The organism is Bacillus sp. RC252, from assembly GCF_044909215.1.
GTDB classification, from domain to species: domain Bacteria; phylum Bacillota; class Bacilli; order Bacillales; family Bacillaceae_G; genus Bacillus_A; species Bacillus_A mycoides.
Map to the genome: position 1 here is coordinate 55,858 of NZ_JBIYDV010000006.1, position 115,343 is coordinate 171,200.

120 protein-coding genes and 1 riboswitch (1 of these 121 running past the window's edge) are annotated in these 115,343 nt (G+C 35.3%); of the genes, 89 read left to right on the forward strand and 31 right to left on the reverse strand.

Going from position 1 to position 115,343, the window contains the following annotated elements:
• Positions 1-486 carry the 3' portion of a DUF4184 family protein gene (locus ABH960_RS10185; RefSeq protein ID WP_404444865.1) on the forward strand. It extends 243 nt beyond the left edge of the window, so only the last 486 of its 729 coding nucleotides appear in the window; the start codon falls outside the window, past its left edge; it ends in the stop codon at positions 484-486.
• Positions 487-522: 36 nt separating this feature from the next.
• Entirely contained in the window at positions 523-1,281 is a 759-nt protein-coding gene (locus tag ABH960_RS10190; protein WP_002066932.1) for a hypothetical protein, read from the forward strand.
• A 44-nt stretch (positions 1,282-1,325) separates the two neighbouring features.
• Here the strand turns inward: ABH960_RS10190 and ABH960_RS10195 are convergent, their stop codons facing one another.
• A complete protein-coding gene (locus ABH960_RS10195) occupies positions 1,326-1,757 on the reverse strand; it encodes a DUF3997 domain-containing protein (RefSeq protein WP_002128907.1) in 432 nt (143 codons plus the stop codon).
• Positions 1,758-1,888: 131 nt separating this feature from the next.
• Between ABH960_RS10195 and ABH960_RS10200 the strand changes: the two genes are divergently transcribed.
• From ABH960_RS10200 to ABH960_RS10210, 3 genes are all read left to right on the forward strand, one after another.
• Complete coding sequence (locus tag ABH960_RS10200) at positions 1,889-2,344, forward strand: RDD family protein (protein WP_002138152.1); 456 nt, start codon at positions 1,889-1,891, stop codon at positions 2,342-2,344.
• Between the two features lie 270 nt (positions 2,345-2,614).
• The gene (locus ABH960_RS10205) at positions 2,615-2,713 is read left to right on the forward strand and encodes a hypothetical protein (RefSeq protein WP_002128904.1); all 99 of its coding nucleotides are present in this window, start codon (positions 2,615-2,617) and stop codon (positions 2,711-2,713) included.
• Between the two features lie 65 nt (positions 2,714-2,778).
• Positions 2,779-3,288 (forward strand): SDR family NAD(P)-dependent oxidoreductase, encoded by a 510-nt coding sequence (locus ABH960_RS10210; protein WP_002066937.1) that lies wholly within the window; start codon positions 2,779-2,781, stop codon positions 3,286-3,288.
• A 69-nt stretch (positions 3,289-3,357) separates the two neighbouring features.
• Here the strand turns inward: ABH960_RS10210 and ABH960_RS10215 are convergent, their stop codons facing one another.
• Complete coding sequence (locus ABH960_RS10215; protein WP_002128903.1) at positions 3,358-4,458, reverse strand: ABC transporter ATP-binding protein; 1,101 nt, start codon at positions 4,456-4,458, stop codon at positions 3,358-3,360.
• A 276-nt stretch (positions 4,459-4,734) separates the two neighbouring features.
• Here ABH960_RS10215 and malL point away from each other — a divergent pair, with 276 nt between their 5' ends.
• Positions 4,735-6,411, forward strand: a complete 1,677-nt coding sequence (gene malL / locus ABH960_RS10220) for an oligo-1,6-glucosidase (RefSeq protein WP_404444871.1) — start codon at positions 4,735-4,737, stop codon at positions 6,409-6,411.
• A 38-nt stretch (positions 6,412-6,449) separates the two neighbouring features.
• Here malL and ABH960_RS10225 read toward each other — a convergent pair whose 3' ends face one another.
• Complete coding sequence (locus tag ABH960_RS10225) at positions 6,450-8,210, reverse strand: alpha-glycosidase (RefSeq protein ID WP_404444874.1); 1,761 nt, start codon at positions 8,208-8,210, stop codon at positions 6,450-6,452.
• Between the two features lie 324 nt (positions 8,211-8,534).
• Here ABH960_RS10225 and ABH960_RS10230 point away from each other — a divergent pair, with 324 nt between their 5' ends.
• The 4 genes from ABH960_RS10230 to malR all read left to right on the forward strand — a co-directional run bounded on the left by ABH960_RS10230 (position 8,535) and on the right by malR (position 13,330).
• Positions 8,535-9,794, forward strand: coding sequence for an extracellular solute-binding protein (locus tag ABH960_RS10230; protein WP_404444878.1), 1,260 nt, complete (start codon positions 8,535-8,537; stop codon positions 9,792-9,794).
• Between the two features lie 76 nt (positions 9,795-9,870).
• Positions 9,871-11,172: a maltosaccharide ABC transporter permease MalC gene (gene malC, locus ABH960_RS10235; protein WP_404444881.1), complete on the forward strand. Its 1,302-nt coding sequence runs from the start codon at positions 9,871-9,873 to the stop codon at positions 11,170-11,172.
• Entirely contained in the window at positions 11,173-12,015 is an 843-nt protein-coding gene (gene malD, locus ABH960_RS10240) for a maltosaccharide ABC transporter permease MalD (protein WP_001022600.1), read from the forward strand.
• Between the two features lie 283 nt (positions 12,016-12,298).
• Complete coding sequence (gene malR / locus ABH960_RS10245) at positions 12,299-13,330, forward strand: maltose operon transcriptional repressor MalR (RefSeq protein WP_404444884.1); 1,032 nt, start codon at positions 12,299-12,301, stop codon at positions 13,328-13,330.
• Between the two features lie 4 nt (positions 13,331-13,334).
• Here the strand turns inward: malR and ABH960_RS10250 are convergent, their stop codons facing one another.
• On the reverse strand, positions 13,335-14,498 hold the full coding sequence (locus ABH960_RS10250) for an aminotransferase A (RefSeq protein ID WP_002128899.1): 1,164 nt from the start codon (positions 14,496-14,498) through the stop codon (positions 13,335-13,337).
• A 234-nt stretch (positions 14,499-14,732) separates the two neighbouring features.
• Positions 14,733-14,933, reverse strand: a complete 201-nt coding sequence (locus ABH960_RS10255; RefSeq protein WP_000929276.1) for a hypothetical protein — start codon at positions 14,931-14,933, stop codon at positions 14,733-14,735.
• A 309-nt stretch (positions 14,934-15,242) separates the two neighbouring features.
• Between ABH960_RS10255 and ABH960_RS10260 the strand changes: the two genes are divergently transcribed.
• The gene (locus tag ABH960_RS10260; protein WP_002014814.1) at positions 15,243-16,517 is read left to right on the forward strand and encodes a sensor histidine kinase; all 1,275 of its coding nucleotides are present in this window, start codon (positions 15,243-15,245) and stop codon (positions 16,515-16,517) included.
• 59 nt (positions 16,518-16,576) lie between these two features.
• On the opposite strand, the gene ABH960_RS10265 is transcribed toward ABH960_RS10260, so the two are convergent.
• A complete protein-coding gene (locus ABH960_RS10265) occupies positions 16,577-17,320 on the reverse strand; it encodes a DUF3967 domain-containing protein (RefSeq protein ID WP_002014816.1) in 744 nt (247 codons plus the stop codon).
• Positions 17,321-17,556: 236 nt separating this feature from the next.
• Here ABH960_RS10265 and nucA point away from each other — a divergent pair, with 236 nt between their 5' ends.
• Together nucA and comJ are read left to right on the forward strand one after the other, a co-directional pair.
• On the forward strand, positions 17,557-17,991 hold the full coding sequence (gene nucA / locus ABH960_RS10270) for a DNA-entry nuclease (protein ID WP_002014817.1): 435 nt from the start codon (positions 17,557-17,559) through the stop codon (positions 17,989-17,991).
• Positions 17,992-18,029: 38 nt separating this feature from the next.
• The gene (comJ, locus tag ABH960_RS10275) at positions 18,030-18,419 is read left to right on the forward strand and encodes a competence protein ComJ (protein ID WP_002088359.1); all 390 of its coding nucleotides are present in this window, start codon (positions 18,030-18,032) and stop codon (positions 18,417-18,419) included.
• Between the two features lie 41 nt (positions 18,420-18,460).
• On the opposite strand, the gene metE is transcribed toward comJ, so the two are convergent.
• The 3 genes from metE to ABH960_RS10290 form a co-directional block, all read right to left on the reverse strand.
• Positions 18,461-20,749: a 5-methyltetrahydropteroyltriglutamate--homocysteine S-methyltransferase gene (metE, locus tag ABH960_RS10280; protein ID WP_404444890.1), complete on the reverse strand. Its 2,289-nt coding sequence runs from the start codon at positions 20,747-20,749 to the stop codon at positions 18,461-18,463.
• 130 nt (positions 20,750-20,879) lie between these two features.
• Positions 20,880-21,067: riboswitch (cobalamin riboswitch) on the reverse strand.
• A gap of 223 nt (positions 21,068-21,290) precedes the next feature.
• Positions 21,291-21,848, reverse strand: coding sequence for a PadR family transcriptional regulator (locus tag ABH960_RS10285; protein ID WP_002128898.1), 558 nt, complete (start codon positions 21,846-21,848; stop codon positions 21,291-21,293).
• A 91-nt stretch (positions 21,849-21,939) separates the two neighbouring features.
• A complete protein-coding gene (locus ABH960_RS10290) occupies positions 21,940-23,481 on the reverse strand; it encodes an MDR family MFS transporter (RefSeq protein WP_404444893.1) in 1,542 nt (513 codons plus the stop codon).
• A gap of 552 nt (positions 23,482-24,033) precedes the next feature.
• Between ABH960_RS10290 and ABH960_RS10295 the strand changes: the two genes are divergently transcribed.
• The gene (locus ABH960_RS10295) at positions 24,034-24,534 is read left to right on the forward strand and encodes a hypothetical protein (RefSeq protein ID WP_002033821.1); all 501 of its coding nucleotides are present in this window, start codon (positions 24,034-24,036) and stop codon (positions 24,532-24,534) included.
• Between the two features lie 31 nt (positions 24,535-24,565).
• Here the strand turns inward: ABH960_RS10295 and ABH960_RS10300 are convergent, their stop codons facing one another.
• Positions 24,566-24,799 carry a phage holin gene (locus ABH960_RS10300; RefSeq protein WP_002014824.1) on the reverse strand — a complete coding sequence of 78 codons (234 nt, stop codon included), beginning with the start codon at positions 24,797-24,799 and terminating at the stop codon, positions 24,566-24,568.
• A gap of 162 nt (positions 24,800-24,961) precedes the next feature.
• Between ABH960_RS10300 and ABH960_RS10305 the strand changes: the two genes are divergently transcribed.
• Together ABH960_RS10305 and ABH960_RS10310 are read left to right on the forward strand one after the other, a co-directional pair.
• Positions 24,962-25,615: a diguanylate cyclase domain-containing protein gene (locus tag ABH960_RS10305; protein WP_404444898.1), complete on the forward strand. Its 654-nt coding sequence runs from the start codon at positions 24,962-24,964 to the stop codon at positions 25,613-25,615.
• A 550-nt stretch (positions 25,616-26,165) separates the two neighbouring features.
• Complete coding sequence (locus ABH960_RS10310) at positions 26,166-26,828, forward strand: YkyA family protein (RefSeq protein ID WP_002014826.1); 663 nt, start codon at positions 26,166-26,168, stop codon at positions 26,826-26,828.
• A 32-nt stretch (positions 26,829-26,860) separates the two neighbouring features.
• On the opposite strand, the gene ABH960_RS10315 is transcribed toward ABH960_RS10310, so the two are convergent.
• Positions 26,861-27,319, reverse strand: a complete 459-nt coding sequence (locus tag ABH960_RS10315) for a YkyB family protein (RefSeq protein WP_002014827.1) — start codon at positions 27,317-27,319, stop codon at positions 26,861-26,863.
• A 141-nt stretch (positions 27,320-27,460) separates the two neighbouring features.
• On the opposite strand from ABH960_RS10315, the gene ABH960_RS10320 reads away from it, so the two are divergent.
• Together ABH960_RS10320 and ABH960_RS10325 are read left to right on the forward strand one after the other, a co-directional pair.
• On the forward strand, positions 27,461-29,035 hold the full coding sequence (locus tag ABH960_RS10320) for a Ppx/GppA phosphatase family protein (protein ID WP_404444902.1): 1,575 nt from the start codon (positions 27,461-27,463) through the stop codon (positions 29,033-29,035).
• A 108-nt stretch (positions 29,036-29,143) separates the two neighbouring features.
• Positions 29,144-31,252: a polyphosphate kinase gene (locus tag ABH960_RS10325; RefSeq protein WP_002014829.1), complete on the forward strand. Its 2,109-nt coding sequence runs from the start codon at positions 29,144-29,146 to the stop codon at positions 31,250-31,252.
• Between the two features lie 166 nt (positions 31,253-31,418).
• Here ABH960_RS10325 and ABH960_RS10330 read toward each other — a convergent pair whose 3' ends face one another.
• Both ABH960_RS10330 and ABH960_RS10335 read right to left on the reverse strand, forming a co-directional pair.
• Positions 31,419-31,655 carry a hypothetical protein gene (locus tag ABH960_RS10330; protein ID WP_002014830.1) on the reverse strand — a complete coding sequence of 79 codons (237 nt, stop codon included), beginning with the start codon at positions 31,653-31,655 and terminating at the stop codon, positions 31,419-31,421.
• A 97-nt stretch (positions 31,656-31,752) separates the two neighbouring features.
• Complete coding sequence (locus tag ABH960_RS10335; RefSeq protein ID WP_404444906.1) at positions 31,753-32,610, reverse strand: metallophosphoesterase; 858 nt, start codon at positions 32,608-32,610, stop codon at positions 31,753-31,755.
• 198 nt (positions 32,611-32,808) lie between these two features.
• Between ABH960_RS10335 and fadH the strand changes: the two genes are divergently transcribed.
• The 3 genes from fadH (at position 32,809) to ABH960_RS10350 (ending at position 35,718) form a co-directional block, all read left to right on the forward strand.
• Positions 32,809-33,573: a 2,4-dienoyl-CoA reductase gene (gene fadH / locus ABH960_RS10340; RefSeq protein WP_002128892.1), complete on the forward strand. Its 765-nt coding sequence runs from the start codon at positions 32,809-32,811 to the stop codon at positions 33,571-33,573.
• A gap of 255 nt (positions 33,574-33,828) precedes the next feature.
• A complete protein-coding gene (locus ABH960_RS10345; RefSeq protein WP_002066923.1) occupies positions 33,829-35,046 on the forward strand; it encodes an EAL domain-containing protein in 1,218 nt (405 codons plus the stop codon).
• A 183-nt stretch (positions 35,047-35,229) separates the two neighbouring features.
• The gene (locus tag ABH960_RS10350; RefSeq protein ID WP_002014834.1) at positions 35,230-35,718 is read left to right on the forward strand and encodes a DUF3993 domain-containing protein; all 489 of its coding nucleotides are present in this window, start codon (positions 35,230-35,232) and stop codon (positions 35,716-35,718) included.
• Between the two features lie 25 nt (positions 35,719-35,743).
• On the opposite strand, the gene ABH960_RS10355 is transcribed toward ABH960_RS10350, so the two are convergent.
• A complete protein-coding gene (locus ABH960_RS10355; protein ID WP_002014835.1) occupies positions 35,744-35,980 on the reverse strand; it encodes a glutaredoxin domain-containing protein in 237 nt (78 codons plus the stop codon).
• A gap of 232 nt (positions 35,981-36,212) precedes the next feature.
• Here ABH960_RS10355 and ABH960_RS10360 point away from each other — a divergent pair, with 232 nt between their 5' ends.
• The 10 genes from ABH960_RS10360 to ABH960_RS10405 all read left to right on the forward strand — a co-directional run bounded on the left by ABH960_RS10360 (position 36,213) and on the right by ABH960_RS10405 (position 43,247).
• Positions 36,213-36,449 (forward strand): YkuJ family protein, encoded by a 237-nt coding sequence (locus ABH960_RS10360; protein ID WP_000055151.1) that lies wholly within the window; start codon positions 36,213-36,215, stop codon positions 36,447-36,449.
• A 185-nt stretch (positions 36,450-36,634) separates the two neighbouring features.
• The gene (locus ABH960_RS10365; RefSeq protein ID WP_002033828.1) at positions 36,635-36,784 is read left to right on the forward strand and encodes a hypothetical protein; all 150 of its coding nucleotides are present in this window, start codon (positions 36,635-36,637) and stop codon (positions 36,782-36,784) included.
• Between the two features lie 74 nt (positions 36,785-36,858).
• Positions 36,859-37,377: a ribonuclease H-like YkuK family protein gene (locus ABH960_RS10370; protein WP_002088343.1), complete on the forward strand. Its 519-nt coding sequence runs from the start codon at positions 36,859-36,861 to the stop codon at positions 37,375-37,377.
• Between the two features lie 127 nt (positions 37,378-37,504).
• Positions 37,505-37,696, forward strand: coding sequence for an antirepressor AbbA (gene abbA, locus ABH960_RS10375; RefSeq protein WP_002145987.1), 192 nt, complete (start codon positions 37,505-37,507; stop codon positions 37,694-37,696).
• A 169-nt stretch (positions 37,697-37,865) separates the two neighbouring features.
• A complete protein-coding gene (cbpB, locus tag ABH960_RS10380) occupies positions 37,866-38,309 on the forward strand; it encodes a cyclic-di-AMP-binding protein CbpB (RefSeq protein ID WP_002066926.1) in 444 nt (147 codons plus the stop codon).
• A gap of 177 nt (positions 38,310-38,486) precedes the next feature.
• Entirely contained in the window at positions 38,487-39,371 is an 885-nt protein-coding gene (locus tag ABH960_RS10385) for a transcriptional regulator CcpC (protein WP_003191095.1), read from the forward strand.
• 71 nt (positions 39,372-39,442) lie between these two features.
• Complete coding sequence (gene dapD, locus ABH960_RS10390) at positions 39,443-40,165, forward strand: 2,3,4,5-tetrahydropyridine-2,6-dicarboxylate N-acetyltransferase (protein ID WP_002128886.1); 723 nt, start codon at positions 39,443-39,445, stop codon at positions 40,163-40,165.
• 61 nt (positions 40,166-40,226) lie between these two features.
• Entirely contained in the window at positions 40,227-41,357 is a 1,131-nt protein-coding gene (locus ABH960_RS10395) for an N-acetyldiaminopimelate deacetylase (protein WP_404444916.1), read from the forward strand.
• 274 nt (positions 41,358-41,631) lie between these two features.
• Positions 41,632-42,498 (forward strand): hypothetical protein, encoded by an 867-nt coding sequence (locus ABH960_RS10400; RefSeq protein ID WP_002014843.1) that lies wholly within the window; start codon positions 41,632-41,634, stop codon positions 42,496-42,498.
• A gap of 83 nt (positions 42,499-42,581) precedes the next feature.
• Positions 42,582-43,247, forward strand: coding sequence for a potassium channel family protein (locus ABH960_RS10405; RefSeq protein ID WP_000504033.1), 666 nt, complete (start codon positions 42,582-42,584; stop codon positions 43,245-43,247).
• 38 nt (positions 43,248-43,285) lie between these two features.
• Here the strand turns inward: ABH960_RS10405 and rnjA are convergent, their stop codons facing one another.
• Both rnjA and ABH960_RS10415 read right to left on the reverse strand, forming a co-directional pair.
• Positions 43,286-44,953: a ribonuclease J1 gene (rnjA, locus tag ABH960_RS10410; protein ID WP_404444920.1), complete on the reverse strand. Its 1,668-nt coding sequence runs from the start codon at positions 44,951-44,953 to the stop codon at positions 43,286-43,288.
• Positions 44,954-44,957: 4 nt separating this feature from the next.
• On the reverse strand, positions 44,958-45,170 hold the full coding sequence (locus ABH960_RS10415) for a DNA-dependent RNA polymerase subunit epsilon (protein WP_000576436.1): 213 nt from the start codon (positions 45,168-45,170) through the stop codon (positions 44,958-44,960).
• Between the two features lie 548 nt (positions 45,171-45,718).
• Here ABH960_RS10415 and ABH960_RS10420 point away from each other — a divergent pair.
• A complete protein-coding gene (locus tag ABH960_RS10420) occupies positions 45,719-46,492 on the forward strand; it encodes a Cof-type HAD-IIB family hydrolase (RefSeq protein WP_002014845.1) in 774 nt (257 codons plus the stop codon).
• A 62-nt stretch (positions 46,493-46,554) separates the two neighbouring features.
• On the opposite strand, the gene def is transcribed toward ABH960_RS10420, so the two are convergent.
• Entirely contained in the window at positions 46,555-47,109 is a 555-nt protein-coding gene (gene def / locus ABH960_RS10425) for a peptide deformylase (protein WP_404444924.1), read from the reverse strand.
• Positions 47,110-47,276: 167 nt separating this feature from the next.
• Positions 47,277-47,426 carry a YjcZ family sporulation protein gene (locus ABH960_RS10430; RefSeq protein WP_002014847.1) on the reverse strand — a complete coding sequence of 50 codons (150 nt, stop codon included), beginning with the start codon at positions 47,424-47,426 and terminating at the stop codon, positions 47,277-47,279.
• A 513-nt stretch (positions 47,427-47,939) separates the two neighbouring features.
• Here ABH960_RS10430 and pdhA point away from each other — a divergent pair.
• From pdhA to ABH960_RS10455, 5 genes are all read left to right on the forward strand, one after another.
• The gene (pdhA, locus tag ABH960_RS10435) at positions 47,940-49,055 is read left to right on the forward strand and encodes a pyruvate dehydrogenase E1 component subunit alpha (protein ID WP_000536893.1); all 1,116 of its coding nucleotides are present in this window, start codon (positions 47,940-47,942) and stop codon (positions 49,053-49,055) included.
• Between the two features lie 3 nt (positions 49,056-49,058).
• Entirely contained in the window at positions 49,059-50,036 is a 978-nt protein-coding gene (pdhB, locus tag ABH960_RS10440) for a pyruvate dehydrogenase complex E1 component subunit beta (protein ID WP_000068162.1), read from the forward strand.
• Between the two features lie 93 nt (positions 50,037-50,129).
• On the forward strand, positions 50,130-51,419 hold the full coding sequence (gene pdhC, locus ABH960_RS10445) for a pyruvate dehydrogenase complex dihydrolipoyllysine-residue acetyltransferase (protein WP_113937181.1): 1,290 nt from the start codon (positions 50,130-50,132) through the stop codon (positions 51,417-51,419).
• 5 nt (positions 51,420-51,424) lie between these two features.
• Entirely contained in the window at positions 51,425-52,837 is a 1,413-nt protein-coding gene (gene lpdA, locus ABH960_RS10450) for a dihydrolipoyl dehydrogenase (RefSeq protein ID WP_002014851.1), read from the forward strand.
• A gap of 213 nt (positions 52,838-53,050) precedes the next feature.
• Positions 53,051-53,278, forward strand: a complete 228-nt coding sequence (locus tag ABH960_RS10455) for a hypothetical protein (protein WP_002088334.1) — start codon at positions 53,051-53,053, stop codon at positions 53,276-53,278.
• A 1-nt stretch (position 53,279) separates the two neighbouring features.
• On the opposite strand, the gene ABH960_RS10460 is transcribed toward ABH960_RS10455, so the two are convergent.
• Positions 53,280-53,672, reverse strand: a complete 393-nt coding sequence (locus ABH960_RS10460) for a DUF1885 family protein (RefSeq protein WP_002014853.1) — start codon at positions 53,670-53,672, stop codon at positions 53,280-53,282.
• Between the two features lie 134 nt (positions 53,673-53,806).
• Between ABH960_RS10460 and ABH960_RS10465 the strand changes: the two genes are divergently transcribed.
• The 4 genes from ABH960_RS10465 (at position 53,807) to ABH960_RS10480 (ending at position 54,788) form a co-directional block, all read left to right on the forward strand.
• Positions 53,807-54,103 carry a DUF3055 domain-containing protein gene (locus tag ABH960_RS10465; RefSeq protein WP_000462037.1) on the forward strand — a complete coding sequence of 99 codons (297 nt, stop codon included), beginning with the start codon at positions 53,807-53,809 and terminating at the stop codon, positions 54,101-54,103.
• 195 nt (positions 54,104-54,298) lie between these two features.
• A complete protein-coding gene (locus ABH960_RS10470) occupies positions 54,299-54,427 on the forward strand; it encodes a GapA-binding peptide SR1P (RefSeq protein ID WP_000536778.1) in 129 nt (42 codons plus the stop codon).
• Positions 54,428-54,486: 59 nt separating this feature from the next.
• Positions 54,487-54,615: a GapA-binding peptide SR1P gene (locus ABH960_RS10475; protein WP_002033839.1), complete on the forward strand. Its 129-nt coding sequence runs from the start codon at positions 54,487-54,489 to the stop codon at positions 54,613-54,615.
• 44 nt (positions 54,616-54,659) lie between these two features.
• Positions 54,660-54,788: a GapA-binding peptide SR1P gene (locus ABH960_RS10480; RefSeq protein ID WP_000536785.1), complete on the forward strand. Its 129-nt coding sequence runs from the start codon at positions 54,660-54,662 to the stop codon at positions 54,786-54,788.
• A gap of 37 nt (positions 54,789-54,825) precedes the next feature.
• Here the strand turns inward: ABH960_RS10480 and ABH960_RS10485 are convergent, their stop codons facing one another.
• Both ABH960_RS10485 and speA read right to left on the reverse strand, forming a co-directional pair.
• Complete coding sequence (locus ABH960_RS10485) at positions 54,826-55,656, reverse strand: protein-glutamine gamma-glutamyltransferase (protein ID WP_002066931.1); 831 nt, start codon at positions 55,654-55,656, stop codon at positions 54,826-54,828.
• Between the two features lie 620 nt (positions 55,657-56,276).
• Entirely contained in the window at positions 56,277-57,749 is a 1,473-nt protein-coding gene (speA, locus tag ABH960_RS10490; RefSeq protein ID WP_002142966.1) for an arginine decarboxylase, read from the reverse strand.
• 383 nt (positions 57,750-58,132) lie between these two features.
• On the opposite strand from speA, the gene ABH960_RS10495 reads away from it, so the two are divergent.
• The gene (locus tag ABH960_RS10495) at positions 58,133-58,402 is read left to right on the forward strand and encodes a UPF0223 family protein (protein WP_002066915.1); all 270 of its coding nucleotides are present in this window, start codon (positions 58,133-58,135) and stop codon (positions 58,400-58,402) included.
• A gap of 80 nt (positions 58,403-58,482) precedes the next feature.
• Here ABH960_RS10495 and ABH960_RS10500 read toward each other — a convergent pair whose 3' ends face one another.
• Positions 58,483-59,109 (reverse strand): YktB family protein, encoded by a 627-nt coding sequence (locus tag ABH960_RS10500; RefSeq protein ID WP_404444936.1) that lies wholly within the window; start codon positions 59,107-59,109, stop codon positions 58,483-58,485.
• A 206-nt stretch (positions 59,110-59,315) separates the two neighbouring features.
• On the opposite strand from ABH960_RS10500, the gene ABH960_RS10505 reads away from it, so the two are divergent.
• A complete protein-coding gene (locus ABH960_RS10505; RefSeq protein WP_002121995.1) occupies positions 59,316-59,504 on the forward strand; it encodes a hypothetical protein in 189 nt (62 codons plus the stop codon).
• Positions 59,505-59,592: 88 nt separating this feature from the next.
• Positions 59,593-60,384: an inositol monophosphatase family protein gene (locus ABH960_RS10510; protein ID WP_002138115.1), complete on the forward strand. Its 792-nt coding sequence runs from the start codon at positions 59,593-59,595 to the stop codon at positions 60,382-60,384.
• A 44-nt stretch (positions 60,385-60,428) separates the two neighbouring features.
• Here ABH960_RS10510 and ABH960_RS10515 read toward each other — a convergent pair whose 3' ends face one another.
• Positions 60,429-60,608, reverse strand: coding sequence for a DUF5325 family protein (locus tag ABH960_RS10515; protein ID WP_000400127.1), 180 nt, complete (start codon positions 60,606-60,608; stop codon positions 60,429-60,431).
• A gap of 140 nt (positions 60,609-60,748) precedes the next feature.
• Between ABH960_RS10515 and typA the strand changes: the two genes are divergently transcribed.
• From typA to ABH960_RS10530, 3 genes are all read left to right on the forward strand, one after another.
• Positions 60,749-62,593 (forward strand): translational GTPase TypA, encoded by a 1,845-nt coding sequence (typA, locus tag ABH960_RS10520; protein WP_404444940.1) that lies wholly within the window; start codon positions 60,749-60,751, stop codon positions 62,591-62,593.
• 160 nt (positions 62,594-62,753) lie between these two features.
• On the forward strand, positions 62,754-63,056 hold the full coding sequence (locus tag ABH960_RS10525) for a YlaH-like family protein (RefSeq protein ID WP_002014795.1): 303 nt from the start codon (positions 62,754-62,756) through the stop codon (positions 63,054-63,056).
• A gap of 17 nt (positions 63,057-63,073) precedes the next feature.
• The gene (locus ABH960_RS10530) at positions 63,074-63,349 is read left to right on the forward strand and encodes a hypothetical protein (protein ID WP_002014793.1); all 276 of its coding nucleotides are present in this window, start codon (positions 63,074-63,076) and stop codon (positions 63,347-63,349) included.
• A gap of 35 nt (positions 63,350-63,384) precedes the next feature.
• Here the strand turns inward: ABH960_RS10530 and ABH960_RS10535 are convergent, their stop codons facing one another.
• Positions 63,385-63,585, reverse strand: a complete 201-nt coding sequence (locus tag ABH960_RS10535; RefSeq protein WP_002088318.1) for a YlaI family protein — start codon at positions 63,583-63,585, stop codon at positions 63,385-63,387.
• Positions 63,586-63,730: 145 nt separating this feature from the next.
• Here ABH960_RS10535 and ABH960_RS10540 point away from each other — a divergent pair, with 145 nt between their 5' ends.
• Together ABH960_RS10540 and ABH960_RS10545 are read left to right on the forward strand one after the other, a co-directional pair.
• On the forward strand, positions 63,731-64,186 hold the full coding sequence (locus tag ABH960_RS10540; RefSeq protein WP_002014791.1) for a PNPOx family protein: 456 nt from the start codon (positions 63,731-63,733) through the stop codon (positions 64,184-64,186).
• Between the two features lie 246 nt (positions 64,187-64,432).
• Positions 64,433-65,761, forward strand: a complete 1,329-nt coding sequence (locus tag ABH960_RS10545) for a PhoH family protein (protein ID WP_002088317.1) — start codon at positions 64,433-64,435, stop codon at positions 65,759-65,761.
• Positions 65,762-65,810: 49 nt separating this feature from the next.
• Here ABH960_RS10545 and ABH960_RS10550 read toward each other — a convergent pair whose 3' ends face one another.
• Positions 65,811-66,308, reverse strand: coding sequence for a molybdopterin-binding protein (locus ABH960_RS10550; RefSeq protein ID WP_063219148.1), 498 nt, complete (start codon positions 66,306-66,308; stop codon positions 65,811-65,813).
• Between the two features lie 150 nt (positions 66,309-66,458).
• Here ABH960_RS10550 and ABH960_RS10555 point away from each other — a divergent pair, with 150 nt between their 5' ends.
• From ABH960_RS10555 to pyc, 3 genes are all read left to right on the forward strand, one after another.
• Positions 66,459-66,746: an Fpa/YlaN family protein gene (locus ABH960_RS10555; protein WP_002088314.1), complete on the forward strand. Its 288-nt coding sequence runs from the start codon at positions 66,459-66,461 to the stop codon at positions 66,744-66,746.
• A gap of 125 nt (positions 66,747-66,871) precedes the next feature.
• Positions 66,872-68,053, forward strand: a complete 1,182-nt coding sequence (locus ABH960_RS10560; RefSeq protein ID WP_002033727.1) for an FtsW/RodA/SpoVE family cell cycle protein — start codon at positions 66,872-66,874, stop codon at positions 68,051-68,053.
• Between the two features lie 333 nt (positions 68,054-68,386).
• Positions 68,387-71,833, forward strand: a complete 3,447-nt coding sequence (pyc, locus tag ABH960_RS10565; protein WP_012261618.1) for a pyruvate carboxylase — start codon at positions 68,387-68,389, stop codon at positions 71,831-71,833.
• Between the two features lie 86 nt (positions 71,834-71,919).
• On the opposite strand, the gene ctaA is transcribed toward pyc, so the two are convergent.
• Entirely contained in the window at positions 71,920-72,855 is a 936-nt protein-coding gene (ctaA, locus tag ABH960_RS10570; RefSeq protein ID WP_002088309.1) for a heme A synthase, read from the reverse strand.
• Positions 72,856-73,352: 497 nt separating this feature from the next.
• On the opposite strand from ctaA, the gene cyoE reads away from it, so the two are divergent.
• The 7 genes from cyoE to ABH960_RS10605 all read left to right on the forward strand — a co-directional run bounded on the left by cyoE (position 73,353) and on the right by ABH960_RS10605 (position 80,646).
• Positions 73,353-74,276: a heme o synthase gene (gene cyoE / locus ABH960_RS10575; protein WP_002142959.1), complete on the forward strand. Its 924-nt coding sequence runs from the start codon at positions 73,353-73,355 to the stop codon at positions 74,274-74,276.
• A gap of 93 nt (positions 74,277-74,369) precedes the next feature.
• On the forward strand, positions 74,370-75,419 hold the full coding sequence (coxB, locus tag ABH960_RS10580; RefSeq protein ID WP_002088304.1) for a cytochrome c oxidase subunit II: 1,050 nt from the start codon (positions 74,370-74,372) through the stop codon (positions 75,417-75,419).
• A 60-nt stretch (positions 75,420-75,479) separates the two neighbouring features.
• The gene (ctaD, locus tag ABH960_RS10585) at positions 75,480-77,315 is read left to right on the forward strand and encodes a cytochrome c oxidase subunit I (RefSeq protein ID WP_181777920.1); all 1,836 of its coding nucleotides are present in this window, start codon (positions 75,480-75,482) and stop codon (positions 77,313-77,315) included.
• Positions 77,315-77,938 carry a cytochrome c oxidase subunit III gene (ctaE, locus tag ABH960_RS10590; RefSeq protein ID WP_002121963.1) on the forward strand — a complete coding sequence of 208 codons (624 nt, stop codon included), beginning with the start codon at positions 77,315-77,317 and terminating at the stop codon, positions 77,936-77,938. The genes ctaD and ctaE overlap by 1 nt, the downstream gene beginning before the upstream one ends.
• A 3-nt stretch (positions 77,939-77,941) precedes the next feature.
• Positions 77,942-78,274 carry a cytochrome c oxidase subunit IVB gene (gene ctaF, locus ABH960_RS10595; protein WP_002014776.1) on the forward strand — a complete coding sequence of 111 codons (333 nt, stop codon included), beginning with the start codon at positions 77,942-77,944 and terminating at the stop codon, positions 78,272-78,274.
• Between the two features lie 81 nt (positions 78,275-78,355).
• On the forward strand, positions 78,356-79,261 hold the full coding sequence (gene ctaG / locus ABH960_RS10600; protein WP_002146015.1) for a cytochrome c oxidase assembly factor CtaG: 906 nt from the start codon (positions 78,356-78,358) through the stop codon (positions 79,259-79,261).
• A 386-nt stretch (positions 79,262-79,647) separates the two neighbouring features.
• Entirely contained in the window at positions 79,648-80,646 is a 999-nt protein-coding gene (locus ABH960_RS10605; RefSeq protein WP_000535796.1) for a formamidase, read from the forward strand.
• Between the two features lie 46 nt (positions 80,647-80,692).
• On the opposite strand, the gene ABH960_RS10610 is transcribed toward ABH960_RS10605, so the two are convergent.
• Entirely contained in the window at positions 80,693-81,058 is a 366-nt protein-coding gene (locus ABH960_RS10610; protein WP_002066906.1) for a YugN family protein, read from the reverse strand.
• A 208-nt stretch (positions 81,059-81,266) separates the two neighbouring features.
• Here ABH960_RS10610 and ABH960_RS10615 point away from each other — a divergent pair, with 208 nt between their 5' ends.
• The 6 genes from ABH960_RS10615 to ABH960_RS10640 all read left to right on the forward strand — a co-directional run bounded on the left by ABH960_RS10615 (position 81,267) and on the right by ABH960_RS10640 (position 84,844).
• Positions 81,267-82,301 (forward strand): CAP domain-containing protein, encoded by a 1,035-nt coding sequence (locus ABH960_RS10615; protein WP_033707146.1) that lies wholly within the window; start codon positions 81,267-81,269, stop codon positions 82,299-82,301.
• A gap of 234 nt (positions 82,302-82,535) precedes the next feature.
• Positions 82,536-82,973: a YlbD family protein gene (gene ylbD / locus ABH960_RS10620; protein WP_002138106.1), complete on the forward strand. Its 438-nt coding sequence runs from the start codon at positions 82,536-82,538 to the stop codon at positions 82,971-82,973.
• A gap of 11 nt (positions 82,974-82,984) precedes the next feature.
• Positions 82,985-83,230, forward strand: coding sequence for a YlbE-like family protein (locus ABH960_RS10625; RefSeq protein WP_002014770.1), 246 nt, complete (start codon positions 82,985-82,987; stop codon positions 83,228-83,230).
• A gap of 78 nt (positions 83,231-83,308) precedes the next feature.
• Positions 83,309-83,881, forward strand: coding sequence for a histidine phosphatase family protein (locus ABH960_RS10630; protein WP_404444954.1), 573 nt, complete (start codon positions 83,309-83,311; stop codon positions 83,879-83,881).
• Between the two features lie 116 nt (positions 83,882-83,997).
• On the forward strand, positions 83,998-84,450 hold the full coding sequence (locus tag ABH960_RS10635; RefSeq protein WP_002066910.1) for a YlbF/YmcA family competence regulator: 453 nt from the start codon (positions 83,998-84,000) through the stop codon (positions 84,448-84,450).
• 127 nt (positions 84,451-84,577) lie between these two features.
• Positions 84,578-84,844: a YlbG family protein gene (locus ABH960_RS10640; protein ID WP_002088292.1), complete on the forward strand. Its 267-nt coding sequence runs from the start codon at positions 84,578-84,580 to the stop codon at positions 84,842-84,844.
• Between the two features lie 55 nt (positions 84,845-84,899).
• Here ABH960_RS10640 and ABH960_RS10645 read toward each other — a convergent pair whose 3' ends face one another.
• The gene (locus tag ABH960_RS10645) at positions 84,900-85,289 is read right to left on the reverse strand and encodes a DUF7147 family protein (protein WP_002014762.1); all 390 of its coding nucleotides are present in this window, start codon (positions 85,287-85,289) and stop codon (positions 84,900-84,902) included.
• A 529-nt stretch (positions 85,290-85,818) separates the two neighbouring features.
• Here ABH960_RS10645 and rsmD point away from each other — a divergent pair.
• The gene (gene rsmD / locus ABH960_RS10650) at positions 85,819-86,385 is read left to right on the forward strand and encodes a 16S rRNA (guanine(966)-N(2))-methyltransferase RsmD (RefSeq protein WP_001266992.1); all 567 of its coding nucleotides are present in this window, start codon (positions 85,819-85,821) and stop codon (positions 86,383-86,385) included.
• Positions 86,382-86,873 (forward strand): pantetheine-phosphate adenylyltransferase, encoded by a 492-nt coding sequence (coaD, locus tag ABH960_RS10655; protein WP_002128865.1) that lies wholly within the window; start codon positions 86,382-86,384, stop codon positions 86,871-86,873. Before rsmD ends, coaD begins: the two co-directional genes overlap by 4 nt.
• On the opposite strand, the gene ylbJ is transcribed toward coaD, so the two are convergent.
• The gene (gene ylbJ, locus ABH960_RS10660; RefSeq protein WP_404444959.1) at positions 86,865-88,094 is read right to left on the reverse strand and encodes a sporulation integral membrane protein YlbJ; all 1,230 of its coding nucleotides are present in this window, start codon (positions 88,092-88,094) and stop codon (positions 86,865-86,867) included. The genes coaD and ylbJ overlap by 9 nt on opposite strands.
• Positions 88,095-88,206: 112 nt before the next feature.
• Here ylbJ and ABH960_RS10665 point away from each other — a divergent pair, with 112 nt between their 5' ends.
• Together ABH960_RS10665 and ABH960_RS10670 are read left to right on the forward strand one after the other, a co-directional pair.
• Positions 88,207-88,998, forward strand: coding sequence for a patatin-like phospholipase family protein (locus tag ABH960_RS10665; RefSeq protein WP_002088284.1), 792 nt, complete (start codon positions 88,207-88,209; stop codon positions 88,996-88,998).
• Positions 88,991-90,016, forward strand: a complete 1,026-nt coding sequence (locus ABH960_RS10670) for a SepM family pheromone-processing serine protease (protein ID WP_113937191.1) — start codon at positions 88,991-88,993, stop codon at positions 90,014-90,016. The genes ABH960_RS10665 and ABH960_RS10670 overlap by 8 nt, the downstream gene beginning before the upstream one ends.
• Before the next feature lie 26 nt (positions 90,017-90,042).
• On the opposite strand, the gene ABH960_RS10675 is transcribed toward ABH960_RS10670, so the two are convergent.
• Positions 90,043-91,284, reverse strand: coding sequence for a nucleotidyltransferase (locus ABH960_RS10675; protein WP_404445157.1), 1,242 nt, complete (start codon positions 91,282-91,284; stop codon positions 90,043-90,045).
• A gap of 153 nt (positions 91,285-91,437) precedes the next feature.
• Here ABH960_RS10675 and ABH960_RS10680 point away from each other — a divergent pair, with 153 nt between their 5' ends.
• The 3 genes from ABH960_RS10680 (at position 91,438) to ABH960_RS10690 (ending at position 92,810) form a co-directional block, all read left to right on the forward strand.
• Entirely contained in the window at positions 91,438-91,938 is a 501-nt protein-coding gene (locus ABH960_RS10680; protein ID WP_002014753.1) for a YceD family protein, read from the forward strand.
• Positions 91,939-91,999: 61 nt separating this feature from the next.
• Positions 92,000-92,173 (forward strand): 50S ribosomal protein L32, encoded by a 174-nt coding sequence (rpmF, locus tag ABH960_RS10685; RefSeq protein ID WP_001984764.1) that lies wholly within the window; start codon positions 92,000-92,002, stop codon positions 92,171-92,173.
• A gap of 130 nt (positions 92,174-92,303) precedes the next feature.
• Complete coding sequence (locus ABH960_RS10690; protein ID WP_002066865.1) at positions 92,304-92,810, forward strand: RsfA family transcriptional regulator; 507 nt, start codon at positions 92,304-92,306, stop codon at positions 92,808-92,810.
• A 34-nt stretch (positions 92,811-92,844) separates the two neighbouring features.
• Here the strand turns inward: ABH960_RS10690 and ABH960_RS10695 are convergent, their stop codons facing one another.
• A complete protein-coding gene (locus tag ABH960_RS10695; RefSeq protein ID WP_002014751.1) occupies positions 92,845-93,318 on the reverse strand; it encodes an N-acetyltransferase in 474 nt (157 codons plus the stop codon).
• 295 nt (positions 93,319-93,613) lie between these two features.
• Here ABH960_RS10695 and panE point away from each other — a divergent pair, with 295 nt between their 5' ends.
• The 17 genes from panE (at position 93,614) to sigE (ending at position 115,303) form a co-directional block, all read left to right on the forward strand.
• Positions 93,614-94,501 carry a 2-dehydropantoate 2-reductase gene (gene panE, locus ABH960_RS10700; protein WP_002128863.1) on the forward strand — a complete coding sequence of 296 codons (888 nt, stop codon included), beginning with the start codon at positions 93,614-93,616 and terminating at the stop codon, positions 94,499-94,501.
• Between the two features lie 79 nt (positions 94,502-94,580).
• Positions 94,581-96,197 carry a bacillithiol biosynthesis cysteine-adding enzyme BshC gene (gene bshC, locus ABH960_RS10705; protein ID WP_404445160.1) on the forward strand — a complete coding sequence of 539 codons (1,617 nt, stop codon included), beginning with the start codon at positions 94,581-94,583 and terminating at the stop codon, positions 96,195-96,197.
• Between the two features lie 366 nt (positions 96,198-96,563).
• Entirely contained in the window at positions 96,564-97,496 is a 933-nt protein-coding gene (gene rsmH, locus ABH960_RS10710; protein WP_002014746.1) for a 16S rRNA (cytosine(1402)-N(4))-methyltransferase RsmH, read from the forward strand.
• A gap of 15 nt (positions 97,497-97,511) precedes the next feature.
• The gene (gene ftsL, locus ABH960_RS10715) at positions 97,512-97,874 is read left to right on the forward strand and encodes a cell division protein FtsL (protein ID WP_002014745.1); all 363 of its coding nucleotides are present in this window, start codon (positions 97,512-97,514) and stop codon (positions 97,872-97,874) included.
• 22 nt (positions 97,875-97,896) lie between these two features.
• Positions 97,897-100,047 (forward strand): penicillin-binding protein, encoded by a 2,151-nt coding sequence (locus tag ABH960_RS10720; RefSeq protein WP_483862327.1) that lies wholly within the window; start codon positions 97,897-97,899, stop codon positions 100,045-100,047.
• Positions 100,048-100,128: 81 nt separating this feature from the next.
• Positions 100,129-102,045 carry a stage V sporulation protein D gene (locus ABH960_RS10725; RefSeq protein ID WP_002014741.1) on the forward strand — a complete coding sequence of 639 codons (1,917 nt, stop codon included), beginning with the start codon at positions 100,129-100,131 and terminating at the stop codon, positions 102,043-102,045.
• Positions 102,046-102,255: 210 nt separating this feature from the next.
• Positions 102,256-103,731 (forward strand): UDP-N-acetylmuramoyl-L-alanyl-D-glutamate--2,6-diaminopimelate ligase, encoded by a 1,476-nt coding sequence (locus ABH960_RS10730; RefSeq protein WP_404444975.1) that lies wholly within the window; start codon positions 102,256-102,258, stop codon positions 103,729-103,731.
• Positions 103,732-103,753: 22 nt separating this feature from the next.
• Positions 103,754-104,728: a phospho-N-acetylmuramoyl-pentapeptide-transferase gene (gene mraY / locus ABH960_RS10735; protein ID WP_002014738.1), complete on the forward strand. Its 975-nt coding sequence runs from the start codon at positions 103,754-103,756 to the stop codon at positions 104,726-104,728.
• Positions 104,729-106,081 carry a UDP-N-acetylmuramoyl-L-alanine--D-glutamate ligase gene (murD, locus tag ABH960_RS10740; RefSeq protein ID WP_404444978.1) on the forward strand — a complete coding sequence of 451 codons (1,353 nt, stop codon included), beginning with the start codon at positions 104,729-104,731 and terminating at the stop codon, positions 106,079-106,081.
• 89 nt (positions 106,082-106,170) lie between these two features.
• Positions 106,171-107,262: a stage V sporulation protein E gene (gene spoVE / locus ABH960_RS10745; RefSeq protein ID WP_002066872.1), complete on the forward strand. Its 1,092-nt coding sequence runs from the start codon at positions 106,171-106,173 to the stop codon at positions 107,260-107,262.
• Positions 107,263-107,364: 102 nt separating this feature from the next.
• Positions 107,365-108,459, forward strand: a complete 1,095-nt coding sequence (gene murG, locus ABH960_RS10750; RefSeq protein WP_002121899.1) for an undecaprenyldiphospho-muramoylpentapeptide beta-N-acetylglucosaminyltransferase — start codon at positions 107,365-107,367, stop codon at positions 108,457-108,459.
• A gap of 61 nt (positions 108,460-108,520) precedes the next feature.
• A complete protein-coding gene (gene murB, locus ABH960_RS10755; protein WP_404444982.1) occupies positions 108,521-109,426 on the forward strand; it encodes a UDP-N-acetylmuramate dehydrogenase in 906 nt (301 codons plus the stop codon).
• A gap of 98 nt (positions 109,427-109,524) precedes the next feature.
• Positions 109,525-110,295: a cell division protein DivIB gene (divIB, locus tag ABH960_RS10760; protein WP_002014733.1), complete on the forward strand. Its 771-nt coding sequence runs from the start codon at positions 109,525-109,527 to the stop codon at positions 110,293-110,295.
• 401 nt (positions 110,296-110,696) lie between these two features.
• Positions 110,697-111,998 carry a cell division protein FtsA gene (ftsA, locus tag ABH960_RS10765; protein ID WP_002014731.1) on the forward strand — a complete coding sequence of 434 codons (1,302 nt, stop codon included), beginning with the start codon at positions 110,697-110,699 and terminating at the stop codon, positions 111,996-111,998.
• A gap of 39 nt (positions 111,999-112,037) precedes the next feature.
• Entirely contained in the window at positions 112,038-113,192 is a 1,155-nt protein-coding gene (gene ftsZ, locus ABH960_RS10770; RefSeq protein WP_002066873.1) for a cell division protein FtsZ, read from the forward strand.
• Positions 113,193-113,649: 457 nt separating this feature from the next.
• Positions 113,650-114,564: a sigma-E processing peptidase SpoIIGA gene (gene spoIIGA / locus ABH960_RS10775; RefSeq protein ID WP_033707128.1), complete on the forward strand. Its 915-nt coding sequence runs from the start codon at positions 113,650-113,652 to the stop codon at positions 114,562-114,564.
• 19 nt (positions 114,565-114,583) lie between these two features.
• On the forward strand, positions 114,584-115,303 hold the full coding sequence (sigE, locus tag ABH960_RS10780) for an RNA polymerase sporulation sigma factor SigE (protein WP_002128857.1): 720 nt from the start codon (positions 114,584-114,586) through the stop codon (positions 115,301-115,303).
• Positions 115,304-115,343 lie beyond the last annotated feature (40 nt).

Sequence of the window (115,343 nt, forward strand, 5' to 3'; positions counted from 1 at the left end):
TTACCTAAGCCTTTTGCTAATTACTATAAATATGTAGTAGATGCGAAGTGGGGGCTATATACTTGGAAGGACTTTTTTGTATTTTGCTATTCTGCTTTATTCGGTATGGTGACGCATGTCGTCTGGGATGCTTTTACTCATAAGACAGGCTATTTTGTTATGAAAATACCGCTGTTACAGCAAGAAGTATATAGTATTCCGATTTATAAATTTTTACAGCATGGGAGTACGTGTTTTGGTCTACTATTACTAATATATGTACTATGGAAATATAGGAGGGAAACTGATCAAGATACTAGTTTAACTTCGGAAAAAAAGAAATATTGGGCTTCATCTATCGTTGTGGCGATTATTATATTTATCGTTCACGCGTTATTAGACCCCTATTTTCATATTTTCCAAATAGGAGGTATAATAGTATCTGGACTGATAAGTTCGTTTTGTGGACTTCTTATTGTTTCTATAGTTTACAAATCAAGGGACTAATTTATATTAATGAATGATAGTGTTAGGAGAAATTAAATGATGAAAGCATGGAAAAGTATTTTTGTTTTATGCAGTTTTCTTCTTATGTTAAGTGGTTGCTTCCAGCAAGAAGAAAAGAAGGCAGAACCTAAAAAGAAAGAATCTATTCCAGAAACAAAAGAGTATGGTGGGCGTGAGCTTAAAAAAGTAGGACAAAAAGTGAAAGAAAAAGGGTGGGGGACATTTGAATTAGAACAGATTCATTCTGTGAATCAGACATTTGAAGTAGCCCCAATGAAAATTCACGTACAAGATGTTAAAGTTATCTCATTATCACAAATGAGCAAAGAGGCAAAAAATACATTGAAAGTGTATACTGCATTAACTCCTGAAGAAGTAAAGCGTAGATTGGGAGATAAAGTGAGTCAAGAAGATGCTGAATTATATGCATCGTTAAGTGGAACAGAGATTAGCGATACGATTCGGTATGTTGAAATTACATATAAGGTAGAGAATAGTGGAGATAAGAACATGCAATTTTTCTCTATGAATGATGTTGCTATAAATGACAAACAACATTTTAATGTAGCGACTCAAAACTTTTTATATGATGAAGATACGCTCGTTGGTACAAAGAGTGTTTCAAGGGAAGATTATAGGCCTGGTGAGACACGAGAAGGAATTATCGGTTTAATACTTGATGATGGAAAAGAAAAAGTAAAGGATATTAAGTTTACGACAGATGATTTAGCAGCAGGAGACACAAATGAAGCTGTTAAAGAACCGCAAACTTTTAATATTTCACTCTCTAAATAAAGTGTCTTTATAATAATTTAAGCAAAAACAGTCAGCATAAAAAGTTATGCTGACTGTTTTTTTAGCTCTTTCACATATGAATCTACACTTTGAAAAGGCACTGTAATTTTAAAAGCATCTTTTTGCTCGTTAAATTGTTTTTCATTATAAGGACCAAATCGTTTATTATGCTTTACATCGATAATCCAATAATGTTCAATTTTTTTATTTGTAATTGCTGCGTCAGGATTGTTTGGATCTGATTTTTCCTCAATTTGCTTTGTGATAATGTATTTATCGTCCCAAGCAATTTCTGTAATTTTTGCAGGGATGTATTGTGTAGCATATACAGCATCCTGCGATGGGAAAAGTTCAAATGCATCTCCAGAAGTATGTATGAGTTCATATTCATCGTTAATTGTATAGGTTAAATGGTTTGTATTGCCTGTGCAACCTGTTAATAAGAGTGCGGCAAATAGGATTATCCATCTTTTCAATATGGGAACCTCCTTTATAATGCTGTTGTAACACATTGTACAAGAAAAGTAAGCGAAACGCCAGTTTACAATGTTTTTTAGAAGTGGTACGATGAAACGGGTAAAGAAGGATATGAAGGAGTCGACACAAAATGAAGTTAAAGATGCATCGTCCAGCGCTTGTAATGAATCGCATAGGTGCTTCCCTTATTGACATGTTTTTAATCTCGGTTACGTACGGTGCAGTAGTAGCTATTATTACAGGAAACTATAGTGCTATTTTTAATCGTTTTAATATAAGTTTAGGTGACTATAGATATGACCTTACACTTGTTTTCGTATTAATGGCTATAAATTTTATTCTGTTACCTTTTCTTTGGAACGGTTCTACACTTGGTAAAAAGGTAACAAGAACAAAAATAATCTCGTTAACAAGTGAAAAACTAACGTTACAAACATTAATAATACGATTTTTGGTATTATTATTACCAAGCATATTATTACTTGGAGTTCCATTAATATGCAATGTATATATGATGTTATTCCGCAAAGATAATTGTGGCTTCCATGATTTAATTGCAAAGACAAAAGTGATGAGTCTTGTATAATTAATATTTAGAGTATACGTGCTACTAATGAAATAAGACTTTTTATTGTTTGTATATAAAAAGTCTTATTTTTAATTTCATGAAAAATTCCATAAATGGAATTGATATAGGGCGGATATTTCCTATATAATACCCTCCATATTATTGATGGATGTTTAAAGAAGCGGTAGCTAATTCAAACATCCTATTTTCGTTTTAAATAGATTGAAAATTAAGAGAATGTTATAATGGGTATAAATAATATCGTTATATAACAAAGGGGGATTTGGAATGACTGGAGGTAGCTTAATATTTTGGGGAATTCTTATTTTTATTGGTTTAACCTTCGATCAATATAATAGTAAGAAAAAAAAAGAAACAAAAAAGTAATCGCTTACAAGCTGTAGAGTGAACTTTTCCTGCTTGCAGACTAATCTAATAAAGGAGTATACTGAATGACGGTAAGACTTATAGAAGGGGTAATGAAAATGAAGCTTGCAGGAAAGGTTGCCATTGTAACTGGTGGTGGCATCGGTATTGGACGTAGTACAGCTCTTTTGTTGGCTAAGCAAGGCGCAAAAGTAATTGTGACGGACATTGATCAAGAAAGTGGACAAGCAACAGCTGAGGAAATTACGGATTTAGGCGGAGAAGCACTTTTTGTATCCTACGATATGGGGAAACAAGGAGATTGGCAACGTGTTATTAGTTTTGCTATGGAGGCATACAGTCGTATTGATATGCTTTTTCAAAATGCTGGTCTATATAAAATAGATTCTATTTTTTCTCGCCAACAAGAGAACGATTCCAATGTACTTTGTATTAATGACGTTTGGATAGAGATAAAACAATTAACGTCATCTTTTATGAAACAGCAAGAAGAAGTGGTGCTTAGTGATTTACCTGTTTTTGGTATTATTAGCACGAGAGGACAATCATTTCATACAATAGAAGCCCTAGTATAATAATGGAAAACCGCCCCCAGTATATATGTGGACGGTTTTTTTGTATGTTCTATTATAGAACTTTATTTTTTAACGAATACGTTGTTCGGTTTGGCTATCAAAGAAATGTGCTTTATTCATATCAAAAGCAAGTTTAATTTGGTCACCAGGTGAAAAAGTATGTCTTGCATCAACACGTGCTGCAAAATCTTGATTTCCAAGTTTCATATATAAAATGGATTCAGCCCCTAACAACTCTGCAACTTCAATTTTTGTTGTGAAAGTAGTAGATTGTGAAGCTTCTAAAAATAATAGTTCATCATGAATATCTTCTGGACGAATACCTAAAACAATTTCTTTATTTACATAGCCTTGTTCGCGTAATAACTTCATTTTTCCTTCAGATACTTTAAACTTTAGTGAACTGTCTATAACGAAATCGGTTTCAGTTAATTTTCCACGGAAGAAATTCATTGCGGGTGAACCGATAAAACCACCAACGAAAATATTTTCAGGTGTTTCATATACTTCTTTTGGAGTTCCAATTTGTTGGATTTTGCCGTCTTTCATAACAACAAGGCGTGAAGCCATTGTCATTGCCTCAGTTTGATCATGTGTTACATAAATTGTCGTTGTGCCAAGGCGGTGGTGTAATTTAGAAATTTCTGATCGCATTGCAACACGTAGTTTAGCGTCTAAGTTTGATAATGGTTCATCCATTAAGAAGACTTTTGCGTCTCGAACAATTGCTCTACCTAATGCAACACGTTGACGTTGTCCACCTGATAAAGCTTTCGGTTTTCTATCTAAATATTGTTCAAGCCCTAAAATTTGAGCTGCATGTTTCACTCGACGGTCGATTTCATCTTTTGGTATTTTTCGAAGTTTTAATCCAAATGCCATATTATCATACACACTCATATGTGGATAAAGAGCGTAGTTTTGGAAGACCATTGCGATATCTCGATCTTTTGGAGGAACATCGTTCATTAGCTTACCATCAATTGAAAATTCTCCTTTTGAAATATCTTCAAGCCCAGCTACCATTCGTAGTGTTGTAGATTTTCCGCAGCCAGAAGGACCAACGAATACGATAAATTCTTTATCTTGAATGTGTAAATTAAAATCTGTTACGGCTGTTACGTTATTATCATATATTTTATAAATATTTTCTAATTTAAGTTCTGCCATGATATTTCCCCCTAGAAAGTTTATGCAAACGTTTTCTTTGAATTTATTATAAACGAATAGATTCAAAAAAGAAATAAAAACACTATAAAAAAATAAAACGTTTTCATTATTCCTATGAATATATAATAAGTTCCACATGTTTTATTAGAAAAAGAAAATAAATATTGTAAGCGCTATTTTAAATTTGGATAGAATCTGTTATCATTCAGTAATGAAAACGTTTGCGCCTTAAAAAAAGAAAAAGAATCAATAGTATAGATGAAATGGGGTAGCATAATGGAAAAACAATGGTGGAAAGAAAGTGTAGTATATCAAATTTATCCTCGTAGTTTTATGGATAGTAACGGTGATGGTATAGGTGATCTTCGTGGTATTCTTGCGAAGCTAGATTACTTAAAAGAATTAGGTATTGATGTAATTTGGTTATCACCAGTCTATGAATCTCCAAACGATGATAATGGTTACGATATAAGTGATTATTGTAAAATTATGAATGAGTTCGGAACAATGGAAGATTGGGATGAACTATTACATGAAATGCATAAACGTAATATGAAACTTATGATGGACTTAGTTGTTAATCATACTTCAGATGAACATAATTGGTTTATTGAATCATGTAAATCGAAAGATAATAAATATAGAGACTATTATATATGGCGTCCTGGAAATGAAGGGAAAGAGCCGAATAACTGGGGAGCAGCATTTAGTGGCTCTGCATGGCAATATGATGAAATGACAGATGAATATTATTTGCATCTGTTTTCTAAAAAACAGCCAGATTTAAACTGGGATAATGAAAAGGTGAGACAAGATGTTTATGACATGATGAAGTTTTGGTTAGAAAAAGGAATTGATGGGTTCCGTATGGATGTTATCAATTTTATTTCTAAAGAAGATGGCTTACCATCTGTTGAAACGGATGAAGAAGGATATGTTTCAGGGCATAAACATTTTATGAACGGTCCGAATATTCATAAGTATTTGCATGAAATGAATGAAGACGTATTGTCTCAGTATGACATTATGACGGTTGGGGAAATGCCTGGTGTAACGACAGAAGAGGCTAAATTGTATACAGGGGAAGCTAGAAAAGAACTGCAAATGGTATTCCAATTTGAACATATGGATTTAGATTCCGGAGAAGGCGGGAAATGGGATGTAAAACCATGCTCACTCCTTACTTTGAAACAAAATTTAACAAAGTGGCAAAAAGCATTAGAACAAACAGGATGGAATAGCCTTTATTGGAATAACCATGATCAGCCTCGCGTTGTATCTCGTTTTGGTAATGATGGAGCTTATCATACTGAATCAGCAAAAATGTTAGCGACAGTACTTCATATGATGAAAGGGACACCATATATTTATCAAGGAGAAGAAATCGGAATGACAAATGTTCGATTTGAATCAATTGATGAATACCGAGATATTGAAACACTAAATATGTATAAAGAAAAAGTTATAGAGCGCGGCGAAGATATCGATAAAGTGATGCAGTCTATATATATAAAGGGCCGAGATAATGCTAGAACTCCGATGCAGTGGGATGATAGAGAACATGCTGGATTCACAACGGGTGAGCCTTGGATCGCGGTAAATCCTAACTACAAAGAGATTAACGTGAAACAAGCAATTCAAGATGAAGAATCAATTTTTTATTACTATAAAAAATTGATTGAATTACGTAAAAACAATGAAATAGTTGTGTATGGAACATATGATTTAATATTAGAAAATAACCCCTCTATTTTTGCTTATGTAAGAACATATGGAGAAGAAAAGCTGCTGGTGATTGCAAACTTCACTGCGGATGAATGTGTATTTGAATTGCCAGAGGATATTGTTTATAGTGAAGCAGAGTTATTAATACACAATTATGATGTAGAAAATGTATTGATAGAAAACATTACATTACGACCATATGAAGCAATGGTATTTAAATTGAAATAAGAAAAGCCTTATGCCACCCTGGCATAAGGCTTTTACTATTACCATTTTAAAATAGAGAATCCATACGGTGGAAGTGTAACTTGTAATACACTTGCTTCCGCTGAAAATTCTTCGTTTGTATAAATGTTAATTATTTTCTTCCTGGTAATATGAAGAGGGAGTGAAGTTGTAACTTCACTGTTAGTAGGATTTAAAACGAAAAAGATAGTTTCATCTTCATATGTTTTTGTATAAGAAATATAATTATGTTCATCATTTGCCTCAATGAATTGAAAAGTACCATTTCCTCCAAATGCTTTATGTTGTTTCCGTAATGAAATTAATGTTTGTATATGTGTAAATAAAAGAGTATCTTGTTCTTTTTCATCCCATATCATACATTTGCGGCAGTCAGGGTCCATTCCACCATCCATACCGATTTCATCGCCGTAATAAATACAAGGAGAACCGATGAAAGAAAGGTGAAATACATAGAGTAACTTTAACTTATTTTTATCCCCGTTACATGTTGCTAAAATTCTAGGTGTGTCATGACTGTCTAATAAATGAAATGCCGCTTCATTTACATTCATAGAGTAGGAATGTAGAGAATCGGTAATTTGTTTCATAAATTCACTTGCATGAATGGATTCGTTAGCAAAGTAAGAAAGTAGAGCGTTTGTAACAGGATAGCTCATTACAGCATCAAATTGGTCACCTTGTAGCCATGGGAGTGCATCGTGCCAAATTTCACCTAAAATATATACTTCAGGATTCAATGCTTTTATTTCACTTCGGAATTCTCTCCAAAAACTGTGATCGACTTCATTTGCTACATCAAGGCGCCAACCGTCTATATTGAATTCTCTTACCCAATAACGCCCTACTTCAAGTAAATATTCTTTTACATCTGGGTGTGCTGTATTTAATTTAGGCATATACGGTGTAAATGCGAAAGTATCATAATTAGGAAGTGGCTCGGTTATAATTGGGAATTCATGAATGTGGAACCAATCTTTATAGGCGGAATTCTCACCGTGGTTCAGCACGTTTTGAAATTTAACAAAGAAGTATCCGCTATGATTAAAAACAGCGTCGAGCATTACTTTTATACCATGTTTATGACACGCCTGAACGAGTTCTTTGAAAGTTTCTTTCGTCCCAAATTGTGGATCGATTTCCATGTAATCAATTGTGTCATATTTATGATTCGAATGAGCTTTGAAAATAGGAGTGAAATATATTCCGGAAATTCCAAGCTTCACAAGGTAATCAAGGTTTTGAATAATACCAGCAAAATCTCCGCCGAAAAAATTAGTTGGAGTTGGTTCGGTACTTCCCCAAGGGAGGGTGTTTGCTGGATTTAATGTGTTATCCCCGTTAGCGAATCGTTCCGGGAAAATTTGATACCATACTGTGTCTTTAATCCAGGATGGTGCCCTGAAAACGTCTTTTGCATGAACAAATGGAAAGCAGAAAAAGTTACCGACATCGTCATTTGGGATATTAGAAAAAAATCCTCGTTCTGTATAAATAAAAGTTTCTACGTCGTTTTTTAATTCGAATCCATAACGTAAGCGTTTAAATTTTGGTTTGATTGAAACGGACCAATAATCAAATAACTCAGTAGATCCAGTTTTTTTCATCGGTGTACTCGCTGTAATCCATTTCCCGTCCTGCCATTCGTACGGGTCACCGTAGATGAGAGCGGCGTTGTGAACATCATCTCTTTTTGTGTGTATTCGGATGTGAATTGTTTTTTCGTCGTAAGCGTATGCATAATTATCTTTTGGCCTATGATAGATCGCTTCTTTAAGCATATAGAAAATCCCCCTTTAATATCTCTATACATATAGTTCCCTTAAACGAAATAATAAAGATTATGTTGCAAACGATTGCCTTCCACATAACTTTAATATTGCTTATAAGAGTAGTATTCATTTTATGTAAAGTCAATGAATAAAGAGTATGATAAGATTATTTTGAAAATTAATATTTGCAAAATGAATAAAAGGATGTATAATGATAGACAAATAGCGCAAACGTTTTCATAGATTTAGATATTGTTTGCGCTTCTATTAAACAATTAAATGCAAACGTTTTCAATTAAAGAGGTACATAGACAATTTAGGGAGGTTTTTGGGATGAAGAAAGCATTATCACTATTAACGATTTCAGCATTGTCAATCGGTATGTTATCTGCATGTGGACCGAAAGATTCAGGGGAAAAAGAAGCAAGTAAAGAGAAGAAAGATTATGATCTTCTCGTTTGGGAAGATGAGAAAAAAGGTGTGGGTTTAGAGCCGGCAGTGAAAAGTTTTGAAAAGAAATATAATGTGAAAGTAAAAGTTGAAGAGGTTCAGATGACGAAACAAATAGAAAAACTTCGTCTCGACGGTCCAGCTGGTACAGGGCCAGATGTTGTAACATTGCCACATGATCATATTGGTAATGCGGTAACAGAAGGGCTACTTTCAGAGGTGAAAGTGGATGATACGGTAAAAAATAAATTTACAGATTTATCAATAAAGGCACAAACATACGACGGAAAACTATACGGTTTACCAAAAGCAATTGAAACACCAATCTTTATTTATAATAAAAAATTAATGTCAAAAGCACCAGAGACGATGGATGAGCTGTATAACTTCTCAAAAGACTTTACGAAAGATGACAAGTACGGATTTTTAACATTAGGAGATAACTTCTATTTTGCTAACGCATTTATGGAGGGTATGGGCGGTTATGTATTTGGTGAAAAAGATGGAAAACTGACTCCGACAGATATTGGATTAAATAATAGTGGTGCAGTACAAGGTGCTGAATATATTCAAAAATGGTATAAAGAAAAATTATTACCAAAAGGAATTATTGGTGAATCTGGCGGTTCAGCTGCAGATGGATTATTTAATGAAGGAAAAGCAGCATCTATTATGAATGGTCCATGGGCATTCCAAGCGATGGAAAAGGCTGGAATTGATTATGGTGTTGCTCCAATGCCGAAATTACCAAATGGTCAACCGATGAAAACATTTGTTGGGGTAAAAGGATGGCATGTAACAAGTTTCTCTAAACAAAATGATTTAGCTACAAAATTCACTGAGTGGGTAACAAATGAAGAAAACGCGAAAATTCGATTTGAGAAAACAAAAGAAATTCCTCCAGTAAAATCAGTGATGGAAGATCCAATTATTAAAGATAATGAGGCTGCAAAAGCAGTTGCGACTCAATCAGAAAATGGAATCCCGATGCCGAATATTCCAGAAATGCAAGAAGTTTGGAAACCAGCTGGAGATGCGCTTCAATTAGTTGTATCAAATAAACAAGAGCCAAAAGCAGCACTTGATAATGCAGTGAAACAAATTAAAGGTAATATTGAGGCAAACCACAGCAATAAAAAATAAGGTGAAATTCGTGCCTCTAATAGGAGAGGCACGAATTCTCTCCCTTCCAAGTAGGAAGAAAAAAGGGGGAAGGAACATGCAAACATCTATGGAACCAGAGAAAGAGTTAAACGGTTCAAAGCATAGGAAAATGGCGACCATGTTATCAATCATTCCAGGTATTGGTCAACTATATAATAAACAATTTGTAAAAGGTCTTATTTTTCTAGTATTAACAGGTTCATTTATTGTAGCATTTGCTGATTTGTTAAATATAGGATTATGGGGAATTGTAACGCTTGGTACAGAAGTTCCACGTGACCATTCGGTCTTTCTATTAGTAGAAGGGATTTTGGCACTAATCGTCGTTGTGTTTGGTCTAGGGATATATGCATTTAACTTATATGATGCATATCAAAATGGGAAAAAACGTGATATAGGAACGCCATTAAACTCTGTAAAAGAGCAATATCGTAACTTATTAGATCAAGGTTTTCCATATTTAATGGTTTCACCAGGTTTTCTATTGCTTATCTTTGTTGTTGTTTTCCCAATCATTTTCGTAATTTTAATTGGATTTACGAATTATGATTTATATCACTCTCCTCCAGCTAAATTAGTAGATTGGGTGGGCTTTAAAAACTTTATTGATATTTTCACATTACCAATGTGGAGAGATACATTTTTAAGTGTATTCTCTTGGACTGTCATTTGGACATTTGTTGCAACAACATTACAAGTTGCACTTGGTATTTTCTTAGCGATTATCGTAAATCAGCCTGGTATTAAAGGTAAGGCAATTATTCGAACAATCTTCATTTTACCGTGGGCTGTTCCAGCATTCGTATCTATTCTTGTCTTCTCGGGTATGTTTAATGAAACATTTGGAGCAATTAATAATCAAGTATTAGCTTTATTCGGGATTGAAAAGATTGCTTGGATGACAGATCCGTTTTGGGCGAAGATTGCTTTAATTATGATCCAAACGTGGCTCGGTTTCCCATTCGTATTTGCAATGACAACAGGTATATTGCAATCGATTCCAGGAGAATTATATGAAGCTGCTACAGTAGATGGGGCAACTGCTTGGCAACAGTTCCGTAAAATTACATTGCCACTTGTTTTATACGCAACAGCACCAATTTTGATTACACAGTATACGTTTAACTTTAATAATTTTAGTATTATTTATCTATTTAATAGCGGGGGACCTGCTGTGTCTGGACAAAATGCGGGTGGAACGGATATTTTAATTTCATGGATCTATAAGTTAACGATGACTTCGGCTCAGTACGGAAAAGCAGCAGCTCTTACAATGATTTTATCGTTAATTGTTATTACAGTTGCGTTATGGCAATTTAAGAGAACAAAATCATTCCAAGAAGAGGATATGATGTAAATGAATATTAAACGACAAAAGATGTTACGTCTTTCATTAAGTTATTTAGTTATCTTCATAATGTGTGCGATTATTTTCTATCCATTATTATGGATAATTGGCTCATCGTTTAATCCAGGGGATAGTTTATCTGGGTCAAGTATTATTCCGAAAAATGCCACGTTAGATCATTATCGCAAGCTACTTGATCTCGATTCAAGTAATTACTTACTTTGGTATAAAAATACTTTAAAAGTTAGTGTAATGACGATGATTTTTTCGGTGTTAGCAATTAGCTTTACTGCTTATGCATTTTCGAGATATCGTTTTGTCGGAAGAAAAAATGGTTTATTAACATTTTTAATTCTGCAAATGATCCCGAATTTTGCAGCGTTAATCGCACTATATATATTAGCTCAGTTAACAGGATTACTTGATACACATCTTGCATTAATTTTAATTTATGTGGGCGGAGCAATTCCGATGAATACATGGCTAATGAAAGGGTATTTTGATACGATTCCGAAAGAGTTGGATGAATCAGCTCGAATGGATGGAGCAGGGCATTTCCGTATTTTCTGGCAAATCATTATGCCGCTTGCAAAACCAATCGTAGCGGTTGTAGCTTTATTCACTTTCATCGGTCCATTTACAGATTTCATTTTAGCGAGTATTATTTTGCGCACACCGGAAAATTATACTTTAGCAGTTGGACTATATGAAATGGTAGCGAAAAAATTTGGTAATGAATTTACGACATTTGCAGCTGGCTCAGTATTAATTGCAATTCCGATTTCTATTTTATTCTTATCGCTGCAAAAATATTTTGTTTCCGGTTTAACAGCTGGAGGTACGAAAGGATGAAAATGGGACATTACGTCCCATTTCTCTTTTCATCTCCCTATAAAAAATTTGTAGGGAGATGAAAAGAGATTTGACATCACATGCGAAAAGATGTGAAATAAATAGTATATTATAGTATAGGAAAATAAAGCTATATCCCTTACAATACATGGAGAGGGAGAAGATAATAATTTTTGCAAGATAGAACGAAGTGATGAAAGTTTGCGGTTTCTCCTATTACTTGCAACGATTGCAAGATAACAATATATGAAAAATGGCAGAGAAGTGAGAGGAGGGGATTTTTATGACAGTTACAATTAAAGATGTGGCGAAGAAAGCAAATGTTGCACCATCGACGGTTTCCCGTGTAATTGCTGATAATCCAAGTATAAGTGAAAAGACAAAGCGCCGTGTTCGAAAAGTAATGAGTGAACTAGGCTATCATCCAAATTTAAATGCAAGAAACCTTGCGAACCAGACAACAAAAACGCTTGGGCTCGTTATGCCGAGCTCTGCAAGTAAAGCTTTTCAAAATCCGTTTTTCCCAGAAGTTATAAGAGGAATAAGCTCATTTGCACATATGGAAGGGTATGCGCTCTATATGTCGACAGGTGAAACGGAAGAAGAAATTTTTAATGGTGTTATAAAGATGGTACAAGGGCGTCAAATTGGTGGCATTATTCTTTTATATTCAAGAGAGAACGATCGGATTATTCAATATTTGCATGAACAAAATTTCCCGTTTGTTTTAATAGGAAAGCCATATGATCGAAAAGATGAAATTACATATGTAGATAATGACAATTATACGGCTGCAAGAGAAGTAGCGGAATATTTGATTTCATTAGGGCATAAGCAAATCGCGTTCATTGGCGGTGGCTCAGATTTACTTGTAACGAGAGAGCGTTTGGCGGGGATGAGTGATGCTTTGAAACTTGCAGATATTCTATTGCCGAAAGAGTATATTTTACACTTTGATTTTTCAAGAGAGAGTGGTCAACAGGCTGTTGAGGAATTAATGGGACTAAAGCAACCACCGACGGCAATTATGGCAACGGATGATTTAATTGGACTTGGCGTGTTAAGTGCGCTTTCTAAAAAAGGATTTGTTGTACCGAAAGATGTTTCGATTGTAAGCTTTAACAATGCTTTATTATCAGAAATTGCTAGTCCACCACTTTCGACAGTTGATGTGAATATTTATCAATTAGGGTATGAAGCGGCAAAAGCTTTAGTTGATAAGGTGGAGCATTCTGAATCTACTTCAAAATGCATTATTATTCCGCATAAATTATTGAAGCGTCAAACTTGTGATCATTATGCAACAAAAAGCTAAGAGTTTAACTCTTAGCTTTTTTCTTTAGAAAGGCTTCTAAACGGTCACAGCCTTCTTTTAAAGTTTCAATACTGTAAGCATAGGAAAGGCGAAGGTAGCCTTCACCGTATTCGGAAAATGCGGTTCCAGGAACAACGGCTAGCCCAGCCTCTTTTACAAGATCAAGTGCAAAATCAAATGATGAAGATGTTAAATGTCCAACATATGGGAATAAATAAAATGCACCTGTTGGCTTCTCAACCGTTAAACCCATTTGAATGAGTCTATTATATACGTAATCACAGCGTTTTTTGTATTGATAGCGCATCATCTTCGGGGCATCTTTAGCAGCTGTTAAAGCTTCGATTGCAGCATACTGAGCGATTGAAGTAGCGCATGTAACATTGTATTGATGAACTTTTAATATGTGTTTTGCTAAATATTCTGGAGCAAATAAAAGTCCGATACGCCAGCCGGTCATAGAATGTGATTTTGATAATCCGTTAATGACAATCGTCTTATCACGCATTTCTGGGAAATGAGCGATAGATGTGTGTTTTTCTTCATATACAAGTTCACTATAAATTTCATCAGAAAGAACGAAAATATTTTTATCTTTTAAGACAGATACAATATCTTCTAATTCTTCTTTTGATAAGGTAACACCAGTTGGATTAGAAGGATACGGTAAAACGACGCATCTTGTTCGTTCTGTAATTGCATGTTGCAATGCTTCAGCTGTTAAACGAAATCCAGTTTCGCGAACATCTATAAAAATAGGAGTTGCACCACATAGTCGAATAATCGGCTCGTAACCAGGGTAAATAGGAGCAGGTAAAATTACTTCCGTTCCTGGTTCTAAAATAGTTCGGAATGCAACATCGATCGCTTCACTAGCACCGATTGTAACAATGGTTTCGTTTTCAGGTGAATAATGTAAATTGTAGTTGTCCTTTACAAAGTTACAAGCTGCCTTGCGTAATTCTAGTAAACCAGCGTTATGTGTATAGCTTGTATAATTTTCTGTAATGGCCCGTTTAGCTGCTTCTTTTACTAGAGAAGGTGTAGGGAAATCGGGTTGCCCAATTGTTAAAGAGATAAGATTATCATAGTTTTGAATCATATTAGAGAACTGACGGATTCCAGAAATTTGGATGTCCTTCACTCTAGGATTAATGAATTGTTCCATTGTATCTCCCTTTCTTCCGTTTGAAAATTAAGTTCATTTTATCATATTTTCAACTATTACGCTTTGTTTATAAAATTTCCCCCGCTATTTGTGAAAGATAAGAATCGTATCTTAAAATTCAGTGGAAGTAAGAAATTATGTGAGGGTTCAAATGTCTATAAGAGTATAAGCTGTGTGAGTTAATTAAAGTTTCACTTAAGCATAAACACAAAAAAAGCCGCTGCAAGCGACTTTTTAATAACCGTATTCCCAATCTATTTCATCTTCGTTCCAAAGTACGGAAGATACTTTGCCAAGATGGACAACGGATTCATTTACAGCACATGTACAGTCTTCGTCCCCTGCTTTATGTTGCAATTCTTCGTATACTGATTTTTCAACGTTTTCTAGCACAACCAAATTTTCTTCTTTTAAAACAAGCGTAGTACCCGCCATATTTATCTTCCTCCTACTAAAGTAATGATCACTTATTTGTAAACATAGATAGTATGGATTATATGCTGTATTTTGCGATAGTTGTCCGTCTAGTGAAGTGTTTTTTATTTTCTTTGTAATCCGTATTCATTGTATACTGCACGAAGGAAATTTGGTACAGGGTTTACAATCATTTCGGAAATTTGTAACATTTATTATTAGTTGTTAACAAATAATTAACAAAGATGTTAAGAAAAATCAAAATTTTGAAACAAATAGACTTATAAAATGATATAATCATATCAAAATACATATAGGGGATGAGAGGCTATGGAGCTGATTCGTGATTTAATGATCCAAATTGCCATCATTATTTTACCACTATTTTTATATGAAGCGATTCGTTTAAATCGTTATCAAGGAATGCTTCCGAAGCCTAATCGCTACTTTATTATGTTTTTATCTAGCGTTACACTCGTTCTCTCCATGACATACTCTATTTGTTTTGGTACCGTTTGCGGATACAATTTTCATCCAGTCCCAATTGTTAGTGGTTTTTTATATGGTGGGATTGTTGGGCTCATCCCTGCCATTATTTATGTTGCATATGAATGGATTTTTAAGGGGCTTAGTTGGTTGCCTATGGTAGAAGTTATATTTCTTTCGATAATTCCATTATTTTTGTCAAAGAAATGGTCTCTTTTTTCAAGAGATAAGAAGCTAATATTAGCTTTTATGATTGCATCATTTTATGTTCTTGTTTCATTAGTAGTCGGGATGTTGAATGTCCTTTTAGAAACAGGTTTTACACCGTACATATCTAATCTATATAGTGGGTATATATTTGCATCACTTATTATGGTTATGACAATGGTATTTCAAGTGTATTTGACTGAGTATTTAAACGAAAATGCATTATTGCGTACAGAAATGCAAAAATCAGAAAAACTTAATATTGTAAGTGAGTTAGCTGCAAGTGTTGCACATGAAGTTCGAAACCCTCTCACTGTTGTACGAGGGTTTATTCAATTGCTAGAGAGTACGGAAGACGTAAAAAACAAAGATTATATGCGTCTTGTATTAGCTGAACTGGATCGTGCTGAACAGATTATTTCAGATTATTTAAATTTAGCAAGGCCTCAAATTGAAAAAAAAGAACATATTTGTTTATCAGCACAATTAATTGAAATGACAACTCTTATGTCATCATTTGCAGCGATGCAGGGCGTTTATTTGCAAGTTGAGATTTCTGAGAGCCTTTATACTATCGGCGATAAGACGAAATTGAAGCAAGCTATTATGAATGTTGTTAAAAACGGTATTGAAGCAATTCAAGGAAACAAAGGGTATTTAAAAGTAACAGCTATTCAAAAAGATGAATTGATAATAATAAGAGTTAAAGATAGTGGTGTTGGAATGACAAAAGAACAGTTAGTAAGGCTTGGACAACCGTATTATTCTTTAAAAGAAAAAGGAACAGGATTAGGCCTTATGGTAACATTTAGTATTTTACAAGCGCATAATGGCACATTGGAATATAAAAGTGAAAGCGGAAAAGGAACTGAAGCTATTATTATATTGCCAGCTGTACGATATAAGGAATAAAAGTTACCGATAGAAGGTAACTTTTTATTTTATCGTGCATTAGAAAAAGATACAAAATTTCATTCATTTATTTTTTCTTGTTTTGTTCGAACGAATAAACTTTTAAATGATTGAAAGAAGCTTTGCTCTTTTGAGGCGGCGACTAATCTTTTTGTTTCTTGAATTTCGCGAATAACTTGCATAAGTTGTGTATCACGGTTGCTATCTTTATTGTAAATTTGATTGACAAGTTTATTCATTTTTTCTTCTTGTTTGGATTCTCGCTTATACATATGATTCATTAATAAGTCCATCTTTTCTTTTTGGAGTGCATCTGTTTGAGCGGCGTGAACAACTAGATCTTGTAACATTTTTTCTTGTGAGCCTTCTTTTACATAAACTTGTTGCATTAGTTCATCTAATTTCTCGTCTTTTAAACGATTTTGTGTAATGAGAGTAGAGTTTTGATGAATAATTGCTTCATTTAATTGAGCAAGCATTTCAAGTTTTAGCATGAACTCCTCAAAGTTACGCCCATCTTCTTTTGGTTGCACTTCTTGCTTATCTTGAATAACAGGTACAGGTGGGGCCTCTTTTTCTTTTAAAATAATAGGTATTGTTTCTGAAATGTCCTCTTGTAATGTAGCAGCTCTTTCATGTATAGATTTCAATAGTTTTAAATCATCCAATTTATAAATACGAGCATCAGCTGTTTTTGAAATGATATAACCGTGTTCCTCTAAGAGTTGGCTATATTTTCGGACTATATGTTTTGGGATACCTGTTTTATTTGTAACATCTTTCGTTTTATAAATAGCTTCCATGATAGTTCCTCCCCAAAAAGTATCGTATATATCATTTCAACCTTTTATGTGGACTTCCTTTGAAAAAGAATGTCGGAAGGTTATTAGTTTTCTACAGCATTAGTGAAAAGATGAAGAAAAATGAATGTTTTTGGCGGAATGGAGAGGAAGAGCTAAAATAATGTCTGAAAACATACATAGAAGAAGTTTGTTATAATAACTGAGGAAAAGAAATTGGTAGGAACACGGAGGTACACATGAAGCAATTTAAAGGTATTATCATTTCAATTATTGCAATTCTTTCTCTTTTGGTAGCGGTATATGAAGTACTTGTGCCAGAGGAGACAAGTACTAAAAAAACAACTACGTATGATCAAATTCTAGAGTTCCCGAAAGAACGATATCCAGAGACCGGGAAACATATAACGGATGCTATAAAAGAAGGACATTCGGAAATGTGTACAATTGATCGTAATGGTGCAGCGGATAGAAGGAAATTATCGTTAGCGCCATATCCGACGAAGAAAGGTTATGATCGTGATGAATGGCCGATGGCGATGTGTAAGGAAGGCGGAAAAGGAGCTCATATTGAATATATAAGTCCAGCAGATAACCGCGGTGCAGGTTCTTGGGTAGGGAATAAGCTAGACAAATATCCAGATGGTACGCGTGTGAAATTTGAAGTGAAATAGTAATTGGCATACATTTCATAGTGGAGAGAGGGATAGTTATGGAATTAACAATTTCATATTCGCAATTAATGATAATGAACTATGATGGTCAGCAGCCTTATGTAGATTGGACTCCTGAAGATTTTGAAAGAGGATATGCTGAGGTGGATGGAGCTATTATTTTTGAAGCAATCTCTGACTATACTTGTGAAGTGGAAGTTACTTGTGGAAATCATATTGAGAAAGAAGAAGTGGTTAGAACGATATCAGTTCCTTTCACAGTGAAGAATGAAGAAGTATATATAACAAGTATTCTTTCTAATAAATATCATATTCCTATTCCGAACGGGGAATATATGATAGTCTTGCAGGCAACTCCTCTTGAAGAGCCATCAGACGATGAATTGTATAAAGTACAATACGACTTCTATTTTGAGAGTGTAGAATAAAAAAACGTGTTATCCTTTTTGAAGGATAACACGTTTTTTTATTATGCGTTTGTTTTTAGGAGAGAACGAGCGTCTTTTGCTGCCTGAACCATGTGCTCTAAAGCAGGTATAACTTCCTCAGTTCTTCGTGTTTTTAAACCACAGTCTGGATTAATCCAGAAATATTTAGGGTCACATACTTGTAAAGATTGTTCTACGATTGTGAACATTTCATCTTTACTTGGGACACGTGGGCTATGAATATCATATACCCCTAGACCAATTCCTTTTTCATATGTTGTATGCTTTAATGTATTAATAAATTCTCCATGACTTCTTGATGTTTCGATAGAAATAACATCTGCGTCTAACGCTCGAATTGCATCTACAATATCTTCGAAGTTACTATAACACATATGAGTATGAATTTGTGTTTCATTTTCTACAGAAGATGTTGCTAAAAGGAATGATTGAACTGCCCATGTAATGTATGCATCCCAATCTTTTTCTTTTAACGGCATACCTTCACGAAGTGCAGGTTCATCGACTTGGATTACTCTAATTCCGGAAGATTCAAGTAACTCAATTTCATGACGAAGTGCTAATGCAATTTGATATGAAACTTCTTTTCTTGAAATGTCATTTCGAACGAATGACCAATTTAAAATAGTGACAGGTCCAGTTAGCATACCTTTTACTACTTTCTCTGTTAAGCTTTGTGCATATACAGTTTCTTTAATAGTCATTCCACTTATAAAGGCAACATCACCATAAATAACAGGTGGTTTTACGCAACGAGAACCGTATGATTGTACCCATCCGTTTTTAGTAAAGGAGAAACCAGCAAGTCTTTCTCCAAAATATTCCACCATGTCAGTTCTTTCGAATTCACCATGTACTAGTACATCAAGACCAATATCTTCTTGGTAACGAATCCACTTTGCAGTTTCTTTTTCAATGAATTGATTATATTGTTCATTTGTAATATCGCCGTTACGCCACTGTTTACGTGTTTGACGAACTTCAGATGTTTGCGGGAAGCTACCAATAGTTGTTGTTGGTAACAACGGTAATTTTAAAGCTACTTGCTGTAGTTCATATCGTTTTTCAAATGGAAGAGGACGTGAGAAATCATCTTCTTTAAGTGATGTACGTGCCACTTTTACATCTTCACGATTACGTGCAGCTGATGAGCGGATTGCATGATGTGCATTACGATATGTTGTTAAATCGCTACTGATGCTTTCTACACCTTTAGTAAGAGCAGAATGGACAAGGACTAGTTCTTCTAATTTTTGATTAGCAAATGCAAGTGCATCAAATAATTCACTTGTTAAGTGCGTTTCTTCCGTTTTATCAATTGGAGTATGCAATAAGCTACAAGAAGGTTGAACAATTAAACCTTTTGCTGTGATTTGATTTTGTAATGTTGTAAATAAAGAAAGTACATCATCAAGATCAGCTCTCCAAATGTTACGGCCATCTATACAACCGATAGCTAAAATTTTATCAGCTGGGAATCCGTATTTTGAAATAGCATTTACATTACCTTCTTTGCCATGAACAAAGTCTAATCCAATACCAGAAACAGGGAATGCAATAATTTCTTCATAGTTCTCTTCTACACTGTCAAAATATGTTTGTAGAAGAAGATTAGCATTTGGAACCTCTTTATGAATAGCTTCGTAAAGTTCTTTCGCTTGATTAATTTCATCTTTTGTTAAAGAGGCGAAGATTGGTTCGTCAACTTGAATAATTTGTGCTCCAGCTGCGTGTAATTCAGAGAATAATTGTACATAAGGTGCAACTAGCTCTTTTAAAATAGTGGAAAATTGCTCTTCGTTATAACCTTTTGCTAGTTTTAGGAATGTATAAGGGCCTAAAATAACTGGTTTTCCATCAACGCCTAACTCTTTTTTCGCTTCTTCATATAAACGAAGAGGACGATTGTCTTTTAAAGAGATTTGTAATCCTTCTTCGTATTCAGGAACAATGTAATGATAGTTTGTGTTAAACCATTTTGTCATTTCAGAAGCAACGTGATCTTTAGAGCCGCGTGCCATTGCAAAATATACATCAAGGTAAGAGGTAAACTCTGAAAAACGTGACGGGATGAATCCTAACATGTAGGCCGTATCCAGAACGTGGTCATAATATGTAAAATCGCCAACTGGAATTAATTCAATTCCCTTTTCTTGCTGTACTTTGACGTGTTGAAGGCGAATTTCTTTCATTGTCGTTAAAAATTGTTCTTCATCAATTTTATTGGACCAAAAAGCTTCCAATGTTTTTTTCCACTCTCGTTGTAGTCCGATACGTGGATAACCTAAGTTACTTGTTTGAATTTCCATTTTAAATTCCTCCCTAATTGAAAGTAAGCATTTCCGTTTACTCGGAAATACCTATAACAAAAAGCATAAAGGCATAGAAAAATAAGCCTTCCTTTTTGTTCTTAACACCTCATCATCATCCGTGAGTCTATCAGTGTTGTTAAAATAGGCAGGTATCCTGACTTATGCTTCATATAATTTCTTTCACCTTCCCGTTTTCACAGTGGCACAAAAAAGAAATCTCAGCATTTACAGTGGCGGGACCGTGTTGGAGTTTCACCAAACTTCCCTTTTAAACACGAAGTGAAATATTCGTGTACCTATTTTCCTTTTGAAAGGAATTTAACAAGCGATATGATATTGAAACAAATTCTAACACAATTTTCGGAATTTTGTCCACTGTTTTAAAATAAGAAAATTCTAAAGTTTTTCATTTCTTTTTATTCGGAAAATTAAGTTTTTTTAATGTTTATTTATTATTAAAATGAGGGTGTTTTGAGTTGCGAGGAATAATTATAGTGTTAAGTTTTTCTAGAAGAGGAGGCACCTCTTTTAGAAAAACTTAATCATTATCTACACCTATTTCTGAAAGACGACCTGCAGTTGCATCTTGTAAGAGCGTGTTTAGCCAACGTAATTCAACATTAATATGCTCAATGACGCTTTGTAGAATATATAGTTGAGCACGAGGAACTAGTTGTTTATTATGATCGTATATCGTTTGCATTGTATGTAAATAGAGCATTGTATCATCTCTCTTTTTTTTCAAAATAGGAACTAGAGCTTGTTCGTCGCTAAAGTGAGCGAAAGAGAGCGCTGAATAAATAGGTTTATATATTTGGTTTTTCGCTTCAAATTGTTTTAATAATAAAGTGTGGAAAAGGGCTTTTCCTTCCTCTGTTATATGGAAGATTGTTTTATCTGGTCTATTCGTATCTCTAACAATATTGGTAATGCTAATCGCACCTTGTTTTTCTAATTGCTCGAAGGCGTAGTATAGCGATCCCTTGGCATATTTAATATAACAATCCATTTGTCTTTCTTTCATTATGTGCTGCACTTCATAGGGATGTTTATCTCCTTCGAGTAACAAGCCGAGAATGACTAACTTCATGCTCATGCTGTCTCAACTCCTGTATATAGAAACTTTATATATATTATAAACGGTATATCCTCTTTCATAAAGGGATATACCGTTTCGTTTTTCTATATTAGCTTACTTGTTTTTGTTTTTGCTTTGTTTTTGGTCCTGTTAAAAGACGTTCATTTCCCATAAGTAAAATACAAATTATACTTAGCGTAGCTGGGATAAGTGCCCAGAAAAATGTATTAGCAATAGATGTTGCAAGAGCCTCTTTAATTCCGCTCAGTACTTCAGGAGGTAGCTTTTCAGTAGCATTTGGTGATAATAAAAAGCTTGTGTCTCCACCTTTAGGAGCCATTTTTTCTAGTTCAGGAGGGAAGACTGCTTTTAATTTATCAGTGAAAACATGATTTTGAATCGTACCGAAAATCGTGACGCCAAGGGTCATTCCAAGTGAACGGAAGAATGAGTTCGTGGATGTAGCAGAACCGCGATCTCTCATTTCTAATTTGTGGATAGATGCCATACTTAAAACTGAGAAGGAGAATCCAACTCCAAGTCCAGCAAGCACCATAAACATTGTTACGAGTGTACGAGGTGTTTCCATAGTTAAAGTACTTAGTAAATAAATACCAAGAACGAAGAAAACCCCAGATACTGTCATGATGTTACGATAACTTGTTCGTGAAGCTAATTGTCCACCAGTTTGACTTCCGATTACAGATCCTACCATCATAGGTGTCAAAATTAACCCAGCATTTGAGGCTGAACCACCGAGAACACCTTGAACGAAGATTGGAATATAAACTGTACAGATGATAAAAGCTGCGCCATAGAAAAAGGCAACACCTTGGCTAGCTGCAAATAAAGGTTTTTTAAATAAATGGAAAGAAATAATAGGCTCGGTTGCGTTTCTTTCTACGAAGAAGAAAATAATAAGCAGAATAACAACAATTGAAAATAAACCAATAATCACATTAGAGTCCCATGCATATTCTTTACCACCAAGTTCTAAAGCAAACATTAAGCAAACGATACTAATGACAAGCGTAATAGCACCAGCCCAGTCAATTTTTTGTTTTCGATATTCTAGAGACTCGCTATAGTATTTAGTAATGAAGAAGAAGGAAATAAGTCCTAACGGAATATTAATATAGAAGACCCAGTGCCAACTTATATAATCTGTAATGTAAGCACCTAATAAAGGTCCGAAAACACTAGATGTTCCGAAAACAGCACCAAATAGTCCGGTCATTTTTCCTCGTTTTTCAGGCGGGAATATATCATACATAATTGTAAATGCGATAGGCATAAGAGCGCCGCCACCAATTCCTTGAATGGCTCTATAAATACTTAGTTGTTCAATACTTGATGCTGTCCCGCAAAGTGCAGAACCAAATAAGAAGAGAATTAATCCGCCAATAAAAAAGCGTTTCCGTCCGTACATATCAGACAGCTTACCGAAAATAGGCATTCCGGCCATTGTTGCTACCATGTAGGCGGATGTGACCCAAACGAATTTGTCGAACCCTCCTAAGTCTCCGACAATCGTTGCCATCGCAGTTGCGACGATTGTGTTATCCATTGCTGCCATTAGAATACCAAGTAGTAAACCAGCAACAACAAATTTTGTTTTACTTGAATCGTTTTTTGATAGTTGTGCTTCCAAAAGTAGCCCTCCTTTAATAAAAATTAAACTAACTTAAGTTTTTTAGTGCAATGCATAAAAAAACTTTATGTACAGTTTGTATAGTTCCTCTTCATTTTATAAAAAATTGCACTGACATGATATAAAGGATGGAAATCATAAATTATATTATAGTCAAATTTGACTAAAAGGCAAATGTTTTCTACCGCCAAATTATTTTATCCCGCTTTAACTGCCCGTTAAAGCCCGATTGGTAAAAGCTAATAATCAGTGGGGGATGGACAAAACCCCCACTGATTAAAGTTTCACTTTATTATATTGACCAAAAGAGAGTAAGAATTTATTTTGTTATGTAGTCAAGGAAGGAAATTGTAAAAAAATATTTAATAAAGTATAACCTGTGTCAACCTATTAAAAATGGTTTTTTCTTTATATTGTCGAATAGGATAAAAGGAAAAGAAAAATTTAATATGATTTGTAACAAGCTAAATATTTTTTCTAAGTGTAGTTCATTGCATCGAGAGGCAGAATACAGTTGTATAGATGATATATCTGGAATGAGGTGAATATATTATGAAAATATGGAAACGAATTTCGGATCAAGGAAGGTATTCTATACCGTTACAGCCGGTTTTGTGGATTGATGGTTCTAAAAAGGACACGGAAGCATCCGATGTAGCAGTCACATTGCAAATCCGTAGTATGTATAAAGAAAAATTTTCGTATGAGATGATCTATGATGTTAATGACATACTAATTATTCGACTTGAAGTTGAAAATAAAGGCGTTGAAATGATTTCGCGAGTAGTTGTAAGTCATATGATTCGTGATTATTTCGCGTATATCCCAAACTCTTTAAAAGCAGATAAGGGAATAAGTGAGTTTTTATTTCAGCTTGTAAGGTGGCGAATCGATAATTTATCACCGAATGAAAAGGTAGAATTAATTTGTCAAATAAAAGCAAATAAAGATAAAGCTCCTCCCAATTCATTATTTCAGGCTACATATACATTTCAATATAAAGGTGTATCATATGGACCGCTACAAACAAATGAAGTGGTTGTCAGAAAATGATAAGAAGGAACCTGTGCGAAAGGTTCCTTCTTTAATGAAGATTGTGCTTCTTGAGTAATTTCTTTTGTTCCACTCCCTTTTTTCCAATATAGTTATTTTTGTATCCAAAATATAGAATGAATAGAAATGAAATAACATTTACTATAGCGTCAATTTGATCGTTTGTAATGAAGTTTATTCCGAAAGAGTTAAATAGTAATTTTAATGATAACAAAAAGCCAGCTAGTAAGCGCATAATATCTAATAGATTTTCTTTTTGAGGCATATAGGTCACTCCTTCCTAAAAACGATATATAGTATATATATGAAATAAAATAGAAAAGGTATACAAGCTTAAGTAGAAATGTACATTAAATATGTACATTTTTTATTTTATAGAAAAACATTATTGTTATAGAAACATATATTGGTATAAAAGGGGGAGAGTATGAAACATAAAGGGAAAATTAGTGGGTTATTACTTGGGAACACAGTTGCGGTTACAGAATGGATTGCACTTCAGGATGTAATTGCTGAGCTAGATTCGAGATCATTTTTAACCGTCTTTATTATTTATATATTGCAAATGATACTAAGCTATTATTTTGGACATTGGTACGATAAAAGAACGAATACGCGTGTAAATATTGAAGTAGGAGGAATGACGAATAACGATTTTGTCGTTGATTTTTTTGGAAAAGTAGCTGCTTTATCAGAAAGAGATTCTCGTAATATTACAGTGTATATTCTTTCCGTAAAAGAATGGGATGTATTAAAAGACACAGTGCAAGAAAAAAAGTTAGATGAGCTAGTCCAAAGAGTAGAACGTACAATTGTAAAGACAATTCGAAAAGGCGATGTAGTTACGAGGTGGGATGAAAATAAATATGTTATCGTAGCTGTTGATAATGGCTATGAAAAGTCAACAATAACAAGTAGATTAATCAAAAATATTCAAAATGAAATAGCGAATGATTTATTAAGTGTCACACTATTATTTGGGGCTGCAAGTTATCCTATAGAAGGGAAAACTTTTGAAGATTTGTTTAGAAAGGCACAAAATCAATTGTATAATTATAGAAACTTGCAAAGTCATGAATGAAACTTTGATTTAAAGAAGTATGATATAAAGATTTTTTGTAACATTTTTTTGTCTTTTGTTACAAGAAAACTTTTTTTTGTAACAAAAGTCTTTAAAAATATATGAAATCAGCATATAATTGTGTGTGGATGTGTCAATGCATTTTGCACAATGTTTTCAGTTTAAAAGTGTAGAGGAAAACATGCTCTACACTTTTCCTTTTTAAGAAATTAAAAGAATCTTTGTAAGAGTTGCGAGGTCCCCTTTGCACTATGTAAAATGGACAAAGAGGTTATTTGATAGAAAGTGAGAAAGGGAATGATAGACGTGAGAGGTCAACGATCATCTTTTATCAGGTGAAACATTATAGTGTTTCTTGCAGTAGGTAAGATTAAGGAAAATACCTTTATGTTTTAAGACATTACATAATTTTAAGTACGAAAATTGTACAAGCAGTATAAATAATTATTGATGATCTTCGTAAAAAGATGCGAGCGTGAAATAGCTAACGAAGTTACATGTTTTTCATGGGATTTTTGGTACGATGGTCGTTTATTAATAGGGGGAAAAGATGTTGAAATATAATAAATTAGCAATTGTAACTGCATTATCAATGACTTTACTAGCTGGTTGTTTTGGCCCAAAACCAGAAGAGGAGCTATATGTTGCGTTTGAAAATGCTGCCAAGCAAGAAAAAACAATGTTTGAAGATGCGAAAAAATTAGAGTCATTAGAGAAAGAGGGTCAAGTATTATATAATCAAATTGTCCAAGAAGGAAAAGATAATAATCAGGCTGTTAAGGATAAGCTTGATCAAGCGGTGAAAAATACAGCTGAACGAGAAAAAGTTCTTATTAAAGAAAAAGAGGCGTTAAATAAAGCGCAAGAAGAAGTGAAGTCAGCTGATAAGCATGTGAAGAAAATTGAAGATAATAAATTAAAAGAACAGGCTGATAAAGTAAAGAGTACTTATGAGAAACGACATGATTCATTCCAAAAGATGTACGATAGCTATAATAAATCTTTAAAGCAAGAAAAAGAATTATATACAATGCTACAAGATAAAGGTACAAAATTAAAAGATATTAGCGAGAAAGTAAAGGTAGTAAACCAAGCATATAAAGATATTGAGACAGAAAAAGATAAGTTTAATGAATATACGAAATCATATAATACAGAAAAAGTTGCATTCTATAAACAAGCTAATATTAAAATTAAGGAAGATAAAAAATAAAACAGTTTGGCCTAATATTAGGCCAAACTGTTTTATTTTTTTGTATAGGTACGGCTATACCATGGAACTGGTTCGCTTAATTTTTTTTCCTGTTTTAATGCTTCAGGACCAATATAATCTTGAAGTGTTTTTTTTGCTATTGTTAAAGATAAGGTTGTTTTCGGATTTCGATAGGAGGATTCAAGGTGACCAAGATGCGGTAGGGTGCGAAAATCATCTTTCGTAGGAGGGATATGGAAAAAATAATCACCTAAACGTATAAGAACATCGGATTGTTGTTGACTAAAACGTGGATTTCTAGAAAAATGTAATCCTTCTTTGATAGCCTTTTTTTCAGTAATTAAGCGTTCTAAAGCAGTCTTTTTTAACCAATATAAGTACTTAGGGTTAGTTGCAGCTTTAGCATGACGATTCACAACGAAAATAGATTGAGCTAGTCTATTAATAGAATGTTGATTATGCAATGGAGATTGTGGTTGTGAAGGTTTCATATTGACTCTCCTTTCAATTTTTCCTTATTATAGCATAAATAAAATGGGTTTTTATTATATGCAAAAAGTAATTGTATATATTTTCAATATTAAAGCAATATTGTTACAAAAAACAACTATTTTGTATAATAGTGATAGAATATGTTTCAGAAATTTGATAATGAAAGAGTGAGAAGTTTGAAAGAAATATTAAAATTACAATATGCCATTATAGATATTGGATCTAATACAATGCGTTTAGTTATTTATGAAAAGCAAAATGGAGGTTTTTATAAAGAAATTGAAAATACGAAAGTGGTTGCTCGGTTAAGAAATTATTTAATCGATGGTGTTTTGAATGAAGAAGGTAAAGAAGTATTGTTACAAACATTATTTCAATTTCAAGAAAGTACAAAATTCCATCAGTTGCATCATGTACTTTGTGTTGCAACGGCAACAATTAGACAGGCTGAGAATCAAGAGGAGATTAAAAAACTTGTTGAAGGACAAACAGACTTTACTCTTAGAGTATTATCAGAATATGAGGAAGCACGTTACGGCTATTTAGCAGTTATGAATTCTACTTCGTTTTCGGAAGGAATAACAGTAGATATTGGTGGCGGAAGTACGGAAGTTACATATATTAAAAATAGAGAGATTTTAGAGTACCATAGTTTTCCTTTTGGTGCGCTTTCTTTAAAACATCTATTTATTAAAGGTGATATTCCTACTAAAGATGAATTAGAGGAAATTCGAGAGTATTTAGAGTGTCAATTTCGAACGTTACCATGGTTAATTGATAAGAAATTGCCTCTTATTGCAATTGGTGGTAGTGCGAGAAACTTAGCGAAAATCCACCAAAATTTAACAAACTATCCTATAGCGGGAGTACATTTATACAAAATGAAAGAAGAAGATATTGAAAATGTAAAAGGTGCATTGGAAAAACAATCGTTTATCGAACTTCAGAAAATGGAAGGATTGGCAAAAGATCGAGCTGATACAATTATTCCAGCGGTTGAAGTATTTCATAAACTTGTAAATATTACAGAAGCAACGGCATTTGTATTAAGCAAAAAAGGATTAAGAGAAGGTGTTTTCTATGAAGAGTTGACGAAAGATTTTGGGATTTCATATTATCCGAATGTAGTTGAAGAAAGCTTACATTTGTTATCACACGAATATGAAATGGATATGGAATTTGTCATTCAACTTATTAAACATGGAAGATTGATTTGTAAACAACTCGAAGAATTGGGACTGATTTCTGTTTCAATAAAAGACTGGGAAGCATTCCATCAAGCAGCGAAAGTATTTAATATTGGAAAATATATAGACGAAGAAGCGAGTCGTTTACACACGTTTTATTTATTGGCAAATAAAACAATTGACGGCATGATGCATAAAGATCGAGTGAGGTTAGCGCTTATTGCATCTTATAAATCAAAAATGCTATTTAAACAACATTTATCTCCATTTGAAGGTTGGTTTGATAAAAGCGAACAAAAAAAAATCCGCCTATTAGGCGCTGTTTTACAATTTTCAGCTGCTTTAAATGTAAGACAAAGATCGCTTGTTGATACGATATCCATAACAGAAAATAAAGAAGGATTAACGTTTAGAATTTTATGTGAGCAATCGGCATTAGCAGAAAAAGTACAAGCTGAAAAACAAAAAAAGCAGCTAGAAAGAGTATTGAAAACAAATATTCACTTATCATTCGAATCAAAACGTTAAGTTGTACGGATGTCTTTACAGAAAATTAACACTTTGGAATGTTGTAATTTGATAAAATGAAAGTAACTAAATTATAGTGAAAAAGTTTCAAAGGGAAGTGTGAAGAGAATGGAATTGCTAAAGGGGAATTTAGTAAATTTAAATGATACAGCGTATTATAATAATCGTGAATTAAGCTGGCTAGCATTTAATGAACGTGTATTACAAGAAGCGCAAGATGAAAATAATCCACTATTAGAAAGACTAAAGTTTATTAGTATTTTTAGTTCGAATTTAGATGAATTTTTTATGGTGCGCGTAGCAGGTTTGAAAGATCAAGTAAGTGCGGGATTTAATCAGCCAGAAAATAAAGCAGGTTTAACACCAAAGAAACAGTTAAATAAGATTGCGATAAAATCGCATGAGTTAATGACTGTGCAGTATGAAACGTTTAAAAATTATGTATTGCCAGCGCTTGAACTAGAGGGGATTGAGCGTTTAACATTCCATGATTTGACGAAAGAGCAAAGGGAATTTATCGAGGAGTATTTTGATGAACAAATATTTCCGGTTTTAACCCCTGTATCTATTGATGCGTATCGTCCATTTCCAATGTTATTAAATAAAAGTTTGAATTTAGCTACTATTTTATATGATGAGCAACAGGCTGAGGAAGAAAATCGTACGAAGTTAGGAATTGTACAAGTGCCTTCATTACTGGAGCGTTTCATATTTTTACCGAGTGAAGGGCAAAAACATAAATTTATTTTATTAGAAGATGTAATTAGTGGTTTTACTCATAAACTATTCACAGGATATAACGTATCACCTGTTACTCGTTTCCGTATTACACGTAATGCGGATTTAACGATCCATGAAGAAGGTGCACGCGATTTATTAAAAGTAATTGAAAAAGAATTGAAAAAGCGTAAGTGGGGAGCTGCCGTTCGTTTAGAAGTTGGTAAAGAACACATTGATGAAAGAGTGTTAGCGTTATTGTATGATGTGTTAGAAGTAAAAGATGAAGATGTGTACATGATGGATGGACCGTTAGATTTAACATGTTTATTCTCCTTATATAAAAAATTAGCGCCTTTATATGAACATCTAGTATATCCGGCTCTTATTCCTCAACCTCCTCAAGATTTAGGTGATGAGGAAGATGTATTTGAAAAAGCGATAGAACATGATATTTTATTACACCATCCCTTTGAGTCGTTTCAGCCAGTCGTTGATTTTGTCCGTGATGCGGCAGATGACTCGAATGTACTTGCGATCAAACAAACATTATATCGTGTAAGTGGAGATTCTCCAATAATTCAGGCGCTGAAGGTAGCAGCTGAAAAAGGAAAACAAGTGACGGTATTGGTTGAGTTAAAGGCAAGGTTTGATGAAGAGAATAATGTTCATTGGGCTAAAGAATTGGAACAGGCCGGATGTCACGTTATTTACGGAGTAAGTCACTTGAAAACGCATAGTAAAATTACGTTAGTTGTAAGAAGAAGAAACGGAAAAATTGAAAGGTTTGTACATCTTGGAACCGGAAATTATAATGATGCAACAGCGAAGTTGTATACCGATTTTGGATATATTACATCGCGAAAAGACTTTGGTGTAGATGCAACAAATTTCTTTAATTATTTGAGTGGTTATACAAAAAAACCGCATTTTCATCATTTATCTGTTGCCCCGTTTGATATAAGAGAGCAGTTTATGGAGTTAATAGATGAGGAAATCCGTTATCATAGACAATATGGAAATGGATATATTATCGCTAAAATGAATTCGTTAACAGATAAACCATTAATAAAAAAAATGTATGAAGCATCACAAGCTGGGGTAAGGGTAGAGCTCATCGTTAGAGGGACATGTTGTTTAAGACCTGGGATTCCGAATGTAAGTGAAAATATTCGTGTAGTTAGTGTTGTTGGAAGATATTTAGAACATAGTCGTATTTATTATTTCCATCATAATGGAGATGAAAAAATATATTTATCTTCAGCTGATTTGATGACGCGAAATATGGAAAAACGAGTAGAAATATCCTTCCCAATTTTAGATATTGAAATGAAAGCGAGAATAAAGGCAATTTTACAGCTGGTTTTAGCTGATAATGTGAAAACACGTGAACAAAATAAAGATGGTGACTATTATTATATAATTAATAGTAGTATAGAAGAAATTGATAGCCAAGTGAATTTATTTAAGATGGCGTATCAAAATACAGACGCTGAATAGTGTGAAAAAAGTAAAAACCTCTTATTGAATTTAAGAGGTTTTTACTTTTTTTCTCTACTCATATATTCTCAAAATGGAAGGATGAGTAGAGAGAATAGTTTTTATTATAGGCGTGTGATGAGTTGGTTCGTTGAGAGAAAAACATTAGAAGAATGGTTGGTTTAAATTAATAATAGTATGGTTGTTGACAAGGCCCTCCGTAACAAGGAAAAGGTGCTGGTGGTGGGAAAGGCGGTGGATAAGGCGGATAAAACGGTCTAGGCCCGAAAGCTAATGCTCCACCGAGCAATCCTCCAGCAATTCCAGCTAGAAATGGAACACCGAAAAATGGAAAGAAGCGTGAGTCGCCTGCTGGGCCAAAAGGTGCTGAACGAACTGGGATCGGTTGATAATATGGATACATGAACAAACCTCCTTTACTGGACTCATTTTTATCATATGGTGGACCAAGCGTGGATGAGCGCGTACAAGGAAGGATATGTAAGGAAATAGGCGAATTGTTACGAATGTTGTAGGATGAAGAGTGTAATTTCAGGTTTTGACATAAAGCGGAATGGGACACGTGTTCTTCCAATACCTCGATTGACATAGAGAGTCAAACCTTGAATGTTATAGAAACCTTCAAGGTATTCTTTTGCAAGCGACGGGGTAATAATAGCACCTAAAAAAGGAATTTGTACTTGTCCGCCATGGCTATGACCAGAAAGTTGAAGATTGATTGGATATGTAGCGATTTGTGGCGCGATATCTGGTTCGTGAACGAGAACAATTGTATAAATATTTTGTTTTGCATGTTGTAAAGTTTCCGCTATTTTTGGTTTACCCAGTAGCATATCATCGAGTCCGAAAATAGAAATTTCACTATTATCCAGTAAACGAATTCGCTTTTCGCTATTTTGCAAAAGTTCAAATCCAGATTCGCGCATGATGTGATCATAGTATTCAGTTCCATATCCGCCATGGTCGTGGTTACCATAAATAGAAAATTTACCGAAGGGTGCCTGTATATTCTTTAAAATGGATGCAACAAAAGAAGCCTCGGTATATGTTTGGTAATCATCAATGAGATCACCAGTAAAAAGGACAATATCTGGCTTTTCAGCATTAATCTTGGAAACGATTTGAGATAAATGTTGGAGAGAGAAATAGTATCCTAGATGTAAATCGCTAAATTGAAGGATCTTCATACCATGAAAACCTTTTGGTATGAGCGGTGATTTAAGTGTGTGTTGCGTAAAAGAAAGCAAATAGGGCTCTATATATTTAGCATAATAATAGCCGATACTTGCGGTTATAAATGAATATAGACAAGTGCGTATTCCAGATTTTAAAAAATTTCTTCTTGTAATTTTCTTCATATACAGGTTACTCGAACCTCCCTTCAGTTTTTTTAAAAATATATTTTAAATACTAAAAAAGTAGTATAGATTACGAAAAAAATGAACGAAAAGAAACCTCTTTACGTTAAAATATCAGAAAAATTGAAAAATATAAAGATTTCTATCAAATAAAGTGATAAAATGAATGTGTATTCATTTTTTTTGGAGGGGATGTATGTGAAAGAGAAGGTAGTTATTATAACAGGTGGATCAAGTGGAATGGGAAAAGGGATGGCGATACGTTTTGCGAAAGAAGGGGCACGTGTTGTTATTACAGGGCGTACAAAAGAAAAGCTAGAAGAAGCAAAGTTAGAAATTGAACAGTTTCCAGGGCAAGTATTATCTGTACAAATGGATGTACGAAATACTGATGATATTCAAAAAATGATTGAACATATTGATGAGAAGTTTGGACGAATTGATATTTTAATAAATAATGCAGCTGGAAACTTTATTTGTCCAGCAGAGGACTTATCTGTGAATGGCTGGAATTCGGTAATTAATATTGTATTAAATGGCACATTTTATTGTAGTCAGGCTATTGGGAAATATTGGATTGAAAAAGGTATAAAAGGAAATATTATTAACATGGTGGCAACATATGCATGGGATGCAGGCCCAGGGGTTATCCATTCGGCAGCAGCTAAAGCTGGTGTATTAGCGATGACAAAAACTCTTGCTGTTGAGTGGGGACGTAAATATGGAATACGAGTTAACGCTATCGCACCAGGACCAATTGAACGTACAGGTGGTGCCGATAAATTATGGATTTCAGAAGAAATGGCTAAGCGTACATTGCAAAGTGTTCCACTTGGTAGAATGGGTACACCAGAAGAAATTGCGGGTCTAGCTTATTATTTATGTTCAGATGAAGCTGCATACATAAATGGAACTTGTATGACAATGGATGGTGGCCAGCATTTGCATCAATATCCATTTTAAAAGGGATGAACAAACGAATGATTTATTCATTTCTTTGTGGTAAAATATGACGAAATTGTGACACTTAAAAGAAATGTGTTTACAAGAGGGGATATATACGTTATATTTAAGACCTCTTTTTTCTTCATAGTAGAATTGCTAATTCCCCTTAGCATTTTACCCCTCTAATCCCTTCAGGAAAACTGAAGGGATTTTTTATTATTTTTCCGTAAATATCGTGTTATAATTTTTGAAAAGTAAAGGGAGGGAAGCACGTTGATAGATGCATTAGATGTAATGAGTAACTTGGATAAAGTCCTTCCTTATTATCAAGCTATTTTTAGTGCTGATGAGCATACAGTAATTGGATATGAAGTTGTAGGACGTATTCAAACAGAAGAGGGCATACAAAGTTTAGCATCTTTCTTCCATGATGATTCTATTCCGAGTGAGTTCCAACTTGAAGCGGATAACATCATCGTAGAAAAAGCGTTAAATAGGTATTTAGAAACGGATCAAAAATTATTATTATTTATACATCGGAATGCTAATGTATTAATGAATGATGAAGATGAAAGTTTACTTCAACTTTTGCTGATGTATGAAGAACAAGGTTTGAACTTACAACGCATTGTTCTGGAAATAACAGAACATGAATGTAAAGAAGATATAGAACAATTTAATCATTTACTCATGTATTATCGTACATATGGTATTCAAATTTCGATTAATAAAGTCGGAACGGGTACAAGTAATTTAGAGCGTATTAGCGTATTAGCACCGGATATTTTAAAAGTAGATTTAACAAATTTAAGGCAAACTGCACTTTTACAATCTTATCAAGATATTTTATATTCCTTATCTTTACTTGCTAGAAGAATTGGTGCGACATTGTTATATGAAGAAATTGATGCTTTTTATCAACTACAATATGCTTGGAAAAACGGTGGTAGATATTATCAAGGTAATTATTTGAAAGAATGTTTACCTGATTTTATTGAAACGAATGTTTTAAAAGAGCGACTTGGTAATGAATGTCATCAATTTATTCTGCATGAGAAGAAGAAGTTGCAAAAAATTTATAATTTAACAGAGATGTTACGTGATCGAATTGGTGATGTTCTGTCAAAACAAAAAAAGAATGAAGATATAAATGATTGGTTATTACAATTTAGCCAAAGCATATCACAATATAGTTTTCGGATATTTATTTGTAATGAAGATGGTTTTCAACAATCGGGTAATGTTATGAAAAAAGATGGTGGATGGATCATTATGCCAGAGTATTATATGAAGAACTGGAGCTGGCGCCCGTATTTTCTAGAAAATATAATGAAAATGCGTTTTGAGAATAAGGCAAGACTTTCAGATTTATATGCTGATATCGAAACTGGTGAAATGGTACGAACATTTTCATTCCCTATTGATGATGAAAACTTTTTATTTATAGATTTATCGTACGAATATTTATATGAAGAAGATGTTTTATTTTAATGCACGAAGAGATTCGTGTATTTTTTTGTTTGTTTTTATCATAAATTGGTAATAGTGAAAATGATGATGAAAATGCTGTCTATAGTTGTAAAGATTTTACGAACGAAATCATCCCTTTCTTTGCATAATCATTGTTACAATGAATACTACAAAGACAAGCTCTTTTAAAAGGAAGGTGAAAAAATGAAGAAATATGGAATATGGTTTGTTCTATTTATATGTGTTGCCTTTCTAGTTGGCTATAGTGTCACAACTGTTTTAGGAAAAGAAGAAGTGAAAGTGGATCGGAAAGAAGTGTTTACAACGATACAAAAAGGTTATGAGACGCAATTTTCAATCCGCGGGAAGCAAATACCTATGAATAAGATGATAGAGACGTTATCACCATATTTTACAAATAATTTCCTTCAAGTTTTTACAGATGAAAACAGTAGAAATGAAAAACAAAGTGGTGAATATTTACTTCCAGCAAAAGAAGCTCCGTTTTCTTTTAATTCAGAAACAAAAATGTCTTATGATGAAGAACATAAAAATTTATATGTCTATGAGCGGACAAAGAGTGGACAATATCAAATTGTGACATTGCAAAAGGATAATGGAAAATGGAAATTAGCAGGGTATCATGAAAGTCAGGAACTGTTGACTGAAATAAAAAGGTTACAACAATTATGAGAATAGGAATAGGTGTCGCCTATTCCTATTCTATACCGAGTAGCTGTTGTAATTTTTCAATTTGAAAACCTGCCACAACTTCTTCGTCAATTACAACTGTTGGAGTTGAATAGGATTCATAGTCATATAAAAGACGATTGCGTGCAGCAGCGTCTTTTTTTATGTCAAATTCTTCATATACAACGTTATTATGTTTTAAAAATTCTTTTACAATGGTACAAGGCGGACAATCAGGTTGTGTATAAACCTCAATTTTTTTCATTGTAATTCCTCCCTTTTTCTGTTGTTTATTATATTCTGCCAGTATAAAAAGCGCAATAAAGAAGTAAAAAGATGCTCTTTCATCTTTTTACTTCTTATTTCGACAAATTTTAGTTGAGTTTCTTGCCAAGAACCTTTATCCTAGATTGTGGAACGTTTTTTCTGTTATGACGGATAGAATGAGTATAGCTGTAAAACCTATTGGTAGGAAGATCAGAGAAAGGAGAGATTTCATGTCTCTACTCCAAGGAATTTTAACTCGACTTGTTAGTCTACAAGAACAAGCTGAAAGCGGTGAAGTAGCACAACGCTATTTTGAAGTGAACGGTGAGCGCAAATGTAGCGTGAAATTTTTCGATAAAAGTGAAATGTATGAGTTAGAAGTGTATCAACAAGGTGAAAAACCTCAAGTGTATCAATTCGATAACATCGATATGGTTGCAATTGAGATTTACGATATCATTTCTTGATACATATAAAAAAGGTACTGCCAAATGGCGGTACCTTTTTTAGTTATATTAATTAATGGGCTATATAGGTAGTAGAAGTTGTAATTTAAGTCGCGATTAAATAAAAGAGTTTTTACAAATGTATATGTATAGGAATTTTTTATTTTTCCTACAATGATAGTAAATATTAATAGGAGGTGCAAAGGATGGAACGCTTACCGATTGTTATTTGTCCTAATTGTCACAGTCATGCTGAAATTAATCACGTATTAACCGCCCAGTCTAATCAAAATGTAATTTATACATGTAGGTTTTGTAATTATGTAATTCGAAATATTGAAACGAATAAAGGGTAGTAAGTTATAATTTTTGTTTTTGTCCCATACAATGAGAATACGAAAAGTCTGTCTAATTGAAAGGACGTGACTATGTGGACGGTGAGTATACATTTTATAATGTTTCAGAGAGACATTTGAATTTTGATATGGTATTTAACCGTATTTGTAGTTTCATTGAAAAGGATCCGCGAAATTTATATCGATTATCTATTGGGACAGACTCACAAGCGCATCAAAAGGATACGAGGTTTATTACGGCGATACATATTCATCGTGTTGGAAAAGGAGCATGGGGATGTTTGCATCATAAATCAGTGAAAAATAAGCCAGCAACGTTGCGAGAGAAAATATATTTAGAAACACAGTTTAGTCAAGAAATCGCCTATCTATTTACTCCCAATCATATACAAGCGATATGGGATTTATTGCACCCATACGCTCAAGATGGAGCAGGATTCATAATGGAAATTCATTTAGATATCGGGAATGATGGTTTAACAAAAGAATTTATTTTAGATATGACGATGAAAATTCAAGCAATGGGATTAACAGCAAAAATTAAACCAGATGCTTATGCGGCATTTAGTTACGCAAACAGATATACAAAATAATGTGAAATGATGTCTATATATTCGCAGTCGTTAAGTATTTCTAACAAAAACTGAATATTACATCTGTTAAATAGACTGAAAAATTTATATAATGAGAGTGATGATGCGAGTGCAAGGAGAGGAGCATATGGAAAAGGAATTTGTTTTAACAAGAGAAGAAGAAAATTTATTGTTGGATATTCTGTTTCAGCAAAATTACGCGAGCGAAATTTTAGCGGTGGAGCTTACAGACATTGAGAATGGTTTAAAACAGACAGATGTGACGCAATATAAAAAAATTACAAGATTGTTTTACCGATTAAAAAATAAAGGGTATTAAGCACTACCGGAATGGTAGTCTTTTTTTTATGTTATATGCTAAAATAGTTATGTATTTTTATTTTTATTAGAAGAATGTCAGGACAAAATAATAATATGAAAACGCTATCATAAAATGTGAATAGGATCGGAGAATATTAGCAGGAAAAAGGAAAAATGGGGGATGTAACATGATTAGTATTCCGAAAGACGAGTTTCAACAAATTCTTGTGAAGGATTTAATGATTTCATCAGATAAAGTAGCACATGTACAAATAGGGAATGGTCTAGAACATGCTTTACTCGTTCTTGTGAAATCTGGATATTCGGCGATTCCTGTTTTAGACCCTATGTATAAATTACATGGGTTAATTAGTACTGCTATGATTTTAGATGGTATTTTAGGATTAGAGCGCATTGAGTTTGAAAGACTTGAGAATATGAAAGTGGAACAAGTGATGAAGGAAGAGATTCCAGTTCTTATGTTAGAAGATTCTTTTGCAAAAGCTTTAGAAATGACAATTGATCATCCTTTTATTTGCGCTGTCAATGAAGAAGGTTACTTCGAGGGTATTTTAACACGGCGGGCTATTTTAAAATTGTTGAATAAAAAAGTGAGACAGCATAATCGATAACGTAGGGAAAGTGACTTCACAGAAAAGGCGAAGTCACTTTTTTTCGTGCATATCAGTTGTGTATGTATTATATTTAAAAAGACATAAAGCATAAGAAAAGTTTGAACTAACAAACCGTTCTAATGTATAAAAGTATGCAATTAAATTAAGGATGAAATACTTATTAAAATTAGGTGTATGGAAGCTAAGGAAAGAGGGAGAAAGTTGCAAATTGATGATTTTCAAATGATGGTTGTGTTAGCTCAGGAATCAAATATGAGAAAAGCGGCGGAACGTTTATTTGTTTCCCAACCTGCGCTTAGTCAACGATTACAATCTATGGAGAAACAATGGGGAATGAAATTTTTTATTCGTTCACAAAAAGGATTAACAATTACACCTGAAGGGGAAAAAGTTGCAAATTATGCAAAAGAAATGTTACAACGGGAAGAGGGTATTAAAAGTGAACTGGCTCTTTTTAGAACCGAAACATACGGTACGTTAAAAATAGCTGTTGCATCAGTCATTGGGCAATATTGGCTTCCACCTGTTTTGAAAAAATTTGTGCATAAGTATCCTTCTGTGAAGATATCTCTGTTTACTGGCTGGAGTAGTGAAGTGCAAAAGCAATTTTATGAAGGAGACGTTCATGTTGCTATACTGAGAGGATCACAAGAATACAAAGGGCAGAAACAACAATTATTTGAAGATGAATTATATTTAGTTGATAAAGAAATAAAAGATATTTCGATGTTAAAAGAGACAAATAGACCATTTATTCAATTTAAAAGTGATTCGACCTACTATGGACAAATACAAAATTGGTGGTATGGATTATTTTCAAATCCACCTAAGCGAACGATTGTAGTTGACCAAATTGAAACGTGCAAACAGCTTGTTTTAAATGGAATAGGTTATGCTCTTTTACCTTCGACTGTTTTAAAAGAAGTGCAGGAAAATATGTATAAAACACCTGTTCAATTAACGAGAGAAACATGGTTATTGACGAGTGACTCGGCAAGGCAGTTGAAGCAAGTACAAGCATTTTTAGAAATTATAGAAGAAATTCAAATGGGAAAATAAGATTATTGTCTTGCTACTCGCTCTATCGTTTGGTAGAGTAACATTATAAATGGATTTAGGAGGCAACAAGAATGAAAATGATGGACGCTAACGAAATTATTTCGTTTATTCAAAACAGTGAAAAGAAAACTCCTGTAAAGGTATACATAAAAGGGGATTTAAAAGAGGTAACATTCCCTGAAACAGTACAAGCATTTGTAAATAAAAAATCTGGTGTATTATTCGGAGAATGGTCTGAAATTAAGACAATTCTTGATGAAAATAGCAAGCACATTGTTGACTATGTAGTTGAGAATGACCGTCGTAATTCTGCAATTCCAATGCTTGATTTAAAAGGTATTAAAGCTCGTATTGAGCCAGGCGCGATTATTCGTGACCATGTAGAAATTGGTGACAACGCTGTTATCATGATGAATGCAACAATTAACATCGGTGCTGTAATTGGTGAAGGTACTATGATCGACATGAACGCAGTGCTTGGTGGACGTGCAACAGTTGGTAAGAACTGTCACGTAGGTGCAGGTGCTGTACTTGCCGGTGTTATTGAGCCACCTTCTGCAAAACCAGTTATCGTTGAAGATGATGTTGTAATTGGTGCAAATGTAGTTGTTCTAGAAGGCGTTACAGTAGGTAAAGGTGCAGTTGTAGCAGCAGGAGCTGTTGTAACAGAAGATGTGCCTCCATATACAGTTGTTGCGGGAACTCCGGCACGTGTAATTAAAGAAATTGATGAGAAGACAAAAGCAAAAACTGAAATTAAACAAGAGCTTCGTCAATTAAACCCAGAGAAATAAAAAATAAAAAGCGTAAGAGCATGAATGTGCTCTTACGCTTTTTATAGATAGAGGTGCAAAAATGACAGTAAGCAAATTTGTCCAAGTTCGTAGAGATTTACATAAAATTCCGGAGATTGGATTTAAAGAGTGGAAAACACAACAGTATATTTTAGATTATATAGGAACGCTTCCTAATGAATATTTGGAAGTGAAAACATGGAAAACAGGTGTAATTGTTAAAGTAAATGGAAAAAATCCAGAAAAAATAATAGGTTATCGTGCAGATATAGACGGTCTACCAATTACAGAGGAAACTGGATATGAATTCTCTTCTGTCCATGAAGGAATGATGCATGCATGTGGACATGATTTGCATGCAACAATCGGTTTAGGACTTCTAACAGCGGCTGTAAGCGAAAGAATAGATGATGATCTTGTGTTTATATTCCAACCAGCTGAAGAAGGTCCAGGTGGTGCACTTCCTATGTTAGAAAGCGATGAGTTAAAAGAATGGAAGCCTAATATGATTCTTGGACTTCATATTGCGCCTGAATACTCTGTGGGAACAATCGCGACAAAAGAAGGTTTATTATTTGCGAATACATCAGAGCTATACGTTGATTTAAAAGGAAAAGGTGGACATGCTGCATATCCGCATACAGCAAATGATATGATTGTTGCAGCGAGTCATCTCGTTACACAACTTCAATCAGTTATTAGTCGTAATGTGAACCCTCTTGACAGTGCGGTAATTACAATTGGGAAAATTACAGGTGGTACAGTTCAAAACATTATCGCAGAAAAGTCTCGTTTAGAAGGAACAATTCGAACGCTATCAGTGGAATCAATGAAACGTGTTAAAAGCCGAATTGAGGCAATTGTTGCGGGAATAGAAGCTTCTTTTCAATGTGAAGCTGTTATTGACTACGGAGCGATGTATCATCAAGTGTATAACCATGAGGAGCTAACGAGAGAGTTTATGCAATTTACACGTGAACAAACGAATATGGACGTAATTACGTGTACGGAGGCAATGACAGGTGAAGACTTTGGTTATATGCTTCGAGAGATACCTGGATTTATGTTTTGGCTTGGAGTAAATTCAGAATATGGTTTACATCATGCGAAATTAAAACCAGACGAAGAGGTTATTGAGAAAGCAATTGTATTTTTAAATCAATATGTGAAGTGGAAGGGAAATAGAAAGTGAACTTACTCGCTAATTGTGCAATAGTTTAGAGTGGGGACTTCTTAGTTCAGAGACGAAAACATCTTTCGTATTCGTTAGTGTTAGACATCTTCATACAAATGAGTAAAGTTAAATTTGACGTCTTAATAATGAGCAGGGGGGTTTTTAGCCACTGCTCATTATTAATTATTGCTAATAGGGAAGATAATTATTTAACTACCCTATATATGTTTACTTTTAGTATGAAAAGTGTGTAAAATCAATGTGATACATAGAAAAAAGGGTGGGGAATTACGTGCAAATTAGCAGTGCGATTTTATGTTTCGTCTTATATGCATATGTTATTATTGCGGCGGTTTATTTTGGGATAAGTTTTTACGCCTATCGTTTAGCAAATAATAGTGAATATGAAGAAACATACAAATGGGTGAAAAGATATTTGTCACCTGTACTAGAAATTATGAATGGATTTGTTCTTTTTTTATTTATTGGATTAATTGCTTTCTCAACGAGTTTAGTAGGTAATAAGACTACGTTATTTGTACTAGGTATCATTATTTTTATGCTATTAGGAATTCGGATTGGTAATACGGTGTTTTGGAACGAAAGGAAAATAGATGGTTGGACAGGGATGTTTATTCCATGTATGTTAGCTGCAATTGTGACGAATATAGAACATGAATATTATCAATTACATTTTTGGCTTATCATTGTTTTAACAATCCTCTCTGTTTTGTATATAAGTACTGTCGTGCTAACATACATCGCAAATGAAAAAGGAGATGCAAAAGGTGCGCACTTCTTTAGAGGGCGTGCATTATTATGGAGTGTGCCGACGATGGCAGTTATAGGAATTATTGCGATATTAGTAAATGGATATCAATTTACTAATTGGCAATTGTTTTTAGAAACTTGGTGGATCTTTATTGTTTCGCTTGTAGCTTTTTTAGGCGCAACACATTATTTATTCCATCAACATCATTACATATTGGCACTGTTATTCGCATTTACACAACTTTTATTTGCTTTTTTCGGACAAGAAACGCTATTGTTCGTTTTTGAAACATTTAGTTCATTTGGAAATATATTTGTATTTGGTATGTTAATTTTCGGTATCGCGTTTTACTTACAACAGTATTTTTATATGCAAAAACAAAAATAAGAAGTATATACAGGTTTTTGTAGCGAATTTAAAGTATGTTACAATAAAAGTACATAGTATTTGATGTTATTGGAGGAATTCCTGTGGGCGAAAAAGAGAAAGAATTTGCTGTTATTGGGCTTGGCCGTTTTGGTGGAAGTATTTGCCGTGAATTAGCTCAATTAGGTATGGAAGTAATGGCAATTGACTCAGATGAGGATAAAATTAATGAGTTTGCAAATATAGCTTCGCATGCTGTAATTGCAGATTCAACAGATGAGATGGTATTAAAAAGTCTTGGTATTCGTAATTTTGATCATGTAGTCGTTGCTATTGGAGATAATTTGAATTCAAGTATTTTAACAACGTTAATTTTGAAAGAATTAGGTGTGAAAAATATTACTGTAAAAGCTCAAAATGACTATCATGAAAAAGTGTTAAGTAAAATAGGGGCAGATCATATTGTGCATCCAGAACGAGATATGGGAAAAAGGATTGCTAATAATATCGCATCAAGTAATGTGTTAGATTACCTAGAGCTTTCAGATGAGCATAGTATTGTAGAGATTATCGCAAATAAAAAAATTGATGGGCACTCTTTAATTGAATTAGATATTCGTGCGAAGTTTGGTTTGAACATTGTAGCAATTAAACGTGGAAAAGAAGTTATCGTATCTCCTCGAGCTACAGAAAATGTTCAGGCGGGAGATATATTAATTGTAATTGGTCATGACGATGAAGTAGATCGTTTTAAGCATTTTTTAAGATAAGAGAAAAGGACAATGCCGAGGAGGCATTGTCCTTTTTCTTATATTTCCATAATGATTGGTAAAATCATTGGACGACGTTTCGTTTTTTCGTATAGGAATGGTGCTAATGTGTCTGTAATCTCATTTTTAATTTCAGACCATTGTGTTGTTTTTCGCTCCATTACTTTTTCTAAATGTGTTGTAATTAATGTTTGAGCATCGTTGATTAAATCGCTGCTTTCACGCATATAAACGAAACCACGCGAGATGATATCAGGTCCTGCTGCAACTTTAAATTCTTTCATATCAATGCTTACAACTACAATAACAAGTCCTTCTTCAGAAAGAATGCGACGATCACGTAATACGATATTACCTATATCTCCAATACCATTTCCATCGATATAGACAGAGCCAGATGGGATTTTCCCAGCTACACTTGCTTCATCAGAACGTAAAGCAAGAACATCTCCATTATCCATAATGAAACAATTTTCTTCTGGAATACCACAATCATTCGCTAATTTCATATGCATACGTTGCATACGATATTCACCATGAATTGGCATGAAATATTTCGGCTTAATAAGACGTAGCATTAACTTTTGTTCTTCTTGTCCACCGTGTCCACTCGTATGAATATTTGAGAGTTTACCATGGATTACATCAGCACCAGCGCGGTACAACATGTTAATTGTACGACTTACACTAATTGTATTGCCTGGGATTGGTGAAGAAGAGAAAACAACTGTATCGCCAGGGATAATTTGAATTTGACGATGTGTACCATTGGCAATACGTGAAAGTGCTGCCATCGGCTCCCCTTGACTACCTGTACATAACATAACAACTTTATTAGCTGGTAGGCGGTTTAGCTGAGCTGTGTCTATGAATGTATCCTTTGGACACCGGATATAACCAAGGTTTTGTCCGATTTCAATAGCCGCTTCCATACTTCGACCGAATACAGCTACTTTACGATTGTTTTCAACAGCAGCCTCAACAACTTGTTGTAAGCGATGGATATTCGATGCAAAGGTTGCGAATATAATACGACCGTCTACTTTGCGGAATATATCTTGAATACTATCACCAACGCGGCGCTCAGACATCGTAAAGTTTGGTACTTCACTGTTTGTACTATCAGATAAGAGACAAAGTACACCGTCTTTTCCGATTTCGGCCATTTTTGTTAAATCTGCTGGCTCACCTACTGGTGTGAAATCAAATTTGAAATCACCTGTATGAACGACTTGTCCTTGAGGTGTTTTCACAACAACTCCGTATGAATCCGGAATACTGTGAGTTGTACGGAAGAAGGAAACAGATGTCTTTTTAAATTTAATAACATCATCTTCTTGAACTTCATAAAGTTTTGCTTTACGAAGTAATCCGTGCTCTTCTAATTTGTTTTTTATTAGGGCAATTGCTAATTTTCCGCCGTAAATTGGAATGTTTACTTGACGTAATAGATAGGGAATTCCACCGATATGATCTTCGTGACCATGTGTAATGAATAACCCTTTAATTTTATCTTCGTTTCGCACAAAATAAGTGTAATCTGGTATTACATAATCGATCCCTAGGAGTTCGTCTTCTGGAAATTTAATTCCAGCATCAATTATAATAATTTCATCTTGAAATTGAACAGCATATGTATTTTTACCGATTTCACCAAGACCACCGAGGGCAAAAACGGCAGCTTGATCATTTTTTAGGAATTTCATATGACTATACGATCTCCGCTAATATTAAATCAGCGTTTTGTTTTTCATATTCAAGATGAGCACCAGTAACAGACTGAACGAACTCGATATTATATGCGAACTTATTTAATTTTTTACGAACATCCTTTTGAGACGTAGCCTCTAAATATAAAACTTTTGTATTTTCACGTACTGGGACCTCAGTTAATTTTTCTTGATAAAATACTTTAAAAATCATTGGGAAAACCTCTCCTTGTCTATGTTTTGCATTATCTGTTACTTATTATAAAGCAAACAGTCATGATTTTCATGTTTTTTCGAATGAGAATGAAGAAAAAGCCCGAAATGGGCACAATTTAAGCGATTGTCTTCTTACGGACTAAATCGTTTAAATAACGCTTGAGCTTTTTCTTCAGCTTCTTCAGCATGATTACTCCTTCCTTTCCTTATTTTAAACATGCATATTACTAATGATAACTCCGTCTCTCATACAAGAAAGAAGATTAGAAGTGAATAGTGAATCTTGTTCTTTTTAGTATAGTGTAAGTTATCTTGTAGTAACGATTAGTAGCCGTTAGTTATAGATATAGTATGAGGAAGAATAGAAAAGAAAATTCATCCGAACAAGTATCCACATTTTTTCACTAATAGTATATGCACATTTCATAAATAAGGTCAGAAAGTGAACGCTTTCTTCACAGATGTTTAATATGTTATACTTTTTTTTGAAATTTGAAAAGTGATAATCAAAATAGGAATATAGAGTGCCAGAAAGGATTTTGACAAATGAATGATAAAATTGTCTTTTTTGATATTGATGGAACATTATTAGATCATGATAAGAAAATTCCGCAATCTACAAGAGATGCAGTAAGAGATTTACAAGAAAAAGGTGTGCATGTAGCGATTGCGACAGGGCGTGCGCCATTTATGTTTGAAGATATTCGTGAGGAACTCAATATACATAATTATGTTAGTTTTAACGGGCAGTATGTTGTATTTGAGGATGAGGTATTATTTAATAATCCATTACATCCGGATGCTCTACATAAGTTTACTCAGTTTGCAAAACAAGAAGGATATCCACTTGTATATCTTGACCATCAAGAAATGAGAGCGTCAGTGGAATATCATGATTATGTAAAAGAAGGTTTTGGAAGCTTACAATTCGAGCATCCGGCATATGAACCTGATTTTTATGAGAAACGCGATATTTATCAAACACTTCTTTTTTGTGAAGTAAACGAAGAAGAAAAGTTTATTCATCATTATCCAGATTTTCATTTTATACGCTGGCATGCATATTCAATGGATATTATTCCTAATGGTGGTTCTAAGGCAAAAGGGATTGAGAAGTTTATTGAGAAAATAGGATTTAATCGTGAACAAGTATATGCATTTGGGGACGGATTAAATGATTTAGAAATGATTGAAGCAGTAGGAACGGGCATTGTGATGGGGAATGGTCATGAGGATTTGAAAAAACTTGCTAATTATGTGACAAAAGATGTTAATGAAGACGGTATTTATCACGGATTAAAGTGGGCTGGCTTGTTATAAGTAAGTGTGGAACCCATTTCATATAATGAAAAGGCGGAAGGTTAACTTCCGCCTTTTTACTATTATCGCTCGAGAGGTTTTGAATCATCGGGAGCCACAAATGGATTGTCTTTATTAATATGGTCATAGAACATAACACCGTTTAAATGGTCGATTTCATGTTGGAATACAATTGCTGGTAAACCTTTTAATCGCAGTTTTACGTCTTCACCGTTAATCGTTGTTGCCTTTACTGTAATTCTCGTGTAACGAGGGACATAACCAGGTACTTCACGGTCTACAGATAGACAGCCTTCGCCATTTTGTAAATATGTACGTTCAACAGAATGACTAATGATTTTTGGGTTAAATAATGCGTAGCTATATAACGTATCGTTCGTATCAGTTACATGAACCGCAATCATTTTCTTTGAAATACCGATTTGCGGAGCCGCTAATCCGATTCCGGGGCGTAAATTATATTTTTCAGCCATTTCAGGGTCCTGGCTATTTATTACAAATTCAATCATTTCTTTAAGAGTATTTGTATCTTCCTCACTAGCAGGTAAGGAGACCTCTTCTGCGACGTTGCGCAAAATAGGATTTCCTTCACGAATTACCTCATTCATTGTAAGCATATGTAATCTCTCCTTTCTCCTTTAGTCTACCAAAGGAGATAAAAAAAGTCATCGGCAAGTAAGGAAGAGCTACTTGGAAACAAATCTTCTACAGATAAGTTATGTAATAAAAAGAAAAGACGGCAAAGCCGTCTGTTTCTTTCCATAGTTGTTTCATTTTACATTAATTAGCGAATGCAAGCAGCACCAACGATAATTAAAAGGATAAACAACACAACGATTAAGGCGAAGCCGCTTCCAGATCCGCCACAAGAACCGCCATAACCGTAGGAAGGATATGAACAAGTTGTTGGATAGCAATATGAGTATCCGTACATGAGATGACCTCCTTTATCATTTCCCGCTAATACTGCGGTTACTATAATGTATGGAGGAATGATCAGAAATGTATAGGTAATTACCTATAAAAGGAAGAAGTGTTTGTATAATTTTCTTGAGAAGAGAGAAAAACTAAGGAGAATTAAATCGTTTACATATTATTCTAAGAGAAAAAATAAGTTAAAAAGGGAATAATATAACAGCAGGTTATTGCTTACTAATACAGATGTGAAAAATAAAAACACGTTTGTGTAGAGGAAACCGGCATATTATTTATAAAAAAACGTATTCAAAGTAATTGACATCGTAATTAGAATAGTTGTAAACTAAAAAACGTGATCAAGATTGTATTAATATGTTTTTGAAAAAACATTAGTACAGATTGTTAGTTACACAAAATTATTCTCAACCGACAAACAAATTTGTTGGTTTACATTGTTGCGCTTTCAGTCTAGCTAATAGATAGTGAAAGCGTTTCAGAATATGGTTCAAGAGAGGAAGAGGTGAACGGAATGGGTACTAAAACAAAAAAGACCCTATTTAATGTTGATGAGCAAATGAAAGCTATCGCAGCTCAATTTGAAACATTACAAATTTTAAATGAAAAAGGCGAAGTTGTGAATGAAGCAGCTATGCCTGAATTATCTGATGATCAATTAAAAGAATTAATGCGCCGTATGGTGTATACTCGCGTACTAGATCAACGTTCTATTTCTTTAAACCGTCAAGGACGTTTAGGTTTCTACGCACCAACTGCTGGACAAGAGGCTTCTCAATTAGCAAGTCATTTCGCACTTGAAGCAGAAGATTTCATCTTACCAGGATATCGTGACGTTCCACAATTAGTGTGGCACGGTCTACCATTATACCAAGCATTCTTATTCTCTCGTGGACATTTCATGGGTAACCAAATGCCTGAGAATGTAAATGCACTTGCTCCACAAATCATTATCGGTGCGCAAATCATCCAAACTGCTGGTGTTGCGTTAGGTATGAAATTACGTGGTAAAAAATCTGTTGCAATTACTTACACTGGTGACGGTGGTGCTTCACAAGGTGACTTCTACGAAGGTATGAACTTTGCGGGTGCATTCAAAGCTCCAGCAATCTTCGTTGTACAAAACAACCGTTATGCAATCTCTACTCCAGTAGAAAAGCAATCTGCAGCTAAAACTGTAGCACAAAAAGCAGTAGCAGCAGGTATTTACGGAATTCAAGTAGACGGTATGGATCCATTAGCTGTATACGCAGCAACTGCTTTCGCTCGTGAGCGCGCAGTAAATGGCGAAGGTCCTACTTTAATCGAGACTTTAACATTCCGTTATGGTCCACATACAATGGCTGGTGATGACCCAACTCGTTACCGTACAAAAGATATCGAAAACGAATGGGAACAAAAAGATCCAATCGTACGCTTCCGTGCATTCTTAGAAAACAAAGGCCTATGGTCTCAAGAAGTTGAAGAGAAAGTTATCGAAGAAGCAAAAGAAGATATCAAACAAGCAATTGCTAAGGCTGACCAAGCTCCAAAACAAAAAGTTACTGATTTAATGGAAATCATGTACGAAAAAATGCCTTACAACTTAGCTGAACAATATGAAATTTACAAAGAAAAGGAGTCGAAGTAAGCCATGGCTCAAATGACAATGATTCAAGCAATCACTGATGCTTTACGCGTTGAAATGAAAAATGATCCTAACGTACTTGTGTTTGGTGAAGACGTTGGTGTAAACGGCGGAGTATTCCGTGCTACTGAAGGTTTACAAGCTGAATTCGGTGAAGATCGTGTAATGGATACTCCACTTGCAGAGTCTGGTATTGGTGGACTTGCAGTTGGACTTGCACTTGAAGGCTTCCGTCCAGTTCCAGAAATCCAATTCTTCGGTTTCATTTATGAAGTAATGGATTCAGTTTCTGGTCAATTAGCTCGTATGCGTTACCGTTCTGGTGGACGTTGGACTGCTCCAGTAACAATTCGTTCTCCATTCGGTGGTGGTGTTCATACTCCTGAACTACATGCTGATAGCTTAGAAGGATTAGTGGCACAACAACCTGGTCTAAAAGTTGTTATTCCATCTACTCCATACGATGCAAAAGGTCTTTTAATCTCTGCGATTCGTGACAACGATCCAGTTATCTACTTAGAGCATATGAAATTGTACCGTTCATTCCGTCAAGATGTACCAGAAGGTGATTACACAATTGATTTAGGCAAAGCTGACATCAAACGTGAAGGTACAGATGTATCTGTTATCGCTTATGGTGCTATGGTTCATGCTGCATTAAAAGCTGCTGAAGAACTTGAAAAAGAAGGTATCTCTTTAGAGGTTGTTGACTTACGTACAGTTCAACCATTAGATATCGAAACAATCATCGCTTCTGTTGAAAAAACAGGCCGCGTAGTTGTAGTTCAAGAAGCTCAAAAACAAGCCGGTATTGCAGCTAACGTTGTAGCGGAAATTAACGACCGTGCAATCTTAAACTTAGAAGCTCCAGTTGTACGTGTTGCAGCTGCTGATACAGTATTCCCATTCTCTCAAGCTGAGAGCGTATGGTTACCAAACCATAAAGATATTGTTGAAGCTGTTAACAAAGTAATGAACTTCTAATTTTTAGTTTTTCATGTGCAAAAGAAATCAGCACATGCTGGTTTCTTTTGTACATATTCCATAATAATGAAATGAATCAGGGGGCTGAATTCCGTGGCATTTGAATTTAAACTACCAGATATCGGTGAAGGTATCCACGAAGGTGAAATCGTAAAATGGTTTATTAAACCAGGCGATGAAGTAAATGAAGACGATGTACTTCTTGAAGTACAAAATGATAAAGCAGTAGTAGAAATCCCTTCTCCTGTTAAAGGTAAAGTACTTGAAGTACTTGTAGAAGAAGGAACAGTTGCAATTGTAGGAGATACATTAATTAAATTTGATGCTCCTGGATACGAAAACCTTAAATTTAAAGGTGACGATCATGATGAAGCTCCAAAAGCTGAAGAAGCAGCAGTAGAAGCTCCAGCAGCGGAAACTACTCCAGCAGCAACTGCAGAAGTAGTAAATGAGCGTGTAATCGCTATGCCATCTGTTCGTAAATATGCTCGTGAAAAAGGTGTAGATATTCATAAAGTAGCTGGTTCTGGTAAGAACGGCCGTGTTGTGAAAACTGACATCGAGGCATTTGCAAATGGTGGACAAACTGTAGCAGCAACTGAGGCTCCAGCAGCAGTAGAAGCTACTCCAGCAGCAGCGAAAGAAGAAGCACCAAAAGCACAACCAATCCCAGCTGGTGAATATCCAGAAACTCGTGAGAAAATGAGTGGTATCCGTAAAGCGATTGCGAAAGCAATGGTTAACTCTAAGCATACAGCTCCTCACGTAACATTAATGGATGAAGTAGATGTAACAGAACTTGTTGCTCACCGTAAGAAGTTCAAAGCTGTTGCAGCTGACAAAGGTATTAAATTAACTTACCTTCCATACGTTGTAAAAGCTTTAACATCTGCATTACGTGAATTCCCAATGTTGAATACTGCTTTAGACGATGCTTCTCAAGAAATCGTTCATAAACATTACTTCAACATCGGTATCGCAGCTGATACAGACAAAGGTCTATTAGTACCAGTTGTTAAAGATACAGATCGTAAATCTATCTTTACTATCTCTAACGAGATCAATGAACTTGCTGGTAAAGCACGTGATGGTCGTTTAGCTCCAACTGAAATGAAAGGTGCTTCTTGCACAATTACAAACATTGGTTCTGCAGGTGGACAATGGTTCACTCCAGTTATCAATCACCCAGAAGTAGCAATCCTTGGTATCGGCCGTATCGCTGAGAAACCAGTTGTGAAAAACGGTGAAATCGTTGCAGCTCCAGTATTAGCATTATCTCTAAGCTTTGACCATCGTTTAATTGACGGCGCAACTGCTCAAAAAGCATTAAACCAAATTAAACGTCTATTGAATGACCCACAATTATTAGTAATGGAGGCGTAATAACAATGGTAGTAGGAGATTTCCCAATTGAATTAGATACAGTCGTTGTTGGTGCAGGTCCTGGTGGATACGTTGCGGCAATTCGTGCAGCACAATTAGGTCAAAAGGTAGCGATTATTGAAAAATCTAACCTTGGTGGCGTATGCTTAAACGTTGGATGTATTCCTTCAAAAGCGTTAATCAATGCAGGTCATCGTTATGAGAATGCAATGCATTCTGATGACATGGGTATCACTGCAGAGAACGTAAAAGTTGACTTTACAAAAGTTCAAGAATGGAAAAATGGCGTAGTTAAGAAATTAACTGGCGGTGTTGAAGGCCTTCTTAAAGGTAACAAAGTTGAAATCATTCGCGGTGAAGCTTACTTCGTAGATGCTAACACATTACGCGTAATGACTGAAGATGCAGCACAAACTTATACGTTTAAAAATGCTGTTCTTGCAACTGGTTCTACACCAATCGAAATTCCAGGATTCAAATACTCTAAACGTGTTATCAACTCTACAGGCGCTTTAAGCTTACCTGAAATTCCTAAAAAACTTGTTGTAATCGGCGGCGGTTACATCGGTATGGAATTAGGTACTGCATATGCTAACTTCGGTACAGAAGTTACTGTAGTAGAAGCTGGCGACGAAATCTTAGCTGGTTTCGAAAAAGCTATGAGCTCTGTTGTTAAACGTGCTCTACAGAAAAAAGGTAACGTAAATATCCATACAAAAGCTATGGCTAAAGGCGTTGAAGAAACAGAAACTGGCGTAAAAGTTAGCTTTGAAGTTAACGGTGAAATCCAAACTGTAGAAGCAGATTACGTATTAGTAACTGTAGGTCGTCGTCCAAACACTCAAGAAATCGGTCTTGAGCAAGTTGGAATTAAAATGACTGACCGTGGCATTATCGAAATTGATGAGCAATGCCGTACAAATATTTCAAACATCTATGCAATCGGTGATATCGTTCCTGGACCACCATTAGCTCACAAAGCTTCTTACGAAGGTAAAGTAGCTGTTGAAGTAATTAGTGGCCATGCATCAGCAATCGATTACATCGGAATTCCTGCAGTATGCTTCACTGATCCAGAATTAGCATCTGTTGGTTACACTAAGAAACAAGCTGAAGAAGCAGGAATGACAGTAGCTGTATCTAAGTTCCCATTCGCTGCAAATGGTCGTGCGTTATCATTAAACAGCACTGACGGTTTCTTACAACTTGTAACGCGTAAAGAAGATGGTCTTCTTGTAGGTGCACAAGTTGCAGGTGCAGGTGCTTCTGATATTATCTCTGAGATTGGTTTAGCTATCGAAGCTGGAATGACAGCTGAAGATATCGCTCAAACAATCCATGCTCACCCAACATTAGGTGAGATCACAATGGAAGCAGCTGAAGTTGCTCTTGGAATGCCAATTCACATTGTAAAATAATTTAAGTAATGTAAATACCCCATCTCTTATTTAAAGAGATGGGGGTATTTTTATTTTCATGAAATGACTTGCAAGGTCTTTATATGTACTTGTCGAATGAATATATAATACTTTAAATGAACCGTTAGCATATATGCCGTTATATAATATGTAATTGATTCAAACTTAATCCCATATATTAATAAAATAGAGCATGTCAAAGGAGAAGGTTCCATGAGAATATTACATGTTATATTTTATCATTTTCTATTATGGAGTGGTTTTTCCATTGTATTAACATTATCGAATGGTGATAAGTTTCATTATAAAGTAATTCTCTTTTTCGTATTTCTTTATTTGGCATATGTGATTGCATGTTTTGTATTACACGTAAGAAAGCAGGCGTTATTCCTTACGTGTTCAAATTGCATACTTTTTTTAATCATATTCTCTATTTTTTAAATTAACGTTTATAGAAATACATTGTTCTTCCATTAAATAGTTGTAACTCTCCTTCTAATTTCTTCGCTAGAAAACGGCTAAATTCATTTGCTTTTCCTTTATCACCAAATGTTGCTGTAGTAGGCAAAGAAACCTGAATAAAAGATTGTTCCTTTTCTATTCCAATCCCAACATAAATAGAATCATATCGATCGTGACTCGATTGGAGTTTTAATGTTGTTGCTGATGTATCTAATATTTCATAAGGAAAAGCTGTATTTGTATAAGCATAATTAATTTGATCACCAGTCTTGGAAGTAACGGTTTTATAGTTATGAAAAAGGTGTTTAACATCTTCTATTGAAACAGATTGTTGATTGGATTTAGGTACAAGTGTGATAAAGGCGTGTTGCATACAAATTCCCCCTTAACTTAGTAGAATAATATCATTCTACATCCTACTGAATTTTTTGACAATTAAAAGGAGTATTACTTTTTTTGTTTAATATATTAATGAGTAGGAAGTGTTATTTAGAAAGGTGGAAACTCATGTTTGAAAAATTGTATGATGAGCATGAAAGTGTGAAGGTACGATTTTTAGGATTTATGACGCATGATACACGTTATGATTTTGGAGTTATTTATACAAATATGTTTTTTGGAAAGCCACTTATTGTTTGTATGCAAACAGGGAGATCTACTTTGCTTGGGAGAGATGATGTAGAAAATGTTCCATATATACAGGAAACTTTTAAGTTAGGATCGGAAGAGGAGGCGGAGGAGTTAGCTCAGTTTTTTAAATTTCTTGTTCCGTCTACTTCTTTGCATGCGGAGTATGAAGAATAATTAACAAGAAACAGTCGTACGTATGAGATATGGCTGTTTTTTTGTGTTAATATCGCATACTAATTTAATTTTAAAATATTTAATGTGTTATACTAAAAACCTATTGACGTAAAAAGTATAACATATTAAAATAAAGACAGAAAGTTAAGCGGTTACAAAAGTTTTTGGGATTATAAACTTAGGGGGAAATGAAAAATGGGAACAATCGTATGTCAAGATTGTGAAGGTACAATTGCACACTTCGAGGATGAGAAAGTAACGGTACTTTACGGGAAATGTGGATCTTGCGGATGTGATCACACAGAACATACAAAAGCCCAATAATTGATAGGAAATTGACAGCTAAAAGTTTTTAGGACCATAAACTTAGGGGGAAATGAAAAATGGGAACAATCGTATGTCAAGTTTGCGAAGGAACAATCGGACATTTTGAGGATGAGAAAACGACAGTACTTTATGGGAAATGTGGTTCCAATTGTGACTGTGCTAGTAGAGACAATGCGAAAGCTTAATCATATATAAGTAGATTATTCTTAAAACTCAGGGGGAAATGAAGATGGGAACAATCGTATGCCAAGTTTGTGAAGGAACAATCGCACATTTTGAAGATGAAAAATCAACAGTACTTTATGGGAAATGTGGATCTCATTGCGAATGTGACCATAAAGAACATACAAAAGCTTAATAATTAAGAAAAAACGCCTACACATGTAGGCGTTTTTTTAATAGATTGTAGTTGTATGTCCGACTGTTGCAACGATTGCATCATCTCTAATAGGAATAAATCCTATTGATGTTTGTGGCGTGTTAGGAGGGGCGTATTGACTCATCATACGGCTATCAATACGAGTAATAAAATCGGTTAAATAAGCTGAAATAAAAGCATAAGGAATCCTTCGTTCATTTAATGAATAAATAATTTCCTCTTTCGTTTTTACGCCTACGCCATGTCCGTAAAAAAAGAAGTTTCCTAGATAGATTGTATTTTCTCCTTGCCACTCAATCGTAGCTGGATTAACTTGTGGGTTTTTAAAGTAAACGAGGTCACCTGGAACGATATCGCCACTCGTTTTTGTTATGAGCTTTAAGTCGCGATCGTAGTCCCATGTATAAAGTAAGAGGTTTGCGAATAGACGGTTGAAAGTTTTTTCCTCATATAATGATAGTAATGCTTTGTAAAAAATGATAATCATTGCGGTGGCACATTCAGTTCCATATAGTTTTCCGTTTTTAAAAATATCTTGGATGGCAATGGAAGGGGCTATGTTTGGGAGTAGTTGAAATCCGCCAAGTGATGTTCTTTCCCAAAACTGAGGGTTGCAAAAAGATTGTTGAAACGTACGAAACTGAAATCCACTTTGAAAAAGTTCTAGCGCGGAAGTAATAATATTAACTCGTAAATTAAGATCAAAGCTGAGTTCATCGGCTGTTCGGAAGGAATAAACTTCTTGATTTCCCGCCATTATGGATAAAATCTGTTGTTTTTCAGCTGCAAATGGCTCATATTCATTTGTGATATAAGGGTGTACAATAGAACGGCCTATCACAATCATAATGGTATCCCCACCTATACGTTACAGATTTCGCGATACGGGAAAGCCTATATTGGACTTTAGACATAGGATGAAAGTATCGCTTTTTCATAGAAAAACATTTATCCCGCTATTTGCGGGCAGTAAGAATTCCACCTCAAAATTCGGCTGGAGCCCTGCTGCCCGTAAACGCCCGATTGGTGAAGGCTAATAATTAGTGGGGATGAACAAAACCCCACTGATTAAAGTTTCACTTTATATTTTGGTAGACTTTAACTACAGACAAGTACAAGTCTTTAAAACGCCAATGTGTTCTTTGAAAAAAGATAGCATAGGGAGTTCGATAGCCGAATTCAAGCTATCGGTAAAATGATATGTGTCGTCAAGAACAAGACGCTAAAACACCTGAACACGAATCTGTACGGTATGGTATAAGTACCGTAGCTCACGAACCTATACGGTCTGTTGTGAGAGTGGTGATGGCACACCGCAATTCTTGCACGTCAGCGATACCAGAAATGGACTTCGCCTTAGGTAGCAAGAATCCCACTGATGTTAGTCAGCTTGCCCCATTAGGGTGGGAATGTCAAATTCTTTAGTATCGTATGAAAAAAAGAGAAAAAAGGTGAAAGAAAAGCCTATCAACTGATAGGCTTGTACTCTTTAATAACACGTAATGTTTGTAATGTCATATCTTCAGGACCTTGTACAGGTAACCCAGCTTCTAAATTTTTAAGAATATACTCTAAGTTATCTTGTGTAATAATTTCCCCCGGAGTAAAGATTGGAATCCCTGGCGGATAAACCATAACAAAATCAGCTATAATACGACCTGCTGCGTTTTCAAATGGAATGACTTCTGTTTCTGAATAAAAAGCATCTCTAGGAGAAAGTGCTAGCACAGGTATTTCAGGTATTTCTACTTGTACTTGAACACCTTTGTCTGCTCTATTTCTATATGTTGCTGCTAAATCTTGTAATGCTGTAATAAGTGTATCTGTTTCACTTTCTGTATCTCCAAATGTGATAAGACAAAGTATGTTATATAAATCAGAGAGTTCTACTTCAATGTTGTAATGTTCTCTAAGCCATACTTCAGCCTGATGGCCTGTAATACCTAAATCTTTTACAGATACAATTATCTTTGTAGGATCATAGTTAAAAGTAGCATCTGTTCCTAGCATTTCTTTTCCAGGACAATAAAGATGCTCAATAACATTTATAGCATCACGAACATGCTCAGCTAATTGTATTGTTTGTTCTATGAGAGCTGTTCCTTCTGTAGCAAGACGTTTTCTAGCAACATCAAGGGATGCTAACAAAATGTAAGAAGTTGATGTAGTCGTAAGCATGCTAATAATGGATTGGACATGCTTTACGTTCACAAGACCTTCTTTTACATTAAGAATAGAGCTTTGGGTTAAAGACCCACCTAATTTGTGAACACTTGTTGCTGCCATATCTGCACCTGCTTGCATAGCTGATATTGGTAGTTCATCATGAAAATGGATATGAACACCGTGAGCCTCATCAACAAGTACAGGAATATCGTAAGAATGAGCTAATTCTACAATCTGCTCTAAATCTGCAGCAAACCCAAAATATGTTGGATTTATAACAAGTAAGCCTTTCGCATCTGAGTGCTCTTCAAGAGCCTTTTTGACAGATTGAATTGTGATCCCATGTGAAATACCGAGCTTCGGATCAATCTCAGGATGCATGAAAATTGGTTTTGCACCTGAGAAAATAATAGCTGACATTACTGATTTATGCACATTCCGTGGCACGAGGATTTTATCCCCAGGACCGCACACGCTCATCACCATTGTCATAATTGCACCACTTGTACCTTGAATAGAAAAGAACGTATGATCTGCACCGAAAGCAGCGGCTGCTAAATCCTGTGCTTCTTTAATCATACCTTTTGGATGATGTAAATCATCGAGCGGCGCAATATTAATTAAATCAATTGCTAATGCATTATGCCCAATAAATTCGCGAAATGTAGGGTCCATGCCCTGTCCTTTTTTATGACCAGGAATATGGAATTGAACTGGATTTCGCTTACTGTGCTCAACTAAAGCGGTAAACAATGGTGTTTCGTATTGGGACAATCTATACACCCCTTCTTCTTCGTAATATTTATTAGAGTTTGTTTTATATGATTTCATCTCATTCTAAAAGGAAATTAAGATGACAAACTTTTAGAACTTGACTTGTTTTTCTGCCATTCGCAAAAGCCTTTTTGGGGATGGTAGTCTCACTTTATTCTCTATAAAACAAAAGCATTATATCACCAATAATTATAGATGTATAGAAAAATCGCATTTTCAAGGTGAGTATGTTTAATAGTTATATTTTAAATACTGCAAAGAGGAAGACAATTCCATTGAAATGGATAAATGGTGTATAATGCAGAGTGGTTATAGTGAAGAATAAAAGGCTGTCTTAAAGGTAGCATAATGGAAAAAGAAAGAATACTGAATGAGGTGCAAAAATGGAATATCAATATCCACTTGATTACAATTGGTCAAATGAAGAAATGGTAGCAGTTGTAAAGTTTTATGAAGCGATTGAAAAGGTATACGAAAAAGGAGTTTTGAGAGAAGATTTGATGGAATTATATCGTCGTTTTAAAGAGATTGTGCCATCGAAGGCAGCGGAGAAAAAAATTGATAAAGAATTTCAAGAAGTAAGTGGATATTCTATATATCGTACGATTCAAAAAGCAAAGGAAGTAGCAGAAAAAAAGATTGTTAAAATGTAAAAATATTTTGAAAAATAAAATATGAAGTGCTATAATGTGATAACAACTAAAAACGGACAATATAAATTGTCCGTTTTCTACTATCGATTACAAAGTGCATATAAAGGAAGGAGTGGTTGCATCGTAGATTCAATCTTAGCAAGGAATTGTTCGTGGGTCATTGCTGAAAACTCCTCTGGTGATATATGAATACCGACTAATAACTCTGCTTTTTTCACAGTAGCTAAACGTTCAATCATCTTTTGTAAGTCTTCCGTTTCAAGCGTTTTATGTAGTTTTACACCTGGTTTAGTATGGTCAATGGACCAAACGAAGTCATTTGGAATATTTGTTTTTAAATCATTTAAATGTTCTAAGAAGGCGTGAGCCGTCTCCACTTTTTGTGGACACTCATAGATTAAACCAAAGTATATGAAGGCGTGAGTACCCCATAAACCAATTTGAAAGTGTGGTAACATTTTATATCCACGTTTATTTGTTGAAAAAGCAACCCAAGTATCGTTTGGTGGATTGACTTTGCGGCGTGCATGTTTTGCTACATGGTAGAAAAAGTTTTCATCAGTTTGTTGTGATAAATATTCTGCAAATTGTTCCCCTAAAGCTTCTAGCTTAGGATGAATATTCGTTTTAATTGCGCTCATTCGTTCTTCAAGACCATCAACAGTAAAGACTTCAAAATCAGTTGATGTGAATGTTTGTAGTGTCATGATTGTTCCTCCAACTCCTATTTTGTTTTAATTTTAGCATAGCTTGTACTATTCATAAAAAAAACATCACAAAAAAATTTAAATAAAAAAATATAATTTTGTTGCATAGATGATTTATCCAACATAGTATAGTATAAAACAAAAAATCAGAAAATTGAATCAATTCTAGTCCGAGGGCAGACGAATATTGGGAGGAGGCAAAAAAAATGAGACAGGTGATTAATGCGTTAAAGAGAACAGATGCTGAAAAGAGAATTCCGGTGCTACGTTTGGAGCTAGATTATGAATTAGCAACTTTATATGATGCGATGATGGATAACGACAAACAGAAAAAAGAAGAGTGCGTACAAAAATTAGAAGTGTTAAGACTTGAAATGATCCGTTTAGAAGCGTAATAATAGTATATGTATAAATAATTAGTTGGTGCGAACCTTATAAAGGGTTCGTTTTTTCTGTGAACAGTATAGATCGGAGTGTTTAAACATGCAAGAAGTATGGAAAGACATCGATACACACGCGAAACAGTGGATTCGAGAAGCTGGAGAACATTTAATGGCGTCACTGAAAAAAACACTTATTATAGAAACAAAGTCAAATGCAGCTGATCTAGTAACAAATATGGACCGAGAAACGGAGCAGTTTTTAATTGGGAAAATTAAAGAAACATTCCCACATCATAATATTTTAGGAGAAGAAGGCTACGGAGATGAGATTACCTCTTCTAATGGGGTTGTTTGGTTAATTGATCCAATTGATGGCACGATGAACTTTGTTCATCAAAAAAGAAATTTCGCAATCTCAATCGGGATTTATGAGAACGGTATCGGAAAGATTGGTCTTATTTATGATCCAGTTCATGACGAACTATATCATGCGGTAAAGGGAGAAGGGGCTTTTTGCAATGATTTAGCTATTCCCATGTTGGAAAAAGGAACGGTAGAGCATGGAGTTATAGCTTTGAATGCGATATGGCTTACTGATAATCCATTGCTTAATATGGAAAAAATGATGATGCTCGTTAAGAAGGCGAGAGGTACGAGGTCATATGGTTGTGCAGCGTTAGAAATGGTATATGTTGCCACGGGAAGATTAGACGCATATGTAACACCGCGCTTATCGCCATGGGACTTTGGCGGGGGACAGATTATTGTAGAGGAAGTTGGCGGTAAAGTGACAACGTTCTTGGGAACGCCTCTTTCTATTGTAGAGAAAAGCAGTGTGTTAGTTGCAAAACCAGGAGTATACGAAGAATTATTACCATTTGTATCGCAATAATGAAAAAAAGTAAGAGGCATAAAGAAGCTTCTTACTTTTTAATGTTATTGCGATTTACGCATTTTTCTTTTTGTTACAAAACCGTATCCAACTGTAACAAATGTGCCGATAATGCAAATAATAATGCCGATGGGACTATTTTCAGCAATCATAATTCCGATACCAATTAAGAAGATAACACCGATAATTGCTGTTAATAAAAAGCGATATTGAATGTGTTCCATTTCTTCACCCTCCAATCTTATTTTACTTTCACAAAAGTAAGAATACAACTATATTTTCATTCTTGATTTTATTTTGATTGCCATTGTATCCCCTTCGCTCTTATAATAGAGAAGGATTAAAAAGACATTAGGAGTTGGACATGTTGAAAAAACGACAAGATTTACGAAATATAGCAATTATTGCCCACGTTGACCATGGTAAAACAACACTTGTTGACCAGTTATTACGTCAAGCGGGGACGTTCCGTGCGAATGAACATATTGAAGAACGCGCAATGGACTCAAATGATCTAGAAAGAGAACGTGGTATTACAATTTTAGCGAAGAATACTGCGATTCACTATGAAGATAAAAGAATTAACATTTTAGATACACCTGGTCACGCTGACTTCGGTGGAGAAGTAGAACGTATCATGAAAATGGTTGATGGTGTTCTACTTGTAGTTGATGCATATGAAGGTTGTATGCCACAAACACGATTTGTTTTAAAGAAAGCTCTTGAGCAAAACTTAACGCCAATCGTTGTTGTAAACAAAATTGACCGTGACTTCGCTCGCCCTGATGAAGTAGTTGATGAAGTAGTTGACTTATTCATCGAACTTGGTGCAAACGAAGATCAATTAGAGTTCCCAGTTGTATTTGCATCAGCAATGAACGGAACAGCAAGCTTAGATTCAAATCCAGCAAATCAAGAAGAGAATATGAAATCATTGTTTGACACAATTATTGAACATATTCCAGCACCAATTGATAACAGCGAAGAGCCACTTCAATTCCAAGTAGCACTTCTTGATTACAATGACTATGTTGGTCGTATCGGGGTTGGACGCATATTCCGTGGTACAATGAAAGTAGGACAACAAGTTGCATTAATGAAAGTTGACGGAACTGTAAAACAATTCCGTGTAACTAAATTATTTGGTTACATTGGATTAAAACGTCAAGAAATTGAAGAAGCAAAAGCTGGAGATTTAGTAGCTGTTTCAGGTATGGAAGACATTAACGTAGGTGAAACGGTATGTCCGGTTGAGCATGAAGAGGCTTTACCACTATTACGTATTGATGAGCCAACACTACAAATGACATTCCTTGTAAATAATAGCCCGTTTGCAGGTCGTGAAGGTAAATTCATTACTTCTCGTAAAATTGAAGAGCGTCTTCGTTCACAATTAGAGACAGATGTAAGTTTACGTGTAGATAATACAGATTCTCCTGATGCATGGATCGTATCTGGACGCGGAGAGTTACATTTATCTATCTTAATTGAAAACATGCGTCGTGAAGGTTATGAACTACAAGTATCTAAGCCAGAAGTAATTATTAAAGATGTTGATGGCGTAAGAAGCGAGCCTGTAGAGCGCGTACAAATCGATGTGCCTGAAGAATACACTGGTTCTATTATGGAATCAATGGGCGCACGTAAAGGTGAAATGTTAGATATGGTGAATAACGGAAATGGTCAAGTTCGCCTTACTTTCATGGTTCCGGCACGTGGTTTAATTGGTTACACAACAGAATTCCTAACATTAACTCGTGGTTACGGTATTTTAAACCATACATTTGATTGCTACCAACCAGTACATGCTGGACAAGTGGGTGGACGTCGCCAAGGTGTTCTAGTTTCACTTGACACAGGAAAAGCATCACAATATGGTATTATGCAAGTTGAAGATCGCGGTGTAATCTTCGTTGAACCAGGTACAGAAGTATATGCTGGTATGATCGTTGGAGAACATACACGTGAGAATGATTTAACAGTTAACGTTGTAAAAATGAAACAACAAACTAACATTCGTTCTGCGACGAAAGATCAAACTTCATCAATGAAAAAACCACGCTTAATGACTTTAGAAGAGTCATTAGAGTACTTAAACGATGATGAGTTCTGTGAAGTAACTCCAGAATCAATTCGTCTACGTAAAAAGATTCTTGATAAGAGTGAGCGCGAAAGAGCTGCTAAGAAAAAGAAATCTGTTGAAGCATAAAATAATAGAACAGCTACCTTTTATAAAGGTAGCTGTTTTTTTGTTTTTTGTTTATTTTTTTAGAATATTTACTCTTTTTTGTGGACAGTATTTTTTTTGCGAGTTACTCTTGTATTAAGTACATAAAGAGAATTTGTTTCATGAGAAGGGGTGAAAGATAGTGTTAGAAAGAATGTCATTTTTCGCGAAACTTTGTAAAGTTGATGAAAATCCAGAGTTAGGGATGTGGTTGCTTTATGGAACAATAATTTTATTAAGTGCACTTGTATATAATTTAGGATTTGCAAGGAAGCTATCGGTACTAAAAAATATAGTGATATATATTTCTTTAGCAATTGGATGCACGGTATTAACTTTTTTTGCAGTTTTTTTACCCGTTGGAGAGGGGCTCGTTGTAGCGGCAATTGTACTTGGAATTTATAGACTGCGTTTACGTCAAGCTAAACAACAAAAAACAGGGTGAAAAAAGGAGGGGCTTTCATGCGCTCAGTACAAGATGCATTATATAATTGGTTAACAATTAAAACGGTTGCGGAAGCACGTCCAGATGATAGAGCTGCACAAGAAACGTATGTATTATTTCAAAATATGATATATGAAGAGCATAAATTACGAAATGTAGAAGTTGAAAAGAACGAGGAAATGTATTTGATTACATATGAAATTGATGGAGAAATAAGGTGTGCAAGATTTCCGGTAGAAGCCATTGATTGTTTTTTGGATCAGATGAATCGTGAACCAGAAAAATACAAATAAGTCCTTATCTATATGATTAAGGACTTATTTCCGGTTTACCAATCGTCTTCTACTTTTTTATCACGATATAATCGGAAATTACCACTCGCATGGCGTTCCGTAGTACGCTCTGCAATTCGTTCCGTACATTCCATGCACATATATGTATGAATAGGGCGATTACGCAGTTTTTTTGCCATAGGATTTTCGTCATCTAACATATCTTTTTTATCACAAATCATACATTTGACTCTCATTTCGTCACCTCAATACGAATTCTATCAGTATAAGTATATCATGGAAGTATAATGTTTTTGAATAATAGCGGGAAAAAATAATATTTTCGCAATTCGAAAAATAGGTTATGATAAGGATATATAAATAATATTTGGAGGTGGAAATATGGCGAATGTAGTTGAGCCTACATTGACAGGTGATTTAGTACAATCTTTGCGTAAAGAGTGTATCGTTATGATAGCAACAACAGATTTCGAAAAACAAATTCCTAACGTAAGTGCTATTTCTTGGGTATATGCAGTGAGTGAAACTAGTATTCGATTTGCGGTAGATCAACGCTCACGTATTGTGGGGAATATACGGCATAGTGCAGGGGTTGTATTGACTATAATGGCGAATGAATCCGTATTTTCCATAAGTGGTGAAAGTGAAATTTTAACAGATAGAATGGAAGGGATTCCTCTAAAATTAACGGTAGTAGAAGTGAATGTACAAGAAGTTCGTGATGTTATGTTTTATGGTGCGAAACTTGCTACCGAACCAACATATGAAAAAACATATGATCTTCGAGCTGCTAAAAAGCTTGATAACCAAGTATTAGTAGGAATGAAAGAATTATAAAGTAGATGAATAGGAACATCGTTCATAAACTTTTACAAGTGAGTATTGTGATTTAATGTGAAAAATTATAATAAAAAGTAATATATTGAATAGAAATGAATAAAAAATAAAGAAAAGGTTTAATTTCTATGAATTTCGATTCTACCTCGTTTTTACGGTACATATAATTATAACAATGGTTCGTCCATATTTTATGGATGAAACCCTTGTTCTACAAATTTAAAAGTGGAGTCAGGGGGTAACAGGTTGGATAAAATTTATGTGTTAGATACGAATGTACTTTTGCAGGATCCTTTATCTATTTTTTCATTTGCAACAAATGAAGTAGTGATTCCAGCAGTTGTATTAGAAGAGGTTGATTCGAAAAAACGTTATATGGATGAAGTAGGACGAAATGCTCGCTATGTATCTAAGTTAATCGACAAATTTCGCGAAATAGGAAAGCTGCATGAAAGTATTCCGTTAGAAAACGGCGGTACATTTCGTATTGAATTAAATCATCGCTCATTTGTTCAACTGCAAGATATTTTTGTAGAAAAAACAAATGATAATCGAATTTTAGCGGTAGCGAAAAACCTCTCTTTAGAAGAACAAGAAAAAGAGGACGGGAAATCAGTTATTTTAGTAAGTAAAGATGTACTCGTAAGGGTAAAAGCTGATGCAATCGGATTGCAGGCCGAAGATTATTTAAGTGACCGAGTAATCGAAGTGGAAAATATATATTCAGGATTTTTAGAAGGGTATATATCAAAAGAACAGTTAGATTATTTTTATGAAAAAGGTGAACTACCTTTATCTGAAATCGCAAATCATCCTTTTTATCCAAATCAGTTTGTTGTAATGAAAGATGCACTAGGGGGTTCTAGTTCTGCACTTGGGATTGTGGATCATTTAGGTAAGAAGGTAAAAAAACTTATTTTTCACAATGAACAAGTGTGGGGGATACGCCCACGAAACGTGCAGCAAATTATGGGATTAGAATTGCTACTTCGGGAAGATATTCCACTTGTAACGTTAACAGGAAAAGCAGGTACAGGAAAAACGTTACTTGCATTAGCTTCGGGACTAATGCAAACGGAAGATTTAGGTTTATATAAAAAACTACTTGTAGCGAGACCAATTGTACCGGTAGGAAAAGATATAGGTTATTTACCAGGAGAGAAAGAGGAAAAATTAAGACCGTGGATGCAGCCGATTTTTGATAATCTAGAGTATTTATTCAACACGAAAAAGCCTGGGGAGCTAGATGCTATTTTAGCTGGGATGGGTTCGATTGAAGTAGAAGCGCTTACCTATATACGCGGGAGAAGTATTCCAGACCAGTTCATTATAATTGACGAGGCACAAAATTTAACGAAGCATGAAGTGAAGACGATATTAACAAGGGTAGGCGAAAAAAGTAAGATTGTATTAATGGGGGATCCTCAGCAAATTGATCATCCGTATTTAGATGAATATAATAACGGTTTAACATATGTCGTAGAGAAGTTTAAAGAACAACGTATTAGTGGTCATGTAAAGTTTGTTAAAGGAGAGCGTTCTAATTTAGCACAACTAGCAGCGGATTTATTATAAAAAGGAGTGAGCTTAAGCTCACTCCTTTTTTGCCTTTTAAATATACAATTTAAATGATTGTAAATTTACGGATGTTACGAATCGGATTTTGTCTATTAGATCCATCATGGAAATATAGATGAACAGGCCCGTCTTCTCGTAATGGTTTACCTTCTTTTGAAAAACCGAGAATAGCTTTATGGGCTGTTTCTAACGGAAGTGTAATTGTATTGTCTGTGGTTTCAATTTCGACATGAGTAGCATCTTCTAAAATTTCAGCATTTTTTAGAAATGGATGAAGTGGTATGCCAAACGTCCCGTTAATAAGCTGTTCTTTTTTATATTTCTTTACACTTTGTTGTATTGGCGGGAAGGCAGCACCATCACGGATTTCGCGATCCCAATGCTCTGAAGTATGTTTTAAGTATGTTTCTAATTCGGATGATGCTTCTCTAGTTTCATCAAAGTAGGTTGTCAAATCTATTTTTCGATCATCGAAAATCCATACAGTTGGATCGATAGTGATTGGAAAACGAACTTTTCCATTAATAAATAAAATTTCGCTCATTGTTGTTCCCCCATTTGTGTTATACTCCCACTTTTCAGTATAATAGTATTAGGCACTGTTGTCACAAAAAATGTTTCTATTGCAATTTATTAAAACTATCGCTAATATTAATAGATATGAGAGAGTAGGACGGAAACGGAGGGAATCAATTTGGCGTCTGAGACAGTATCAAATCATCAGGAAAAGGCACTAGCCCTTCTACAAGCGGATGCAGAGAAGATTTTAAGACTTATTAAGGTACAAATGGACAATCTTACAATGCCGCAATGTCCATTATATGAAGAAGTTTTAGACACACAAATGTTTGGACTATCCCGCGAGGTCGATTTTGCGGTTCGCCTTGGTCTTATTGGAGAAGAACAAGGGAAAGCAATGTTAGGAGAGCTCGAACGTGAGTTGTCTGCACTTCATGAAGCATTTACAAACAAACAACAATAACGGGTTCAAATAAGGGGGCTCAAACTGAAATAGTTTGGGCTTTTTATTTGTATAATAAAGAAGGAAGAACCTATATACATATGGAATACAACAATAATTAAATTGAAACAGAAAGAGGAAATGAAATGAAAAAAGTATGGAAATCGATGGATTATTCCTTATTACTTCCTCTTGTTATCTTATGTGTGTTGGGAGTTATAATGGTATATAGTTCTAGTTCCATTGTTGCGATTTCGTCGAGACATAACTGGCCAGCAGATTACTTTTTTAAAAAACAATTATTTGCTCTAGCTGTTGGAACGATAATGTTAGCGATTATCGTTGCCATTCCTTATAAGTTGTGGAGAAAGCGAATAGTTTTGATCGCAATGGGAATAGGGAGTATTGGTCTATTAGCAGCAGCCTTTCTTTTCGGTCAGGTCATAAATGGTGCAAAAGGATGGATATTAGGTATACAACCAGCTGAGTTTGTGAAAATAACGGTTATTATTACGCTAGCAAACTTTTTTGCTAAGAAACAAGAAACGCAAACAGCTTTTGTACAAGGGATAATTCCTCCTCTAGCTGTTGTCGGTGGAGCGATGGGATTAATTTTACTTCAAAATGACTTAGGGACCGATATACTAATAGGTGGAACTGTACTGATTATGTTCTTTTGTTCAGGAGTTAATGTTAATTTAAGTATAAAGCGATTCCTCTTAACGTCTATAATATGGATTCCAGCGTTATATTTTATTGGGAACTATAAGTTAAGTCAGTACCAAAAAGCTCGGTTTTCAGTTTTTCTTGATCCATTTAACGATCCTCAAAATGATGGGTTCCAATTAATAAATTCTTTTATTGGAATTGCTTCAGGAGGGCTAAATGGTCGAGGGTTAGGGAACAGTGTGCAAAAATATGGATACTTACCAGAACCGCAAACAGATTTTATTATGGCAATTATATCTGAAGAACTTGGATTTATAGGCGTAGCTGTCATTTTAATCTGTTTACTACTTATTATTATTCGGGCATTTAGGGTTGCACAAAAGTGCAGAGATCCGTTTGGAAGTTTAATAGCAATTGGAATTGCAAGTTTGTTTGGAGTTCAAACTTTTATAAATGTTGGTGGTATGTCTGGGTTAATACCGCTTACAGGGGTACCATTACCGTTTATAAGTTATGGTGGTAGTTCTTTATTGGCTAATTTACTTGCAATGGGTATACTGTTAAATATTGCTAGTTATGTAAAACGACAAGAGAAACAACAAAACAAATTGACTAACGAAATAGAACAAGGTGGACCGCATCTTGTTGTTGTAAAATAAAAAACACATTGAGCTCTAGAGTTCAATGTGTTTTTTATTTTGTTAGATTTTAAATGTGATACAATATTGATTGTTATAAAACGAAAAGTATATTACATTTAATTGAATGTGATATACAATATTGTTGTTAGAAAAGGAAGAGGTATGCTATACTATTTTTGTGAAACAAATCGATCAGAAAACTTATCATTTGTTGAAAAATAAGGTATGATGGATAAAAATAAAGTGAAGCTTTCTAAGTATAATATAATGTAGAAAGTGAAGAACTTCACGCTCTTTAGAGTGTGTATGTATTTTATCTCTAGAGTGGTAGGAAAATAGAGGGGGAAAATCATGACAAAGCTGCAACGTATTCAAAAAGTATTGGTAGCTAACCGTGGAGAGATAGCAATTCGTGTGTTCCGAGCATGTTCAGAACTTGGATTAAACACAGTTGCGATCTATTCTAAAGAGGATAGCGGTTCTTATCATCGCTATAAAGCCGATGAGTCCTATTTAGTTGGGGAAGGGAAAAAGCCAATTGATGCTTATCTAGATATTGAAGGCATTATTGAGATTGCGAAAAGTAATCATGTAGATGCAATCCACCCTGGATATGGTTTCTTGTCAGAAAATATTCAATTTGCAAAACGTTGTGAAGAAGAAGGGATTATCTTTATCGGTCCAAAAAGTAAGCATTTAGACATGTTTGGAGATAAAGTTAAAGCAAGAACACAAGCGCAGCTAGCACAAATTCCAATTATTCCTGGTAGTGATGGTCCAGTAAATTCAATAGAAGAAGTTGAAGAATTTGCTGAAAAGTATGATTACCCGATTATTATTAAAGCATCCCTTGGTGGCGGCGGTCGCGGTATGCGTATTGTACGTGCTAGTGAAGAATTAAGAGAATCGTATAATCGCGCGAAATCAGAAGCAAAAGCAGCCTTTGGTAATGATGAAGTGTACGTTGAAAAATTCGTTGAAAAACCTAAACATATAGAAGTACAAATTTTAGCAGATGAAGAAGGTAATGTTGTTCATTTGTATGAGCGTGATTGCTCTGTACAACGACGCCATCAAAAAGTAGTTGAAATTGCACCGAGCGTGTCGCTTTCAGATGATTTGCGTCAGCGTATTTGTGATGCTGCAGTAAAGTTAACGAAAAATGTAAATTATTTAAATGCTGGAACGGTAGAATTCCTTGTAAAAGGTGATGAGTTTTACTTCATTGAAGTAAACCCACGTGTTCAAGTTGAACATACGATTACAGAGATGATTACAGGAGTGGATATCGTTCAATCGCAAATTTTAATAGCTGATGGACATGCATTACATAGCAAAATGGTAGGTGTTCCTAAGCAAGAGGAAGTGGTTGTGCATGGATTTGCAATCCAATCTCGTGTAACAACAGAAGACCCACTTAATAACTTTATGCCTGATACAGGAAAGATTATGGCGTACCGATCAGGCGGTGGTTTTGGTGTTCGTCTTGATACAGGTAATAGTTTCCAAGGTGCAGTTATTACACCGTACTACGATTCTTTACTTGTAAAAGTTACTACTTGGGCACTTACCTTTGAACAAGCCGCTGCAAAAATGGAACGTAACTTAAAAGAATTCCGTATTCGTGGTATTAAAACAAATATTCCATTCCTAGAGAATGTAGTAAAACATAAAAACTTCTTATCAGGAGAATATGACACTTCATTTATTGACGCGTCACCTGAACTATTCTTGTTCCCGAAACGTAAAGACCGCGGAACAAAAATGTTAAATTATATTGGTACAGTAACAGTAAATGGCTTCCCAGGAGTAGGAAAAAAAGAGAAGCCAATTTTCCCAGATGCTCGTATACCAAATGTGATACACTCAGAGCCAATGCAAAATGGAACGAAACAAATTTTGGATGAGCGTGGAGCGGATGGATTAGTAAAGTGGGTACAAGATCAAAAGCGTGTACTTTTAACTGATACAACATTCCGTGATGCACATCAGTCATTACTTGCAACTCGTGTTCGTACAAAAGATTTACATCACATTGCAGAGCCGACAGCGAGAATGTTACCAAACTTATTCTCAGCAGAAATGTGGGGCGGTGCAACGTTTGATGTTGCATATCGTTTCTTGAAAGAAGATCCATGGGAACGATTACTAGATCTTCGTGAAAAAATGCCAAACGTTTTATTCCAAATGTTACTTCGTTCTTCAAACGCAGTTGGATACAAAAACTATCCAGATAATTTAATTCAAAAATTTGTAGAATGTTCCGCGCAAGCCGGAATTGATGTGTTCCGTATTTTTGATAGCTTAAACTGGGTAGAAGGCATGAGAGTTGCAATTGATGCTGTACGAGATACTGGTAAGATTGCAGAAGCAACAATGTGTTACACAGGAGACATTCATGATCCGTTACGCAGTAAATATGATTTAAATTATTATAAAAATTTAGCAAAAGAGTTGGAAGCATCAGGAGCTCACATTTTAGGAATTAAAGATATGGCGGGCTTACTAAAGCCAAACGCAGCATATGATTTAGTTTCAGCATTAAAAGAGACGGTGTCGATTCCAATTCACCTGCACACACACGATACGAGCGGAAATGGTATTTTAACGTATACAAAGGCAATTGAAGCGGGTGTTGATATTGTCGATGTAGCGGTGAGTTCAATGGCTGGTCAAACGTCACAACCAAGTGCGAATACACTATACTATGCGTTAGGTGGAAACGAAAGACAGCCAGATGTTAATATAGACTCATTAGAAAAACTATCTCATTATTGGGAAGATGTACGAAAATATTATGCTCCATTTGAAAGTGGTATGAATGCTCCTCATACAGAGGTATATATGCATGAAATGCCGGGTGGACAGTATAGTAATCTTCAACAACAAGCAAAAGCGGTTGGCTTAGGAGATCGCTTTGATGAAGTTAAAGTGATGTATCGCCGTGTTAATGATATGTTTGGCGACATTGTAAAAGTAACACCATCATCTAAAGTTGTCGGTGATATGGCATTATTTATGGTTCAAAATCACCTAACAGAACAAGATATTTTAGAACGTGGACATGCTATGGACTTCCCAGGATCTGTTGTTGAAATGTTCTCTGGAGATTTAGGACAACCATATGGTGGTTTCCCGAAAGAATTACAAAAAATTATTTTAAAAGGGAAAGAGCCATTAACAGTAAGACCGGGTGAATTATTAGAACCAGTAGATTTCGATGCTTTAAAAGAAGAGTTATTCCACAAACTTGGACGCGAAGTAACAATTTTTGATGTAGTCGCATATGCATTGTATCCAAAAGTATTTATGGACTACGAAAAAGTTGCTGGGATTTATGGAAATGTATCTGTGCTTGATACACCGACATTCTTCTATGGTATGAGACTTGGTGAAGAAATTGATGTGGAAATCGAGCAAGGTAAAACATTGATGGTTAAACTAGTTTCCATTGGGGAGCCACAGCCAGATGGAAATCGTGTGCTTTACCTGGAGTTTAATGGACAACCGCGTGAAATCGTAGTGAAAGATGAAAACGTGAAATCAACTGTTGCACAGCGTGTGAAGGGGAATCGTGAAAATCCAAATCATATTAGCGCAACGATGCCGGGAACTGTTATTAAAGTAGTTGTAAAAGAAGGCGATGAAGTGAAAAAAGGTGATTCCATGGCAATTACAGAAGCTATGAAAATGGAAACGACGGTTCAAGCGCCATTTAGTGGTAAAGTGAAAAAAGTATATGTAAATGATGGGGATGCAATTCAAACGGGAGATTTACTCATTGAATTAGATCATTAAAATAAAGAAAAAGAGCTGTGCGAAAGCAGCTCTTTTTTGTGTGTAAATAATACCTTGCCGAATTGGCAAGGTATTATAGTTTTACTTTATTTTGTTTGCTTAGAAGTTGATTCAGTTTCTTTTGCATTGACTGTACTTCTTGTACCTATCATAACTAAATAGCATAGTACAGCAAACAGGCAAGAAATGAAGAGCGAATGTAATAATGCCATTGCTAAACTAGCATTTGTAAATACGACCAAAATCCCTACTATAGCTTGAAGTGTAACAAGGATAAATGAAATAATCCATCCCCAGTATACTACACGCTGCTGCTTGTAATGGCGAATAGCGATAATCATCGCATATAGTATCCAAGCGAAAATTAACATCGCTGCAACTCTATGTCCCATTTGAACCCACTCATGTAGTTGAGTTGGCATAGGTCTACTTTTGCTACATAAAGGGAAGTCTGGACAGGCTAAGGTAGCTCGTTCGTGACGTACTAAAGCTCCTGTGTAGACAACGATATAACTGTAAATTGTTACACCATAAATATGAAATTTCATTTTTTTGTCCATAATAAGTGAACGTGCATCAAATTTCTGATCAATTTCAAAAATAAGACACGTTAACAAGATGACAGAAGCAAATGAAATTAAGGAAATACCGAAATGAATAGCTAATACAGCAGGCATTTGACCCCAAACAACCGCCGCCGCCCCCATTAATGCTTGTGCAACTAAAAATACGAAGGATAAAATTGCTAACGTCTTTGTTTCGCGCACATGTTTATAATATTTCCAGGACAAGATACAAAGAAGAGTAACAAGGATTCCGGCTGATCCAGATGTTAAGCGGTGACTTAGCTCAATAATAGTCTCCATTGATAAATTAGATGGAACAAATTCACCGTTACAAAGAGGCCATGATTTGCCGCATCCTTGGCCTGAACCCGTTTTTGTAACTAAAGCGCCTCCTAGTAAAACTACTAATAAATCGAGACTTGTAATGACTGCTAACCATTTAATAAAGCGTTGCAATCTCTTTCACCATCTTTCTGCTATGAAGTTATTGCGAAATATTTTCATTCCATTATGTATAGAATAAAACGTGCTACAGTCCTATGATATATAAAAAATAATAAAATAGCAAAGAAATGGAGGGCGAGGACAACGTACGTATTATAAAGAAAAAAACGGGATTTAAAATACATATTTTAGGAGGGATTCAGGCTATTTTGAAAAGAAATGGGGAGAATACATGCTAAATATGACAAAATAGTTTATTATAGAAGATAACATCATGTTATGATAAGGATAAATTAGAATAAAGTTTTTTAATGTTCGACACAAAAAGTTCATGTTTTCTTCACAAAATGTTCGGGAAATGTGATTTAATATATTGGAGTATGGGCGTAGATTAGTAGTAGAATGGGTTAACAATATTTCTACTGTAATAATATTGCTATATAGAAGCGAAATATTTCACATGAAATATATGCTTAGAAAGATGATAGGTTTAAGAGGGGGTTAAAGTGATGAACCATGCAACAAGTGAGCTGCATGATGAGTCAGCTGTTTCAATTGTACCGGAAACAACTCGGTTACAAGATTTATCAGCGCTCGTTAAAATGGGGATTGTAAACTCAAATACACTTACTGTATTTACAGGATTTTGGTTGGCTTTACATTTTAATGGATTGAGTGTTATGGACAATCTAGATAAGTTATTTTTCACAATCGTTGGTTCGGCATTAATTATGGCAGGGGTATGTTGTTTAAATAACTACATTGACCGAGATATCGATCCATTAATGGAAAGAACAAAAAACCGTCCAACGGTAACAGGTAAATATAAACCTGGCTTTGCACTTGCATTTGGACTTGTAATTTTACTTCTTGGCTTTGTATTTTTATTACTTACTACACCGATGGCAGTGTTAATCTCATTTATTGGTGCCTTCACATATGTTGTTTTATATACGTTATGGACGAAGAGAAAATATACGTTAAATACTGTTGTAGGTAGTATATCAGGAGCAGTTCCACCTTTAATTGGATGGGCGGCAATTGATCCGTCTTTAAATCATCCAATTGCTTGGATGTTATTTTTAATTATGTTTATTTGGCAAATCCCACATTTCCTCGCATTAGCGATGAAGCGTGTTGATGAATATCGAAATGCAGGAATCCCAATGCTTCCTGTTGTACAGGGATTTGATATTACGAAACGTCAGATTATGATTTGGACAGTATGTTTATTACCACTACCATTTTATATGAGTGGACTTGGAATAACATTCATGGTAATTGCAACATTGCTTAACATCGGATGGATCGCATTAGGTCTTTATGGCTTCCGTCAACAAGATGACATCAAGTGGTCCGTAAAAATGTTTGTTTATTCCCTGAATTACTTAACAATCTTATTTGTGTCAATGATTGTAGTTACATTCTTCTAAGACAACGACATGATTGGATTTCTTTACGTTGAGATTTACTTTACTTAACTATAAAGTACAATCTAATTCACAAAGAAAGTGGGGGTTGTTTGTATGAAGAAACAGTGGCGACTGCTTTCGTTCGTTTCACTGCTGGCTTTACTGTTAGGGGGATGCGGTAAAGCTTTTCAGTCTACTTTAATTCCGCAAGGGGAAGTAGCAAAAATGCAATATGATTTGCTCTTGCTAGCGAGTGCAATCATGGTAGGAGTAGTACTTGTAGTTACTATTATTTTCTTATATGTAATTGTGCGTTTCCGACAAAAAAAGGGTGAGGAAGATTATATTCCAGAGCAAGTTGAAGGAAATCACAAACTAGAAATTATATGGACAGTCATTCCGATTATTCTTTTGTTAATCTTGGCTGTTCCGACTGTTACATATACATTCAAGCTTGCTGATGTAAGTGCGATGGAGAAAAAGAATATTGATAAAGATACTATCGTTGTTGATGTAACAGCGAATCTTTATTGGTGGGAATTTTCTTATAAATCAGAAAAAATAGTAACTTCTCAAGATTTAGTTATCCCCACAGGTAAGAAAGTGTATTTGAATTTGAAGGGTGCCGATATTAAACATTCGTTTTGGGTTCCATCTTTAGCTGGGAAAATGGATACAAATACAGATAATGTAAACAAAATGTGGTTAAAGGCAGATAAATCGGGCACTTATAATGGTTTTTGTACAGAATTTTGTGGCCCATCACATTCTTTAATGCAGTTCAAAGTGAAAGCTCTGGATGAAAGCGAGTACAAAAAGTGGCTTGCTGACATGAAGAAGATTGATGGAAAAAAAGAAGTAGCTTCTACAAAGGCGCAAGAGGGTCAAGAAATATTTAATAAAAGCTGTATTGGTTGTCATGCAGTTGGATCAAATGATAGTAGACCACCTTCTGCTCGTATCGCACCGAACTTAGCAAACTTTGCAGATCGCGATATGGTTGCTGGTATTGCCGAAAATAATGAAGAGAACTTAAAAAAATGGCTCAAAGATCCTGAAAATATGAAACCAGGTAATAAAATGACTGGTAAATATGGCAACTTAACGGATGATCAAATTAATGCATTAAATGCATATTTACAAACGTTAAAGATTGAAAAATAAAGAGGGATCATTTGCGAAGGGGAGGTTGAAAACGTGAGTTCTGTAGCAAAAAAACAGGGGATGGGTGCTGTCATATGGGATTATTTAACGACAGTAGACCATAAAAAGATTGCCATTCTCTATTTAATTGCAGGTGGATTGTTTTTTGTAATAGGTGGAATAGAAGCACTATTTATTCGCCTGCAGTTAGCGATTCCTAACAATGCTTTTCTTGTTGGGGATGCTTATAATCAAGTATTAACGATGCACGGTACAACAATGATTTTCCTCGCAGCTATGCCACTCGTGTTTGCATTTATGAACGCCGCTGTACCACTTCAAATTGGAGCACGTGATGTGGCGTTCCCGTTTTTGAATTCGCTCGGATTTTGGTTATTTTTCTTTGGTGGATTATTTTTAAATTTAAGTTGGTTTTTAGGAGGAGCGCCTGATGCAGGGTGGACATCATATGCATCTTTAGCTTTAGCCTCTAAAGGACATGGTGTTGATTTTTATGTACTCGGCTTGCAAATATCAGGTATTGGTACATTAATTGGAGGTATTAACTTCCTTGTTACAATTATTAATATGCGCGCGCCAGGGATGACGTACATGCGCATGCCGATGTTTACATGGACAACATTTGTAACATCTTCACTTATTTTATTTGCATTTCCACCATTAACTGTAGGATTAGGACTTTTAATGTTAGATCGTTTATTTGGCACAAGTTTCTTTAATCCGGCACTAGGTGGGAACACGATTATATGGGAGCATTTATTCTGGATCTTCGGTCATCCGGAAGTATACATTCTTATACTCCCAGCTTTCGGAATATTCTCAGAAATCTTCGCCACATTTTCGAAAAAACGATTATTCGGTTATTCTTCTATGGTGTTCGCGACAGTATTAATAGGGTTTTTAGGATTTATGGTATGGGCGCATCATATGTTTACTGTTGGTCTTGGGCCTGTTGCAAATGCTATCTTCTCGGTTGCAACAATGGCGATTGCAGTTCCAACGGGTATTAAAATATTTAACTGGCTCTTTACAATGTGGGGTGGAAGTATTAGGTTTACAACACCAATGATGTGGGCGGTAGCTTTTATTCCATCCTTCGTTATGGGTGGAGTTACAGGTGTTATGCTTGCTTCTGCACCAGCTGATTATCAGTTTCATGATAATTATTTCGTAGTAGCACATTTTCATTATGTAATTGTTGGTGGTGTTGTATTTGGTTTACTTGCAGGTGCGCATTATTATTGGCCACTTATGTTTAATAAAGTATTAAATGAAACGTTAGGAAAGATAACATTTTGGTTATTCTTTATCGGTTTCCATTTAACGTTCTTTATTCAGCATTTCCTAGGTCTAATCGGTATGCCGCGTCGTTACTACACATATCTAGAGGGGCAAGGATTGGAAATGGGGAATATGATTAGTTCTATTGGAGCAGTGTTTATGGCTCTTGGAACGATTGTTCTTTTATTCAATGTAATAAAAACAACGGTATCAAAAGAGAAGGCTGGTCGTGATCCGTGGGATGGACGTACATTAGAGTGGACAATGCCAGCACCTACACCGGAATATAATTTCAAACAGTTACCATTTGTTCGTGGATTAGATCCGTTTTGGATTGAAAAGCGTGAGGGTAATAAAGAGATGACAGCAGCGGAACCGGTCGGTGATATTCATATGCCAAATTCTTCATTTTCACCGTTTATTATTTCTCTAGGTCTATTTATAGCTGCTTTTGGTGCGATGTATATGCAGGGTGGCAAAGATAAATTTTGGTTATTAGTAGCGATTATCGGTTTAATCATTACGTTTGGTACAATGTTCCTTCGTTCAGTAATTGATGATCATGGATATCATATTCATAAGGAAGATTTAGATGATAAGGGGGGCAAGGCGTAATGCATGTAGATGAGAAATTAACGAATGAAACATTTCCAGCAGAGCCTGAAAAAGCAACCCTTGAGGGGAAAAATAAGTTTGTTGGTTTTTGGTTATTTCTTGGAGGCGAAACAGTGTTGTTCGCTTCCTTATTTGGCACATATTTAGCGTTAAAGAACTCTACAAATGGTGGACCAACATCTCAAGAGATGTTTCAAATGCCACTCGTTTTCATTATGACGATGCTTTTGTTAACAAGTAGTTTAACGAGTGTATACGCAATGTATCATATGAAAAATTTTAACTTTAAGAAAATGCAACTTTGGTTACTTATAACAGTGTTGCTTGGCTTAGGATTTTTGGGGTTTGAAATATATGAGTTTTATCATTATACGCATGAATTTAAGCATACTATGAGAAGTAGTGCGTTTGGTTCTGCATTTTATGCTCTTGTTGGTACACACGGGCTCCACGTGTTGTTTGGATTATGTTGGATTTTAACATTAATCTTTAGAAACGCGAAGAGAGGCTTGAATTTATACAACGCACCAAAGTTTTATGTTGCATCAATTTATTGGCACTTTATTGACGTAGTTTGGGTGTTTATTTTCACTGTAGTATATTTGATGGGAATGGTGGGATAAACAATGGCGGTTAAGCAAACGAATAATCCTAAGGTGGATCTTGTTTATCGGAAGAGAAAAAGTGCAGAGGAAATGAAGCACCAAGTTGTTACATTTTCACTAATGATTTTTTTAACATTAGTTGCATTTGCAGCGGTGGCATATCCGAAAACATTTAGCCCGATTTTTTCGGTTCCATTTATATTATTGTTAGCAGTCATTCAAGTTATATTTCAGTTATATTATTTCATGCATATGAGTCATAAAGGGCATGAAGCGGCGAGTTTCTTCTTATACTCTGGATTGTTAATTGGTTTATTAACAATATTAGCCTTTATGACAATTGTGTGGATTTAAACAGTGATAGTAGGGGGCTCTGATTTATCATAGCCCTCTTTGTATATGAAATATAAGGATTTTGAAAAGGTAGGTGTGGAAATGGAAAACTTATGGGTATTTGGTTTTCAAGCTTTATGGAGTCCGATTTTTTTATTATTTATGATCTCGATTCTTATTAGTTATTTTTTAGTTATTGGACCATATAGAACGCGATTTGAAAATGCGACGAAGGTAAGTAAGAAGCAAATTTTTTATTTTACGACCGGGATTGTTCTTTTGTATTTTGTAAAGGGAGGACCTATTGATTTAATTGGTCATATTATATTTAGTGCACATATGCTTGAGATGGCAGTAATGTATATTGCGGTGCCTCCGTTATTACTGCTTGGTATACCCGTATGGTTATATCAATATATTACTTCTTTTAAGTTCGTTCAAATTGTGCTAAAGGTTTTTGGAAAGCCGCTTATTGCGTTGTTGGTATTTAACGGTCTGTTTTCCTTTTATCATTTGCCAGTTGTTTTTGATACAGTAAAACAAAGTCAAATAGCGCATCCTATTTGCCTTGCTATATTGTTTTTTGCAGCAATGATGATGTGGTGGCCGATGTTAAATCCGCTACCAGAATATCAAACTTTAAGTGATATTAAGAAGCTTGGTTATATGTTTGCTAATGGTATTTTATTAACGCCAGCTTGTGCGTTAATAATTTTTGCGACTGCACCATTATTTGCAACATATACAGATCCGGCCGCTTGGATGAAGGCAATGGAGCTCTGTGTACCGGCGGGGACTTTATCAGATTTAAATATAACTGGACCAGAATTTTTACATTGGATGCCGGTAGTAGAAGACCAACAAACAGGCGGTATCATTATGAAAATTGTCCAGGAAATAGTGTACGGTACGATTATCGGTTATGTGTTCTTTAAATGGGCACGTAGAGAGCGTGAAAAGGATAAAGAGCAGTTGCAACAATTGCCGCCGTATTTACAGACTAAGTAAAAAAGTGTATGGGATTCCATACACTTTTTTCTTCTTTGGTTTTAGCTAATTGTAAAAGATTGAATTTTCAAACTTTTTATGTTAAGTTAGTGTAGGCATGTACTAAAGTGGATATAAAACTTACTACTAGCTTTAATACGTAATAATTCCATATGTAGTGCAAGTTTTTTAGAGAATTACAAATTTATCCCGCATTAAGGGGCAGTAAGACTCCCACCTCGAAATTTGGCGACTGCGAGGGAGTTAGGCGGGAGATCAACTGCCCGTAAAAGCCCGATTGGTGTAGGCTAATAATCAGTGGGGGATGGACAAAACCCCCACTGATTAAAGTTTCACTTTATATTGTTATCTTTAATAAACATGAACTATTTTAAGGGGGAATTTAGATGGGTAGTAGTGGAAGCATGGTAAAGCCGATTAGTGGTTTTTTAACAGCGTTAATTCAATATCCAGTACCGGTAGTAGAGTCGCGTGCAGACATTGATAAACAAATTAAACAGATCATAAAAACAATTCATTCAACGAAATCAGGTTATCCTGGATTAGAATTGATAGTATTTCCCGAATATAGTACACAGGGGCTCAATACAAAAAAATGGACTACAGAAGAGTTTTTATGTACAGTTCCTGGACCAGAAACAGACTTATTTGCTGAGGCATGTAAAGAATCTGAAGTATATGGTGTTTTTTCTATAATGGAAAGAAATCCTGATGGTGGAGAACCGTATAATACAGCAATTATTATTGATCCACAGGGTGAAATGATTTTGAAGTATCGTAAGTTAAATCCTTGGGTGCCAGTCGAGCCTTGGAAAGCTGGAGATTTAGGCTTACCTGTTTGTGATGGACCTGGAGGAAGTAAATTAGCTGTTTGTATTTGTCATGATGGCATGTTCCCTGAAGTAGCCCGTGAAGCGGCCTATAAAGGTGCAAATGTCTTGATTCGTATTTCCGGATATAGCACACAAGTTAGTGAACAATGGATGTTAACTAATCGTTCAAATGCATGGCAAAATTTAATGTATACATTGTCAGTGAACTTAGCGGGTTATGATGGTGTATTTTATTACTTTGGTGAAGGACAAGTATGTAATTTTGATGGGACTACTTTAGTGCAGGGACACCGAAACCCTTGGGAGATTGTTACTGCCGAAGTATATCCAGAGCTAGCAGATCAGGCTAGATTAGGATGGGGTCTCGAAAATAATATATATAATTTAGGTTCAAGGGGATATGTAGCGACTCCTGGTGGGGTGAAAGAAAACCCGTATACGTTTGTAAAAGATTTAGCTGAAGGTAAATATAAGGTTCCTTGGGAAGATGAGATTAAAGTAAAAGATGGATCCATTTATGGGTATCCAGTCAAAAAGACGATTCATTCTTAGGTAAGAGAAATAGAACAAGCGCATCGATATGATGCGCTTGTTCTATTTACTCAATAATTTGAAATTCTTTCAACTCTTTTTCAATATTTTGTAGGAGTTGTTCGCTTTTTTGAAGTACATTCGTTGGGAAAATCTCATCATCTCCATATTCAACGCCATGAGGATAATAATGTTTTCCTAATAAGGGTGGCAATAGTTTTACTTGAGCGTGTCTGCCGCCGATGTCACCTTCAACAGCAAATCCTTGTACACGTAAATAATAAATATCCTTTAATATTTCAAATTTATAATCATATGTAACGCGTTCGTAATCCCATTGTCCAGCAAGTACAAAATGATTGTTTTCCATAATCTCAGTTAAAAGAGTTAGATCAACGACTGCATCATTAAAGTTTGTATTTGTAAATTGCATAGAATACCTCCTTATTTTAATGTTAGTACACTATTTTTATAATAGTACGAATAATAAGAAAATGCAATTCGTATTGCGAGAAAAGGGATAATCCAGACTTTTTTCGTGAAAATATGATATAGTGAAAAGAGTACGGTACACACAAAAAAAGGAAAAAAAAGGATTTGTGTATATCTCGATTTTATGCTTTGTTCAGGAGGTATATCGTTTGAAGAAATTATTGCGTATCGTAATGATTACATTTTTAATTTTAGCTGTTGATTTATACGGGAAGTTACTCGTGTCACAATATATATTAACTCCATCTCACTCTAAGCAAGAAAATAAAATTGTGAAAAAGAAGAAGCAAGTAAATGAAGAATCCACAGACACTGTTTTAAATATGATTGGTGGGGACTCTGAGAATTTATTAGCGAAGTGGGGCGAACCATCTCGAATAGAGCCTTCTGCTTATGGATATGAATGGTGGGTGTATAATCAAGATTTAGCTCAGTATGTTCAATTTGGAGTTGCTGAACGTAAAGTTGTAACGGCGTATGTTGCTGGTGAGCAAGTTAAGGTGGCTCCCTATCATATAAATGAAAAGTATGAAGAGGTATATAAAAAGAATCCACTTTCACATGAGATTTCATTAAAAAGAGGAAAGAATAGTTATCAATTTGAGTTATCTGATACGGAAGTAATGGAACAACCGCTAGTACCTGTAGAAGATGGATGGGCACAATTATACTTTGATCACTTTACACATGAGCTTGTTGGTCTTCGTTATATGGATGATGAAACGTTATTACGACAAAGACCATATCAACTTGTTTATTCAGGTGAATTAATAGCGGAACAGCCGCTGACACCAGAAAAAATGAAGCAAGTAGAAAATGGAAATATGCAACAAATTCTCGATTTAACAAATATTATTCGAAGTCGTCATCAATTACCGTTGTTAACATTTGACCAACAAACTGCAGATGTTGCATTAGGCCATAGTAAAGATATGAAGGATAATAATTATTTTTCACACGATTCACCTACTTTTGGTACGTTAGGAGATCGCTTGCAAAGTGGGCAAGTGGCTTTTCAACTTGCTGGTGAGAATATAGCGGCGCAACATAGTGATGGAATTGCGGCGGTACAGGGGTGGTTAAATAGTGAGGGTCATAGAAAGAATTTATTAAATGAACAATTTACTGGATTAGGTGTTGGGGTATATGATAAATTTTATACTCAAAACTTTATCCGAAAATAAAATGAAACTCTAATCAGTGGGGGCATCCTTCACTGATTATTAGTCTTCACCAATCGGGCTTTAACGGGCAGTAAGACTCCCGCCTAACTTCTGCGTATTCGTAGAAGTTTAAGGTGGGAGTCTTACTGTCCACAAATAGGAAGATAAAAAGGTGCATGAATCGTCTAAAAATAGGCGAACCATGTGCTTTTTTTTTCTTACAATATAGTAGATATACATGAAGAGGTGAGGATTATGCCAACAACAAAAGGGCCGTTACATCCATCGGTTCAACAGTTTAAAGAGTTTGTAAACCATCACCCTAAAATGGTTCATGAGGTTAGAAGTGGTCAAAAAACTTGGCAGCAATTTTATGAAGAATGGTACTTACTTGGTGAAGAAGATCAAATATGGATAGCGTATAGACCTGATGGAGCACCTGCTTTTTCTTCGGTAAAAGAAAATAAAGAAGAAAAAGAAAATCGAACAGAAGAGGAAAAAACTGCTGATGTGATGGGGCAAATGCTTTCTTTCTTTAAAAAGCTAGACGTAGAACAAATGCAACATCATTTAGCAAATGTAACGAGTGCGATTGGTAGCGTGCAACAAGTTATCCAACAATTTCAAGGAAACCGTGCGCAGCAAGAACAAAGTACTTCTGAAAATAATCCTTTTTTCTTTCAAAAGGATTAGGGGGAAAGAGGATGAGAGCAGAGCTTATGGAGTTTATAAAAGCTGATGAGGATTTAGCTCGCTATATTCGTGAACAGCCATACTGGTACCGGAAATTGACGCGTAACCCAGAAGAAAAAGAAGCTTTTGAGTTAGCTGCCATGCAGCATTTCAAAAAAACGATACCAGATAAAGTGGAAAAATTTCAAAATCAATTGGCCGTTGCTTCAATTATGATTGATATGTTCCAGTATATGAAGCAGCAAAATACGACGTAATTGGAAGGGGAAAACTATGTCCGTTATGCAAAACTTTTGTTACAATAGAATCGGATTATTTAAAAAAGGAGTTGCAGCATGACGGAAATTTGTTTAGTACGACATGGACAAACTGATTGGAACTTTCAAGAGATTATTCAAGGGCGCGAAGATATTCCACTTAACGAAGTTGGGAAGAAGCAAGCGAGTCAAAGTGCAGCTACCCTGCAAGCGGAATCGTGGGATATAATTATAAGTAGTCCGTTAATTAGAGCGCAAGAAACAGCTAAGGAAATTGCTGGGGCTATTGGATTACCATCTATTTTATTAGATGAGCGATTTATGGAACGTAATTTTGGGGAAGCTTCTGGGAAACCAGTTGCGGCCGTTAGAGAGTTAATTGCAGAAGGTAATATAGAAGGAATGGAGCAGGATGAAGAAATTGTAGAGCGCTGTTTTACGGCTGTACAAGAGGTTGCAGCAGCACATGGAGATAAACGTATTATCATTGTTGCGCATTCACATGCAATAAAAGCTATTTTACACGCAATTGCACCAGATGAAATTACATTTAAAACGCCGTTAAAAAACGCATGTATTAGCTACGTGAAAGAGAATAGCGGGAAATGGGATGTTCTTAAATATAATATTGCGGAGCATATTATTGTATAAGAGTGCAAGGGGATTGTATGAAAAGTAGTTAGAATTATATCTTTCTTTTAGGTGAGACACTTCAATTAGTAGTTCTGTTCCAAATGTGTTATGATGAATACTCGGAGGTGTCTCTCATGATTGTAGCGACGCTGGAAAGCGTATTGATTTTAGATAAGGCAGAGCAGCTTGCAAAAGCGATCATCTGTTCAGATATAGCAGAAGATTACCGTAAGTATTATAAGGATTTACAAGAAGATATAGAAGTCCAGACGCTAATTCAGCAATTTACAACGATGAAAGAGCGATACGAAGAAGTGCAACGTTTTGGTAAATATCATCCTGATTATACTTTCGTTTCGACGAAAATGAGGGAATTAAAGCGTTCTGTAGATATGCATGATAAGGTTGCAACCTTTAAAAGAGCAGAAACTGCTTTACAAAAGTTATTAGATGAAGTTAGTGTAGCAATTGGTTCTGAGGTGTCTTCTTCCGTTAAAGTTCCAACAGGAAATCCGTTTTTTGATGCGGGTGGCTGTGGCGGTGGGTGTGGTACCGGAGGCGGTTGTGGTTGTAAAAAAACAGGGTAATTTACCCTGTTTTTTAGAATATAGAAGAAAACGTATACAGAGTTTGTCCTTTAATGTCATAAATTTTTGATTGGTTTTCATAAAATATAAGAATATAAGTTTTTAAAAGGAGAAGATGGAGAAGATTATGTTCGGGCAACGACAAAGTATGATTGTTTATTTACATTCATTGAAACATGCCAAGATTTTAAGGAAATATGGTAACATTCATTACATATCAAAACGTTTGAAATATGCCGTTGTATATTGTGATATGGAACAAATTGAGCATATGATGCAAAAATTGAATAAACTTCCTTTTGTAAAAAAAGTAGAACAGTCGTATCGCCCATTTTTAAAAACGGAATTCGAAAATTCGCGTCCTGATCGGGCAAAAGAATACGATTATAGCTAAGTAAAAAAATCCCCTGCTAAATTTAGCAGGGGATTTTTTTACTTGAAATAACGTGTTATTTCATTGGAGGAATGAAATTGTTCATTCGTAAAATACCAATTAGATGATTAAAAAATAGTTCTTTTTCAGGGAAAGTTGTTGATGGTTTTACAGTAAAGGGAGTAACTTTTTTCCCTATTTGTTCCGCCATTTCTTCAAATAAAACGACACGTTTACTTTTTTTATTTTCAAGTACAGGAATGCCTTCACGACATATGTATAATGGTTGGAAATCACCAGTAGTTGTCGGTTTTAGTATTACAACAAGTGAACACACTTTTTTTTCGTTTTTTACAGTTTCGAATTGTAACATATGTGTTACACGTTCTTGGTTTGTTTTGGCAATTTCAAGTAATTCATATAAGTCAGAGTAGCCTTCTCCGAGTTCTATAAAGCGTTGAATCATATTTTTTCCTCCTCTTTCTTTTACTGTACCACCTGACTTTTTAAATGAAAAGTAGACAAATAAAAAAACCCTGCAAAGCAGGGCCCTTCTAATACTAGTATGTACTACTAGTAAGAAGGCAAAGGGAGAGGAGAAACCGGAGGAAGAACTTATGGGGAAACGTAAGTCTTCTCCGCGGTTGGCAACAACATCGAAAATGATGTTGTTATATTTATTTATGTCCAATCTAAAATGAAGATATACATAATGAAATTAAAATTTATGTTAGGCTTTTTATTTTTCTTTTTTTTATTTTATGATAGGATAAAAAAGGTAAAGTGGAACTGATGTACATAGAGGGTTGTTGCTTGCAAATAGTGAAATGGATATGAAAGAAATAGCGAGCGATTATTTTAACTGAGGTTTTCAATTAGTTAAATAACAGATTAATGAAAAAATGTATGAAATAGTATGAATCGGTAGCGGTTACCGAATTGAAATGAATTTGCTGTAATCGCTCTATAGATTGAAATAAAGGTAGTGACAACAGATGAGAGTAGTTTCAGGAAAATGTAAAGGGCACCCACTTAAAGCGGTACCTGGTAATACAACGCGTCCAACGACAGATAAAGTGAAAGAATCTATTTTTAATATGATAGGTCCTTATTATGATGGTGGTATCGCTCTTGATTTATTTGGTGGTAGCGGTGGTCTTGGAATTGAGGCCATAAGTAGAGGGATTGATAAAGCGATTTTTGTTGACCGAGATAGTAAAGCGATAAAAGTCATTCATCAAAATTTAGAAAGCTGTAGACTACAAGAACAAGCTGAAGTGTACCGAAATGATGCAGAGCGTGCGGTAAAGGCGCTTATAAAGCGTGAAATATCATTCGATCTTATACTAATAGACCCTCCATATAAAGCTCAAAAAATTGTGTCTTTAGTTAGTGTAATGGATCAACATGGATTGTTAAATAAAGATGGCATCATTATGGCAGAGCATGGGGATGACGTGGTTTTACCTGATTCTATAGGAGAGCTTGTAAAAGTACGGGCAGAAAACTACGGGATTACAGCAATTTCGATTTATAAGTATGAAGGTGAGGGGACAGAATGACAAGTATAGCTATTTCTTCAGGGAGTTTTGATCCAATTACCCTTGGACATTTGGATATTATTAAAAGGGGAGCAAAAGTATTTGATGAAGTATATGTAGTTGTTTTAAACAATTCATCAAAAAAACCATTCTTTTCGGTAGAAGAACGCCTAGAGTTAATTCGAGAGGCGACAAAGGATATTCCGAATGTAAAAGTTGATTCACATAGTGGATTATTGGTGGAATATGCAAAAATGCGTAATGCAAATGCAATATTACGTGGTTTGCGAGCAGTTTCTGATTTTGAATATGAGATGCAAATTACTTCAATGAATCGAAAATTAGACGAAAATATCGAAACTTTCTTCATTATGACAAATAATCAATATTCATTTTTAAGTTCAAGTATTGTGAAAGAAGTTGCGAGATATGGTGGGAGTGTAGTAGACCTTGTTCCTCCGATTGTAGAGCGTGCTTTAAAAGAAAAGTTTAAAACCCCGTTAAAGTGAACGGGGTTTTTCTTTATGAATGCGTAAAAACAATAAGATGACATACAAATATAAACAAAATAAGGTGAAGATTGGTCCGTAGTGTATAAATGATGTCCAAATATCAGTTAGTGTATAAGAATGATTCAATAAAAATACGGGAAGATCTTCTTGCGTAGGCGAGAAAGAATGAACTTTTTCATAAAATGGTCCCCAAAATATAAAAGTGAAAATAGGAGCGAGAATACTTTGGATAATTCGAGCTAAAAAATATGGTTTAAAGCGGATATCTGTCTCCGCTAATATGCTTGCTACTTGTGCCTGAATAGAAAGACCGCTAAATGCTAAAATGAAGCTTGTTACCATCGCTTGTTGAAGAAGTGTTGATTCATTAATTTGACTAATCATTTGGCTTCCAAGCGTCATTTCAAAAATACCGGATAATATCGGAATACTAAATTGGGATGTAAGTTGGAAGAATGATAAAATATGTTGCATAATAAAAGAAAGCGCTTCTGTAATTTTGAAAACAGTAATCATTTTATTTAAAACAGAGAATAAAATAATAAACCCACCAATCATGAGCAATGTTTGAATAGAAGAAACGATAGCGTCACCGAGTAGTTTTCCGATTGGTCTTTTTTCTTGCATACGTGTTTGGTGGAGGATGGAAAAAGGGTTTTGAAAGGCACGCTTTTGATTCGTATGTTTGTCTTTTATGTAAGTATCGTTATTACCATAAAAGCGCATAAGTAATCCGACGATAAAGTTACTTATATAATGTGCTGCTGCTAATACGATTCCTAATTTCGGATTATTGAAAAAACCAATAGAAACCGCTCCGAAAATAAAAAGTGGATTAGAAGAATTTGTGAAAGATACGAGTCGTTCCGCTTCAATTTGTGTTAGTTGATTGCTCTTGCGTAGTCTAGCGCTTAATTTGGCGCCAGCGGGGAATCCTGAAGCCATTCCCATTGCCCAAACAAATCCGCCTACCCCTGGAACACGAAACAGTGGACGCATTAGTGGTTCTAATATAACACCGATAAATTTTACAATACCAATACTGATTAGAAGTTCCGCAATGATGAAAAACGGTAGTAGTGAAGGGAATACAACTTCCCACCATATATTTAACCCGCGAATTGAAGCTTGCAAAGCATCTTGGGGGTGAAGTACAAGAGAAAAGGTTAAAAACAACATTGATATGGTAAGAAAAGCAGTTTTCCATTTTTCGTACATGTAAGAAAATCCCCCTTTGTCCCAAAAACGTTCATTTCAGTATACGTGGATATGTGGTGAATTTAGACCATAAGTATGAAAAAGGAATGAAAAAAATTAAAGGGTGAGAAAAATGAAGGAACCAAAAATCGGTTTAGCGCTTGGATCCGGAGGTGCAAAAGGTTTTGCTCACATAGGGGTAATAAAAGTGTTGAGGGAAGCTGGCATCCCTATTCACATGATAGCAGGTAGTAGTATAGGGGCATTAATTGGCACATTTTATGCAGCGAGTTGTAACGTTGAAAGACTGTATAAATTGGCAGCTGTTTTCAAAAGGAAATATTATTTGGATTTTACAGTTCCTAAAATGGGATTTATTGCTGGAAAACGTATTAAAGATATGATTAAAATGTTTACATATAATAAAAATTTAGAAGAGTTAGATATCCCGACAGCTGTTGTGGCTACTGACATTTTGAAGGGGGAGAAAGTTGTTTTTACAAGTGGTCCGATTGCGGAGGCGGTTCGAGCTAGTATATCTGTACCAGGGGTGTTTGTTCCAGAAAAAATAGATGGCCGCTTATTAGTGGATGGAGGGGTAATTGACCGTATTCCAGTATCGGTTGTAAAAGATTTAGGTGCTGATATTGTTATTGCTGTTGATGTATCTCCAATTAAGGTGAATGGAGAGGTTACATCGATTTATGATGTGATTATGCAAAGTATTGAAATTATGCAACATGAACTCGTGATGAATCGGCAAATAGCATCAGATTTAATGATGCGGCCAGCAGTAGAACAATTTAGTTCGCGTGCTTTTACACATATTGAAGATATCATTCGGGTCGGAGAAGTGGAAGCAGAAAAACACATTTCAAACATTTATTTACTAATTGAGCAGTGGAAGGAGAAACATAATGTTTAAGCGTTTTCGGTTTATATATGCAATTTTAATAGGGGTTATATTGGCGATGCTACTTGTTTATGTGCGTTTGCCGTATTATGTGACAAAACCAGGTATGGCGGCGAAATTAGCGCCATACGTTCAAGTAGATGGTGGAACGAAAGAGTCTGGTGATTTCATGCTTGTCACTGTCTCAATGGGACCTGCCAATGTGGTGAACTTAATAGCCGCGCAATTTAATAAATATACACACGTTTCAAAGGCGGAAGAAATATTGCAAAAAGGCGAGAGTGATGAAGAATATCAATTTCGCCAAAATTATGCAATGAAAGATTCGCAAAATGCAGCGATCTATAATGCTTATAAACGTGCAAATCGCTCTGTTTCTTTTGAAAATAAAGGTGTACTAGTTGCTGGTGTAGCAAAGGGTATGCCGTCAGAAGGAAAGCTTAAGCTTGGAGATGTTATTATAGCTGTCGATGGAAAAACATTCGACAAGACGGAACAATTTATTGAGTATATGACAGGGAAAAAAGAAGGGGACACAGTAAATATTGAATACAAGCGGGGCGGAAAACAGTTTAAAGAAAATTTAAATGTAAAGACGATCCCTAATGGGAATGGACGCGTCGGTATAGGGGTCTCTATCGTTACGGAAAGAGAGTTAGTAGTAGATCCGAAAGTGAAAATTGATTCCCATGAAATAGGAGGCCCGTCAGCAGGGTTAATGTTTACACTAGAAATTTATAATCAGCTCGTTGAAGAAGATTTAACAAACGGACATGAAATAGCTGGAACAGGTACAATCAATGATAAAGGAGAAATTGGTCCAATTGGTGGTATTCAGCAAAAAGTAGTAGCTGCTAGTGATGCGGGAGCTGAAGTGTTTTTTGCGCCAAATGAAAAAGGTGTAGAGAAATCGAATTATAAAGATGCTCTTGAAGCTGCGAAAGATATTAAAACAAAGATGAAAATTGTACCGGTGGACACACTGGATGATGCATTAACGTATTTAGAAAAAATGGGTAAAACAAAGTAAACCTCTCTGAAGAAGAGAGGTTTTTCTTATAGGAATTTTTTCATTATTTCATCATAACGAATTGGGTGATGCGTTGCGTCTTGTTTTAGCAGTTGTGTCCGCAAAGGTTCTTGCATTATGGAGAAATATACAGCATTTGATTTTCGTTCTATGTCTAAAGTTGGATGTTCGAATGTTTTTGTATGAGTAAGGATTGGGAGTTCTATTTTTTTCTTATTTCTAGAAAGATAAGTTTGTCCTTTTTGTGACATTCCGAGAAGACGGATATACGGCGCATGTTGCTCTATATTTGCTTTGTGTATTTCTTCCTTCGTTGTATTTGTTAAAATATGTGTACAAGCTCTTTGCAATCTAGTCCATGTATAACGTTTTGTTTTTAATGCTTCCATGAATGAATAGAAAGATGAACTGTTTTGTATTTTTGATAAAATACGATGCTCTAAACCTTCTTCCATTTCATATATATGCTGTAAGTCCTCTGAAGACATCGTCATAAGTTTGTATTTAAAAAATGAAAAGTATTTTTCCCAGTTATGTAACGTCCCGTAGTTTTGCTTGTAGTTTTCTAAAAGAGAAGCAGTCATTTTCGGGATAAAAGGCTCAATAGTTGTAGAGGAACTGTTTTCATTAAATAGCTGTTTGCGAATACTTGTTGCACTTGCAATATGTTGATCGTGAAATGTTTCATCATGATAATGAGAGGCGAATCTTTTTATAGTTTGTGCTTGCATCGAACTGTTTTGTAAGAGAATTGCTTTAATGTACTGTAAGCCTAAAATGTTATTTGGTTGTGACATATCTACGTTTTTTTCGGATGGTAAGATGTGTAGAAAGGCTTCAGATGTAGCTTTTGCATAACTATTACCTGCATTCATAAATTGCTTCACAAGACGATTAAAAGTCTCTTCTTCATTTTTTTGTATATCGATGGTATTGTAGAAATTTTCAGCTTGTCCATCTTCACTACCGAAACAAATTTCAGAAACACCAAGGGCGTTTAAAATCGAAATTGCGCCATTTGCGAAAGTTTCGGCCTTTTGTGTTGCGAATGCATATGGAAGCTCTACAACAAGGTCTACGCCGTTTGTTAAGGCCATTTTAGTACGATACCATTTGGAGATGAGTGCGGGCTCACCACGCTGCAAAAAAGGACCACTCATAACGGCGATAATAATATCAGACTGTGTTAACTTTTTTGTTTGTTGCACATGATAAGCATGACCGTTATGAAAAGGGTTATATTCAACAACAATACCACTGGATTTTATGGTAATCTCTCCTTTCGATGTAGCATCTTTTTGGAAAACGTGATAGTCTATATATTATTTCCTATGATGACTTCATTATAGTGTAAAGAAAAAACATTGACAAATATAAAATGGCTAGCTATAATTTTGTTTGTTGCCTTGAGGTGATATGATATGAAATGGTCCATCCATCAATTGAATAAATTGAGAAATAAAGGATTGACATTAAATGAAATGGTAGATGTAAGTGAGCTAAAAGAGGTCGAGAAAGATATTCGTGAAATTAATCCTGCTCATGTAACAGGAAGAGTTGATTTTGGCTCCGGTAAGTTTACGTTTCATCTACATATAACTGGAAGCATGGTTTTACCATGTTCTCGCTCTTTAGTAGATGTGACATTACCATTTGACATTAAAACAACTGAGGTGTTCCAAACTTCGGAAGAAGAATTTGAAACAGAAGCTGAAATTCATTGTTTAGAAGGAGAAGTACTTGACTTACTGCCCGTAATCAAGGAAAATATACTTTTGGAGATTCCAATGCAAATTTTCAGTGATGATGTTTCTGGTGGAGCACCGATGCAAGGTCAAGACTGGCAAGTGATTTCGGAAGAAAACAAAGAAAAGACTGTTGATCCACGATTAGCAGGACTTGCAAAGTTTTTTGACAAATAATCGGAAGACTGGTTTAGGCCTTCATATGAAAATAACTATTTCTTTTAAGGAGGTGGGAAGAATGGCTGTACCTTTTAGAAGAACTTCTAAAACAGTAAAAAGAAAGCGTCGTACGCATTTCAAATTATCAGTACCTGGTATGGTAGAGTGCCCAAGCTGTGGTGAAGCGAAATTAGCTCACCGTGTATGTAAAGCATGCGGTACTTACAAAGGTAAAGAAGTAATCAGCAAGTAATTGCGGGAAAATAAACGTAGAAGATATCTTCTACGTTTATTTTTTTTTGTCTTATTCTTTATTTGTTGTATTCTATCTTTTCTAGTAACTGCATATGCTTAATAAAAAATGCATAGGGAGGACTAGAGAGATGGCGACAACAAGACAAGATGCTTGGACTGATGATGAAGATTTGCTTCTGGCAGAAGTAGTACTCCGGCATATTCAAGAAGGTGGAACGCAACTTTCTGCCTTTAAAGAAGTGGGGAGACATTTGTCTCGCACACCAGCAGCATGTGGATTTAGGTGGAATTCTTATGTTAGAAAGCAATACAAAGAACGTATTGAAGAAGCAAAGCAACTTCGTAAAGTAGAAAATTATGAAGTGAAAGAGACAAAGGTATTAGAGCCTACATCAATTACATTGAATGATGTTATTGAATTCTTGCGAAATTATAAAGATGAAAGCTCTTTAATGGTGTTGCAACAACAAATTGAATCGTTACAAACAGAGAAAGAACGTCTTCTGGAGCGATTATCAGTATATGAGGAAGAATATAGAACATTACTTGATTATATCGATCAAAAAAGAAGTGTAATGGTAGCGGAAAGAAATGGCGCTCGCTCGAATGGAGAATTAGAAAAATTAAAGAAATAAAAACAGCTGCGTAACAGCTGTTTTTTTTTGTTTCTTATGCAGATTCTTCGTTTGTAATCGCATTCGAATTTGTTTCTGGATGCCAAATATAAAAATCACCATCAGTTACTGATACTGGCTGGAAACTTAATTTATCCCAAAAACCAGATGATTGGATACGTGCTATCGTTTTAATTGGGAATTGTAGTTGTTTCGCATAATTAACAAGCATTTGTCCGAATCCTTGTTTTTGAAAAGTCGGCAATACTTCAAGTTTATAAAGTTCTAGGTAAGTACCTGTAATTTCAAATGGTTCCCCGCCGTTCCTTTTCATATATAGACTCATACGTGCGATTAGCGATCCTCCATAATAGATACCGTAAAATGGAGACTCACTATCATTTTCAATAATGTTTGCTTGTAATTCTTCCAACATGGATAGTTCTTGAGCTCCGCACCCTTTAAATTTTTTAAATTCATCTAATGTTTTATAATTGATGAGCAAGCGTTCAACTTTTGGGAATCCCATTACATCACGTCCTTTTCTTATCTTGTTGAATGCAGAAAAGTTAAAATATTTATAATAATATTATAACTCATTTTTAAATTTTTATGAAGAAGATAGAATATTTCTTTCATTATTTTTTTGAGGATTTGCTAAACTAAGAATAGAACTATGTATATAGGTAGTATATACGTAGTGAAAGAAGAGGTTGCATTTGTTAAAAGATAATTGAATCCTCAACTATGTAATTGTAATTTAATAAGATATAAAGGGGGAAAGGCAAGGGAACTTATATCACTTGTTAATATGAGTTCTTTGTGTGAAGATGAAAATTGGAATTGTTGGACCGGGAGCTATTGGTCTCCTATATACATTTTATTTACAAAAAAGTAATCAAGATGTTACGTTGTTTACAAGAAACGATAAGCAAGCAGAAGAATTAAACTTAACGGGTGTAACTTGTATTAGGAATGGAGAACGTGAAACGGTATTTCCATCTATTTTACCGATAGAAAGTATGCTGGATAAACAGTTAGATTATACATTTATTGCTGTAAAGCAATATCATGTAACTGATATATTACCTTTTGTGCAGGGAGAATCGTCATTAATCTTTTTGCAAAATGGAATGTCACATCTTCACGTTATGCAAAAAATAGGAAATGAACGTATAGCAGTCGGGATTGTGGAGCATGGTGCAAAAAAAGAGGATGGACATACAGTTCGTCATACTGGAATAGGTGTTACAAAGTTTGGTGTAGTGCGTGGTCAATCTAGTTGTTTTAAAAAGGTATTTAATTGTTTTCCTTTTGATTATTTTCCGATTCAGATAGAAGATGATTGGAAGGGGATTATGCGTAATAAATTAGTAGTCAATGTATGTATTAATCCGTTGACGGCATTATTGCGGGTTGAGAACGGGGAGTTAATTTCAAACCCGCTTTTTTATCAAATGATGGAGCAAGTATTTCAGGAAGTTGCATTTCTTGTTAAAGAAGAAGATAAGGAAATGCTATGGAAAATGGTATGCCAAGTATGTGAAAAAACATCCCATAATACTTCATCTATGTTAGCGGACGTAAGAGCGAATAGACAAACGGAAGTTAACGCGATTGTTGGATATGTATTAGAAGAAGCTAAGGAACAACAACAATCTGTTCCGACACTTCGATTTTTGTTCAATGCAATAAAAGGAATGGAATTATAAGTGTTTTTCTTTGCTTTTACGTGAAACATTGAATACAATGTGGGTTGGTGAGAGAACAGGATACGAAAGGAAGAATTATATGGAGATAAAAGAAATCTCTGTTCCACTACAAGGTGTTGTAGCGGACTATATGAACGGTAAAAAAGAGATACAGTCATGTTTTGATTATCTGTTAACAGAGGATGCTTTTAAACAGCGTTTACATGATTTACGTGAGAGAGAGTTTTTCCGTCAAGATTTAGTAACGCATTTATTAGAATATAATACACAATTGCAAGCGGGAGAATTTACAATTCAAAATATAAAAGCGCTTGAAGATGAAAATACATATGTAGTTATAGCTGGACAACAAGCTGGGTTATTAACTGGTCCGCTTTATACAGTTCATAAGATCATTTCAATTTTACAGCTTGCAAAAGAAAAAGAAGAGAGCTTAGGGGTTCGGGTTGTTCCTGTCTTTTGGATTGCTGGTGAAGACCATGATATGGATGAAATTAATCATATATTTGTAACGAAAAATAAAAAAATAAAAAAGACCATTTTTCATGATCGTTATCCGAAAAAGGCGAGTGCTTCTGAGTCTGAGTTTTCTATTGAAGACTGTAGAAAATGGGTCGAAGAGATTTTTAAAACATATCCGGAAACGAATTTTACAAAGGATGTATTACAATTTGTTGATGATGCTTTAGGTAAATCGCATACATATGTAGATTTCTTTGCGCACCTTATTACGAAAATGTTCGCAAATTCTGGTTTAATTCTTGTAGATTCACATCATCCTGCATTAAGAAAATTAGAAGTGCCGTTTTTACAACAAATTATAAGTAAATATAAAGAAATTCAAGTAGGGCTTCGTAATCAACAGGAAGTACTTAAGGAATTAGGATTTAAACCGATTATTGAAACGAAGACAAATGCAGTGCATATATTTATGGAAATTGATAATGAGCGAGTATTGCTTGAAGAGAATCAAGGGAAGTTTATTGGAAAAGATGGAGTGCATTCATTTTCGTATGAAGAATTGATGGAAGAGATGGAAAGAAGTCCAGAACGTTTTAGTAATAATGTTGTAACGCGCCCTCTTATGCAAGAATATGTGTTTCCTACGTTAGCGTTTATTGGCGGTCCAGGGGAGTTAGCTTATTGGAGTGAATTGCAACAAGTGTTTCATACGGCAGGTTTCCAAATGCCACCTGTTGTTCCGCGGCTTACAATTACTTATATGGAGCGAGATATAGCGACAGATTTATATGATTTAGATTTGCAAGAAATTGATCCATTTCTAAATAATATAGATAATCTGCGTGACAATTGGCTTTCTAATCAAATAGAGGAACCGATAGACGAGCGATTTATAGAAGCGAAAAAAGAAATAATGGATATTCATACATCATTACAACAATTCGTGAAAAAAATAGATCCAGGGTTAAATGAGTTTGCGGGGAAAAATGAACTGAAAATTAATGAGCAAATTGAACTGTTAGAAAAAATGTTGAAAAGAAATGTTGAGAAGAAACATGAGGTTCAACTGAATAAATTCCGCCGTTTACAATTCGCGCTTCGTCCATTAGGAGCACCGCAAGAACGTGTGTGGAATGTGTGTTATTATTTAAATCAGTTCGGCCTTGATTTTGTTGACCGGGTAATGGAACAATCTTTTTCGTGGGATGGAAAACATCATGTAATAAAACTATAGAATCTTGCTCTTTTGAGCAGGATTTTATTTTTATTCTGTTGAATTAACTGTGAAGTGAAATATTTCTGAATTATCCATCTTATGTTAATGTAATGAATCGCTATGTATCAGGTATATATATATGACAAAATAGCACAAAATGTAAACGGATTAATATCTTTTTCGACAGGTTTTTGTTTAAATTCCTGCAAAAAATGATAAAATTTAGTATATAATAAAATAAAATAGCGATTTGTATAGCGTACTACCTTGTTGGAAGTTAAATGAGTCGTTCTTTAGTAGCATTTCATCCTCTAGTAGTAAATTGTGTTTGTAGAGTGAGAGATGTATTTAACATAATTAATTGGAAAAAGAGTAGGTGCAGCAATGTTCAAACACGTAACAGTACTTTTGAAAGAAACAGTAGATGGCTTAGATATAAAACCGAGTGGTACATATGTAGATTGTACACTGGGTGGAGGAGGACATAGTTCTTATTTATTATCTCAGCTAACAGATGGTGGAAAGTTAATAGCATTTGATCAAGATGAAATAGCGATTCAAAATGCGAAGGAAAAATTTTCTTCTTATGGTGAACAATTTGTAACAGTGAAGAGCAACTTCCGTTATTTATCTGAAAAACTACATGAATTAGGTATCACAGAAGTAGACGGGATTTTATTCGATTTAGGTGTTTCATCCCCACAATTAGATACACCAGAGCGTGGCTTTAGTTATCATCATGATGCACCGTTAGATATGCGGATGGATCAAGATGCCCCATTAACAGCATATGATGTTGTGAACAGCTGGTCATATGAACAACTCGTAAGAATTTTCTTCCAATACGGAGAAGAAAAATTTTCAAAGCAAATAACAAGGAAAATTGAAGCTTATCGCGAGAATAAGGCTATTGAAACGACAGGAGAATTAGTGGAATTAATTAAAGAAGGTATTCCAGCTCCGGCACGTAGAACAGGTGGACATCCTGCGAAGCGAGTATTTCAAGCGATTCGTATTGCTGTAAATGATGAATTAAAAGTATTTGAAGAAGCGTTGGAATCTGCAATTGATATGGTCAAGCCTGGTGGAAGAGTTAGTGTTATAACATTCCATTCTTTAGAAGATCGTATTTGTAAAACGACGTTTAAGCGAAATAGCACAACGCCGCAATTACCACAGGGACTACCGATTATTCCGGATGAATTTAAGCCGAAATTAAAGCTTATTACAAGGAAACCGATTTTACCTTCTGACATTGAATTAGAAGAAAATAATCGAGCGCGTTCTGCGAAGTTGAGAATCGCTGAAAAACGATAAAAAGGAGAGAGAGGTATGACTAATTTAGCTGTAAAGTATAAACAACAGGCGCAAGAAGAGGTACAAATTCAAGCGCCGCCACAGCAGATGGTTAAGCCAAAAGTTAAAACGAAAATTACAAGAATTGAAAAGCTATTGTACGTAACGTTTATTGGATTTTTATTATATGCCTGTGTAGCTTTTATTGGGAATAAAGCGGGCCTATATCAAGTTAATGTAGAAGCAGCGACGATAGAAGAACAAATTGTGAAAAAACAAAAGGAAAATCAAGAATTGCAGGCTGAAGTAGAGAAGTTAAGTCGTTATGAACGTATCGCTGAAGTTGCAAAAAAACACGGGCTAGAAATTAATGCGAATAACGTGAAAGGCCTAAAGTAAGGCAAATAGGTGTGAAGAAAAGATGAAGAGAAATATGACCAAATTTCATACCAATAAGGGAGCAGGTTATTTTATGATATTTTTCCTCCTGCTCTTTTTGCTGTTATTAGCCCGATTTTTTTACATACAAGTAACAGGAACAGTGGACAATCATGATTTGAAAAAACTTGCTGAGCAAAAACATAGTAAAAAAGGAGTTCTCGAAGCGAATCGAGGAACAATTTATGATCAAAATGGTCATGTACTAGCGCAAGACGCAAATTCTTATAAACTTGTAGCCGAGTTAAAAGGAGCTAACGCCGTTAAGGATAAAGAGGATACTGCAAAGAAAATCGCAGGAGTACTCGGAAAAGATGAAGATAAAATTTTAGGTACTTTAAATAAAGAAGGCAAAAGTCAAGTGGAATTTGGAACATTGGGTAAAGACTTGACGAAAGAAAAGAAAGAACAAATAGAAGCATTGAAATTGCCGGGAATATCTTTTATTACCGAAAATGCGAGAGTTTATCCAAACGGTGATTTTGCATCTTACGTCATAGGTCATGCGAAACCTGATGAAAATGGAATCTCAGTCGGTCAATTTGGCTTAGAAAAGAGTTTGGATAAATATTTAGGTGCTTCTAATGGTGAGGTAGCTTATACAGGTGACCGTAAAGGAGTATCTCTTGACGGTGGAAAAGTGAATGTAAAGGCACCTAAAAATGGAGATAATGTGTATTTAACGCTTGACCAACGTATTCAAAGTTATTTAGAAGACGCAATGAAAGAAGCAAGTAAACATTATGAACCAGAAAATTTAATAGGGATTGTTGCGGATCCGAAGACAGGGAAAATATTAGCGATGTCTAGTAAACCTAGTTATGACCCTAATGATCGTCAAATTAAATATTTCTTCAACGACGCCATTGCAAATGCGTTTGAACCGGGATCAACAATGAAGATTTTCACATTAGCGGCGGCCATTAATGAAGGTGTATACAATGGGCAAGACTTTTATCAGTCTGGTACATATCAAGTTGGTAATCGCAAAATAAAAGATCATAACGGCGGCGCCGGATGGGGTTCTATTACTTTTGATGAAGGGGTAGAGCGATCTTCAAACGTAGCGTTCGCAATTTTAGGGGATCAAAAACTTGGTCCAGAGCGTTTTCGAAAATATATTCACGGTTTTGGATTAGATGAAAAAACAAACATTGATTTATCTGGTGAAGGGTCAAATACAATTTTATTTGATCAACAAATACAACAAGTAACAACGGCATTTGGACAAGGTTCTACAGTTACGCCAATTCAACTTGTACAAGCTGCAACAGCAATTGCAAATGATGGTAAAATGATGAAACCTTATACAATTGATAAAATTGTGGATCCAATAACAGGTAAAGTACAGCTAGAGCATAAACCAGAAGAAGTAGGAAAACCTGTTACCAAAGAGACAGCAGCACAAGTAAGGCAATTACTAGAACGTGTTGTTACATCACCGAAAGGAACAGGAACTGCATATAAAATTGATGGGTATTCAGTCGGGGGGAAAACAGGTACAGCACAAATTCCTGACGGGAAAGGTGGCTATATGACAGGAAGAGAGAATTATATATTCTCATTCTTAGGTATGGCACCGATGGACGATCCGCAACTTGTTGTGTATGTGGCCGTTAAACAACCAAAATTAAAAGATGATGAAAACGGGGCTAAACCTTTAGCTGATATCTTTAAATATGTAACGAAAAATAGCTTAGAGTACTTAAAGATTAAGCCGAATGAAGTAAAAGATCCGAAAAAATATGTGAAAGAACAACAAACTGTCGTTCCAGATGTAACCGGAAAAACGATGGAAGAAGCGAAAAAAACAATTGATAAAGCAAAACTTCGTCCAATCGTATTAGGTGAAGGTAAAGTGCAGCAGCAAGTGCCAAAAGCAACTGAACAAACATTAAAGGGTGATCGAGTCTTCTTAGTAGGAGATAAACCTACAATGCCAAATATACAGGGATGGGCACTGCGTGATGTTATGAATTTAGCAAAAACATTAAAGCTTAACTTAAAACCTTCTGGTACAGGATATGTAACGGAACAAAGTGTGGCGGAAGGGACATTGTTGCAACCTGGTACAGAATTAGGTGTAACACTCGTACCACCACTTGAACCGCAGCAAGAAGCAGAAAAGCCATAATGGTAATAGGGAAGAAGTTCTAATTAAATAAGTACAAGCATATATTGGAACAAGCTAGGCGTAAGGGAGGCTTGTTCCAATATGCGTGTATCAAATGTAACGGTTAGAAAACGACTTATTTTTATACTTATATCGGGTATACTCATTTTCACTATTATCGATATTCGTCTTGGATATGTGCAATTTTTTCTTGGAAATATGTTAACGGATCGTGCGAAGGATTCATGGAGTCGTAATATTACTTTTGAACCAGAGCGAGGGAAAATTTTAGATCGAAATGGTGTGGAGCTTGCTACGAATAAAAGTGCACCGACCGTCTTTGTTGTGCCGAGGCAAATTGAAAAACCAGCAGAGACTGCAGAGAAGTTAGCTGCAGTATTAGGTGTGGAAAAAGATGATGTTTATAAGCGGATTACAAAAAAAGAATCGATTGTAAGGCTTGATAAAGGCGGAAGGAAAATATCGCATGACAAAGCGAAAGAAGTACGCGGATTAAGTTTAAAGGGTGTGTACATCGCAGAGGATTCTATCCGGTACTATCCATTCGGTAATTTTTTATCACACGTATTAGGATTTGCGGGCAGTGATAATCAAGGGCTTATGGGACTAGAGAAATATTATGATAAAGAGCTAAATGGTGATAAAGGTCATGTGCGATTTTTTGCAGACGCGAAAGGACAGAGAATGCCTAACGTTGGAGATGATTTCAAAAAACCAGAAGCCGGCTTGAATTTAGGATTAACAATTGATTCACGCATTACGAGGATTATGGAAAGAGAAATGAATATTGCGGAATCAACGTATAATCCTGACGGTATGATAGCAATTGCAATGAATCCGAAAAATGGTGAAATTTTAGGTATGTCAAGTCGACCAAGTTTTGATCCAGCAGATTTCCAAAGTGTTTCTCCGGAAGTATATAACAGAAATTTACCTGTATGGAGTACGTATGAGCCGGGGTCAACATTTAAGATTATTACATTAGCTGCAGCTTTGAATGAAAATTTAGTAGACTTAGAGAAAGATACATTTTATGATGATGGGGCAGCTGAAGTTGGTGGAGCTAGATTGCGGTGTTGGAAAGCTGGAGGCCATGGTAGCCAAACGTTTTTAGAGGTAGTTCAAAACTCTTGTAACCCAGGATTTATTGAACTTGGTGATCGTCTTGGTAAAGATCGATTGTTTAAATACATTCGCAATTTCGGGTTTGGACAGAAGACCGGAATTGATTTACAAGGTGAAGGTAGCGGGATTTTATTTAATTTAGATAAAGTTGGTCCAGTCGAGCAAGCGACGACTTCATTTGGGCAAGGTGTTTCTGTTACACCGATTCAACAAGTAGCAGCTGTAGCGGCGGCTGTAAATGGTGGAACTTTGTATCAGCCATATATAGCGAAGGAATTTATCGATCCGAAGAATAATCAAGTTGTCAGCAAAAAGACACCTGTTGCGAAAAGGGAAGTTATTTCCAAGGAAACTTCAGAGAAAGTTCGTTACGCATTAGAGAATGTTGTAGCGAAAGGTTCGGGTAAAGGGGCTTATATTGATGGATATCGTGTAGGTGGAAAAACTGGAACTGCTCAAAAGGTGAAAGATGGAAAATATTTAGATAATAACTATATTGTATCATTTATCGGTTTTGCTCCAGCTGACGATCCGCAAATTGTTGTTTATGTAGCAGTGGATAATCCAAAAGGAGTCACTCAATTTGGTGGAGTTGTAGCAGCACCTATTGTTGGGAATATTCTTCGTGACGCACTTCCTGTAATGGGAGTGGAACCGAGAAAAGAGCAAGTTGAGAAAGAATATAAATGGGGCGATACACCAACTGTGGAAGTTCCGAATTTAATTGGTATGAAAAAGAAAGATTTACAAACGCAACTTGTAGACTTGAAGCTTGATATAAGTGGTGATGGTGGGAAAGTAATTAAACAATCACCAGAAGCAGGAGCTAAAGTAAAAGAGGGTTCAAAAGTTAGAATTTACTTCGGGAATTAAAGGTAACTGATTGTGTTTTATGGTACAATTGGTGGAAGTGAGTTCTTTATAGAAAAATTGCTTTATTTGAGACGATAAGTGTCTCATTAATAAATAAATCTATTGATTAGACTATAGTAGCACTTACCTCCTATTTTTATATAACTAGGAGGTAACGTGTTACTTGCTAAAATAAGAGATAAATAAACAATGTAGAGAGGGTTTAGTGAAATGAAGTTGCATACACTTGTATCATGTTTGCATGATTTTCCAGTTGTTCCAACAGAAAATCCAGAAATAACATCTATTGAAGCGGATTCACGTAAAGTGAAAGAGGGAAGCTTATTTATATGTATGAAAGGATATACGGTTGATAGCCATGACTTTGCTAAGCAAGCAGCCGCACAAGGAGCGGCTGCTATTGTTGCGGAAAGACCAATTGATGTTGACGTTCCAGTTGTACTTGTGAAAAATACTTTTCGTTCGCTAGCGGTTTTAGCTGATTATTTTTATGGCCAACCAACACACAAGTTACATTTAATCGGTATTACAGGTACAAATGGAAAGACAACAACATCGCATATTATGGATGAAATTATGCGCGCACATGGTCATAAAACAGGGCTAATTGGAACGATTAATATGAAAATCGGTGATGAAACATTTGAGGTGAAAAATACAACACCAGATGCACTAACACTTCAACAGACATTTTCAAAAATGGTTGAACAAGGTGTGGATAGCACAGTAATGGAAGTTTCGTCTCATGCTTTAGATCTTGGCCGTGTACACGGGTGCGATTATGATGTTGCAGTATTTACGAATTTAACACAAGATCATTTAGACTATCATAAAACGATGGAAGAATATAAACATGCGAAAGGGTTGCTTTTCGCACAGCTTGGCAATAGTTATCATCATAATCGTGAAAAATACGCTATATTAAACAGTGATGATCCAGTAGCAGAAGAGTATATGCGAAGTACAGCAGCTACTGTTGTAACATACGGTATAGATGTTGCAAGCGACATTATGGCACGAGATATCGTAATGACGAGTGGCGGTACAACATTTACACTTGTAACACCGTATGAAACTGTAAATGTTACGATGAAATTAATTGGTAAGTTTAATGTATACAACGTGTTAGCTGCTACAGCAGCAGGTCTTGTTTCAGGAGTGAGCTTACAAACAATTATTGATGTAATTAAAGAGCTTGCTGGCGTTCCTGGACGTTTTGAAGTTGTTGATGGTGGACAAAATTACACAGTTATTGTTGACTATGCGCATACACCTGATAGCTTAGAGAACGTACTAAAAACAGCAAAACAATTTGCAAAAGGCGATGTATATTGTATCGTTGGTTGCGGTGGTGATAGAGATAGAACGAAAAGACCAATAATGGCAAGTGTCGCAACCGAATATGCAACTCACGCAATTTATACATCAGATAATCCAAGAAGTGAAGATCCGAAGGCTATTTTAGATGATATGGTAAATGATGTAAATAGGAATAATTATGAAGTAATTGTCGATCGAAAAGAAGCGATACGTTCCGCTATCTCGAAAGTAAAAGCAGAAGATATTATTATTATTGCTGGTAAAGGGCATGAAACGTATCAAATTATTGGTAAAGAAGTTCATCATTTTGACGATCGTGAAGTTGCTAAAGAAGCAATCACGGAGCGTTTAAACAACGAAGTGTAACAGCATGAGAGGAGGACTACATGTGCTTGAACAAGGTTTATTAGTAACGGCTGGGGTAGCATTCTTAATTTCTGTTGCCCTTTCGCCATTATTTATTCCATTTTTAAGAAAGTTAAAGTTCGGACAGAGTATTCGTGACGAAGGACCGAAGTCACACCAAAAGAAATCAGGGACACCAACGATGGGTGGTATTGTCATATATGTATCTATGATGGTGACTACGCTTATTATGGCGATTAAATTTAACAATTTAGGTGCAGAAGTATCATTGTTATTATTAGTTACATTTGGGTACGGATTAATCGGATTTTTAGATGACTACATAAAAGTAGTAAAGAAAAGAAATCTTGGTTTAACATCAAAACAAAAATTGATTGGTCAGCTTGTAATTGCTATTGCGTTCTTTTTAATTGGAAAAGGGCAAGCATTTCACACTTATATCATGATTCCGGGAACTGATGTTAAATTTGAATTAGGCTGGGCGTATTTTGTTCTCGTATTATTTATGCTTATTGGTGGATCAAATGCGGTTAATTTAACAGATGGTTTAGATGGTTTATTATCAGGAACAGCTGCTATTGCATTCGGAGCATTTAGTATTATTGCTGTAGCTCAAGAACAATTTGGGGTAGCGATTTTCTGTATGGCAGTTGTAGGAGCTGTACTTGGATTTTTAGTATTCAATGCGAATCCAGCGAAAGTATTTATGGGGGATACAGGTTCTCTAGCTTTAGGTGGTGCTATCGCAGCTGTAGCGATTTTGTTAAAACAAGAATTGTTACTCGTTATTATTGGCGGTGTATTCGTAGCGGAAACTTTATCTGTTATTATCCAAGTTATTTCGTTCAAAACAACAGGAAAGCGTGTCTTTAAAATGAGTCCATTACATCATCATTATGAATTATGTGGTTGGTCAGAGTGGCGCGTTGTTGTAACGTTTTGGTCTGTAGGATTTTTATTAGCTGTGCTAGGAATTTATATCGGGGTGTGGATGTAATTGAAAACTGTAACTGAATATCAAAATAAAAATGTTCTTGTATTAGGTATTGCTAAAAGTGGTTATGCAGCAGCTACTTTATTAAAAAAATTAGGGGCAAACGTCATTGTAAATGACGGGAAACCATTAGCGGGTAATGTGCTTGCAGCTGAGTTACAAGCGGAAGGAATGGATGTTGTATGTGGTGGGCATCCATTAGAATTGCTGGAGAGAAACATTTCACTTGTCGTAAAAAATCCAGGAATTCCATATTCTAATCCACTCTTAGTGGCGGCGAAAGAAAAACAAATTCCAATTGTAACTGAGGTTGAATTAGCATATTCCATTTCAGCAGCACCGTTTGTTGGGATTACGGGATCTAACGGTAAAACAACAACGACAATGTTAACGTTTGAAATGTTAAAAGAAGGACAAAAGTACCCAGTTATTGCGGGGAATATAGGTACTGTAGCTTGTGAAGTTGCACAATTGGCGAAGGAAAATGAAGTTGTCGTTACGGAACTTTCATCGTTTCAATTGATGGGAGTGGAATCGTTCCAACCAAAAATTGCAGCCTTTTTAAATTTATTTGAAGCGCATTTAGATTATCACGGGACGAAGAAAGAGTATGGTTTGGCGAAAGCGAATATTTTCAAAAACCAAACTGAAACAGATTATAGTATAATTAACGCAGATGATGCAGATGTCATGGCGTTATCGGCATATAGTAAAGGAAAGAAAGTATTATTTTCGACGACGAAAGAAATTGAAGCTGGTGCGTATATAAAAGATAACGCTCTTTATTTTAAAGGCGAAAAAGTAGTTAAAGTAAGTGATATTGTTTTACCTGGTAAGCACAATTTAGAAAATATTTTAGCAGCAATGAGTATTGCTAAATTATTAGGTGTTTCTAATGAAGCAATTACTGCTGTGTTAAAAAGTTTTACAGGTGTAAAACATCGCTTAGAATATGTAACAACGATTAATAATCGTAAATTTTATAATGATTCAAAAGCGACGAATATGCTAGCGACAGAAAAAGCATTATCTGCATTTACACAACCGATTGTATTATTGGTTGGTGGACTTGATCGTGGTAATGAATTTGATGATTTAATTCCATACTTTAAACATGTCAAAGCGATTGTGACATTTGGACAAACTGCACCAAAATTAGTAAGAGCGGCAGAAAAAGCAGGATTAGATGTAATTGAAAGTGTCGATACTTTAGATGATGCAGTAGTGAAGGCGTATGCTCATTCTACCGATGGTGATGTTATTCTTCTTTCACCAGCATGTGCAAGCTGGGATCAATTTAAAACATTTGAAGAAAGAGGAGACATTTTTATACAAGCTGTGCATAAACTTATATAAAGTAAATCAAAACATCAGTAGGCTAACACCTACTGATGTTTTGTTACATAGGGCAAAGGTTCTGCCCAAAGAGGTGGTGTTCATGGGTAATGAAGAAAACGCCTGATTTTATTCTCATCATCGTTACACTTGCATTGTTAACAATTGGAATGATTATGGTTTATAGTGCGAGTGCGGTTTGGGCCTCTTATAAAATGGGGGATTCATTCTTTTTTGCAAAAAGGCAATTGTTATTTGCAAGTCTTGGGGTAGTAGCTATGTTTTCTCTCATGAAAATTGATTATTGGGTGTGGCGTACGTATTCAAAAGTAATTTTACTAGTTTGTTTCGTTCTTCTTATTCTCGTTCTTATTCCTGGAGTAGGTCTCGTTCGTGGAGGGGCGCGAAGTTGGATTGGAATCGGGGCATTTTCTATCCAACCGTCAGAGTTTATGAAATTCGCGATGATTATTTTCTTAGCAAAATTTTTAGCGGAACGACAAAAATTAATTACATCTTTTAAACGAGGTTTACTACCGGCTCTTAGTTTTGTATTTCTTGCTTTTGGGATAATTATGTTACAGCCAGATCTTGGTACGGGAACGGTAATGGTTGGGACATGTATTATTATGATATTCATTTCGGGAGCAAGGGTCTTTCACTTTGCAATGTTTGGTTTGCTTGGTGCAGCGGGATTTGTAGGGTTAATCGCATCAGCACCATATCGAATGAAACGCATTACATCATATTTAGATCCGTGGTCGGATCCGCTCGGAAGTGGATTTCAAATTATCCAATCGTTACTCGCAATTGGACCTGGTGGTTTATTTGGGCTTGGGCTTGGACAAAGTAGACAAAAATTTCTTTATTTACCTGAACCACAAACAGACTTTATATTTGCGATCTTATCCGAGGAATTAGGTTTTATTGGTGGTTCATTTGTGTTATTATTATTTAGTCTATTATTATGGCGCGGGATTCGTATAGCATTAGGAGCGCCAGATTTATATGGTACGTTTTTAGCAGTAGGTATTGTGGCGATGATTGCGATTCAAGTAATGATTAATGTTGGTGTTGTAACAGGACTGATGCCTGTTACGGGTATTACTTTGCCATTTTTAAGTTATGGTGGATCAAGTTTGACCTTAATGTTAATGGCAGTAGGTGTATTATTGAATATAAGTCGCCATTCTCGCTATTAAACCCTGTTTAAAAGACAGGGTTTTTCGTGTGTGTGTGAAAATGCAATATGTATATAGAAATAAATACGATTGAATAAGAACAGGGAAGTGGAGGAATCAGTAGTGCGAGTATTAGTAAGTGGTGGGGGTACTGGAGGACATATTTATCCAGCTCTTGCTTTAATTAGAGAAATAAAAAAACTAAATCCTGAAGCAAGATTTTTATACATTGGTACAGAGAATGGATTAGAGAGTACCATCGTACCGAAAGCGGGTATTCCGTTCCAGTCTATTGTTATAAGTGGATTTAAACGAAAAATATCTCTTGATAATGTAAAAACAGTGATGCGTTTCCTAAAAGGTGTTCAAGATAGTAAACGATATATTCGTCGTTTTAACCCTGATATTGTGATTGGTACGGGTGGATACGTATGTGGGCCAGTTGTATATGCTGCGGCTAAATTAGGTATTCCGACTATTGTCCATGAACAAAATAGTGTACCTGGTGTAACGAATAAATTTTTAAGTCGTTATGTCGATAAAGTTGCAGTTTGTTTTGAAGCAGCTGCAGAACATTTTCCACAGTCAAAAGTGGTTATGACAGGTAATCCACGTGCATCAGAAGTAATGGACCAAAATGGAATGAAAGGAAAACGTTCGGTAGGACTATCCCTTTCTAAAAAATCCGTGCTTATTTTTGGTGGGAGCCGCGGGGCTAGACCGATTAACGATGCTTTTGTAGAAGCGATTGAACAATTTGGGAATAAAAGTTACGAAGTATTATATGTAACAGGCGAAGTACATTATGATAAAGTTATGGAAGCCGTGAAACAAAAAGGGAATCCGGATAATGTTATTATTAAACCTTTTATTCATAATATGCCAGAGGTACTGACGGGTGTAGATCTTGTTGTTTCAAGGGCAGGGGCTACAACGCTTGCAGAATTAACAGCGTTAGGAAAGCCGAGTGTATTAATTCCAAGTCCGTACGTAACAAATAACCATCAAGAAAAAAATGCACGATCAGTTGTTGATAAAGGAGCAGCTAAAATGCTACTTGAAAAAGATTTAACATCTGAAACGCTTATTCGTGACATTGATGAGATTTTATTGGATACACAAACATTACAAAATATGAAACTGGCTACTAAGCAACTTGGTATTCCAGATGCAGCAAATAAGCTATATGAAGTAATGAACAAGCTTATTAAAAAATAACATTAGGTGAACGCCCTGCATATTACTGTAATAAGGAGACTTGATATGGGGGAGATTGTCTATGGAACAATTAGTAAAAGAGCTTTTAGAAGCAAATGTTGGTCGCGTGTTAGTTAATGAACCGTTAGCGCGTTACACCACTATGAAAATAGGCGGACCAGCTGATATTTTAATTGTACCAAAGCATGTTGCTGGTATTGAGAAGACTCTAGAGTTAGTAAAGAAGTACAAGACAGGGTGGACTGCAATTGGTCGTGGTTCAAATCTTCTCGTATCTGATCAAGGTATAGAAGGTGTGGTTATTCGTTTAGGAGAAGGATTAGACCATTTAGAAGTCGAAAAACATAGAGTAAGAGTCGGTGCTGGATATCCCCTTATTAAATTGTCAACTTTACTTAGTCGACAGGGATTAGCGGGCCTGGAATTTGCAAGTGGTATTCCAGGAAGTGTTGGCGGTGCAGTGTATATGAATGCAGGCGCTCATAAGTCCGACATATCGAGTGTATTAACGAAAGCTCGTATTTTGTTTGACAATGGAACAATTAATTGGTTGACGAATACCGAAATGGGCTTTTCTTATCGCACATCTGTATTGCAAATGAAACGCCCTGGTATTGTTTTGGAAGCTGAATTCCAATTGGAGGTAGGCGAACGTGAGGGAATTGTAAGAAGCATGCAAAAGAATAAAGAGTATCGCCGTGAAACGCAGCCTTGGAATCACCCTTGTGCAGGAAGTATATTTCGAAATCCAGTCCCCTATTTTGCAGGAGATTTAATAGAAAAATCAGGGCTTCGTGGTTATACAATAGGTGGAGCTCAAATTTCTGAAATGCATGGGAATTTTATTGTTAATACTGGTGTGGCATCAGCGCAAGATGTATTAGACTTAATCGAATTGGTAAAGCGTACAATTAAAGATAAATTTGGTGTTGATATGCATACAGAAGTAGAAATAATTGGAAGATAACGGTTGTTCGTTCCGCTCATTATCATTTATGTTATAATAAGAAGATAAGAACGGCATGAGGAACATGCCGTTCTTTATGTTACATAGGGGGATCGTACATGAAAAATAGTAAAGTGATTAAACTACAAGATCGTGTACCAAAATTAAAGAATCAAAATAAAAAAAATAAGAAACCTGTTAATCATCGGTTAATTTTATACATATCGATTTTATTTTTATTAGTACTCTTTTTAATTTATTTTCGGTCTCCGCTTAGTAATATAAAAAAGATAAGTGTCTTTGGAAATCATTATATGACAGATGAACAAGTTATGAAGGAATCAGGTGTGACATATGATACGAGTTATTTCCGAGTAACAGCACATAAAGCAGAAGAAAACTTAACGAAACGAAAAGAAATTAAAGAGGTAAATGTAAAAAAACGTTTCCCAAACAAAATTGATGTTCATATCGAAGAATATTTAACAATTGGCTATATAAACAAAGATGGAAAATTACAACCGTTATTAGAAAATGGGAAAACACTCGATGTACTTCCGAACGGAAAGCTTCCAGTTGCAGCACCAATTTTTGAACCATTTAAAGAGGAAAAAATGAAGGAATTAATTGCAGAACTAGAAAAATTAACGCCAACTATTTTAAGGTCTATTTCTGAAATTCGTTATACACCAACGAACGCAAATGAAGATCATCTTACTTTATATATGAATGAAGGATATGAAGTGAGCACCACTATTCAAAATTTCGCAAAGCGAATGGAAGCTTATCCACTTATTTTAAAAACAATTGAACCTGGTAAGAAGGTTTTAATTGACTTAGAAGTGGGTGCATATACGAAGGAACTAGGTGCTGAAGAAAAGAAAGAATAGAATGATAGTTTTTACTGCGTTATTACGTATGAAATGAAACAAACGTTCTTTTATATGGATGCTAATTTGCAAGAATGCTTAATTTGATGAAAAAAATGTAAATTTTCTTAGATTCATACTAGGATTGGTACAAGTTTCACTTTTCTACAAGTACATCTTAGTGTAGACTTATACTTGGCGGTAATCTTTACACTTGAAATATAATTATTTCAAGATAGAGCAGTTATTTACAGGTTACTGCGATATTCTTAAATGAATGTTAAATAAAAATAAGAAAAATATAGGGTTAAAAAAGGGAAACGTATAAAGACGTTGAATATTTTTCTTATAAATAGTAAAGTTGCGATTGTTGTTCCATATATTGAGTTGTATGGTATAAATAAAGAAGGAGGTGCCAAAGAATGAACAGCAATGAAATATATGTTAGTCTTGACATCGGTACATCCAATGTTAAAGTCATCATTGGTGAAATGGTTAATGATAGCTTAAACATTATTGGTGTTGGAAACGTAAAATCAAATGGTTTGAAAAAGGGATCGATAGTTGATATAGATGAAACTGTTCGATCAATTAAAAAAGCAATTGAACAAGCTGAGCGCATGGTGGGTATCCACATTGAGCAAGTTGTAGTAGGTGTCAATGCAAACCAGGTACAGTTGCTCCCGTGTCACGGAGTAGTCGCTGTTTCAAATGAAGATCGTGAAATCGGGAATGAAGATGTCTTACGCGTTCTAGATGCAGCGCAAGTTGTGTCAATTGCTCCTGAACGTGAATTTATTGATGTGGTACCTCGACAGTTCATTGTAGACGGTCTTGACGAGATTAACGATCCACGCGGGATGATCGGTGTAAGATTAGAAATGGAAGGTACACTTATTACAGGCTCGAGAACTTTACTACATAACCTACTTCGTTGTGTAGAAAAAGCAGGTCTTGAAATTGTTGATATTTGTCTGCAACCTTTAGCGGCAGCGACAGTTGCGTTATCTTCGGATGAAAGAAATAGAGGGGTAGCACTTGTTGATATGGGTGGAGGATCTACAACCTTATCTATTTTTAAAGATGGAGAGTTGCAAGCAACGAGCGTATTGCCATTAGGTGGAGATCATATAACGAAGGATATAGCGATTGGGCTGAAAACTTCAACAGAAAATGCAGATCAAATTAAGCTGAAATATGGACATGCTTTTTATGATACAGCATCTGAAGAAGAGATGTTTACGGTTCCTATTATGGGAAGCGATCAAACAGAACAATATTCTCAGTTGGAATTATCGGATATAATAGAGGCTCGTGTAGAGGAAATTTTAATGTTTGTTCAAGATGAAGTGCATAAGTTAGGAGTAAAGCAAGCTGCTTCTGGATATGTACTAACTGGTGGGATAGCTTCTATGCCAGGTGTTCTTGATCTTGCATACGATATTTTACATGAAAATGTTCGTATAGCAACTCCTGATTATATTGGTGTTCGTGAGCCTCAATATACAAGTGGAGTTGGATTAATTAAACATTCTTATCAAAAAGCTAAATTACGTGGGAAAAATGTGCAGGAAAAGCAAGAACATTTTGAACCAGTACCAGCACCAATGCCGGTACAACAGCAACCTGCGAAACAAAAAACTCGTAATCAAAACAATACTAATCAAAATGATGACCGCATGATGTCAAAAGTAAAACGTGCATTCCGTTATTTATGGGATTAAAATTGGACACGAAAAATGAGGTTCTAGGGGGATTTCGACATGTTAGAGTTTGATACTACTCAAGATCAATTAGCGAATATAAAAGTTATCGGTGTCGGCGGTGGCGGAAACAATGCTGTAAACCGTATGATTGAACACGGTGTACAAGGTGTAGACTTTATCGCTGTGAATACTGATGCACAAGCATTAAATCTATCAAAAGCTGAAACGAAAATGCAAATTGGTGGAAAATTAACGCGTGGACTTGGTGCAGGCGCAAACCCTGAAGTAGGGAAAAAAGCTGCAGAAGAAAGTAAAGAACAGATTCAAGAAGCGCTTCGTGGCGCGGATATGGTCTTCGTAACTGCTGGTATGGGCGGCGGAACTGGAACTGGTGCAGCTCCAGTTGTTGCTCAAGTTGCAAAAGAACTAGGCGCGTTAACAGTTGGTGTTGTAACACGTCCATTTACATTTGAAGGGCGTAAACGTGCAACTCAAGCTGCATCTGGTATTGCGTCATTTAAAGAAAATGTAGATACACTTATCGTAATTCCAAATGATCGCTTATTAGAGATTGTTGATAAAAATACGCCAATGTTAGAAGCGTTCCGTGAAGCAGATAACGTATTACGTCAAGGTGTTCAAGGTATTTCTGATTTAATTGCTACACCAGGTCTAATTAACTTAGACTTTGCAGACGTAAAAACAATTATGTCTAATAGAGGTTCTGCTTTAATGGGTATCGGTTCTGGTAATGGTGAAAATCGTGCTGCTGAAGCTGCGAAAAAAGCGATTTCTAGTCCATTACTAGAAACATCTATTGATGGAGCTCAAGGTGTTATTATGAACATTACGGGCGGCGCAAACTTAAGTTTATATGAAGTACAAGAAGCAGCAGACATTGTAGCTTCAGCTTCGGATCCAGAAGTAAATATGATCTTCGGTTCTGTTATTAATGAAGGATTAAAAGATGATATCGTTGTCACTGTAATTGCAACTGGTTTTGATGATAGTGCTTCGACACAACCACCAAAACCAATTATCCGTCCGACTGCGAATCACACGCAACAGCAACAACAACCAGTAGCTCAACCTTCAAAACAACGTGAAGTTAAGCGTGAAATGAAACGTGAAGAGCCGGTTATGCATGATCGTCATACAGATTCAGATGACATCGATATTCCAGCATTCTTACGTAACCGTCGTAGACGATAAAAGAAAAGGAGCTTTCATGCTCCTTTTTTTTGTTGTCTAAATGGAAAAGATCTGCTAAGCAGATCTTTTTTTATTATTTTGCATATGGAGAGCCCAGTCCTATTTTTAAGCCATAAGCTGTGATAAATAAATTGAAACTTTAATTAATCGGGGGTGTTCATCCGAAAATGATTGTTAGCCCGACTCTCACTTAACTTCTGTACTTTTTTATAGTTGAATTTTGAGGCAGGGTCTTACTGCCCGCAAATAGCAAGATAAACTTTGTATATATATAATTCAATTATTATGTATACAAGTAAGAAATTTATATTATTCTATGAAAAATACATTTTTATTTTTTACCGACAGATTATGTCTAGAAATCACAAAATAACAAAAAAACCCCTCCACCAATTGACACACTTTCCTATTGGATATGCATTATACTAGTCTCAACTCAAAAAAAGAGGTGAATTGTTTGGTTGTTTACGCCGACATTGTTTGGTTGTTAAACGCCTGCATTGATTTTCTTTTACTTTTATTAACAGCCACCGTGTTAAAAAAGAGAATCAAAAGATGGAGGCTTGTGTTAGGGGCATTTATAGGTTCAACTATTGTTATTTTCGCCTTTACGCCTTTTGCTTCTATGATGACACATCCAATTATGAAACTATTGTACTCGTTACTTATTGTGTATACAGCATTTGGGTTTTCGACATTTAGAAATTATACACAAACTGTTTTTACTTTCTATTTTGTAACCTTTATGGTTGGTGGAGGATTAATTGGAACGCATTACTTTTTGCAAACGAACGAAATGGTAAATGGGTTAGTTCAATCTAAATCAGTTTCTTACGGTGATCCAATTAGTTGGTTGTTTGTTATTTTTGGTTTTCCAGTAATTTATTATTTTTCTAAAAAGCGTATAGAAAGCGTAGAGGTCACAAAGATACACTATGATCAAATCGTGAAAGTGAAAATTCAATTAGCTGGAGAGGAACTAGAACTAGCAGGTCTAATTGATAGTGGGAACCAACTTTATGACCCGTTAACGAAAACACCCGTTATGATTATGCATATTTCATCATTAGAACATTGTTTGCCAGCTTGGTTAACAGAACAAATTTATTCCAAAACAGAAATTCCTCAAATACCAGAAAATGATTCTGGGTGGGCGACGAAACTACGTTTAATTCCTTTCCGAGCAGTAGGAGTAGAGAATCAATTTTTATGGGCAATTAAGCCAGATTGTGTGCAAGTTCATCATGAAGGTTTGGTTGTTGTAAACAAAGTACTGATTGGATTAAATACACAACAATTATCTACCAATGGAGAGTATCAATGCATTGTACATCCGAAAATGTTGATTTCGCAAAAGATGGTAATTGCTTAATTATGAGAGGCGGGATAATATGGTGAAATTTAAATTTTATTTGGTATACCTTTGGTATAAAGTATTGCTGAAATTAGGAATTAAGACCGATGAAATTTATTATATTGGTGGAAGTGAAGCGTTGCCACCGCCGTTAACGAAAGAAGAAGAGGCAGTTCTTTTGAATAAATTACCAAATGGAGATCAAGCTGCGAGGTCGATGCTTATTGAACGTAACCTAAGGCTTGTTGTATATATAGCAAGAAAATTTGAAAATACAGGGATCAATATTGAGGATTTGATTAGTATAGGAACAATTGGTCTTATTAAGGCAGTGAATACATTTAATCCAGAAAAGAAAATTAAATTAGCAACATATGCATCTCGTTGTATAGAAAATGAAATTTTAATGCATTTGCGTCGAAATAATAAAAATCGTTCGGAAGTTTCTTTTGATGAACCGCTTAACATTGATTGGGACGGAAATGAACTGTTATTATCAGATGTTTTAGGTACAGATGATGACATTATTACAAAAGATTTAGAAGCTACTGTAGATCGTCATCTTTTAATGAAAGCATTGCATCAATTAAATGATCGTGAAAAACAAATTATGGAGCTTCGGTTTGGACTCGCTGGTGGCGAAGAGAAGACACAAAAAGATGTGGCTGATATGCTTGGGATTTCACAGTCTTATATTTCTCGTTTGGAAAAAAGAATTATAAAAAGATTACGAAAAGAATTTAATAAAATGGTGTGAAGAATAAGACCAGTCGGTATCTAGACTGGTCTTATTCTTT

Coding starts and splice junctions, on each gene's coding strand:
- malL (WP_404444871.1), top strand. CDS start 4,735: ATGGAAAAACAATGGTGGAAAGAAAGTGTAGTATATCAAATTTATCCT.
- nucA (WP_002014817.1), top strand. CDS start 17,557: ATGAAGCAATTTAAAGGTATTATCATTTCAATTATTGCAATTCTTTCT.
- cyoE (WP_002142959.1), top strand. CDS start 73,353: ATGAACCATGCAACAAGTGAGCTGCATGATGAGTCAGCTGTTTCAATT.
- ABH960_RS10350 (WP_002014834.1), top strand. CDS start 35,230: ATGAAGAAATATGGAATATGGTTTGTTCTATTTATATGTGTTGCCTTT.
- pyc (WP_012261618.1), top strand. CDS start 68,387: ATGACAAAGCTGCAACGTATTCAAAAAGTATTGGTAGCTAACCGTGGA.
- ABH960_RS10640 (WP_002088292.1), top strand. CDS start 84,578: ATGTTCGGGCAACGACAAAGTATGATTGTTTATTTACATTCATTGAAA.
- ABH960_RS10295 (WP_002033821.1), top strand. CDS start 24,034: ATGAAAATATGGAAACGAATTTCGGATCAAGGAAGGTATTCTATACCG.
- ABH960_RS10530 (WP_002014793.1), top strand. CDS start 63,074: ATGCGCTCAGTACAAGATGCATTATATAATTGGTTAACAATTAAAACG.
- ABH960_RS10430 (WP_002014847.1), bottom strand. CDS start 47,426: ATGTACGGATACTCATATTGCTATCCAACAACTTGTTCATATCCTTCC.
- ylbJ (WP_404444959.1), bottom strand. CDS start 88,094: ATGTACGAAAAATGGAAAACTGCTTTTCTTACCATATCAATGTTGTTT.
- ABH960_RS10310 (WP_002014826.1), top strand. CDS start 26,166: ATGTTGAAATATAATAAATTAGCAATTGTAACTGCATTATCAATGACT.
- ABH960_RS10325 (WP_002014829.1), top strand. CDS start 29,144: ATGGAATTGCTAAAGGGGAATTTAGTAAATTTAAATGATACAGCGTAT.
- ctaE (WP_002121963.1), top strand. CDS start 77,315: ATGCATGTAGATGAGAAATTAACGAATGAAACATTTCCAGCAGAGCCT.
- ABH960_RS10205 (WP_002128904.1), top strand. CDS start 2,615: ATGACTGGAGGTAGCTTAATATTTTGGGGAATTCTTATTTTTATTGGT.
- ABH960_RS10365 (WP_002033828.1), top strand. CDS start 36,635: ATGGAACGCTTACCGATTGTTATTTGTCCTAATTGTCACAGTCATGCT.
- ABH960_RS10200 (WP_002138152.1), top strand. CDS start 1,889: ATGAAGTTAAAGATGCATCGTCCAGCGCTTGTAATGAATCGCATAGGT.
- ABH960_RS10510 (WP_002138115.1), top strand. CDS start 59,593: ATGCAAGAAGTATGGAAAGACATCGATACACACGCGAAACAGTGGATT.
- ABH960_RS10460 (WP_002014853.1), bottom strand. CDS start 53,672: ATGCAACACGCCTTTATCACACTTGTACCTAAATCCAATCAACAATCT.
- ABH960_RS10550 (WP_063219148.1), bottom strand. CDS start 66,308: ATGAGCGAAATTTTATTTATTAATGGAAAAGTTCGTTTTCCAATCACT.
- ABH960_RS10210 (WP_002066937.1), top strand. CDS start 2,779: ATGACGGTAAGACTTATAGAAGGGGTAATGAAAATGAAGCTTGCAGGA.
- ABH960_RS10455 (WP_002088334.1), top strand. CDS start 53,051: ATGAGAATATTACATGTTATATTTTATCATTTTCTATTATGGAGTGGT.
- lpdA (WP_002014851.1), top strand. CDS start 51,425: ATGGTAGTAGGAGATTTCCCAATTGAATTAGATACAGTCGTTGTTGGT.
- ABH960_RS10355 (WP_002014835.1), bottom strand. CDS start 35,980: ATGAAAAAAATTGAGGTTTATACACAACCTGATTGTCCGCCTTGTACC.
- ABH960_RS10255 (WP_000929276.1), bottom strand. CDS start 14,933: ATGGCGGGTACTACGCTTGTTTTAAAAGAAGAAAATTTGGTTGTGCTA.
- ctaF (WP_002014776.1), top strand. CDS start 77,942: ATGGCGGTTAAGCAAACGAATAATCCTAAGGTGGATCTTGTTTATCGG.
- ABH960_RS10485 (WP_002066931.1), bottom strand. CDS start 55,656: ATGATTGTGATAGGCCGTTCTATTGTACACCCTTATATCACAAATGAA.
- ABH960_RS10730 (WP_404444975.1), top strand. CDS start 102,256: ATGAAGTTGCATACACTTGTATCATGTTTGCATGATTTTCCAGTTGTT.
- ABH960_RS10385 (WP_003191095.1), top strand. CDS start 38,487: ATGGAAGCTAAGGAAAGAGGGAGAAAGTTGCAAATTGATGATTTTCAA.
- divIB (WP_002014733.1), top strand. CDS start 109,525: ATGAAAAATAGTAAAGTGATTAAACTACAAGATCGTGTACCAAAATTA.
- ABH960_RS10535 (WP_002088318.1), bottom strand. CDS start 63,585: ATGAGAGTCAAATGTATGATTTGTGATAAAAAAGATATGTTAGATGAC.
- ABH960_RS10690 (WP_002066865.1), top strand. CDS start 92,304: ATGGCGACAACAAGACAAGATGCTTGGACTGATGATGAAGATTTGCTT.
- ABH960_RS10215 (WP_002128903.1), bottom strand. CDS start 4,458: ATGGCAGAACTTAAATTAGAAAATATTTATAAAATATATGATAATAAC.
- pdhB (WP_000068162.1), top strand. CDS start 49,059: ATGGCTCAAATGACAATGATTCAAGCAATCACTGATGCTTTACGCGTT.
- ABH960_RS10465 (WP_000462037.1), top strand. CDS start 53,807: ATGTTTGAAAAATTGTATGATGAGCATGAAAGTGTGAAGGTACGATTT.
- ABH960_RS10670 (WP_113937191.1), top strand. CDS start 88,991: ATGTTTAAGCGTTTTCGGTTTATATATGCAATTTTAATAGGGGTTATA.
- malR (WP_404444884.1), top strand. CDS start 12,299: ATGACAGTTACAATTAAAGATGTGGCGAAGAAAGCAAATGTTGCACCA.
- ABH960_RS10320 (WP_404444902.1), top strand. CDS start 27,461: ATGTTTCAGAAATTTGATAATGAAAGAGTGAGAAGTTTGAAAGAAATA.
- ftsZ (WP_002066873.1), top strand. CDS start 112,038: ATGTTAGAGTTTGATACTACTCAAGATCAATTAGCGAATATAAAAGTT.
- malC (WP_404444881.1), top strand. CDS start 9,871: ATGCAAACATCTATGGAACCAGAGAAAGAGTTAAACGGTTCAAAGCAT.
- abbA (WP_002145987.1), top strand. CDS start 37,505: ATGGAAAAGGAATTTGTTTTAACAAGAGAAGAAGAAAATTTATTGTTG.
- ABH960_RS10190 (WP_002066932.1), top strand. CDS start 523: ATGATGAAAGCATGGAAAAGTATTTTTGTTTTATGCAGTTTTCTTCTT.
- ftsL (WP_002014745.1), top strand. CDS start 97,512: ATGACTAATTTAGCTGTAAAGTATAAACAACAGGCGCAAGAAGAGGTA.
- ABH960_RS10505 (WP_002121995.1), top strand. CDS start 59,316: ATGAGACAGGTGATTAATGCGTTAAAGAGAACAGATGCTGAAAAGAGA.
- ABH960_RS10695 (WP_002014751.1), bottom strand. CDS start 93,318: ATGGGATTCCCAAAAGTTGAACGCTTGCTCATCAATTATAAAACATTA.
- rnjA (WP_404444920.1), bottom strand. CDS start 44,953: ATGAAATTCCTAAAAAATGATCAAGCTGCCGTTTTTGCCCTCGGTGGT.
- ABH960_RS10480 (WP_000536785.1), top strand. CDS start 54,660: ATGGGAACAATCGTATGCCAAGTTTGTGAAGGAACAATCGCACATTTT.
- murB (WP_404444982.1), top strand. CDS start 108,521: ATGGAACAATTAGTAAAAGAGCTTTTAGAAGCAAATGTTGGTCGCGTG.
- metE (WP_404444890.1), bottom strand. CDS start 20,749: ATGGAAATTCAAACAAGTAACTTAGGTTATCCACGTATCGGACTACAA.
- ABH960_RS10515 (WP_000400127.1), bottom strand. CDS start 60,608: ATGGAACACATTCAATATCGCTTTTTATTAACAGCAATTATCGGTGTT.
- rpmF (WP_001984764.1), top strand. CDS start 92,000: ATGGCTGTACCTTTTAGAAGAACTTCTAAAACAGTAAAAAGAAAGCGT.
- ABH960_RS10630 (WP_404444954.1), top strand. CDS start 83,309: ATGACGGAAATTTGTTTAGTACGACATGGACAAACTGATTGGAACTTT.
- cbpB (WP_002066926.1), top strand. CDS start 37,866: ATGATTAGTATTCCGAAAGACGAGTTTCAACAAATTCTTGTGAAGGAT.
- ABH960_RS10395 (WP_404444916.1), top strand. CDS start 40,227: ATGACAGTAAGCAAATTTGTCCAAGTTCGTAGAGATTTACATAAAATT.
- bshC (WP_404445160.1), top strand. CDS start 94,581: ATGGAGATAAAAGAAATCTCTGTTCCACTACAAGGTGTTGTAGCGGAC.
- ABH960_RS10415 (WP_000576436.1), bottom strand. CDS start 45,170: ATGATTTTTAAAGTATTTTATCAAGAAAAATTAACTGAGGTCCCAGTA.
- ABH960_RS10315 (WP_002014827.1), bottom strand. CDS start 27,319: ATGAAACCTTCACAACCACAATCTCCATTGCATAATCAACATTCTATT.
- ABH960_RS10470 (WP_000536778.1), top strand. CDS start 54,299: ATGGGAACAATCGTATGTCAAGATTGTGAAGGTACAATTGCACACTTC.
- ABH960_RS10645 (WP_002014762.1), bottom strand. CDS start 85,289: ATGATTCAACGCTTTATAGAACTCGGAGAAGGCTACTCTGACTTATAT.
- ABH960_RS10610 (WP_002066906.1), bottom strand. CDS start 81,058: ATGCAATTTACAAATACAAACTTTAATGATGCAGTCGTTGATCTAACT.
- sigE (WP_002128857.1), top strand. CDS start 114,584: ATGGTGAAATTTAAATTTTATTTGGTATACCTTTGGTATAAAGTATTG.
- ABH960_RS10420 (WP_002014845.1), top strand. CDS start 45,719: ATGAATGATAAAATTGTCTTTTTTGATATTGATGGAACATTATTAGAT.
- ftsA (WP_002014731.1), top strand. CDS start 110,697: ATGAACAGCAATGAAATATATGTTAGTCTTGACATCGGTACATCCAAT.
- ABH960_RS10335 (WP_404444906.1), bottom strand. CDS start 32,610: ATGAAGAAAATTACAAGAAGAAATTTTTTAAAATCTGGAATACGCACT.
- ABH960_RS10260 (WP_002014814.1), top strand. CDS start 15,243: ATGGAGCTGATTCGTGATTTAATGATCCAAATTGCCATCATTATTTTA.
- ABH960_RS10225 (WP_404444874.1), bottom strand. CDS start 8,210: ATGCTTAAAGAAGCGATCTATCATAGGCCAAAAGATAATTATGCATAC.
- ctaG (WP_002146015.1), top strand. CDS start 78,356: ATGGAAAACTTATGGGTATTTGGTTTTCAAGCTTTATGGAGTCCGATT.
- ABH960_RS10495 (WP_002066915.1), top strand. CDS start 58,133: ATGGAATATCAATATCCACTTGATTACAATTGGTCAAATGAAGAAATG.
- ABH960_RS10665 (WP_002088284.1), top strand. CDS start 88,207: ATGAAGGAACCAAAAATCGGTTTAGCGCTTGGATCCGGAGGTGCAAAA.
- comJ (WP_002088359.1), top strand. CDS start 18,030: ATGGAATTAACAATTTCATATTCGCAATTAATGATAATGAACTATGAT.
- ctaD (WP_181777920.1), top strand. CDS start 75,480: ATGGGTGCTGTCATATGGGATTATTTAACGACAGTAGACCATAAAAAG.
- coxB (WP_002088304.1), top strand. CDS start 74,370: ATGAAGAAACAGTGGCGACTGCTTTCGTTCGTTTCACTGCTGGCTTTA.
- ABH960_RS10285 (WP_002128898.1), bottom strand. CDS start 21,848: ATGAGCATGAAGTTAGTCATTCTCGGCTTGTTACTCGAAGGAGATAAA.
- ABH960_RS10625 (WP_002014770.1), top strand. CDS start 82,985: ATGAGAGCAGAGCTTATGGAGTTTATAAAAGCTGATGAGGATTTAGCT.
- rsmH (WP_002014746.1), top strand. CDS start 96,564: ATGTTCAAACACGTAACAGTACTTTTGAAAGAAACAGTAGATGGCTTA.
- ABH960_RS10500 (WP_404444936.1), bottom strand. CDS start 59,109: ATGACACTACAAACATTCACATCAACTGATTTTGAAGTCTTTACTGTT.
- ABH960_RS10680 (WP_002014753.1), top strand. CDS start 91,438: ATGAAATGGTCCATCCATCAATTGAATAAATTGAGAAATAAAGGATTG.
- ABH960_RS10635 (WP_002066910.1), top strand. CDS start 83,998: ATGATTGTAGCGACGCTGGAAAGCGTATTGATTTTAGATAAGGCAGAG.
- ABH960_RS10305 (WP_404444898.1), top strand. CDS start 24,962: ATGAAACATAAAGGGAAAATTAGTGGGTTATTACTTGGGAACACAGTT.
- ylbD (WP_002138106.1), top strand. CDS start 82,536: ATGCCAACAACAAAAGGGCCGTTACATCCATCGGTTCAACAGTTTAAA.
- rsmD (WP_001266992.1), top strand. CDS start 85,819: ATGAGAGTAGTTTCAGGAAAATGTAAAGGGCACCCACTTAAAGCGGTA.
- ABH960_RS10540 (WP_002014791.1), top strand. CDS start 63,731: ATGGCGAATGTAGTTGAGCCTACATTGACAGGTGATTTAGTACAATCT.
- typA (WP_404444940.1), top strand. CDS start 60,749: ATGTTGAAAAAACGACAAGATTTACGAAATATAGCAATTATTGCCCAC.
- ABH960_RS10230 (WP_404444878.1), top strand. CDS start 8,535: ATGAAGAAAGCATTATCACTATTAACGATTTCAGCATTGTCAATCGGT.
- malD (WP_001022600.1), top strand. CDS start 11,173: ATGAATATTAAACGACAAAAGATGTTACGTCTTTCATTAAGTTATTTA.
- ABH960_RS10250 (WP_002128899.1), bottom strand. CDS start 14,498: ATGGAACAATTCATTAATCCTAGAGTGAAGGACATCCAAATTTCTGGA.
- coaD (WP_002128865.1), top strand. CDS start 86,382: ATGACAAGTATAGCTATTTCTTCAGGGAGTTTTGATCCAATTACCCTT.
- ABH960_RS10605 (WP_000535796.1), top strand. CDS start 79,648: ATGGGTAGTAGTGGAAGCATGGTAAAGCCGATTAGTGGTTTTTTAACA.
- def (WP_404444924.1), bottom strand. CDS start 47,109: ATGCTTACAATGAATGAGGTAATTCGTGAAGGAAATCCTATTTTGCGC.
- ABH960_RS10725 (WP_002014741.1), top strand. CDS start 100,129: ATGCGTGTATCAAATGTAACGGTTAGAAAACGACTTATTTTTATACTT.
- ABH960_RS10330 (WP_002014830.1), bottom strand. CDS start 31,655: ATGTATCCATATTATCAACCGATCCCAGTTCGTTCAGCACCTTTTGGC.
- ABH960_RS10560 (WP_002033727.1), top strand. CDS start 66,872: ATGAAAAAAGTATGGAAATCGATGGATTATTCCTTATTACTTCCTCTT.
- ABH960_RS10720 (WP_483862327.1), top strand. CDS start 97,897: ATGAAGAGAAATATGACCAAATTTCATACCAATAAGGGAGCAGGTTAT.
- ABH960_RS10265 (WP_002014816.1), bottom strand. CDS start 17,320: ATGGAAGCTATTTATAAAACGAAAGATGTTACAAATAAAACAGGTATC.
- ABH960_RS10475 (WP_002033839.1), top strand. CDS start 54,487: ATGGGAACAATCGTATGTCAAGTTTGCGAAGGAACAATCGGACATTTT.
- pdhA (WP_000536893.1), top strand. CDS start 47,940: ATGGGTACTAAAACAAAAAAGACCCTATTTAATGTTGATGAGCAAATG.
- ABH960_RS10360 (WP_000055151.1), top strand. CDS start 36,213: ATGTCTCTACTCCAAGGAATTTTAACTCGACTTGTTAGTCTACAAGAA.
- spoVE (WP_002066872.1), top strand. CDS start 106,171: ATGAAGAAAACGCCTGATTTTATTCTCATCATCGTTACACTTGCATTG.
- ABH960_RS10300 (WP_002014824.1), bottom strand. CDS start 24,799: ATGCCTCAAAAAGAAAATCTATTAGATATTATGCGCTTACTAGCTGGC.
- dapD (WP_002128886.1), top strand. CDS start 39,443: ATGAAAATGATGGACGCTAACGAAATTATTTCGTTTATTCAAAACAGT.